The 108,660-nt window shown below is 61.1% G+C and carries 92 protein-coding genes, 1 other RNA gene and 1 pseudogene (1 of these 94 running past the window's edge); 58 read left to right on the top strand and 36 right to left on the bottom strand.

Features of this window, described 5'->3' with window-relative positions:
- Positions 1 to 504 precede the first annotated feature (504 nt).
- The 3 genes from QRN22_RS11350 to QRN22_RS11340 all read right to left on the bottom strand — a co-directional run bounded on the left by QRN22_RS11350 (position 505) and on the right by QRN22_RS11340 (position 2,352).
- Entirely contained in the window at positions 505 to 855 is a 351-nt protein-coding gene (locus tag QRN22_RS11350; RefSeq protein ID WP_042556331.1) for a hypothetical protein, read from the bottom strand.
- Between the two features lie 82 nt (positions 856 to 937).
- Positions 938 to 1,762, bottom strand: coding sequence for an NYN domain-containing protein (locus QRN22_RS11345; protein ID WP_042556332.1), 825 nt, complete (start codon positions 1,760 to 1,762; stop codon positions 938 to 940).
- Positions 1,763 to 1,869: 107 nt separating this feature from the next.
- Positions 1,870 to 2,352 carry a BRO-N domain-containing protein gene (locus QRN22_RS11340; protein WP_042556333.1) on the bottom strand — a complete coding sequence of 161 codons (483 nt, stop codon included), beginning with the start codon at positions 2,350 to 2,352 and terminating at the stop codon, positions 1,870 to 1,872.
- Positions 2,353 to 2,775: 423 nt separating this feature from the next.
- Between QRN22_RS11340 and QRN22_RS11335 the strand changes: the two genes are divergently transcribed.
- The 7 genes from QRN22_RS11335 to azu all read left to right on the top strand — a co-directional run bounded on the left by QRN22_RS11335 (position 2,776) and on the right by azu (position 10,711).
- Positions 2,776 to 3,666, top strand: coding sequence for an MBL fold metallo-hydrolase (locus tag QRN22_RS11335; RefSeq protein ID WP_042556334.1), 891 nt, complete (start codon positions 2,776 to 2,778; stop codon positions 3,664 to 3,666).
- 441 nt (positions 3,667 to 4,107) lie between these two features.
- A complete protein-coding gene (locus QRN22_RS11330) occupies positions 4,108 to 5,229 on the top strand; it encodes a branched-chain amino acid ABC transporter substrate-binding protein (protein WP_042556335.1) in 1,122 nt (373 codons plus the stop codon).
- Between the two features lie 250 nt (positions 5,230 to 5,479).
- Positions 5,480 to 6,394 carry an ABC transporter permease subunit gene (locus QRN22_RS11325; RefSeq protein ID WP_042556336.1) on the top strand — a complete coding sequence of 305 codons (915 nt, stop codon included), beginning with the start codon at positions 5,480 to 5,482 and terminating at the stop codon, positions 6,392 to 6,394.
- Between the two features lie 3 nt (positions 6,395 to 6,397).
- On the top strand, positions 6,398 to 7,675 hold the full coding sequence (gene livM / locus QRN22_RS11320) for a high-affinity branched-chain amino acid ABC transporter permease LivM (RefSeq protein ID WP_082045906.1): 1,278 nt from the start codon (positions 6,398 to 6,400) through the stop codon (positions 7,673 to 7,675).
- The gene (locus QRN22_RS11315; protein ID WP_042556337.1) at positions 7,672 to 8,544 is read left to right on the top strand and encodes an ABC transporter ATP-binding protein; all 873 of its coding nucleotides are present in this window, start codon (positions 7,672 to 7,674) and stop codon (positions 8,542 to 8,544) included. Before livM ends, QRN22_RS11315 begins: the two co-directional genes overlap by 4 nt.
- The gene (locus tag QRN22_RS11310; protein ID WP_042556338.1) at positions 8,541 to 9,269 is read left to right on the top strand and encodes an ABC transporter ATP-binding protein; all 729 of its coding nucleotides are present in this window, start codon (positions 8,541 to 8,543) and stop codon (positions 9,267 to 9,269) included. The genes QRN22_RS11315 and QRN22_RS11310 overlap by 4 nt, the downstream gene beginning before the upstream one ends.
- A gap of 992 nt (positions 9,270 to 10,261) precedes the next feature.
- Entirely contained in the window at positions 10,262 to 10,711 is a 450-nt protein-coding gene (gene azu / locus QRN22_RS11305; protein ID WP_042556340.1) for an azurin, read from the top strand.
- A gap of 559 nt (positions 10,712 to 11,270) precedes the next feature.
- Here the strand turns inward: azu and QRN22_RS11300 are convergent.
- Together QRN22_RS11300 and QRN22_RS11295 are read right to left on the bottom strand one after the other, a co-directional pair.
- A complete protein-coding gene (locus QRN22_RS11300; RefSeq protein ID WP_042556341.1) occupies positions 11,271 to 11,912 on the bottom strand; it encodes a TetR family transcriptional regulator in 642 nt (213 codons plus the stop codon).
- An 86-nt stretch (positions 11,913 to 11,998) separates the two neighbouring features.
- Complete coding sequence (locus QRN22_RS11295; protein WP_042556342.1) at positions 11,999 to 12,442, bottom strand: Z-ring associated ZapG family protein; 444 nt, start codon at positions 12,440 to 12,442, stop codon at positions 11,999 to 12,001.
- 130 nt (positions 12,443 to 12,572) lie between these two features.
- On the opposite strand from QRN22_RS11295, the gene QRN22_RS11290 reads away from it, so the two are divergent.
- The 3 genes from QRN22_RS11290 (at position 12,573) to zapE (ending at position 15,809) form a co-directional block, all read left to right on the top strand.
- On the top strand, positions 12,573 to 13,202 hold the full coding sequence (locus QRN22_RS11290) for an alpha/beta hydrolase (RefSeq protein ID WP_042556343.1): 630 nt from the start codon (positions 12,573 to 12,575) through the stop codon (positions 13,200 to 13,202).
- 43 nt (positions 13,203 to 13,245) lie between these two features.
- Positions 13,246 to 14,595, top strand: coding sequence for a tryptophan--tRNA ligase (locus QRN22_RS11285; protein ID WP_042556344.1), 1,350 nt, complete (start codon positions 13,246 to 13,248; stop codon positions 14,593 to 14,595).
- 119 nt (positions 14,596 to 14,714) lie between these two features.
- Positions 14,715 to 15,809, top strand: coding sequence for a cell division protein ZapE (gene zapE, locus QRN22_RS11280; RefSeq protein WP_042556345.1), 1,095 nt, complete (start codon positions 14,715 to 14,717; stop codon positions 15,807 to 15,809).
- Positions 15,810 to 15,873: 64 nt separating this feature from the next.
- Here the strand turns inward: zapE and QRN22_RS11275 are convergent, their stop codons facing one another.
- Positions 15,874 to 16,794, bottom strand: coding sequence for a GlxA family transcriptional regulator (locus QRN22_RS11275; RefSeq protein WP_373565157.1), 921 nt, complete (start codon positions 16,792 to 16,794; stop codon positions 15,874 to 15,876).
- Between the two features lie 224 nt (positions 16,795 to 17,018).
- Here QRN22_RS11275 and nfi point away from each other — a divergent pair, with 224 nt between their 5' ends.
- A complete protein-coding gene (gene nfi / locus QRN22_RS11270; RefSeq protein WP_042556347.1) occupies positions 17,019 to 17,726 on the top strand; it encodes a deoxyribonuclease V in 708 nt (235 codons plus the stop codon).
- Between the two features lie 267 nt (positions 17,727 to 17,993).
- On the opposite strand, the gene QRN22_RS11265 is transcribed toward nfi, so the two are convergent.
- Positions 17,994 to 19,031, bottom strand: a complete 1,038-nt coding sequence (locus QRN22_RS11265; RefSeq protein ID WP_042556348.1) for an NADP(H)-dependent aldo-keto reductase — start codon at positions 19,029 to 19,031, stop codon at positions 17,994 to 17,996.
- A 247-nt stretch (positions 19,032 to 19,278) separates the two neighbouring features.
- Between QRN22_RS11265 and rplM the strand changes: the two genes are divergently transcribed.
- The 10 genes from rplM to QRN22_RS11215 all read left to right on the top strand — a co-directional run bounded on the left by rplM (position 19,279) and on the right by QRN22_RS11215 (position 26,359).
- The gene (gene rplM / locus QRN22_RS11260) at positions 19,279 to 19,707 is read left to right on the top strand and encodes a 50S ribosomal protein L13 (RefSeq protein WP_042556349.1); all 429 of its coding nucleotides are present in this window, start codon (positions 19,279 to 19,281) and stop codon (positions 19,705 to 19,707) included.
- A gap of 14 nt (positions 19,708 to 19,721) precedes the next feature.
- A complete protein-coding gene (gene rpsI, locus QRN22_RS11255; protein ID WP_042556350.1) occupies positions 19,722 to 20,114 on the top strand; it encodes a 30S ribosomal protein S9 in 393 nt (130 codons plus the stop codon).
- A gap of 455 nt (positions 20,115 to 20,569) precedes the next feature.
- Positions 20,570 to 21,163, top strand: coding sequence for a ubiquinol-cytochrome c reductase iron-sulfur subunit (petA, locus tag QRN22_RS11250; protein WP_042556351.1), 594 nt, complete (start codon positions 20,570 to 20,572; stop codon positions 21,161 to 21,163).
- Positions 21,163 to 22,389: a cytochrome b gene (locus tag QRN22_RS11245; RefSeq protein ID WP_042556352.1), complete on the top strand. Its 1,227-nt coding sequence runs from the start codon at positions 21,163 to 21,165 to the stop codon at positions 22,387 to 22,389. Before petA ends, QRN22_RS11245 begins: the two co-directional genes overlap by 1 nt.
- A complete protein-coding gene (locus QRN22_RS11240; RefSeq protein ID WP_042556353.1) occupies positions 22,389 to 23,171 on the top strand; it encodes a cytochrome c1 in 783 nt (260 codons plus the stop codon). Before QRN22_RS11245 ends, QRN22_RS11240 begins: the two co-directional genes overlap by 1 nt.
- Before the next feature lie 140 nt (positions 23,172 to 23,311).
- A complete protein-coding gene (locus tag QRN22_RS11235) occupies positions 23,312 to 23,929 on the top strand; it encodes a glutathione S-transferase N-terminal domain-containing protein (protein ID WP_042556354.1) in 618 nt (205 codons plus the stop codon).
- Positions 23,930 to 23,979: 50 nt separating this feature from the next.
- Positions 23,980 to 24,393, top strand: coding sequence for a ClpXP protease specificity-enhancing factor (locus tag QRN22_RS11230; RefSeq protein WP_042556355.1), 414 nt, complete (start codon positions 23,980 to 23,982; stop codon positions 24,391 to 24,393).
- Between the two features lie 292 nt (positions 24,394 to 24,685).
- Positions 24,686 to 25,051, top strand: a complete 366-nt coding sequence (locus QRN22_RS11225; RefSeq protein ID WP_042556356.1) for a BON domain-containing protein — start codon at positions 24,686 to 24,688, stop codon at positions 25,049 to 25,051.
- Between the two features lie 61 nt (positions 25,052 to 25,112).
- On the top strand, positions 25,113 to 25,310 hold the full coding sequence (locus QRN22_RS11220) for a CsbD family protein (protein ID WP_042556357.1): 198 nt from the start codon (positions 25,113 to 25,115) through the stop codon (positions 25,308 to 25,310).
- A gap of 170 nt (positions 25,311 to 25,480) precedes the next feature.
- A complete protein-coding gene (locus QRN22_RS11215) occupies positions 25,481 to 26,359 on the top strand; it encodes a hypothetical protein (RefSeq protein ID WP_042556358.1) in 879 nt (292 codons plus the stop codon).
- Here the strand turns inward: QRN22_RS11215 and QRN22_RS11210 are convergent.
- Genes QRN22_RS11210 through QRN22_RS11200 form a run of 3 tightly spaced genes read right to left on the bottom strand, consistent with a single transcriptional unit; the run spans position 26,349 to position 30,762 of the window.
- Complete coding sequence (locus QRN22_RS11210) at positions 26,349 to 27,545, bottom strand: FAD-dependent monooxygenase (protein ID WP_042556359.1); 1,197 nt, start codon at positions 27,543 to 27,545, stop codon at positions 26,349 to 26,351. The two genes, QRN22_RS11215 and QRN22_RS11210, sit on opposite strands and share 11 nt — an antisense overlap.
- On the bottom strand, positions 27,542 to 28,759 hold the full coding sequence (locus QRN22_RS11205; protein WP_042556360.1) for an MFS transporter: 1,218 nt from the start codon (positions 28,757 to 28,759) through the stop codon (positions 27,542 to 27,544). The genes QRN22_RS11210 and QRN22_RS11205 overlap by 4 nt, the downstream gene beginning before the upstream one ends.
- A gap of 2 nt (positions 28,760 to 28,761) precedes the next feature.
- The gene (locus QRN22_RS11200; RefSeq protein ID WP_042556361.1) at positions 28,762 to 30,762 is read right to left on the bottom strand and encodes a TonB-dependent receptor; all 2,001 of its coding nucleotides are present in this window, start codon (positions 30,760 to 30,762) and stop codon (positions 28,762 to 28,764) included.
- 146 nt (positions 30,763 to 30,908) lie between these two features.
- On the opposite strand from QRN22_RS11200, the gene QRN22_RS11195 reads away from it, so the two are divergent.
- A complete protein-coding gene (locus QRN22_RS11195) occupies positions 30,909 to 31,817 on the top strand; it encodes a helix-turn-helix transcriptional regulator (protein ID WP_042556362.1) in 909 nt (302 codons plus the stop codon).
- Positions 31,818 to 31,823: 6 nt separating this feature from the next.
- Here the strand turns inward: QRN22_RS11195 and QRN22_RS11190 are convergent, their stop codons facing one another.
- A complete protein-coding gene (locus QRN22_RS11190; protein ID WP_042556363.1) occupies positions 31,824 to 32,774 on the bottom strand; it encodes a threonine dehydratase in 951 nt (316 codons plus the stop codon).
- Between the two features lie 81 nt (positions 32,775 to 32,855).
- On the opposite strand from QRN22_RS11190, the gene QRN22_RS11185 reads away from it, so the two are divergent.
- Both QRN22_RS11185 and amn read left to right on the top strand, forming a co-directional pair.
- Entirely contained in the window at positions 32,856 to 34,196 is a 1,341-nt protein-coding gene (locus QRN22_RS11185) for an aminotransferase-like domain-containing protein (RefSeq protein ID WP_042556364.1), read from the top strand.
- A 38-nt stretch (positions 34,197 to 34,234) separates the two neighbouring features.
- Positions 34,235 to 35,749, top strand: coding sequence for an AMP nucleosidase (amn, locus tag QRN22_RS11180; protein ID WP_197077062.1), 1,515 nt, complete (start codon positions 34,235 to 34,237; stop codon positions 35,747 to 35,749).
- 42 nt (positions 35,750 to 35,791) lie between these two features.
- Here the strand turns inward: amn and QRN22_RS11175 are convergent, their stop codons facing one another.
- A complete protein-coding gene (locus tag QRN22_RS11175) occupies positions 35,792 to 36,016 on the bottom strand; it encodes a hypothetical protein (protein WP_042556366.1) in 225 nt (74 codons plus the stop codon).
- A gap of 76 nt (positions 36,017 to 36,092) precedes the next feature.
- Positions 36,093 to 36,557: an Lrp/AsnC family transcriptional regulator gene (locus QRN22_RS11170; protein WP_042556367.1), complete on the bottom strand. Its 465-nt coding sequence runs from the start codon at positions 36,555 to 36,557 to the stop codon at positions 36,093 to 36,095.
- Positions 36,558 to 36,784: 227 nt separating this feature from the next.
- Here QRN22_RS11170 and QRN22_RS11165 point away from each other — a divergent pair, with 227 nt between their 5' ends.
- Positions 36,785 to 37,915 (top strand): cysteine desulfurase family protein, encoded by a 1,131-nt coding sequence (locus QRN22_RS11165; RefSeq protein ID WP_042556368.1) that lies wholly within the window; start codon positions 36,785 to 36,787, stop codon positions 37,913 to 37,915.
- Between the two features lie 18 nt (positions 37,916 to 37,933).
- A complete protein-coding gene (locus QRN22_RS11160; protein WP_042556369.1) occupies positions 37,934 to 38,803 on the top strand; it encodes an MBL fold metallo-hydrolase in 870 nt (289 codons plus the stop codon).
- Between the two features lie 127 nt (positions 38,804 to 38,930).
- Here the strand turns inward: QRN22_RS11160 and QRN22_RS11155 are convergent, their stop codons facing one another.
- From QRN22_RS11155 to QRN22_RS11145, 3 genes are read right to left on the bottom strand one after another with little or no spacing between them, the layout of a single operon-like run.
- Entirely contained in the window at positions 38,931 to 40,301 is a 1,371-nt protein-coding gene (locus QRN22_RS11155) for a c-type cytochrome (RefSeq protein WP_052493867.1), read from the bottom strand.
- 11 nt (positions 40,302 to 40,312) lie between these two features.
- Complete coding sequence (locus QRN22_RS11150; RefSeq protein WP_042556370.1) at positions 40,313 to 42,082, bottom strand: GMC family oxidoreductase; 1,770 nt, start codon at positions 42,080 to 42,082, stop codon at positions 40,313 to 40,315.
- Positions 42,083 to 42,121: 39 nt separating this feature from the next.
- Positions 42,122 to 42,841 carry a gluconate 2-dehydrogenase subunit 3 family protein gene (locus tag QRN22_RS11145; protein WP_042556371.1) on the bottom strand — a complete coding sequence of 240 codons (720 nt, stop codon included), beginning with the start codon at positions 42,839 to 42,841 and terminating at the stop codon, positions 42,122 to 42,124.
- 575 nt (positions 42,842 to 43,416) lie between these two features.
- Between QRN22_RS11145 and QRN22_RS11140 the strand changes: the two genes are divergently transcribed.
- Complete coding sequence (locus tag QRN22_RS11140; protein WP_042556372.1) at positions 43,417 to 44,595, top strand: MFS transporter; 1,179 nt, start codon at positions 43,417 to 43,419, stop codon at positions 44,593 to 44,595.
- Between the two features lie 63 nt (positions 44,596 to 44,658).
- Positions 44,659 to 45,141 carry an OsmC family protein gene (locus QRN22_RS11135; protein WP_042556373.1) on the top strand — a complete coding sequence of 161 codons (483 nt, stop codon included), beginning with the start codon at positions 44,659 to 44,661 and terminating at the stop codon, positions 45,139 to 45,141.
- 7 nt (positions 45,142 to 45,148) lie between these two features.
- Here the strand turns inward: QRN22_RS11135 and QRN22_RS11130 are convergent, their stop codons facing one another.
- Positions 45,149 to 48,130, bottom strand: coding sequence for a PAS domain-containing hybrid sensor histidine kinase/response regulator (locus QRN22_RS11130; protein WP_082045907.1), 2,982 nt, complete (start codon positions 48,128 to 48,130; stop codon positions 45,149 to 45,151).
- 352 nt (positions 48,131 to 48,482) lie between these two features.
- On the opposite strand from QRN22_RS11130, the gene QRN22_RS11125 reads away from it, so the two are divergent.
- Both QRN22_RS11125 and QRN22_RS11120 read left to right on the top strand, forming a co-directional pair.
- The gene (locus tag QRN22_RS11125; protein WP_042556374.1) at positions 48,483 to 49,979 is read left to right on the top strand and encodes an ATPase domain-containing protein; all 1,497 of its coding nucleotides are present in this window, start codon (positions 48,483 to 48,485) and stop codon (positions 49,977 to 49,979) included.
- On the top strand, positions 49,972 to 52,086 hold the full coding sequence (locus tag QRN22_RS11120; RefSeq protein WP_042556375.1) for an ATP-binding protein: 2,115 nt from the start codon (positions 49,972 to 49,974) through the stop codon (positions 52,084 to 52,086). The genes QRN22_RS11125 and QRN22_RS11120 overlap by 8 nt, the downstream gene beginning before the upstream one ends.
- A gap of 24 nt (positions 52,087 to 52,110) precedes the next feature.
- Here QRN22_RS11120 and QRN22_RS11115 read toward each other — a convergent pair whose 3' ends face one another.
- A complete protein-coding gene (locus QRN22_RS11115; protein WP_042556376.1) occupies positions 52,111 to 52,743 on the bottom strand; it encodes a TetR/AcrR family transcriptional regulator in 633 nt (210 codons plus the stop codon).
- Positions 52,744 to 52,815: 72 nt separating this feature from the next.
- Between QRN22_RS11115 and QRN22_RS11110 the strand changes: the two genes are divergently transcribed.
- The 3 genes from QRN22_RS11110 (at position 52,816) to QRN22_RS11100 (ending at position 55,210) form a co-directional block, all read left to right on the top strand.
- Entirely contained in the window at positions 52,816 to 53,682 is an 867-nt protein-coding gene (locus tag QRN22_RS11110; protein ID WP_042556377.1) for an aldo/keto reductase family oxidoreductase, read from the top strand.
- Between the two features lie 172 nt (positions 53,683 to 53,854).
- The gene (locus QRN22_RS11105; protein ID WP_042556378.1) at positions 53,855 to 54,859 is read left to right on the top strand and encodes a TerC family protein; all 1,005 of its coding nucleotides are present in this window, start codon (positions 53,855 to 53,857) and stop codon (positions 54,857 to 54,859) included.
- A gap of 51 nt (positions 54,860 to 54,910) precedes the next feature.
- A complete protein-coding gene (locus QRN22_RS11100) occupies positions 54,911 to 55,210 on the top strand; it encodes a hypothetical protein (protein WP_042556379.1) in 300 nt (99 codons plus the stop codon).
- A 157-nt stretch (positions 55,211 to 55,367) separates the two neighbouring features.
- Here QRN22_RS11100 and ftrA read toward each other — a convergent pair whose 3' ends face one another.
- Positions 55,368 to 56,339 carry a transcriptional regulator FtrA gene (gene ftrA, locus QRN22_RS11095; protein WP_042556380.1) on the bottom strand — a complete coding sequence of 324 codons (972 nt, stop codon included), beginning with the start codon at positions 56,337 to 56,339 and terminating at the stop codon, positions 55,368 to 55,370.
- Positions 56,340 to 56,435: 96 nt separating this feature from the next.
- Between ftrA and QRN22_RS11090 the strand changes: the two genes are divergently transcribed.
- Positions 56,436 to 56,876: a rhodanese-like domain-containing protein gene (locus QRN22_RS11090; RefSeq protein WP_042556381.1), complete on the top strand. Its 441-nt coding sequence runs from the start codon at positions 56,436 to 56,438 to the stop codon at positions 56,874 to 56,876.
- Positions 56,870 to 57,367: a GNAT family N-acetyltransferase gene (locus QRN22_RS11085; protein WP_042556382.1), complete on the top strand. Its 498-nt coding sequence runs from the start codon at positions 56,870 to 56,872 to the stop codon at positions 57,365 to 57,367. Before QRN22_RS11090 ends, QRN22_RS11085 begins: the two co-directional genes overlap by 7 nt.
- Before the next feature lie 167 nt (positions 57,368 to 57,534).
- Here the strand turns inward: QRN22_RS11085 and QRN22_RS11080 are convergent, their stop codons facing one another.
- Both QRN22_RS11080 and QRN22_RS11075 read right to left on the bottom strand, forming a co-directional pair.
- Positions 57,535 to 58,899, bottom strand: coding sequence for an MFS transporter (locus QRN22_RS11080; protein ID WP_042556383.1), 1,365 nt, complete (start codon positions 58,897 to 58,899; stop codon positions 57,535 to 57,537).
- Between the two features lie 202 nt (positions 58,900 to 59,101).
- Positions 59,102 to 60,127 (bottom strand): LacI family DNA-binding transcriptional regulator, encoded by a 1,026-nt coding sequence (locus QRN22_RS11075; RefSeq protein WP_042556384.1) that lies wholly within the window; start codon positions 60,125 to 60,127, stop codon positions 59,102 to 59,104.
- Positions 60,128 to 60,499: 372 nt separating this feature from the next.
- Here QRN22_RS11075 and QRN22_RS11070 point away from each other — a divergent pair, with 372 nt between their 5' ends.
- From QRN22_RS11070 to QRN22_RS11045, 6 genes are all read left to right on the top strand, one after another.
- Entirely contained in the window at positions 60,500 to 61,195 is a 696-nt protein-coding gene (locus tag QRN22_RS11070) for a tRNA (adenine(22)-N(1))-methyltransferase (protein WP_285402609.1), read from the top strand.
- Between the two features lie 151 nt (positions 61,196 to 61,346).
- Positions 61,347 to 61,775: a hypothetical protein gene (locus QRN22_RS11065; RefSeq protein ID WP_156152801.1), complete on the top strand. Its 429-nt coding sequence runs from the start codon at positions 61,347 to 61,349 to the stop codon at positions 61,773 to 61,775.
- Positions 61,776 to 62,070: 295 nt separating this feature from the next.
- Positions 62,071 to 63,543 carry an inorganic phosphate transporter gene (locus QRN22_RS11060; RefSeq protein ID WP_042556387.1) on the top strand — a complete coding sequence of 491 codons (1,473 nt, stop codon included), beginning with the start codon at positions 62,071 to 62,073 and terminating at the stop codon, positions 63,541 to 63,543.
- A 246-nt stretch (positions 63,544 to 63,789) separates the two neighbouring features.
- Positions 63,790 to 64,728: a helix-turn-helix transcriptional regulator gene (locus tag QRN22_RS11055; RefSeq protein WP_042556388.1), complete on the top strand. Its 939-nt coding sequence runs from the start codon at positions 63,790 to 63,792 to the stop codon at positions 64,726 to 64,728.
- Positions 64,729 to 64,948: 220 nt separating this feature from the next.
- A complete protein-coding gene (locus QRN22_RS11050; protein ID WP_042556389.1) occupies positions 64,949 to 66,562 on the top strand; it encodes a GMC family oxidoreductase in 1,614 nt (537 codons plus the stop codon).
- Between the two features lie 288 nt (positions 66,563 to 66,850).
- Positions 66,851 to 70,132 (top strand): type III effector HrpK domain-containing protein, encoded by a 3,282-nt coding sequence (locus QRN22_RS11045; RefSeq protein WP_052493868.1) that lies wholly within the window; start codon positions 66,851 to 66,853, stop codon positions 70,130 to 70,132.
- Between the two features lie 127 nt (positions 70,133 to 70,259).
- On the opposite strand, the gene QRN22_RS11040 is transcribed toward QRN22_RS11045, so the two are convergent.
- Complete coding sequence (locus tag QRN22_RS11040; RefSeq protein ID WP_231570232.1) at positions 70,260 to 70,523, bottom strand: DNA-binding protein; 264 nt, start codon at positions 70,521 to 70,523, stop codon at positions 70,260 to 70,262.
- Positions 70,524 to 70,728: 205 nt separating this feature from the next.
- Between QRN22_RS11040 and QRN22_RS11035 the strand changes: the two genes are divergently transcribed.
- A complete protein-coding gene (locus tag QRN22_RS11035; RefSeq protein ID WP_042556391.1) occupies positions 70,729 to 70,983 on the top strand; it encodes a hypothetical protein in 255 nt (84 codons plus the stop codon).
- A gap of 108 nt (positions 70,984 to 71,091) precedes the next feature.
- On the opposite strand, the gene QRN22_RS11030 is transcribed toward QRN22_RS11035, so the two are convergent.
- From QRN22_RS11030 to QRN22_RS11005, 6 genes are all read right to left on the bottom strand, one after another.
- Positions 71,092 to 72,702, bottom strand: coding sequence for a gamma-glutamyltransferase family protein (locus QRN22_RS11030; RefSeq protein ID WP_042556392.1), 1,611 nt, complete (start codon positions 72,700 to 72,702; stop codon positions 71,092 to 71,094).
- 23 nt (positions 72,703 to 72,725) lie between these two features.
- Positions 72,726 to 73,817, bottom strand: a complete 1,092-nt coding sequence (locus QRN22_RS11025; RefSeq protein WP_042556393.1) for a polyamine ABC transporter substrate-binding protein — start codon at positions 73,815 to 73,817, stop codon at positions 72,726 to 72,728.
- Between the two features lie 19 nt (positions 73,818 to 73,836).
- Complete coding sequence (locus QRN22_RS11020; RefSeq protein ID WP_042556394.1) at positions 73,837 to 74,616, bottom strand: amino acid ABC transporter ATP-binding protein; 780 nt, start codon at positions 74,614 to 74,616, stop codon at positions 73,837 to 73,839.
- A 1-nt stretch (position 74,617) separates the two neighbouring features.
- Positions 74,618 to 75,388 carry an amino acid ABC transporter permease gene (locus QRN22_RS11015; protein ID WP_042556395.1) on the bottom strand — a complete coding sequence of 257 codons (771 nt, stop codon included), beginning with the start codon at positions 75,386 to 75,388 and terminating at the stop codon, positions 74,618 to 74,620.
- An 11-nt stretch (positions 75,389 to 75,399) separates the two neighbouring features.
- Positions 75,400 to 76,206, bottom strand: a complete 807-nt coding sequence (locus QRN22_RS11010; protein WP_042556396.1) for an ABC transporter substrate-binding protein — start codon at positions 76,204 to 76,206, stop codon at positions 75,400 to 75,402.
- A gap of 84 nt (positions 76,207 to 76,290) precedes the next feature.
- A complete protein-coding gene (locus QRN22_RS11005; RefSeq protein WP_042556397.1) occupies positions 76,291 to 76,959 on the bottom strand; it encodes a GntR family transcriptional regulator in 669 nt (222 codons plus the stop codon).
- Between the two features lie 364 nt (positions 76,960 to 77,323).
- Between QRN22_RS11005 and QRN22_RS11000 the strand changes: the two genes are divergently transcribed.
- The 3 genes from QRN22_RS11000 (at position 77,324) to QRN22_RS10990 (ending at position 87,045) form a co-directional block, all read left to right on the top strand.
- Positions 77,324 to 77,980 carry a hypothetical protein gene (locus QRN22_RS11000; protein ID WP_042556398.1) on the top strand — a complete coding sequence of 219 codons (657 nt, stop codon included), beginning with the start codon at positions 77,324 to 77,326 and terminating at the stop codon, positions 77,978 to 77,980.
- 196 nt (positions 77,981 to 78,176) lie between these two features.
- On the top strand, positions 78,177 to 78,416 hold the full coding sequence (locus QRN22_RS10995; protein ID WP_042556399.1) for a hypothetical protein: 240 nt from the start codon (positions 78,177 to 78,179) through the stop codon (positions 78,414 to 78,416).
- Positions 78,417 to 78,747: 331 nt separating this feature from the next.
- Positions 78,748 to 87,045: an autotransporter-associated beta strand repeat-containing protein gene (locus tag QRN22_RS10990; protein WP_285402595.1), complete on the top strand. Its 8,298-nt coding sequence runs from the start codon at positions 78,748 to 78,750 to the stop codon at positions 87,043 to 87,045.
- 82 nt (positions 87,046 to 87,127) lie between these two features.
- Here the strand turns inward: QRN22_RS10990 and QRN22_RS10985 are convergent, their stop codons facing one another.
- Positions 87,128 to 87,484 (bottom strand): ribonuclease E inhibitor RraB, encoded by a 357-nt coding sequence (locus tag QRN22_RS10985; RefSeq protein WP_082045741.1) that lies wholly within the window; start codon positions 87,482 to 87,484, stop codon positions 87,128 to 87,130.
- Between the two features lie 652 nt (positions 87,485 to 88,136).
- On the opposite strand from QRN22_RS10985, the gene QRN22_RS10980 reads away from it, so the two are divergent.
- Positions 88,137 to 88,478 (top strand): hypothetical protein, encoded by a 342-nt coding sequence (locus tag QRN22_RS10980; RefSeq protein ID WP_231570126.1) that lies wholly within the window; start codon positions 88,137 to 88,139, stop codon positions 88,476 to 88,478.
- Between the two features lie 291 nt (positions 88,479 to 88,769).
- Complete coding sequence (locus tag QRN22_RS10975; protein WP_042552974.1) at positions 88,770 to 89,261, top strand: hypothetical protein; 492 nt, start codon at positions 88,770 to 88,772, stop codon at positions 89,259 to 89,261.
- A 256-nt stretch (positions 89,262 to 89,517) separates the two neighbouring features.
- On the opposite strand, the gene QRN22_RS10970 is transcribed toward QRN22_RS10975, so the two are convergent.
- On the bottom strand, positions 89,518 to 90,279 hold the full coding sequence (locus tag QRN22_RS10970; RefSeq protein WP_042552975.1) for a TSUP family transporter: 762 nt from the start codon (positions 90,277 to 90,279) through the stop codon (positions 89,518 to 89,520).
- Positions 90,280 to 90,463: 184 nt separating this feature from the next.
- Here QRN22_RS10970 and QRN22_RS10965 point away from each other — a divergent pair, with 184 nt between their 5' ends.
- The 5 genes from QRN22_RS10965 (at position 90,464) to QRN22_RS10945 (ending at position 96,723) form a co-directional block, all read left to right on the top strand.
- Complete coding sequence (locus QRN22_RS10965) at positions 90,464 to 91,342, top strand: LysR family transcriptional regulator (RefSeq protein ID WP_042552977.1); 879 nt, start codon at positions 90,464 to 90,466, stop codon at positions 91,340 to 91,342.
- A gap of 717 nt (positions 91,343 to 92,059) precedes the next feature.
- The gene (locus QRN22_RS10960; protein WP_042552978.1) at positions 92,060 to 93,226 is read left to right on the top strand and encodes an SAVED domain-containing protein; all 1,167 of its coding nucleotides are present in this window, start codon (positions 92,060 to 92,062) and stop codon (positions 93,224 to 93,226) included.
- A complete protein-coding gene (locus QRN22_RS10955) occupies positions 93,226 to 94,476 on the top strand; it encodes a nucleotidyltransferase domain-containing protein (RefSeq protein ID WP_042552979.1) in 1,251 nt (416 codons plus the stop codon). Before QRN22_RS10960 ends, QRN22_RS10955 begins: the two co-directional genes overlap by 1 nt.
- A complete protein-coding gene (locus QRN22_RS10950) occupies positions 94,460 to 96,244 on the top strand; it encodes a ThiF family adenylyltransferase (protein WP_042552980.1) in 1,785 nt (594 codons plus the stop codon). Before QRN22_RS10955 ends, QRN22_RS10950 begins: the two co-directional genes overlap by 17 nt.
- A complete protein-coding gene (locus QRN22_RS10945) occupies positions 96,241 to 96,723 on the top strand; it encodes a Mov34/MPN/PAD-1 family protein (protein WP_042552981.1) in 483 nt (160 codons plus the stop codon). Before QRN22_RS10950 ends, QRN22_RS10945 begins: the two co-directional genes overlap by 4 nt.
- 28 nt (positions 96,724 to 96,751) lie before the next feature.
- Here QRN22_RS10945 and QRN22_RS10940 read toward each other — a convergent pair whose 3' ends face one another.
- On the bottom strand, positions 96,752 to 97,300 hold the full coding sequence (locus tag QRN22_RS10940) for a 3'-5' exonuclease (RefSeq protein WP_042552982.1): 549 nt from the start codon (positions 97,298 to 97,300) through the stop codon (positions 96,752 to 96,754).
- Between the two features lie 616 nt (positions 97,301 to 97,916).
- On the opposite strand from QRN22_RS10940, the gene QRN22_RS10935 reads away from it, so the two are divergent.
- The 6 genes from QRN22_RS10935 to QRN22_RS10910 all read left to right on the top strand — a co-directional run bounded on the left by QRN22_RS10935 (position 97,917) and on the right by QRN22_RS10910 (position 105,300).
- Positions 97,917 to 99,122 carry a nucleotidyltransferase domain-containing protein gene (locus tag QRN22_RS10935; protein ID WP_042552983.1) on the top strand — a complete coding sequence of 402 codons (1,206 nt, stop codon included), beginning with the start codon at positions 97,917 to 97,919 and terminating at the stop codon, positions 99,120 to 99,122.
- A gap of 80 nt (positions 99,123 to 99,202) precedes the next feature.
- Complete coding sequence (locus QRN22_RS10930) at positions 99,203 to 100,837, top strand: ThiF family adenylyltransferase (protein ID WP_231570129.1); 1,635 nt, start codon at positions 99,203 to 99,205, stop codon at positions 100,835 to 100,837.
- Entirely contained in the window at positions 100,827 to 101,282 is a 456-nt protein-coding gene (locus QRN22_RS10925; RefSeq protein ID WP_042552985.1) for a Mov34/MPN/PAD-1 family protein, read from the top strand. The genes QRN22_RS10930 and QRN22_RS10925 overlap by 11 nt, the downstream gene beginning before the upstream one ends.
- Before the next feature lie 8 nt (positions 101,283 to 101,290).
- A complete protein-coding gene (locus tag QRN22_RS10920; protein WP_042552986.1) occupies positions 101,291 to 102,358 on the top strand; it encodes an SAVED domain-containing protein in 1,068 nt (355 codons plus the stop codon).
- A gap of 232 nt (positions 102,359 to 102,590) precedes the next feature.
- Positions 102,591 to 103,940, top strand: a complete 1,350-nt coding sequence (locus QRN22_RS10915; RefSeq protein WP_197076971.1) for a GrpB family protein — start codon at positions 102,591 to 102,593, stop codon at positions 103,938 to 103,940.
- 538 nt (positions 103,941 to 104,478) lie between these two features.
- Complete coding sequence (locus QRN22_RS10910) at positions 104,479 to 105,300, top strand: hypothetical protein (RefSeq protein WP_156152674.1); 822 nt, start codon at positions 104,479 to 104,481, stop codon at positions 105,298 to 105,300.
- Positions 105,301 to 105,877: 577 nt separating this feature from the next.
- Here the strand turns inward: QRN22_RS10910 and QRN22_RS10905 are convergent.
- The 5 genes and pseudogenes from QRN22_RS10905 to pmcY all read right to left on the bottom strand — a co-directional run.
- Positions 105,878 to 106,396, bottom strand: a pseudogene (locus tag QRN22_RS10905) (integrase arm-type DNA-binding domain-containing protein); the annotation flags it as partial.
- Between the two features lie 187 nt (positions 106,397 to 106,583).
- Positions 106,584 to 106,975, bottom strand: a transfer-messenger RNA (tmRNA) gene (gene ssrA / locus QRN22_RS10900).
- Between the two features lie 104 nt (positions 106,976 to 107,079).
- Complete coding sequence (locus QRN22_RS10895) at positions 107,080 to 107,355, bottom strand: PA2433 domain-containing protein (protein ID WP_042552989.1); 276 nt, start codon at positions 107,353 to 107,355, stop codon at positions 107,080 to 107,082.
- Positions 107,356 to 107,510: 155 nt separating this feature from the next.
- Positions 107,511 to 108,398, bottom strand: coding sequence for a cation diffusion facilitator family transporter (locus QRN22_RS10890; RefSeq protein WP_042552990.1), 888 nt, complete (start codon positions 108,396 to 108,398; stop codon positions 107,511 to 107,513).
- Positions 108,399 to 108,459: 61 nt separating this feature from the next.
- Positions 108,460 to 108,660 carry the end of a periplasmic Zn2+ metallochaperone PmcY gene (pmcY, locus tag QRN22_RS10885; RefSeq protein ID WP_042552991.1) on the bottom strand. It continues 219 nt past the right edge of the window, so only the last 201 of its 420 coding nucleotides appear in the window; its start codon lies off the right edge, out of view — the gene reads right to left on this strand; its stop codon occupies positions 108,460 to 108,462.

Raw genomic sequence — 108,660 nt, 5'->3', positions numbered from 1 at the left:
CTACACAACGATTCCGTTCGGCCTCCTGAAGGGGCGAGTGGCGTATGCCCGATGTGTTGCGTTGAGTTCCGTGGTGGACAAGCTTCGCGTTGTCCACCCTACCTACCCGCCAGCGCCGTTCGTGGGAGCGGGCCATGCCCGCGAACCGATCTCCCTACTACTAATCCATCTTGCGGGCGGTAATCCATATTGCGCGTTGCACTGTTTTATGCGCCTTCCGCCCCGATGTTTTCTGACCTCAGTGTCTCGCAATTTAATTCTAGAGCTTTTCGAAGATATATATTTTTTTGCTTGGGGTCAGATTCGAAGCGATAGGCAAGCTCGTAGGCTTCGGCCATAACCTGCTCATATGTTTGGGCTGCTATTCGTTTGTTTATGTCAGTTTTAAAGCACCTTGCTTGGTGGGAGTAAATTTGTATTGGGTAGTGCTCTATCCATTGATCCTTCTTTTTTAGTGATCTAAATAGAAGCTGTACTGCGTTATCTCGCTTTTCTCGTGTTAGCTCAACCTCTAAAAGTGAGTCGCAGAGAGAGCTGCGTTACCGCCGCTACATGGAAACCCTCCTCCGCTGCCTTTCTAATGAGTGAGCAGCTCTGTTCTTCAATTTGAATTTTCTTTGTCTCGTCGTTGCCACTCAACTCCCATGCCATCAATATTCGCGATAGTGCTAGTTTGTAAGCATGGACTGGCGCGTTAGTTTGTTTTTCTTTTAAGTTTTCCGCGGCAGATTTTTGTAGCTCTAACGCCTGAAATAGCTCTTCTGTGCGAGTGTTCTCGAATTGTTCGATTCTGTCGTCTGTGGCTAATGTTTGGTTGCAGTAAATCAATATAAATATTGCAATTATTGATTTCATTGTTTTGTTCGCGTCTCCAATGGTTAAGCTGTTTTCGATGTATGCTATACATCATGTACGTTCGGTTTTGGGCTCTTTCGATTCACTGTCGAAATGAGGGTTTGCGATTTCTTACATATAGCACTTTTCCTCCTGTTGCCGTTATGCCGCGCTCTTGGAGTTCGAACTGCCCATTGCGTGCCTTAATCAGTTCGGTGAGTTTCTTGAAACCATATAAGCGTGGATCGAAATCGGATTTCAGTTTGCGAAGGTTCTCGCCCAGTGAGGCCATAAATACCCAGCCTTCCTCATCTGAAATATCATCAATAACTTTGCTTATCAGTTTCACCGGAATTTTAGGTGGAGTTGTCTCTGTATTTCCTGTCTCTGATGATGCTGAGTCGCTTGCTGCCAATTTGGGTTCTGGTGGCTCTGCGATGGCCGGCGCCAGGTTTTCCGCTTCGGTCACGTCATTGCGGAGCAATTCGGTGTAGATGAACTTGTCGCAGGCTGAGACAAATGGTTTGGGCGTTTTGTGTTCACCGAAACCTATTACCTCCAGACCTTCTTCGCGAATACGCGCAGCCAGACGAGTAAAGTCGCTGTCGCTGGAGACCAAGCAAAACCCGTCGAACCGTCGGGTATACAGCAGATCCATAGCGTCGATGATTAGGGAGCTGTCGGTAGCGTTCTTGCCTTTGGTGTAGGCGAATTGCTGGATCGGCTGGATGGAGTGGTCGAGCAGCACCTTCTTCCAACTGCCCAAGTTGGGCAGTGTCCAGTCACCGTAGATGCGTTTGACGCTGGCGACGCCGTATTTGGCGATTTCTTCGAAGAGGCCTTCGACGATGGCGGCGGGGGCGTTGTCGGCGTCGATCAGGACGGCGAGGTGTTTTTGGTGGGCGGCAGGCGCGTTCTTGCTGGCCATGGTTCTTCCTTGAAAGGCGATGGCCGACATTACTGCGAAATATTGGCGGTGCGCCACTGTTCAGTGCTGGCTCTTCGTCTAACCAGCAGCCACCGCCGTGTGTTCGTTTAGCCGAACCAACGTCGCCGTACTGGCGCTTCTTGCCAATTCGCAAGGGTGGGCAACTGCTGGAGGCGAACCCAGAGTTCACCTTGCCAGTCGAGCATGCCGATGTGTGCGCCTTGCCAGTTCATTTGCACGCGCCTTGGCGCCGCGTGCTGCGCTTGTGCCAGATCGTGCAACTGGGGGATGACGTCCTGACTGAACCAGCGGCTGAGGTTGCGGTGCTCAGGGTGCATGAAACGGTACAGCGCCTTGTACAGCCCGGCCTGATCGATGACCTGTACGGGCTCTTCGCTGCCGCTGGCATGGCGTAGGTACGTGGAGCGAATCTGCTCCGGATCCATGCGCCGGCATAGGCGCTCGGCGTGGCGCTGGCCGAGCAGGCGGCCGACATCACTGGCGACGAACCAGGGTTGGCGGTCGATTAGAATCGCGCGTAGTGGCTTGTTATGGCGTATGAACACAGTGGGGATGAATGCGTCACGCATCGTGAAGGCTCCGAGTTGGGTTCAGGAGCTGCCTCGATCGCTGTCAACCGAATGGAGGCAGACCGCGCAGGGTTGACAGACCGGACTCGGAAGCCGGCAGACCACGAGGATCTCCCCACGCGATCTGCCATAGAGCGGAGCAGTGCAAACTGCATGCAAAGGCCGGCCTGCAAGAACGAACGCCGTTCTCGCATGCACCGGTTGGCACATCGCGCCGAGTGTCGAGCTGTCAAACCCGGCCACGGGATTGACCGTGGCCGATGCAGGATAGGGGCGCAACGCGGGCGAGGCAAGCGGTACGCAGGGTACTGGCGTTTGGTTTATTGGATCGATTCGAGCAACAAACCATTGCAGATAAGGCCGTATTTCGAATCAATCCGTCACCCTATGATGGCCCGGAATCTTTCTCTCCGAGGCTATGCCATGAGTGCTCTGCGTCTGTTGCGTCCTTTTTTGTTCGGTAGTGTCGTGCTGTCCATGGCTGGCCATGCGTTGGCGGCCGAGCCGTTGAAGCTGGAGTTGTACAACCCGGGCGAGCGTTCGGTTTTTCCGGTGTCGTCGCAGATCGTTTCCGGGCCGACCGAGGCGGTGTTGATCGATGCGCAGTTCCAGAACAACGATGCGCAGGCGCTGGTCGAGAAGGTGCGTGCCACGGGCAAGAAGCTGACCACCGTCTATATCAGCCACAGTGACCCGGATTACTACTTTGGCCTGGATGTGATCCACCGCGCCTTCCCGGACGCGAAGATCGTTGCCACCGCCGAAACCGTGGCGGCCATCGAGGCGAACAAGGACAGCAAGCTGGCGCATTGGGGGCCGATCCTCAAGGACAACGCGCCGAAGGCTCTGCTGGTGCCGCAGGCGCTGAGCGAGCCGAAGCTGACGGTGGACGGTCAGGTGCTGGAGATTCGTGGGCCGGAGCCGAAGCGTACCTTCGTGTGGATCCCGTCGCTGAAGACCGTGGTGGGCGGCATTCCGGTCTCGGCCAATATCCATGTGTGGCTGGCCGATACCCAGACCGAGCAATCGCGCCGCGACTGGCTGGGCACCCTGGACGCCATCACCGCATTGAAGCCGCACAAGGTGGTACCGGGCCATTACCTGCACAATGCCGATGGCAGCGTTCCTCACTCGCCGCAGACCGTCAGCGCGACCCGCGACTATTTGCTGGCCTTCGAGCAGGAGGTGAAGCGCGCGCCGGACTCCGTGCATCTGATCGCCGCGATGCGCAAGCGCTACCCGGATCTGGCAGAAGAGTCGTCCCTCGAATTGAGCGCCCAGGTCATCAAGGGTGAGGTGAAGTGGCCGCAATAAGCCTCACCTGAACCGAAATGAAATCGCCCTGCCCGGCAACGGTGCAGGGCGATTTCGTGTTGTTACCGGTTACAACGAACGACTTCTCCCCATCGCAACCCCCACCGGTATGGCGACCGCTCTGGAATCAACCTCCGACCTCCCAAACACGATCCCAGCTGACCCCCACCAACCGTGCACTTATAAACCCGGTGTTTCGGATTGTTGCACCAGCCTGGACGATGCCTTGCTCGGTTGAGGTGCGCAGTTGGTAGCGGTCTGCGGCGATCGTGGCGCCTTTTTAATCGAAAATGACGCATTCCTTGGAACGACTCTCCAAGCTTATGCCGTTGGGCATTCCCTGCACGCATTTCAGTTATACCTTCGGCCGTCGGACGTGGAAGTGGCATAGGGCTTGCTCTTGCAGGAGGGCCAATCCTAAAACTCCTCAGGAGCACGTCCATGCCTCACAAGTCTTTTCAGAAAGCTTTCCTGGCGCTTGCGGTTACCGGCGCACTGGGTTTTTCCTCTATTGCGCATGCCGATATCGTCATAGGCGTGGGCGCTCCCATGACCGGCGGCAACGCGGCTTTCGGTGATCAGTTGTGGCGTGGCGCCGAGCAGGCGGCGGCGGATATCAACGCGGCGGGCGGTATCAATGGCGAGCAGATCAAGCTGGTCAAGGGCGACGATGCGTGTGAGCCGAAGCAGGCCGTGTCCGTTGCCAACCGCATGGTCGACTCCGACAAGGTGGTGGCGGTGATCGGGCATTTCTGCTCGTCCTCCACCATGCCGGCTTCCGAGGTGTATGACGAGGCGGGCATTCTCGCCATCACCCCGGCTTCGACCAACCCACAGGTCACCGAGCGTGGCCTGTCCGCGATGTTCCGCATGTGCGGCCGCGATGATCAGCAGGGGATCGTCGCCGGTGATTACATCGTCGACACGCTCAAGGCCAAGAAGGTCGCCGTGGTGCACGACAAGGACACCTACGGCCAGGGCCTGGCCGACGCCACCCGCGCGCAGCTCAACAAGCGTGGCGTGAAGGAAGTGATGTACGAAGGCCTGACCCGCGGCGAGAAGGACTTCAACGCTCTGGTCACCAAGATCCGTGCGAGCGGTGCCGAGGTCGTTTACTTCGGTGGCCTGCACGCCGAGGCAGGCCCGCTGGTACGGCAGATGCGCGAGCAGGGCGTGACCGCCAAGTTCGTCTCCGGCGACGGCATCGTGACCGATGAGATGGTTGGCACCGCTGGCGGCCCGCAGTACGTCGATGGCGTGCTGATGACCTTTGGCGCCGATCCGCGTCTGATCCCGGATGGCAAGGCAGTGATCGAGAAATTCCGTGGCAATGGCTACGAGCCGGAAGGGTACACGCTGTACTCCTACGCCTCCATGCAGGTGGTCGCCGCGGCCTTCGCCGGTATCAAGGGCACCGATGGCGCCGAAGCCGCTGCCTGGTTGAAGGCCAACCCGGTGCAGACAGTGATGGGCAAGAAGGAATTCGACGAGAAGGGCGATCTGAAGGTCTCCGACTACGTGATGTATCAGTGGGGCACTGACGGCAAATACAAGCAGCTTTGAGAGAGAGTCCGTTCACGGCCGGCATAGCAGAACCAGGCAAAGCGAAAGCGGCCTTTCGTAGGGTGGACGTCGCTTCACCCGTCCACCGTCTTGCGATCGCAATGGTGGATGAAAAGAGCGTCATCCACCCTACGTCTATCTCGAAGACCGTGAACACAACTCCAAACCCGGTGGGTCATGGCCTGCCGGGGCTGCTGCGGTCGCCTGGCGGCTGCGCGCTTTTTTCCGTCACTGACTCAGAGATTCTTCAATGGACGGCATCTTCCTGCAGCAACTGGTCAACGGCCTGACCCTCGGTTCGGTCTACGGTCTGATCGCCATCGGCTACACCATGGTTTACGGCATCATCGGCATGATCAACTTCGCCCACGGCGAGGTGTACATGGTCTCCGCCTACCTGGCGGCCATTGCCATCGCGCTACTCGGTTTCTTCGGTGTGCATTCCTTCCCGCTGGTGATCCTCGGCACGCTGGTTTTCACCATCGTGGTCACCGGGGTGTACGGCTTCGCCATCGAACGGATCGCCTACAAGCCCCTGCGCAACTCCACACGGCTGGCGCCGCTGATCAGCGCCATCGGCATGTCGCTGATCCTGCAGAACTACGTGCAGCTCAGCCAGGGCGCGCGGCAGCAGGGTATTCCGACCATGCTCGAAGGCGCGCTGCGCCTGCACGTGGGTGACGGTTACGTGATGATCACCTACACCAAGCTGTTCATCATCGCGGCGGCCATCATCGGCATGCTGGCGCTGACCTTCATCATCCAGAACACCCGCCTGGGGCGCATGTGCCGCGCCACTCAGCAGGACCGCAAGATGGCACAGATCCTCGGTATCAACACCGACCGGGTGATTTCCTACGTGTTCGTCATCGGCGCTTCCATGGGCGCGCTGGCCGGGGTGCTGATCACCCTCAACTACGGCACCTTCGATTTCTACGCCGGCTTCATCATCGGCATCAAGGCCTTCACCGCAGCGGTGCTCGGCGGCATCGGTTCGTTGCCCGGTGCGATGCTCGGCGGGCTGATTCTCGGCGTGGCCGAGGCGCAGTTCTCCGGCATGGTGAATTCCGATTACAAGGACGTGTTCAGTTTCTCGCTGCTGGTGCTGATCCTGATCTTCCGTCCCCAGGGCCTGCTGGGCCGTCCTCAGGTAACCAAGGTGTAAGCCGTGAGTACGACTTCTTCTATCGATGTGAAAAAGAGCCTGATCGACAGCCTGATGGCTGGCCTGATCGCGCTCATCGTGTTTGGCCCCGTGGTCGGCGTGGTGCTGCAGGGGTATGACTTCAACATGCGGATCGACCGCGTGGCGTGGATGGTCGGTGCGGTGATGGTCGGCCGCCTGCTGCTCAGCCTGTTCCTGCAGACAGGCAAGGGGCGCACGGTGCTGGAGGGCTTCGAGCGCTCCGGCGGTGGCGTCGGCGTGCAGCCACCGGGCTACGTGTCGCGGATGCGCTGGATCATCCCGGCGCTGATCGTGCTGGCGATCATCTTCCCGTTCTTCGCCAACAAGTACCTGCTGACGGTGATCATCCTCGGCCTGATCTACGTGTTGCTCGGCCTGGGCCTGAACATCGTGGTCGGCCTCGCCGGGCTGCTCGATCTGGGCTTCGTCGGCTTCTACGCCATCGGTGCCTACGGCCTGACCATGGGCTATGAGTACCTGGGCCTGGGCTTCTGGAGCATGTTGCCGCTGGCGGCGCTGATGGCGGCCTTCGCCGGGACGATACTGGGCTTTCCGGTGTTGCGCATGCACGGGGATTACCTGGCCATCGTCACGCTGGGCTTTGGCGAAATCATCCGCCTGGTGCTGACCAACTGGCTGGAACTCACCGGTGGCCCCAACGGCATGAGCGCGCCGGCACCGACCTTCTTCGGTCTGGAATTCGCCCGTCGTGCCAAGGACGGTGGCGTGCCGTACCACGAGTTCTTTGGCGTGGCCTACAACCCCAACATGAAGTTCCTGTTCATCTATGCGGTGCTGGTGCTGGTCGTGCTGCTGGTGCTGTACGTCAAGCACCGCCTCACGCGCATGCCGGTCGGTCGCGCCTGGGAAGCGCTGCGCGAGGATGAAATCGCCTGCCGCTCCATGGGTCTGAACCACGTGCTGGTCAAGCTCTCGGCCTTCACCCTGGGGGCATCCACCGCCGGTATCGCCGGGGTGTTCTTCGCCACCTATCAGGGCTTCGTCAACCCGACCTCGTTCACCTTCTTCGAGTCGGCACTGATTCTCGCCATCGTGGTACTCGGCGGCATGGGTTCGACGGTGGGGGTGGTGATCGCCGCCTTCGTGCTGACCATCACCCCGGAACTGCTGCGCAGCTTCGCCGACTACCGGGTGCTGCTGTTCGGCATTCTCATGGTGGTGATGATGATCTGGCGGCCACGCGGGCTGATCCGCATCAACCGCATCGGCATCGCCCCGCGTAAAGGAGTCGCGCCATGAGCGACAACATCCTCTCGGTCGACAGCCTGATGATGCATTTCGGTGGCATCAAGGCGCTCAACGACGTCAACTTCTCCATCAAACGTAACTCGATCTCGGCGCTGATCGGCCCCAATGGCGCCGGCAAGACCACGGTGTTCAACTGCCTGACCGGCTTCTATTCGGCCACTGGCGGCAAGATCCTGCTCAATGCGCAGAGCAAGCAGACCGACGTGATCCGCATCCTCGGCGAGCCCTTCGCCGCGGACGATTTCATCAAGCCTCGGCAGTTCGGTTCCCGGCTCTGGTACAAGATGTTCGGCGGCACCCACCTGGTCAACCGCGCCGGCCTGGCACGGACCTTTCAGAACATTCGCCTGTTCAAGGAAATGACCGTGCTGGAGAACCTGCTGGTGGCCCAGCACATGCTCGCCCAGCGCAGCCTGATCGCTGGCATCCTCAACACCCCCGGCTACCGGCGCAGCGAAAGCAAGCTGCTGGACACGGCATTCTACTGGCTGGAGGTGGTGAACCTGGTCGAGCACGCCAATCACCTGGCCGGCGAGCTCTCCTACGGCCAGCAGCGTCGCCTGGAAATCGCCCGGGCCATGTGCACCGGCCCCGAGCTGATCTGCCTGGATGAACCGGCCGCCGGCCTCAACCCGTCGGAAACTCACGCGCTGAGCAAGATCATCCGCCTGCTGCGTGATGAACATGGTCTGACCGTGCTGCTGATCGAGCACGACATGGGCATGGTGATGAGCATTTCCGACCACATCATCGTGCTCGACCACGGGCTGGTCATCGCCCAGGGCGGCCCAGACGCCATCAAGAACGACCCGAAAGTGATCGCCGCCTACCTCGGCGCGGACGAGGAGGAGGTGGCATGACCGATATCAACGTGGCTCCGATTCTGGCGTTCAAGGACGTCGACGTGCATTACGGGCAGATCCAGGCGCTGAAGAAGGTCAACCTGCACATCGATCCAGGCGAGACGGTGAGCCTGATCGGTGCCAACGGTGCGGGCAAGTCGACGCTGCTGATGTCGATCTTCGGCCAGCCGCGGGCCAGTGGCGGGCAGATTCTCTATCAGGGGGAAGACATCACCCGCAAGAGCACTCACTTCGTGGCCTCCAACGGAATCGCCCAGTCCCCGGAAGGGCGCCGGGTGTTTCCCGACATGAGCGTGGAAGAGAACCTGCTGATGGGCACCATCCCCATCGGCACCAAGCATGCCGCCGAGGACATGCAGCGGATGTTCGAGCTGTTCCCGCGGCTCAAGGAGCGGCGTAATCAGCGGGCGATGACCATGTCCGGTGGCGAGCAGCAGATGCTGGCCATCGCCCGGGCGCTGATGAGCCGACCCAAGCTGCTGCTGCTCGACGAGCCGTCGCTGGGCCTGGCGCCCATCGTGGTCAAGCAGATCTTCGCCACCCTGCGCGAGCTGGCGCAGACCGGCATGACCATCTTCCTGGTCGAACAGAACGCCAACCACGCCTTGCGCCTCAGCGACCGTGCCTACGTGATGGTCACCGGCGAAATCCGCATGACCGGCACGGGGCAGGAACTGCTCGGCAACCAGGAAGTGCGCAACGCCTACCTGGGCGGGCACTAACGCCTGCACCTTTATCGCCCGCAAGCGGGCTCCTACGTATCGAGACTGACCTCGGTCCCGTAGGAGCCGGCTCGCCGGCGATACGATTTCTCCCGCGACACGATGCTGGCCGCCACCACTATCGCCCGCAAACGGCCCCACGCACCGAGACTGACCACGGTCCCGTAGGAGCCGGCTCGCCGGCGATGCGATTGTTCCCGCGACACGATGCTGGCCGCCACCACTATCGCCCGCAAACGGCCCCACGCACCGAGACTGACCACGATCCCGTAGGAGCCGGCTCGCCGGCGATGCGATTGCTCCCGCGACACGATGCTGGCCGGCACCACCATCGCCCGCAAGCGGCCCCCACGCACCGAGACTAACCACGGTCCCGTAGGAGCCGGCTCGCCGGCGATTCGATTTCTCCCGCGCCGCAGTGCTGGCCGCCACCACTATCCCCCGCAAGCGGCCCCCACGCACCGAGACTAACCTCGGTCCCGTAGGAGCCGGCTTGCCGGCGATGCGATTTATCCCGCGACACGATGCTGGCCGCCACCACTATCGCCCGCAAACGGGCCCCACGCATCGAGACTAACCTCGGTCCCGTAGGAGCCGGCTCGCCGGCGATGCAATTTATCCCGCAACACGATGCTGGCCGCCACCACTATCGCCCGCAAACGGCCCCACGCACCGAGACTGACTACGGTCCCGTAGGAGCCGGCTTGCCGGCGATGCGATTTATCCCGCAACGCGATCTCACTCGTCGCTCAGGTACCCGTGGCGCCCTGTGCATAAACGGCGAACCACTGTTGCAGGCTATCCATCAGGGTCATGGCGTGTCTCCTCTCGAACAGGGCCCCAGAGTAAGCCTGCACTGGTGTTCTGGCCGCATGTTTGTCTGGATCGTGTCGATAGGTTTTACGGATGACGCTGCGGTCTGTTGCCTCAGGTCATGGGCAAGCGCGGCGCGATAGGGCACGCTGCACTTATTCACTGCCTAGGAGACTCCCATGATTCGCAAGTTTGTCGTCGCCTCCGTGCTGGTTCTCGCCAGTGCTCCGTTGTTGGCTGCCGAGTGTTCGGTGGAAGTGCACTCCACCGACCAGATGACCTTCGATACCAAGGCGATCGAGGTAAGCAAGAGCTGCAAGACCTTCACCATCGAGCTCAAGCACGTCGGCAATCTGCCCAAGCACATAATGGGGCACAACCTGGTAGTGGCGAAAACCGCTGACGTTCAGGCCGTCAGCACCGATGCAATCGCTGCCGGTGTCGAGAAGGGTTACCTGAAGGACGGCGACGAGCGGGTGATCGCGCATACCAAGCTGATCGGCGGTGGCGAGTCCGATTCGGTGACCTTCGACGTCAGCAAGCTGGACGCCGCGCAAAGCTACCAGTTCTTCTGCTCGTTCCCAGGCCACGCGGCGCTGATGAAGGGGGCGCTGACCCTGGTCGACTAGGCATCCGGGTCACGGCAAGGGCCGCTGCTTCGTCAGCGGCCTTTTTGCATCTGTGTAAAAGATATCCCTGTCGCAGACTTACACACAAAGCCTGTTGATAAGCTTGTTTCGAAGGTGTTAACAACTGCGCGTAGAGCAGCCTGAACCTGGGTTGTGGCGTTTAGCGCTTTTTTTGATCAGGCGATTTATCCAATCAAAACAGTGGGTTGTGGTGGGTTATGAGGCCTGCGCCAGATTGTCCACGACTACTGTGGGCAGGGCTGTGGATAAGATGAGCATGCCTGTCTGCAGGCCCCGGAATACGTGTCCTGTAGGTGGGTGGTCATTATCTGATCAGTTGCGAGGTAGCTGGAAAAAACTGAGCGAAGGCCCGCCGAAGTCAAGAAATACTTCAAAGATTTCAGTGGGTTGAATAAAGCCATCGACCGATGAGTAGAAGGTTATCCACGCCAGCTGTGGAGCAAGCTGTGGATAAAGTGGGAGTAGCCTGACGCAGCCCACTGGCTGTCAGGCCTGCCGCAGGCTGATGTTTTTTCAGCCAATCGCGGTAGGTACCGGTTCAGTCTTCTGCGGAGTCGTTGAGGCCCAGCCCGCGCCAGCGTTTGGCGCCGATCAGGATGAAGCGCAATTGCTCGATCATCTTGGTCTGCGGGCGCTTGTGCAGGGGCAGAGAAGAGGACTGCGCATCGATCAGTTCCGGCAGGGTGGCGAACACGGTTTTCACCACCAGATCCGCCAGCATGCTGCGGGCAGGCTCGTCGAGGTGCTGCAGCTTGGGCATCAGGCTCAGATCGCTGGCCAGGTCGGCGGCGATGTCTTCACGGAAGGTGGCCAGTGCCAGGCGCACGGGCAGCGAGCCGCCGAACTGCTCGCGGGCAAGAAAAAGGAACTGGCCACGGTTCTGCTCCACGGCGCTGAGAAAGATCTGCACCGAGGCGTCGATGATGCCGCCCAGCTCGAATTCGTTGCGCCGTACCTGACGCAGGGTGATGCGAAAGGTTTCGCCGACTTCGGCCACCAGGGCGAGGCCCAGGGCGTCCATGTCCTTGAAGTGCCGGTAGAAGCCGGTCGGTACGATACCGGCGACACGTGTCACTTCGCGCAGGCTGAGGCTGCTGAAGGCGCGGCCGCTGTCCAGCAGTTGACGGGCTGCATCCATCAGCGCCTGGCGGGTAGGGTGGTGTGAACCGTTTGCTGCCATCGAATCGCTTCCCTGTTCAGCTCGATTCGGAATCGTAAAGCAAAACCCCGCCATGCGGCGGGGTTTGGATTGCTCGCGTCACGCCATCAGTGACGATTTTTCAGGCCGTAGCCCTCGTCGAGCATGCCGGGAACGTCGGCACTCTTGGGGGCGTAGTCCTTGGGGATTTCCATGTCGCGCGGCGGCGTCAGGCGTTCGCGCTTGTCGCTGCTGCTCGGCTCTGCGTGCAGGGTGGCGAGCAGGCGCTGGCGCGTCACTTCGTCGAGGGCCAGGCGATCGGCGCCGTGGGACAGGTGCTCCTGAACGTCGTGATAGCTCTGGGTCAGTTTCTTGACCAGATTTGCGGTGGTGTTGAAGTGGGTGACCACTTCGCTCTGGTAGGCCTCGAAACGTTCCTGCATGTCGTCCAGCTGGCGCTGGGTGCGGCTAGGCGCTGCATTGGGCGCAAGGCGTGCGATCAGGAAACCGATGGCGATGCCAGCGACCAGGGTAAGTGCCGGTAGCAACCAGGCGGTGAGCGTCTGTTCCACGAGTCCTTCCTCTCTAAACGGCTTTGCTTTACGTTAACGGCTGGAACCTGCGCTGTACACCGCTAAGTGCTGGTGCGAGCAGGTTAAATGCTAGACGAGTCGACCCTGTTCGAGGTCACGGAGTTCACTGTTGCTCATCCGCGAAACCCCCGTAATGATCGATGGCCCGAGCGGCCAGCTTGAGGCCCTTTCTCTGCAGGTGGAAGAGGCGCGTGGCGTCGCGCTGATCTGCCACCCCAATCCGGTGCAGGGCGGCACCATGCTCAACAAGGTGGTGTCGACCCTGCAGCGCACGGCTCGTGATGCCGGCTATCACACCCTGCGTTTCAACTACCGCGGTGTGGGGGCCAGTGCAGGTAGCCATGACATGGGCAGTGGTGAGGTCGATGACGCCGAAGCCGTCGCCCACTGGCTGCGCGAGCGCTATCCCGAGTTGCCACTGACCCTGCTGGGATTTTCCTTCGGCGGTTTCGTCGCCGCCAGCCTTGGTGGCCGTCTGGAGCAGCAGGGCATCGAGCCTGCGAAGCTGTTCATGATCGCCCCGGCTGTAATGCGCCTGAGCGGCGACAACTCGCCTGCCGAGCGCTGCCCGATGGTGGTGATCCAGCCGGATGCCGACGAAGTGCTCGAGCCGCAGCTCGTGTACGACTGGTCGGCCAACCTCGGGCGTGCCCACGAGCTGCTGAAAGTGGCAGAATGCGGGCACTTCTTCCACGGCAAACTGACCGATCTGAAAGACCTGCTGCTGCCTCGCCTCTGAGGACGCATCCGTCAGCCGCCTACCTCCTGTTTAAGCGATCGTCATGACCACTCGTATTCTTACCGGCATCACCACCACTGGCACGCCGCACCTGGGCAACTACGCAGGGGCAATTCGCCCGGCCATCGTCGCCAGTCGCAGCCCCGACGCGGACTCCTTCTACTTCCTCGCCGACTACCACGCGCTGATCAAGTGCGATGACCCGTCGCGCATCCAGCGTTCGCGCCTGGAAATCGCGGCCACCTGGCTGGCGTTGGGCCTGGATACCGACAGGGCGACCTTCTACCGCCAGTCCGATATTCCGGAAATCACCGAGCTGTGCTGGCTGCTGACCTGCGTGGCCGGCAAGGGCCTGCTCAACCGTGCGCACGCCTACAAGGCCTCGGTCGACAAGAACGTCGAGCAGGGTGAAGACCCGGATGCCGGCGTGACCATGGGCCTGTTCAGCTACCCGGTGCTGATGGCGGCGGACATTCTGCTGTTCAATGCCCTGAAGGTGCCGGTCGGTCGCGACCAGATCCAGCACGTGGAAATGGCCCGTGATATCGGTCAGCGCTTCAATCACCTGTTCGGCCAGGGCAAGGATCTGTTCAAGCTGCCCGAGGCGGTGATCGAAGAAGATGTGGCTACCCTGCCGGGCCTGGACGGCCGCAAGATGTCGAAGAGCTACGACAACACCATTCCACTGTTCTCCAGCTCCAAGCAGTTGAAGGATGCCGTGGCGCGCATCGTTACCGACTCCAAGCTGCCCGGCGAGGCGAAGGACCCGGACAATTCGCACCTGTTCACCCTCTACCAGGCCTTCGCCGCACCGACCCAGCAGGCCGATTTCCGCGCCGCGCTGCTCGGCGGCCTGGCCTGGGGGGAAGCCAAGCAGGCGCTTTATGAGTTGCTGGAGGCCGAGTTGGGCGAGGCGCGCGAGCGCTATCACACGCTGATCGCCCGCCCTGCCGATCTCGAAGACATTCTGCTGGCTGGCGCCGCCAAGGCCCGGCGTATCGCCACGCCGTTCCTCGGTGAGCTGCGCGAGGCGGTCGGCCTGCGCTCGTTCCGCAGCCAGGCGGCCAGCACGGACGCCGTGAAGAAGAAGGCCGCCAAGCGCGCCCGCTTCGTCAGCTTCCGCGAAGAAGATGGCAGCTTCCGTTTCCGCCTGCTGGATGCCGATGGCGAGCAACTGCTGCTGTCGCCATCCTTCGCCGATGGCAAGGCGGCGGGGCAGGTGAGCAAGCGCCTGCAGGCCGGCGAGCCGCTGGATATCCGCGTGCAGGGCAATGCCTTCGGGGTGTGGCTGGATGAGCAGTTGGCCGGTGAAAGTCCTGCATTCGCCGATGCGGCTGCAACCGAAGCCGCTGTCGTTCGTTTGCGCGAAGCACTGGCGCCGGAAGAAGCCTGACACCTATCGGCAGCGGGGCGGTCTGAGACCATGGCCCCGCTGCCGATAGGGCCAATTTGCCAATCCCCGGGGGCGTCGTTAAAGTGTCGCCCCCGCTTCATTTGCCCGGTTCACGCACTATGACTCCGCTCGAACGCTACCAGGCCGACCTCAAACGTCCGGACTTCTTTCACGATGCCGCTCAGGAAAAGGCCGTGCGCCACCTGCAGCGTCTGTACGACGAGCTGGTCGCCGATGATCGCAGCAAGCCCGGCGTGCTCGGCAAGCTGTTCGGCAAGAAGACCGTTACCCCGGTCAAGGGCCTGTATTTCTGGGGCGGCGTCGGCCGCGGCAAGACCTACCTGGTCGACACCTTCTTTGACGCGCTGCCGTTCAAGGAAAAGGAGCGTACTCACTTCCACCGCTTCATGAAGCGCGTGCACGAAGAGATGCGCACCCTCAAGGACGTCAAGAACCCGCTGACCGTGATCGGCAAGCGCTTCTCCGAGCAGTTCCGAGTGATCTGCTTCGATGAGTTCTTCGTTTCCGACATCACCGACGCGATGATCCTGGCGACCCTTCTCGAGGAAATGTTCAAGAACGGCGTGACCCTGGTATCGACCTCCAACATCGTGCCGGATGGTCTCTACAAGGACGGCCTGCAGCGTGCTCGCTTCCTGCCGGCCATCGAGCTGCTCAAGGTGCACACCGAAATCGTCAACGTCGACAGCGGTATCGATTACCGTCTGCGCGCGTTGGAACAGGCCGAGCTGTTCCACTTCCCGCTGGGCGAGGCTGCCGAGCAGAGCCTGGAGAAGAGCTTCAAGAGCCTGCTGCACGAGAAGGCCAGCGTTCAGGAAAACGAAGCGCTGATGATCGAGAATCGCGCCATCAACGCTCGCCGTGTCGGTGGTGACGTGGGCTGGTTCGACTTCCGCGAGCTGTGCGACGGCCCGCGTAGCCAGAACGATTACATCGAGCTGGGCAAGATCTTCCATTCGGTGATCCTCTCCAACGTCGAGCAGATGAGCGTATCCAAGGAAGACATGGCGCGCCGCTTCATCAACCTGGTGGACGAGTTCTACGACCGTAACGTCAAACTGATCATCTCCGCCGAAGTGGAGCTCAAGGATCTGTACACCGGTGGTCGCCTGAGTTTCGAATTCCAGCGCACCCTCAGCCGTCTGCTGGAAATGCAGTCCCACGAGTTCCTGTCGCGCCCGCACAAGCCCTGATCGGCTGTGCCAAGGCCGTAGTCCCGCTTCCTGATAGGAAGCTTGGCCTGCGGCCTTTTTCGTTTCAATTGCCGCTGAGCACCTGCTGGGCCTGTTGCTGGAATTGCTGGCGATACTGGTTCGGCGACAGGCCGGTGTGCTGGCGGAACAGGCGGGCGAAGAAGCTGGCATCGTCGTAGCCGATCTCGTAGCTGACGGTCTTGATGCTCTTCGGTGACGACGACAGCAGCCCCTTGGCCGTTTCGATGCGCAGCCGCTGCAGGTAGTACAGTGGCTTGTCGCCGGTGGCGGCGTGGAAGCGGCGCATGAAGTTGCGGATGCTCATGCCATGCTCACGGGCCACGTCCTCGAAGCGGAAGCGCTCCGCGAAGTGATCCTCGAGCCACTGCTGGATCTGCAGGATCTTCGGGTCCTGATGCTGCTTCTGGCCGCCGAAGCCGATGCGCCCCGGGGTGTAGCTGCGGCGTACTTCGTAGAGGATGTCACGGGCCACGCTCTGCGCCACGCTGGTGCCGCAGAAGCGCTCTATCAGGTAGATGTACAGATCGCACGCCGAGGTCGGACCGGCGACGCAGTAGAGGTTGTCGGCGTCGGTGAGGTGCTTGTCCTGGTTGAGTGCCACCGCCGGAAAACGCGTGGTGAACTCATTGAAGAAGCGCCAGCAGGTGGTCGCCTCCTTGCCGTCGAGCAGCCCGCTGGCTGCCATCCAGAACACGCCATTGGCTTCCCCGCACAGGCTGGCGCCTGCGGCATGGCGCTCGCGCAGCCAGTCGAATACGTGCGGATAGCGGCTGCACAGGGCGTCGTAATCGTCCCAGAATGCCGGCAGGATGATCAGCTCCGACTGGTCGTCGAGCGCGCCGTCCACTGGTAGCTGCACGTCGCTGAAACTGCGCACCGGCAAACCGTCCGGGCTGACCAGGCGAACCTCGAAGGTCGGTACCAGCCCGAGCCCCTGCTGCTTGCCATGGCGCAGGCCGGCCATATGAAAGAAATCTCTGGCTTGCATGAGAGTCGAAGCGAATACGCCGGGCGTGGCGAGAATGCTCACGCGAGTGAGCGAAGATGGCTGGCTGGGCATGGCTGTTTTTCTTGTTCTAGTAATTGGGTCAGCTGATGGTAAAGCCGTCAGGCTGTGGCTGAATCGTCTTCTTTTATTCCGGCTGCGTCCAGTCTGGTCTTGTCATCTTCGTCTTGGGAGCCACCGCCATGATTGCCTTTTCCGAACTTGCCGCCTCGCCATTCGCCGACTGGGATGGCACTCCGGCTGCTGCGAGAGTCCTGCAGAAGCAACTGGCCGAGCAGGTTCGTCTGGAGGATGACTATCCGCCGCTGCGGCTGCTGGCGGGTGTCGATGTGGGCTTCGAGGAAGGCGGTGAAATCACTCGCGCTGCGGCGATACTGCTGGATGCCGAGACCCTGCAGCCACTTGCCGAGTGCGTGGCGCGGATTCCCACCAGCATGCCGTACGTGCCGGGCCTGCTGTCGTTTCGCGAGCTACCGGCACTGATCACGGCGCTGGCGGGGTTGCCGCAGGAGCCGGATCTGATCGTGGTCGATGGCCACGGCATCGCCCACCCCCGGGGGCTGGGTATCGCGGCGCATCTTGGGGTGGTCAGCGGCCGGCCGACCATCGGCGTGGCGAAGAAGATCCTTACCGGTCAGCACGGGGAATTGGGGGAAGAGCGGGGCGACAAGGTCGAATTGCTTGACCGTCAGGGGCGACAGATCGCCTGGATGCTGCGCAGCAAGCGCAAGGTGCGACCGCTGATCGTCTCGCCTGGCCATCGGGTCGGTATGGACAGCGCGGTGGCGCTGGTGCTCGACTGGGGCAGGGGCTATCGCTTGCCGGAACCGACGCGGCTGGCCGACCGCCTGGCATCGCGGCGCGATACCAAGGGGCCGAAACTTCTTTAGCCGGGGTTGCCTGCGCCGCGGATTCGGTGGGCTCAAGCCCACCCCAGGGTAGGGCGCTCTAGCTGTAGGGTGGGCTTCAGCCCACCACCACAAAGCCCACGGCCCGAAGCGCTGAAGCGCATGCCTTGAACGTCCAGCCACCGTCGGCGTTGAATGGCTTTGGTGGGCTGAAGCCCCGCCCTCGGTTCATGCCCCTGGGCCGGGCGGCTATCCGCTTGCGCCCACCACGAGCAACCGCCCACCGCTGGTCCGGAAGAACGGTCGCCGTCAGGGCGCCGGGTTCGGCTGAGCCTTGTGGATCGCTTCGATACCGTCCAGCACCGCATCGCTGAGCTTCAGCTCGCTGCTGGCCAGGTTGGATTCCAGTTGCTGCAGCGAGGTGGCGCCGATGATGTTGCTGGTCACGAACGGGCGACTGGTGACGAACGCCAGGGCCATCTGCGCCGGATCCAGGCCGTGTTCGCGAGCCAGGGCCACGTAGCGCGAGCAGGCCGCCACGGTCTCCGGCGCGTTGTAGCGCGCGAAGCGGCTGAACAGGCTCAGGCGGGCGTTCTCCGGGCGGGCGCCGTTTTCGTATTTGCCGGACAGCATGCCGAAGGCCAGGGGCGAGTAGGCCAGCAGCCCGCATTGTTCGCGAATCGCCACTTCCGCCAGGCCCACCTCGAAGCTGCGGTTGAGCAGGTTGTAGGGGTTCTGGATGGATACCACACGGGACATGCCCCGGCTCTCCGCCAGTTGCAGGAACTTCATGGTGCCCCACGGCGTTTCGTTGGACAGGCCGATATGGCGGATCTTGCCGGCCTTGACCTGCTCATGCAGGGCATCGAGGATTTCCTCGATGGGCGTGAAGTCGCTGTCCTGGTGCGTGTAGCCGAGCTGGCCGAAGAAATTGGTCGGGCGCTCCGGCCAGTGCAACTGGTAGAGGTCGATCCAGTCGGTCTGCAGGCGCTCGAGGCTGGCGTCCAGCGCCGCCACGACATGCTGGCGGTTATGCTTGAGCTGGCCGTCACGAATGTGGGTGATGCCGTTGCCGGGGCCGGCTATCTTGCTGGCCAGGATCCAGTCGGCGCGGTCGCCGCGCTGCTTGAAGTACTCGCCGATGATCTGCTCGGTCTTGCTGTAGGTCTCGGCGCGTGGCGGGACCGGGTACATCTCCGCGGTGTCGATGAAATTGATGCCGTAGGCCTTGGCGCGATCGATCTGCGCGAATGCCTCGGAGGCTTCGTTCTGCTCCCCCCAGGTCATGGTGCCAAGGCACAGGGCGCTGACATTGAGATCGGTTCGGCCGAGCTGGCGGTATTGCATTGGGGCGTCCTCTGACAAAAGACTCATACAAGCAGGTTGAAATTTTTTTCGCAATCAGGATAATCCGCCTCCTCTTTCTGCGGTGGAAGTGATGCGCCGCCTGCCGAAGAATCTTGCCGTACGCGGACGCGCTGACCCGAGCCCCCGAATAGCGCCCGCATCCGGCTGCCTTTGACTTGTCAAAGTACGCACTATTCAGTAAGATCCGCCGTCTATTTTTGCTGGGCGGCCCCTGAGGCTATAAAGAATGAAAACTTTTACCGCTAAACCAGAAACAGTAAAGCGCGACTGGTTTGTGATCGACGCTGCTGGCCAGACCCTGGGTCGTCTGGCTACTGAAATCGCTAGCCGCCTGCGTGGCAAGCACAAGCCCGAGTACACCCCTCACGTTGACACCGGCGACTACATCGTCGTCATCAACGCCGAGCAGGTTCGTGTGACCGGTGCCAAGACCACCGACAAAATGTACTACTCGCACTCCGGTTTCCCGGGTGGCATCAAGTCGATCAGCTTCGACAAGCTGATCGCCAAGGCGCCTGAGCGCGTGATCGAGACCGCGGTCAAAGGCATGCTGCCGAAAAACCCGCTGGGTCGCGACATGTACCGTAAGCTGAAAGTCTATGCGGGCGCTGCTCACCCTCATACTGCTCAGCAGCCTCAAGAACTGAAGATTTAACGGAATAGTTCATTATGTCGGCGACTCAAAATTACGGCACTGGCCGTCGCAAGACTGCAACCGCACGCGTTTTCCTGCGTCCGGGCACTGGCAAGATCTCCATCAACAACCGCACCCTGGACACCTTCTTCGGTCGTGAAACTGCCCGCATGGTAGTTCGCCAGCCGCTGGAGCTGACCGAGATGGTCGAGAAATTCGACATCTACGTTACCGTTATCGGTGGCGGTGTGAGCGGTCAAGCTGGTGCGATCCGTCACGGTATCACCCGCGCTCTGATGGACTACGACGAGACTCTGCGTCCGGCTCTGCGTAAAGCAGGCTTCGTGACTCGCGATGCTCGTGAAGTAGAACGTAAGAAAGTTGGTCTGCGTAAAGCGCGTAAGCGTCCTCAGTACTCCAAGCGTTAATTCGCTGCTGTACTCGAAAACGCCCAGTCTCCTCACGGAGCTGGGCGTTTTTCATTTCTGCTCTCAGCCTCGCTTCACCCCCTACTCATCGCTTCGTTGATGCGCGTCATGAGTCGTCCTGGCGGCCTGTGCGAATCTCGCGCCGGATTGCAGCCAGGCTGATCTGGACGCACGCATACCGGGACCTCTGTCCACCCAACCCGCTGATCGCCGCCACGGGCAATGACCTGCTTCGGCCGTCGGGCTGTGGGAATGGATTAAAGTCCATGGCCAACGTCGAATCGATTGTGGCCCTGTACCGCAGCGTCACAGCTCACGCCCTGCAAGTGTTGCGGCCCTTCGGGAAGACCCTTCTCGATGGGCTTTCATGACCATCTGGCCGCATCTGCGCGCGACCAACACTTACTTATTAGAGGCCTGAACAACAGGCCGGAAAGCCGATGGGAGACGACTGAATGAGCAATGACGGCGTGAATGCGGGCCGGCGTCGCTTTCTGGTGGCAGCCACGTCAGTGGTTGGCGCTGCCGGAGCGGTGGGGGCTGCAGTTCCGTTTGTAGGGTCGTGGTACCCGAGCGCCAAGGCCAAGGCCGCGGGTGCTCCGGTCAGGGTCAATGTCGGCAAGATCGAGCCGGGACAGCAGATGGTCGCCGAGTGGCGGGGGCAGCCGGTGTTCATCATGCGGCGCACCGAGGAGATTCTGAGCAACCTTGGCAAGATCGAGGGGCAGTTGGCTGATGCGGACTCGAAAAGCTCGGTGCAGCCCTCCTACGTCGATCCGAAGACGCGCTCGATCAAGCCGGAAATCCTCTTGCTGGTCGGGCTGTGCACGCACCTGGGCTGCGCACCGTCGTTCCGGCCGGAAGTGGCGCCTGCCGATCTCGGCGAGAACTGGGTCGGCGGCTATTTCTGCCCGTGCCACGGTTCGCGTTACGACCTCGCCGGACGCGTCTACAAGTCGCAGCCGGCGCCGCTGAACCTGCCGGTGCCGCCGCATACCTACGAGTCGGCTGACGTGATCATCATCGGCGTGGATCAGGAGCAAGCATGATGAGCAAATTCATGGAGTGGGTGGACGCACGCTTTCCCGCCACCAAGATGTGGAACGACCACCTCGCCAAGTACTACGCACCGAAGAACTTCAACTTCCTGTACTTCTTCGGCTCCCTGGCCCTGCTGGTGCTGGTCAATCAGCTACTCACCGGCGTGTGGCTGACCATGAGCTACACACCCACCGCCGAAGGTGCCTTCGCCTCGGTCGAGGGCCTGATGCGTGACGTGCGCACCGGTGATACGCCTCACGGCGCGATCCTGCGCTACATGCATTCCACCGGCGCGTCGGCGTTCTTCATCGTCGTCTATCTGCACATGTTCCGCGGCCTGCTCTACGGCTCGTACCAGAAGCCCCGGGAGCTGGTGTGGATCTTCGGCATGCTGATCTACCTGATGCTGATGGCCGAAGCCTTCATGGGCTACCTGCTGCCCTGGGGGCAGATGTCCTACTGGGGCGCCCAGGTGATCATCTCGCTGTTCGGTGCCATTCCGTTCATCGGCGATGCGCTGACCGAGTGGATCCGTGGCGACTACCTGATCTCCGGCATCACCCTGAACCGTTTCTTCGCACTGCATGTGGTGGCCCTGCCGATCGTCATTCTCGGCCTGGTGGTGCTGCACATCTTGGCGCTGCACGAGGTCGGCTCGAACAACCCGGATGGCATCGACATCAAGAAGCACAAGGACGAGAACGGCATTCCACTCGACGGCATTCCCTTCCATCCGTACTACACGGTGAAGGATATCGTCGGCGTGGTGGTGTTCCTCTTCGTGTTCTGTTTCGTGGTGTTCTTCTTCCCGGAAATGGGCGGCTACTTCCTCGAGAAACCCAACTTCGAACAGGCCAACCCGTTCAAGACCCCCGAACACATCGCGCCGGTCTGGTACTTCACGCCCTTCTACGCGATCTTGCGGGCGATCCCCGACAAGCTCATGGGGGTGATCGCCATGGGCGCCGCCATTGCCGTGTTGTTCGTGCTGCCCTGGCTGGATCGCAGCCCGGTCCGCTCGATGCGCTACAAGGGCTGGCTGAGCAAGCTCTGGCTGCTGGTGTTCTGCGTGTCCTTCGTCATCCTCGGCGTGCTGGGTGTTCTGCCGCCGACTCCGGGCCGTACGTTGCTGTCGCAGGTGTGCACCTTCCTGTACTTCGCGTACTTCATCCTGATGCCCTTCTACACCAGGATGGAAAAGACCAAACCGGTTCCTGAAAGGGTGACAGGCTGATGAGAAAGCTATTTGCTGCATGTTTAGTCGCATTGCTGCCTGCTCTGGCCCTGGCAGCCGGTGGTCATGGCGTGACGCTCGACAAGGCCGACATCGACCTGACCGACAAGGCGGCGCTGCAGGATGGCGCGCGTACGTTCGCCAACTATTGCATGGGCTGCCACAGTGCCAAGTTCCAGCGCTACGAGCGGGTCGCCGAGGACATTGGCGTGTCCGCGGAGCAGATGATGGACAATCTGGTGTTCACCGATGCCAAGATCGGCGATCACATGAACATCGGCATGAAGCCCGAAGACGCCAAGCGCTGGTTCGGCGCCGCGCCGCCCGACCTGACCCTGGTCGCCCGGGTGCGTGGCAACGACTGGCTGTACACCTACCTGCGTACCTTCTACGACGATCCGGCGCGGCCCTTGGGCGCCAACAACCTGGTATTCCCCAACGTCGGCATGCCCAACGTGCTGGGCGGCCTGCAAGGTCGTCAGTACATGGGCTGCAAGCAGGTGCAGGTGGTTGACGACGGCAAGAAGCAGTACGACCCGCTGACCGGCACGCCGCTCACCCACGAAGCCTGCGATCAACTGGTGCTCGAGCCGAACAGCGGCATGCTCAGCCCGCAGGCGTTCGATGACAAGGTACGTAACCTGGTGACCTTCCTCGCCTACTCGGCGGACCCGAACAAGCTGCACCTGCAACGCATCGGCACCTACGTATTGCTGTACCTGGCTTTCTTCTTCGTGTTCGCCTATCTGCTCAAGCGCGAGTACTGGAAGGATGTGCACTGACCGCAGCTGAACGACGTACAGCCTTGTCTTCGCTTACGTTTTCCAACGGCTGCTAAACGCATCCGGTATCATGGCCGACCTGCGCGTTTCCACTGGGGGCGCGCAGGTTTTTTTGTGCTCGAGAAATCTGGAGGATCGCCTTGGCTGCGACCAATAGGTTGGCCTGTTATTCCGACCCGGCCGACCACTATTCCCACCGCGTACGCATCGTGCTCGCCGAAAAGAGCGTCGTCGCGGAGATCATCAGCGTCGAGCAGGGCCGCTCTCCGACCAAGTTGCTGGAGGCCAATCCTTACGCGAGCCTGCCGACGCTGGTCGATCGTGATCTGGCGCTGTATGAGCCGACGGTGATCATGGAGTATCTGGAGGAGCGTTATCCCCACCCTCCGCTGATGCCGGTTTACCCGGTAGCCCGTGGCAACACGCGCCTGCTGATGCACCGTATTCAGCGCGACTGGTGTTCGCTGGTCGACCTGATTCTCGACCCACGCAGCAAGGAGGCCGCCCGTGTCCAGGCGCGCAAGGAATTGCGCGAGAGCCTGACCGGGGTTTCCGCGCTGTTCGCCGAAAAGCCATTTTTTCTCAGCGACGAGCTGAGCTTGGTAGACTGCTGCCTGTTGCCGATCCTCTGGCGCCTGCCGGTGCTGGGGATCGAACTGCCAAGGCCGGCCAAACCGCTGCTCGATTACATGGACCGGCAGTTCGCTCGCGAGAGTTTTCGCCAGAGTCTGTCCGCCGTGGAACGAGACATGCGCTGACCCATTTTCCTTGCGCGCCGTAGGTGGCGTGTTCAAGCCCAGGAGGTTTGATGAACTCCAGTCGTCCTTATCTGATTCGCGCGCTTTACGAGTGGATCGTCGACAACGATTGCACGCCCCATCTGCTGGTCAATGCCGAATACCCAGGCGTGAAGGTTCCGCCAGGCTTCGTCAGCGACGGGCAGATCGTGCTCAATGTATCGCCCACCGCCGTGCGTGAGCTGGCCATGAAAAACGACGCGGTGAGCTTCGAAGGCCGCTTCGGTGGTGTCGCGCACAGCCTGTTCGTACCGGCACCTGCTGTGCTGGCGATCTATGCGCGAGAGAATGGCCAGGGCATGGTCTTCGATCTGGAGCCGCCAGTTACGCAGGCCGAGGTCGAGGATGTGCAGGACGAGCAGGGGCCACCTGACGACGAGCCGCCGCGGCCGAGCGGTCGACCAAGCCTCAAGGTCGTCAAATAGACACGATCTCGTGCTCGAATCGGAAAGCCGGTCAATCGACCGGTTTTTTTGTGGCTGTCGCTCGGGGTGACCCGGCAGGTGTAATGGCGATTTGAAATTTCGTGCAATCTGCCTGAGTGGTTTCGCTGGAACATGCAGTTTGCACGGAAAATGCAATTCTGTTTGTCTATTAAGTTATTGTTTTTAAAGGATTATTTTTTTTAAAAAAAGTGGCACAGCGCTTGCGATAGGTATTGGGCAGCCACAGCCGGTAGTTGGATGTGGCCAACTCGAATAATCAGGAGTGTTACCCATGAAACAGCCAATCAATAAGTTCGCTTTTGCCGCTATCACTGCGACCGCCCTGAGCTTGTCCGTGGCGGGTACCGCTTTCGCCGACACCTACAGCAGCACCCAGCCGACCATGCTGGCTGCTAACACCATGGACAAGGCCGAAGAAGCGGTTTCCGATACCTGGATCACCAGCAAAGTGAAGTCGACCTTCCTGGCTGACGACGGTCTCAGCGCTCTGGACATCAAAGTCGAAACCAACAAGGGTGTAGTTGCCCTGTCCGGTGTCGTGGCTACCGAAGCCGAGCGTGACCTCGCTGTCGCCAAAGCCAAGGAAATCAAAGGCGTTCAAGCTGTTTCGGCTGACGGCCTGAAAACTGCCGACTGATCATGTTTCCGGGCAGGCTCGATGAGCCTGCTTTCTTCCCTGTACAGAGGAGAGTTGAATCATGAATTCCGACATTATCAAAGGTAAGTGGAAGCAGCTCAGCGGTGACATCAAGACCCGCTGGGGCAAGCTGACCAACGACGACGTGGATGTCGCCGAAGGCCATAGCGAATACCTGGCTGGCAAGCTGCAGGAACGCTACGGCTGGACCAAGGAAAAGGCAGAAGACGAGTTGCGCGATTTCCGCAGCAAGTACTGACTTGCCGCTGGCGCTCGATACGCCACCGTTTTCATGAGAAGCCCCGGCCGCAACGCCGGGGCTTTTCGTTTTTCGGCGTCATGACCGACGGCCCCGGGGCGAGCCACCAGGTTCAAGTTTGCCTGCCATCAGCCGATACCCTGACACATTCGCCAGGCACAGGACGTAGCATGTCGACTATCACGCCCGCCACCACAGGGCCTGTCAGAACGACCCCGGCTCGTGCCTCGGGTGAGGCGGCTGCAGCTCCCTCGACCGTTGCCAGCGAGCCCGACAAGCAGCAGCCGTCGGTCACCCTGACCCTCAGCGACTACGCGCAAAAGCGCATGAAAACCATGCGTGAAGCATCGGCCAAGCTGCGCTCCATGCAGGCCAACCAGCAGGAGTCTCGCAAGGAAGCAGCCCGCCAGCGCCTCGAAGACATCAAGAAACGTATCGAGATGCTCAAGCAACTGGTCATCGCCCTCGGCCCTGCCGCGGCGAAAGGCGCGTTGCGGCAGATCAAGCAACTGGCTCAGGAACTGGGGCAGGCGGCCGCGGTGCTCAAGGAGCCCTCCGGCAGTTCCACCACCGTGAATGCGGACGCCGGCGCCGCTCCGGCGTCTGGCGTGAATGTCGAAGGCGCTCAGGCAACCGAAACGGCCACGGCAGTGGAAGCGATCAGCGAGGTGCCGTCGGAGGTCGAAGCCGACCCCGAGGCCGCAGTGGTGACTGCTGCAGCGGCGCAAGAAGGGTCTACCGAGGAGGGCGATGCAGAGGCCGACGGCGACGAGCAGCCACAAACCACCACGGAGCGCGCCCAACGTGGCCGAGACGACCAGCAGCGCCGTGCCGATGCCGAAGAACTGAAAAAGGTCGCTCGCCAGCTCAAGCAATTGCTGGCCATGGTCAAGGCGCAGCTCAGTGCCGAGCCGGATGAGGAAAGCAGGAAGCTGCTCGGCGATATCGACAAGCAGCTCGCCGATGTGGAAAAGGCTGCCGGCGATATGGGCGGCGGCGGTGTCGCCATCTCGGTTGCCATTGGTTCCACGCTGTCGGTCAGTGTCTGAGCTGATTCGGCGCGGCATCGACCCGCTGTGCCAGTGGCGTGCGTTTGAGCCGCTCGAAGGTGCGGCGCAGTAGCCAGGCAGTGAGAGAGGCAGGCATCAGGCGCATGGTCCAGTTGCGCAGGTGCCAGGCGCGCCGCGTCAGTGGCGCGTACCAACCCGCCATGCGCGGAGCCAGCGCCTGCAATTCATCGATATCCGGACGCAAGGTGGCGTCGTAACGGGCCAATGCCGCGCAGTCGAAGCTCTTGCTCAGTTCATCTGCCAGCAGCCAGGCCCCGGTGAGGGCCATGCTGGCGCCGCGGCCCGAGGCCAGGGTCAGGCAATGGGCGGCATCCCCGACCAGCACCAGACGCCCTTGATGCCATTGCGGCAAATGCACTTGCATCAGGTGATCGAGATAGAAGCCCTGATCGTCCGGCAGGGGGGCGAGCAGGTCGAGTACTGCAGGACTGGCCTGAGAGAAGGTCTCGCGCAGCACGGCCTTGCGTCGTTGCGCCGGGATGCGGCTGCTATCCTGGCTGTGCCATAGCCACAAGGTAGCCAGCAGCCCGGGGCGCATGCTGTAACACTCGACCACATAGCCTGGCTCGGAAAACGATAGGTGGCGTTCCCCCCCGGCCGCCATGTCACCGTCCACGATGAACGATGCGGCGTTGTAGCCCAGAGAGCGCAGGCAGCTTTCGTCGTCGGCGAAGGCGCGTCGGCGCAGGTCGGAAAAGCAGCCCTCTGCACCCACCACGAAGGCGAAGCGTTGCTCGCTGCCATCATCGAAGCTCACATCGACGCCTTCGGCGTCTTCTTCATAAGCCTGCAGGCAAAGGCCGAAACGTATCTCCACCTGGCCGTCGAGGGCATCGTGCAGCACCTGCACCAGATCGTCGCGACAAACGGGCAGGAGGTTGAGGTTGCGCAGGTGTCGGCTATGGTCGACCAGCAGCACGTCGCGGTTCTGGCTGTCACGGAACAGCGTGCGACCCAGATTGACGCTGTGCCCACGCAACTTGTCGACGATGTCCATGCGCTCGGCGATGCTGTAGCCGGTGCCACCCAGGCTGAGAACGAAGCCGTCATGACGCAACTGTGCAGCCTTCTCCACGATGACCGGGGTGAAGCCGCGCTGTTTGAGCCACCACGCTGTGGCCAGACCGGCGATGCCGGCGCCAAGAACGAGAATGGGAGCGCTCATGAACCAAGGGTTTCCTGTGTCGAGTGGGTAGTGGGGCGCGGCTGCTCGTCGAGCAGGCGATGGATGCCGATCAGTCCCGCCAGCAGCAATGCGGCGGTAATCAGGAAGCGCCCGTCGAAGCCGACCCAGTGGGCGAGCCAGGCGCCGCCCAGGCCGGCGAGCAGCCCGATCCAGGCATCGGTGCACTGCAGCAGGGTGACGTCGGTACCCGGTTGCCCGGGGTCGGCCCACTGCATCATGCGACTGTAGAGCGCGACGAAGATCAGCCCGGTGGCCAGATTGGCCAGGCTGAAGGCGACCACCAACTGGGCTGCACCGATCTGTTCCCAGCGCTCCCCGGCCAGCAGCCAGAGGCTCACGCCGAGCAGGACCAACAGGCCGGCGCACCAGCTGTGGCGATTGCCGAAGCGCTGCAGCAGCGCCGGTGCCGCCAGGCTACCGAGCAGGCCCATGCCTATGCACCAGGCTTCCAGAGCGCCGGCCTGGGTCAGGCTCAGGCCCCTGTCTATCCAGTAGGCGGACGCCATGCCCAGCATCAGCCGCGGTCCGCATTGCGCTAGCAGCACCAGCCCGGCACGCCGACGCATCACCGAACGCCAGGCATGGCGCAGGCTGGGTCTTGCCAGAGCCGAGCCAGTATCGACGCGGGGCAGGGGCAGGCTCAGCAGTGGCAACAGGCACAGGGCGAGCAGGGCGCCGAGCACGAGGGTCCCGGCGTGCCAGCCATGGCGATCGAGCAGGGGAGCGGCCAGTAACCCGGCAAGCAGGTAGCCGAGGTAGCTGCCGCCGATCTGCAGCCGATTGAGGGTCGGGTAGGCTTGCTCTGGCAAGGCCACTACGGCAAGGCCGTCGCTGGCGATATCGCCACTGGCGGCGCACAGCGCTGCCAGCCCCAGCAGGCCGAGCGCCAGAGGCAACTGCTGCACCGGGTCGATGCTGGCCAGCGCGAAGATGCAGGCCAGCAGGCTGCCGTAGCACAGCAGCAGGCAGGTACGCCGCTGCTCGCGGCACCAGCGGTCTACCTGCGGAGCCCACAGCAGCTTCAGTGCGTGGGGCAGAAACACCAGGGCCACGAGGCCGATGCTGTCCAGGCCGACGCCCTCGCGGCGCAGGTAGGCAGGTAACAGCTGCAGGCTGAAGCCACCGAGCAGTCCGAGGCTGGTGTACTGGCCGAGCAGCAGCACGTGAATGCGGCGAGAGGCTGACAGGGCCATGGTCAGAAACGCAGGCTCAGGTCGACACCCAGCTCACGCCCTTGTCCGGCCTGGGCAAATGCATCTGCGCCCGAGAGGTAGGCGTAGCTGCGGTAGTCCTTGGCCGTCAGGTTGTTGCCGTACAGGGCCACTTGGTAACTCGCTGCCGGCTGCCAGGTCAGGCGCGCATCGAACAGGGTGTAGCCGCCCTGGGCCAACTGGTTGTCGGCGTCGAAGTAATGCTGGCCAACATACGATAGACCGACACTGGGGCGCAGCTCGCCGAGCAGGCCGTCCCAGCGCAGGCTGCGTTCCGCCGACAGGCGCAGGGTGCCGCGTGGCGCCAGAGCCAGGCGATTGCCCTGGCGGACGTCGGCATCCACCAGACGGCTGCGGTTGATGGTGCCAGCCAGGTGCAGGCGGGTATCCTCGTCCGGTAGCCAGTCCAGCGACAGTTCGGCGCCTTCACTGCGGGCGTCGCCCATGTTCTGCAGGTTCTGAATGCCGACCATGCCGATGTACTGCTGCACGTCCTCGATGCGCATCCAGTAAAGCGAGGCATTGGCGAACAGGCGACGCTCGAGCAGGCTGGCCTTGAACCCAGCCTCCAGGTTCAACGAGCGCTCGGGGTCGTAGGCCACGGCGTCGGCACTGCTGCTGCCGATGCGGTTGAAACCACCGGGCTTGTAGCCCTCGCTGGCCAGTGCGTAGATGCGCAGGTCATCGCTTGCCTGGAAGCCCAGGACGATCTTCGGCGTGGTGGCGTTGAAGCGGTCCTGCCCGCGGTAGGCGAAGCCCGGCACCATCAGGCCATCCTGCTGGACGAAGCGGGTGCTGGCCTCCTCGCGGCTGTGGCGGGCGCCCAGGGTCAGATCCCAGCGTTCGTCGATGTGCCAGGTGAACTCACCGAAAACGGCCTTCTCGGTGCTGTCGATACGGCTGTCGGCCAGGCCCAGCAAGGAGTCGTAGGGGCCGCCAGGTGCCGTGCGGCGTTGCGAGTGGGTCTTGCTGTCCTGCCAGTACAGGCCGAGGTTGGCGTCCCAGGTACGCTGTTCGCCCTGGGTGGTGAGGCGCAACTCCTGGCTGAGGGTGCTCTGGCGTTCCGGGTGGTAGAGGCCGAAATCACCGAGCAGGCGCTCGTGACGGTAGCTCTGCAGGGCGCTGGTGGAGGTGAGTTTCCAGGCATCGCCGAGTGACCAGTCGATGACCGCGCTGCTGGTTTCCACGCGGCGGGTGAAAGACGATTCGCGCCACCCGGGGTTGACCGCTCGGCTGGCATAGCCGTGGAAGGGCAGGTAACGCTCTTCGTGGGATGTCAGGCGATCACGGGCGTAGATCAGTCGGACGCTCAGGTCATCATTGGGCAGCAGGGTGAGGCCAACGCGACCACCGCCGTTGTCGCCGTCACCGTGCTGCGGGCTGCCCTTGAGCTCGCCTTGCAGGTCATTGTGAAAGACGGCGGCCTCGGCGAGCAGGCGGTCTTCGACCAGAGCGCCACTGACACTGGCGCTGACCTCGCGATTGAGATTGCTGACGCGGCTACCCACCTTCAACTGCGCAGCGTTTTCCGGGCGGCGGGTGACGATGCTCAAGGCGCCGGCGTGGGCGTTGCGCCCGTACAGGGTGCCTTGAGGGCCTTTGAGCAATTCGATGCGTTCGATGTCGAGCAACTGCTGGTTGAAGGCGCCGAGCACATAGGGCACGCCATCGACGTAGAACGCCACCGGTGCGCTGTAGGCGTCGGCGGACGAGATCCCGCGCAGGCTCAGATTGGGGAACAGGCTCAGGCCACTTTGGCTCAGGAACAGTTCGGGGAAGACTCGATTCAGTTCCTTGCTGTTGCCGATGTTGGCGCGTTGCAGGTCCTCCTGTTCGGCGACAGACAAGGCCATGTCGGTCTCCGCCAGGCTGGTCTCGCGTTTGCTCGCCGTGACTTGCAGGCCAGGCAGGTCGACGGCGGCGTGGGCCAGGGCCGGCAGACCGCTGGAGCATAGAATGGCAAAGCTCAAGGGCGTCAGGCGCATGATGCAGGCATCTCCATGGATGAATGGCCGGCATGTTCCGCCGCTCGGGGGGAGGTTGCGCGTGCGATCGGGCGTAAATGCGCGTGATCGGCACTTTAACTGATAAGTGTTCTCATTTATTGTGATCGCCTTGTGGAGTGTCAGCCATGGCCATCAATCACTATTACGCCGACCGCCCCCTGAACGACGTTTTCGCCAGCTTCGCTGACGAGGAACTGGACGTGCGCCTGATCGAAATGGATGGCGAGCACGACCTGTACGTGCAGGCCGACAGTCATCCTTCCCTGACCCTCGCCTACTACGAGCAGGGCGGTGGTTGGCGGCAGTTCGCCGACACCCCGGCAATGGATCTGCGCAATGACACCTGCTGCCTCTACCACTCCAGTGTCTCCGTACGGGGCGAAGGTCTGCTGCCGGCAGGCTCGCGGCTACGCGGTGTGAACATCAGCTTCGCCCCGCAGATACTGCAGCGCCTGAGGGTTGGGGAATGGTTGTTCGACAGTGCCGGCCCGTGGGAGCGGGCCTGCTCCAGTGACGGCCTGGCGCGGCTGGTGCAATTTCCCGCGCCGCACGTGCTGCGTCGTATTGGTCTGGAGATGCTCGATTGCCGCCTGGAAGGCCTGGCGCGGGACATCCTGATGCGTGCCAAGGCTTTCGAGATGCTCGCTGAAATGCTCGGTTATCTACAGGAGAACCTGCGCCCCAGCGTGCTCGGAGGGCGTGATCGACTGCGTTTGGAACGTGCTCACCAACACCTGCGCGAAGCCCTCGAGCGCCCGTGGACGCTCGAGAGCCTGGCTGCCGAAGTGCAGTTGAACGTGCGCAAGCTCAAGGATGGTTTCCGCCAGTTGTACGGCAAGGGGGTGTATGCCGAACTGCAGGACCTGCGCATGCAGCACGCGGCCCTGTGCCTGCGTCAGGGCCAGCGGGTCGGCGATGTGGCGATGGCGGTGGGCTACTCCAACCCCAGTCATTTCGCCAAGGTGTTTCGCCGCCATCACGGTCTTGCGCCGCGCGCCTATTCACGGCAAGTGGGCGTTGCCGAAGCGTCCTGAGACGGTTCAGGCCAGGATCGAGGCCAGGGCGGCGCGGTCGATGTTGGCGCCGCTGAGCACTACCGCCGAGCGTTGGCCCCGATTGATTTCACGTTCCTGGATCAATGCCGCCAGCGCTGCTGCTCCAGCGCCTTCGGCGAGGTTGTGGGTGTCTTCGTGAAGGATGCGAATGGCCTGGCGGATCTCGTCGTCATCGACTCGTACGATGCGCGCGGCACCGGCCCGGATGATCTCCAGCGCCTCGGGCTGCGGCATGCGGCAGGCCATACCATCGGCGATGGTGTCGGCGCTGTCGGTGCAGATCACCCGCCCGGCCGCGAAACTTTGCGCGTAGGCATCGGCGGCACTGCTCACCACCCCGATCACTTCGGTGTCCAGGCCGAGCAGGTCGCGGGTGCGGATCACCCCGCAGATGCCCGAACCGAGGCCAATGGGCACATAGATGCGCTTGAGCGGTGGTGCGGCCTCGAACAGTTCCAGGGCATAGGTGGCGACGCCACGGATCAGGTCCGGGTGCAGCGACGGAACGAAGTGCAGGCCGCGCTGCGCAGCCAGTTCCGCCGCCCGGCCTCGGGCCTCGTCGAAGTCGCGACCGTATTCGATCACTTCGGCGCCCAGGGCGGCCATGGCCGCATTCTTCTCTCTCGCGTTGCCTCGCGGCACCACGATGCTGATCGGCAGGCCAGCCTTGCCGGCGGCCAGCGCCATGCTTTGTCCGTGGTTGCCCCGGGTGGCCGAAACCAGGCCGGCGGTGGTCGGTTCACGGCGCAGCAGCGCATCCACATAGACCAGGCCGCCGCGGACCTTGAAGGCGCCTGTGGGGGTGTGGTTCTCGTGCTTGACCCATACCTCGCAACCCAGGCGTTCGGCCAGCAACGGCCAGGCGAACTGCGGCGTTGCCGGAACGTTCGGGCGAATCAGGGTGGCGGCTTGGCGTAGCGCGGCAAGGTCGAACATCTGGGGGGCTCCCGGTTGGCTTTGACCCGATGCTACGGCCCTGTCATTGTATGGGTAAATCTTTATATTGCATGGCAAGCAATGTGGTTACCTGATCTGCAAGGCAGCACGCTGCCCACTTATCTGGCCCTGGTCGAGGCGATTTCCAGCGCCATCGGCAAGGGTGAGCTCAAGCCCGGTGAGCGCCTGCCGCCGCAGCGCCGACTCGCCTGGACGCTGGGCATCAATCCGAGCACGGTGATGCAGGCCTATCGCGAAGCTGCGCGGCGTCACCTGGTGTCCGGTGAAGTCGGCCGTGGTACCTATGTCCTGGCCGATAGCCACGAAGCCAGCCTGTTTCACCTCAAGCAGCCCGGCCAGCCCGCGCAGGGCATCGATCTGTCGACCAACGTGCCGGTGCACGACGGCGACAGCGATGACCTGTCCTGCACCTTGCAGCGCCTGATCGCCGAAGGCCGCATCGACGCGCTGCAGGCCTACGCGTCGGCCGAGCTGGAGGTGCGTGGGCGGCTGGCTGGCAGCCTGTGGCTGCAGCAGCGCGGCCTGCATTATCCGCCGGCGCGGGTGCTGCTCTGCGCGGGTGCTCAGCAGGGCGTTAGCGCAGCGTTGCTGGCGCTCTGCGAGCCCGGCGATCCGGTGCTGGTCGAGGCCTTCACCGCGCCCGGCATCAAGGCCGCGGCGCGGCAGTTGCGGCTGCCCCTGCACGGCGTGGCGATGGATGAGCGTGGCATTCACCCTCAGGATCTCGACCGGCAGGTGCGTGCTACCGGCGCGCGGGTGCTGGTGCTCACCCCCTGCCTGCAGAACCCCACGGGCAGCAGCATGGATGGTGAACGACGGCAACGCATCGCCGAGCTGGTGGAACGCCACGGTCTGTGGCTGATCGAGGATGACGTCTACGGCGCGCTGGGTAGCCTGGCACCGCTGGCCGTATCGGTGCCGGAACGCAGCTTGCTGGTCACCAGCCTGTCGAAAACCGTGGCCCCGGGCCTGCGACTGGGCTTTGTGCATGGGCCGCAGGCGCTGCTCAAACGTATCGATCCGCAAGGGCACGCCACCGGTTGGGCGGTCTCGCCGTTGTGCCTGGCGCTGGCCTGCGAGTGGATCGAGGACGGCACCGCGGCGCGCAAGCTGGCCTGGCAGCGGGACGAGTTGCTGCAGCGCTGGCGCCTCGCCGCGCGGGTGCTCGGCGCACGCATGCCCCAGGGCCGTGAGGTGGCGCCGCACCTGTGGTTGGAGGCGGCGGATAGCCGTGACCTGGCAGCCGAGTGTCGAACTGCCGGTGTCGAGGTGGTGCCCGCCGAGGTGTTCGCCGTTGGCCCTGCTGCGGCCAACGCCATTCGCATCAGCCTGGCGGCTGCCCGCAGTCGTGTCGAGCTCAAGCAAGCGCTGGAGCGCATCGTCGATGTGTGGCCGCAATGATCGCTGCACTTGCACCCGGCCTGTAATGCGTGTCAGCTATGGTCCATGATCCCCACGATAAGGAACCGTGCATGTCCCTTTCTACAGACGGCGCTTTTATCGTCGTCCACTCTGCCGAAGAAGCCGTCGATCGTCTGGCGGTGCTGCACCAGCGCGCCACCGAAGGCCTGAGCCAGGCGCTCAAGCGCTACCTGAAAGATCGCATCCGCCCCGATGCCGAGCAGCAAGAGTTGTTTCGCTACCCCGAACTGCGGCTGACCTACGATTGCCAGGGCGAGGTGCCGACCACCGTGCGTGCCTACGCCAAGGTGCAGGTGCCCGGTACCTACAGCATCACCATCACCCATCCGGCTGCGTTCCGTAAGTACCTGCTCGAGCAACTGCAGCCGCTGATGGCCGACTTCACCCTGACCGTCGAGGTCGGTGTCAGCCAGCAGTACATCCCTTACCCCTACGTGGTGGAGCAGGGCGATGAGCTGGCCGGCTCCGGCGTGACCGCGGCAGAACTGGCGCGGGTGTTCCCCAGCACGGACCTGTCGGCCGCCACCGATGGCACCGCCGACGGCCTCTACGACTGGGAAAATACCGATCCATTGCCGCTGGCCCTGTTCGACGCCGCCCGGGTGGATTTCTCCCTGCGTCGCCTGGTGCATTACACCGGCAGCGACTGGCGCCACGTGCAGCCGTGGATCCTGCTGACCAACTACCACCGCTACGTCGACCAGTTCATTCGCAACGGTCTGGACATGCTCAATGGCGAGTCGCGCTTCGAGCGCATGGTGCTGCCGGGCAACGTGGTGATCGAGCGGGGCATGCCCGAAGGCGAGATGCAGGCGATCATCGAGACCGTGGTCTGGCACCGCTACCAGATGCCGGCCTACCACCTGCAGGCTGCCGATGGCGATGGCGATGGCATCACCCTGGTCAACATCGGCGTCGGCCCGTCCAACGCCAAGAACATCACCGATCACCTGGCCGTGCTGCGTCCGCACTGCTGGCTGATGATCGGCCACTGTGGCGGCCTGCGTCAGTCGCAGACCATCGGTGACTACGTGCTGGCTCACGCCTACATGCGCCGCGACGGCATTCTCGACCGTGTGCTGCCACCGCACATTCCGCTGCCGGCCCTGGCCGAAGTGCAGCAAGCGTTGCAGGATGCCGCCGCGCAGGTGACTGGCGAGCGCGGTGACGATCTCAAGCGTCGGCTGCGCACCGGTACCGTGCTGACCTACGACGACCGCAACTGGGAGCTGCGCTGGGCGCAGGAGCGTCCGCTGATCAACCTGTCACGGGCCGTGGCGGTGGACATGGAAAGCGGCACTATCGCCGCTCAGGGTTATCGCCTGCGCGTGCCGTATGGCACCTTGCTGTGCGTGTCGGACAAGCCGCTGCACAGCGAGATCAAGCTTCCGGGCGCGGCGGGTGCCTTCTACGAGCGGGCCGTGACCCAGCATCTGCACATCGGTATCGCCGCTCTGGATCTGCTGCGTGGCCAGCTCAACTCGCTGCACTCGCGCAAGCTGCGCAGCTTCGACGAGCCGCCATTCCGCTGAAGGCGGCCCCGGGCGCCAGGCTCATAGCGGGTGAGCTTGGCGCTACTTCTTCGACTTGCCGACCATCATCCGCCAGCGGTTGCGGTTGAGCAGCACGTAGCCGGTCAGTTGCATGCCTGCGGCTATCACCAGGCTGCGGGTCAGGTCCGGGTCAGCCGGGCGCGGCCCGCTGTAGATGGCGTACAGCGCATACACGACGCCGATCAGGCCGAGGATGAAGAACACCAGGCCGAGAATGGTCAGACGGTGAAGATTGCGTAGAGACATGGCAGAAATCGTCAGGGATAACGGGCGGCCAAACTAACCCGGAATTCCGGGTTTCGCCAGTCGCCCGTCCAGACGCTCACTTGCCCACCTGATGCAGCGGCAGGGCCGTGGTCGATTTGATCCGCTCCATGGCGAAGCTGGAGCTGATATCGGCGATGCCGGGGATTTCGATCAGGCGCTTGTACACGGCGTCGTAGCCCTCGATGTCGGGCACCACCAGGCGCAGCAGGTAATCGGTGACACCCGCCATGCGATAGAAGTCGACCACCTCGTCGATCGCCGCCACCTGACTGTGGAAGTGCTTGAGCCATTCGGCGTTGTGCTGATTGGTGCGCACGAAGGCGAATACCGTGACCGGCACGCCGATCTTGCGCGAGTCGAGCAGGGCCACTCGGGCACCGATCACGCCGCTTTCCTCGAGCTTCTGAATACGCCGCCAGCACGCCGTGTTACTCAAACCAACGCGTTCGGCGATCTCACCCAGCGGCTGAGTGCAGTCCTGCTGTAGCAGCGCGAGCAAGGCGCGGTCGAACTTGTCCACGGTCTAGAAAACTCCTGATAAGACGATTGGGGAATATCGTCAGTATGAAATGGGCTAAGTCTGGAAAATAATTTCGTTTACTTTGTCTGGGTTGGAAATCTATTCCGTTTCATGGGCTCGAGAACAGTGAAATAACAAAATTTTTCACGTCCCGCTCTCTTAGCATGGTGCTCCAGACAAAGCCGTCTAGCACGGCGCCTTCAATCATCTGCACGGCCGCTACCCCTATGTCAGAACTGTATTTCGATTACGCCGCTACCACTCCCATCGACGACGCTGTCATTCGGGACATGTTGGCGTGCATGGGCCGTGACGTGGTGTTCGGCAATCCCGCTTCCGCGTCCCACTCCTTCGGGCAGCGGGCTCGTCTGGCGGTCGAAAAGGCACGCAAGCAGGTGGCGGCCCTGGTGGGTACCCGCGCAGATCGCCTGGTCTGGACGTCCGGGGCGACCGAGTCGAACAACCTGGCGCTCAAGGGCGTGGCCGCGCTGGCCGATGGCCGTCGGCACATCATCACCAGCCGCCTCGAGCACAAGGCCGTTCTGGATACAGCCGGGCAACTGGAGCGCGAGGGCTTCGAGGTGACCTGGCTGCAGCCCGATGCCAACGGCATCATCCAGCCGGAGGCGGTCGCGGCAGCCTTGCGTGACGACACCCTGCTGGTCTCGTTGATGCTGATCAACAACGAACTCGGTACGCTGACCGATATCGCCGCGGTGGGCGAGCTCGTTCGTCAGCACGGCGCGCTGTTCCATGTGGACGCCGCCCAGGCCACCGGCAAGGTGGCCATCGATCTGGCCACCTTGCCGGTGGACCTGATGTCCTTTTCCGCCCACAAGACCTATGGTCCCAAAGGTATTGGTGCGCTCTACGTCGGTGACCGTGCGCGCTCGCTGATCCAGGCGCAGATCCATGGCGGTGGGCATGAGCAGGGGCTGCGCTCCGGCACCCTGGCCACCCACCAGATCGTCGGCATGGGCAGCGCCTTCGCCCTTGCCGGTGAGCTGATGAGCGAAGAGAACACGCGCATCGCTCGCCTTTGCGCACACCTGCGCGAAGGGTTGCTGGCGCTGCCCGGCGTGCGTCTCAACGGCTGCGCCGAGAAGCGTGTGCCGCATACCCTCAACCTGTGCATCGACCACCCCTGGTTCGATGCCGAGAATCTGCTGGGGACGCTGGCGTTCTCCTCCACTTCGGCCTGCAATTCGGCCAGCAGCGCGCCGTCCCATGTGCTGCTGGCGCTCGGGCTGGACGATACCCAGGCGTATCGCAGCATTCGCCTGAGCCTCGGCCGCTACACCACGCTCGCCGACGTCGAGCAGGCCATCGATGCCATTCGCCGCTGTCTGCCTGAATGACGGGCCGGTGATCGCCCGATGAGCACGCTGGGAGAGCGGGCGCTGCAGGTCGAGAGCGTTTTCGATGCGCAGACGTCGACGTTCAGCCATCTCGTCCATGCTGGCGCGGGCAGCGCTTGCGCGGTGATCGATCCGGTGCTCGGCTATGACCTGGAGTCCGGCAGGCTCGACAGCGCACCGGCGGACGCTCTGTTGCGAGCGCTGGAGGCCAGGCACCTGGAGGTGCAGTGGATTCTGGAAACCCATATCCACGCCGATCACCTCACCGCCGCTGCTTACCTGCGCGAGCGCAGTGGTGGGCGGGTCGCCGCCGGACCAGGCATTGGCGAGGTACAGCGGACCTTTCAGGCGCGTTTCCAACTGCCCGAGGATTACTGCCAGGCGAGCGGCCAGTTCGACCATCTGCTCGCCCCCGACGAAGACTTCGCCATCGGTGCTCTGTCCGCTCGGGCGCTGCATGTGCCCGGGCATACGCCCGCCGACACGGCCTTTCTGGTCGAGGAGCGGCACGTGTTCGTCGGCGACACCCTGTTCCAGCCGGACATCGGCACGGCACGCTGCGATTTTCCTGGTGGCAGTGCTGCGCAGTTGTATCGCTCCATTCGGCATCTGCTCGAACTGCCGGGCGACACCCGCCTGTTCATGTGCCACGACTACCCACAGGATCGCGCGCCACGGGCCTGGTGCTCCGTGCAGGAACAGCGCCTGCATAACCAGCATATGCATCAAGGCGTCAGTGCCGCGCAGTTCATCGAATGGCGTGAAGAACGGGATGCAGGGCTGGAGCCCCCCAGGTTGCTGATCCCGGCGCTGCTGTGGAATCTTCGCGCCGGCGTCCTGCCCGACGGGGACGTGGCAGGCGTGCGTTTTCGCTGGGCGGCGAACTGAGCCCGTCCATCTCCACGGCGACCAGAGCCTTGCAATAAAAAGCCCCTGACACTCATCGAGCATCAGGGGCTTCTGAGCGGGCGACTCATCGTCGCCAGCGGAGGGGCGGGATCGGCTACCTCGAAGACTACTCGTCGCTCGGCGCCAGCTCCTTTTCACCTACATGCTCGCCAGCCAGCGATGCACGCACCGCGGCGACCTGCTCGGCGGACACCGCCGGCGCGTCGTTCGACCAGCCTTGACGCAGGAAGGTGGCCAGTTCGGCGACCTCGGCGTCGTCCATGCGATCGGCGAAGCCCGGCATCGGCAGGATCGAGGGTGCGCGCGCCGTCGATGGCGTTTGCGCACCGGCGAGTATCACGTGCAGCAGGGCGCTGGGGTTTTGCGCGTTGATCACCGACGCGCCATCCAGGCGTGGGAACACCCGAGGCGCGCCGTCACCCGCCACGAAGTGGCAGGCGCCGCAGTTGTCCAGATACAGACGCTCGCCAAGGGTCAGGTCGGTGGCCGCCGTCAGCTTGCGGGTGGTCGCTTCGCTGCGCTCGGGCTGATGGGCGCTGGCTGGCTGGCCGTCGGCGGCGAGGGACTTCAGGTAGGCCGCCATGGCGTGCAGGTCGTCGTCCGACATGTGCGAGGTGCTGTTGGCCACCACGTCGGTCATCTCACCGGCTACCGAGGCCTTGGCGTTACGGCCGGTACCCAGGTAGTCGACGATTTCGTCCTGGGACCAGTGCGGCATGCCGCGCAGCGAGGGCACGGCCCAGTCGTTGAGCTCGGCGCCGCTCAGGTAGTCGGCGGTGCTTTCATCGAGCCCCTTCTCCTGCATGGTCAGCGCCCGTGGCGTGTGGCAGGAGCCACAGTGGCCCAGGCCCTGTACCAGGTAGGCACCGCGGGCAATCTGCGCATCGGCATCGCGGGTGGTGACTTTCAGCGCCTCGGCAGCGGACTCCGGCGATGGCGAGAACAGCGTGCGCCAGTAGGCCAGGGGCCAGCGGATCGACAATGGCCAGGGGATGTCGTTGGCCTGGTTGGCCTGTTCCACCGGCTGCACGCCCTGCATGAAGTAGGCGTACAACGCCTGCATGTCGGCATCCGAGACCTTGGCGTAGGACGGGTAGGGCATCGCCGGGTACAGCGCGCTGCCGTCGTGGCCAACGCCGCGGCGAATGGCGCGTTCGAACTCGCCATAGGTCCAGTCACCGATCCCGGTCTGCTTGTCTGGGGTGATGTTGGTGGAGTAGATGGTGCCGATCGGCGACTCGATACCGAGGCCGCCGGCGAAGGCCTTGCCGCCTCGGGCGGTATGGCAGGCCACGCAGTCACCGACGCGCGCCAGGTACTCGCCCTGGCTGATCAATGCCGGGGTGACGGCCTGACCGAGCTGCGCCGAGGCGTCGCCCGAGCGGTTCAGGGCGATGCTGGCCAGCCAGGCCAGTGCAGCGAGCAGCAGACCGATGATCAGCAGCTTGAGGAGCAGAGAACGGGGTGTGGATTTCATCTCTGCGCTCCTCATGCCTGCACCAGTGGGCCGGGGTTCTTCAGGTACTGATCCTTGATGGCCTGGGCGGCGAACAGGGTCAGTGCACCGATCAGGGCCGTGGGGTTGGCCTGGAAGTTCTGCGGAAAGGCGTTACCGCCCGGTACGAAGACGTTGTGCACGTCCCAGCTCTGCAGGTAGCGGTTGAGCGCACTGGTTTTCGGGTTGTCGCCCATGACCGCGCCGCCCACGTTATGGGTGGACACGTACTTGGTGATGTCCCAGTGCGAGTCCATCGCCAGGAAACTCTCGGAGACGCTGTCCGGCCCCAGCTCGCGGGTGATGTTCTGGACGATGCCGCGCAGGTATTGCTGCAGCTTCAGCTCGTTCTCCTTCCAGTCGAAGGTGATGCGCAGCAGTGGCTGGCCCCATGGGTCCTTGTAGGTGGGGTCGAGATCCAGGTAGTGGCCGCGGTAGGACATGCAGCCGGTGGAAATGCTCACCTTCATGGAGTGGCCGTACCAGTCGGTCATGCCGTCTTTCCAGCCCTGGCCCCAGGCCGGCGTGCCGCCCGGCAGCGCGGTGCCGATCGGCGTGCCGGTGGCCTGCGAGCTGTGGATCTTGGCGCCGCCGATGAAACCCAGCGAAGGGCCGTCGTAGTTGCCCGGCGAGATGTCGTTGAACATCTGTCCGGTGGCACCGGCGGTGGCGAACGGATTGAACTGCTTGTCCTTGAAGAACAGGGTCGAGCCGCCGACGCTGAGGTAGGCGTAATCGCGGCCGATGGTGCCTGTCTCGGTAACCGGGTCGTAAGGCTTGCCGATTCCGGAGAGCAGCATCAGGCGCACGTTGACGAACTGGAAGCCGGCCAGCACGACGATCTTCGCCGGCTGGAACACCGTGTTGCCGTGTTCGTCGGCATAGGTGACGCCGCGGGCGGTCTTGCCATCGGCGTGCAGCTCGACGCGCAGCACGTTGGCCCGGGTGCGGTAGGAGAAGTTTTCGAGGCGCTTGAGGGCATCCATCACCGCTGTCTGCGGCGAAGCCTTGGAGTAGTTCAGGCAGGGGTACTTGCTGCAGTAGCCGCAGTAGTTGCACGGCGCGATCTGGTTGCCGTAGGGGTTGGTCCAGGCGCGCGAGACGTTGGCCGACGGGTTGGGAAACGGGTGATAGCCGAGCTTGCGCGCGGCGTCGGCGAACAGCTTGTTGTTGAGCGTGTCTTCCAGCGCCGGCAGCGGGAACGGGTTGGAGCGCGGGCCTTCGAACGGGTCGCCGCCTTCGATGATGCGGCCCTGCAGGTTGCCGGTGTTGCCCGACAGCCCGCAGATCTTGTCGAACTTGTCGAGGTAGGGCTCGATCTCGTCCCAGGTGAACGGGTAGTCACCGATGCGCATGTCGTCCTGCAGAATGCCCTTGCCGTAGGCCTGGTCGGCGTAGGTCTTGAGCTTGATGTCGGTCGGTGTCGGGCGGATCAGTACGCCGGTCCAGTGCAGGCCCGAGCCACCCACGCCGGTGCCGGGCACGAAGGCGCCCCACTTGCGCGTCGGCAGGGCGGTGCCGTGGCTGTTGTGGCGGACCGTCAGGGCGCCATCCTTGGGGCTGACCATGACCTTGTTGCGTACCGCGTAGGCGTACTGGTCGGCAGGCTTGGGATAGGCGAAGTCGGCATTGTTGCGGTCTTCCCCACGCTCCAGAGCGCGTACTTTCAAACCCGCCTGGGCCAGTTCGATGCTCATCAACGAGCCGGTCCAACCCAGGCCGACTACGACGACATCGACTTCGTCATTGGTAATGTCTGACATAAAAAACCTTGCTTGCTGAAACGCTGCGCGAAAAGAAAATCAGCCGCGGTCGCCGTTGAGGCTGACCGGCCCGAGGGGATACTTGACGTTGTGCTGGGCGACCCATTCCAGGTAGCTGGCACGGGCACCCGGAAAGCCGATGGCGATCCACGCCTTCATGCCCTTGTTGCCGCCGTAGATCGGGTCGGACAGGTAGCCCTGCTGGGAGAGCGAAAGCATTTCGCTGAAGAACAGCTTGGAGCCGAGCACCTCTTCGCCGAAGGCCGCGAAGTCCACCTCACCGGCTTCGAGCTTCTTCAGCACGCTGTCCTGGGTGGTGGCATCGAGCAGGGCGAAGCGCTCGTGGTGGGCGTGCTCACACCAGGCATCCACGGCCTTGATGCCGTTGCGATAGATCTGCTGCGGCAGGTACGGAATCTGGTAGCCGAGGGTGGCTGGTGCAGCGAGGTCGAAGGGCCCCTCGAGGTAGATTTCGCTCCCCAGGTCGCTTGCCAGCTGCTGGTCCATGAATACCGGCACGTTGGTTTCCAGGGCGCCAGGTGCTTTACCGCCAGCGGGAATCAGACGGTCGCAGGCGGCCATCATGAAGGTCCACTCGGTGGCGCTGAAAAAGGTCGGTGTATAGCTGTCGAGGGCTGGCGCGACCATCTCGGCAGCGGAGGCTGCGCTCAGGCCTTTGATGGTCACGCCCAGCGCGGGGAGGGCGATCAGCGAAGAAAGCAGAAACTTCCTTCGCGACGTGGGTTTGGACAACAACATGTAGAGGCCACCTATGACTGCTCACAAGAAAGCCGGATGTTGCAGGGCTCAGGGGCCGGGCACCTCACGTGCGGTCCAACTCCCAGCGCGAACGGGATGGCGACAGCCGCGACCTCCAGTCCGGGAGGCGACGGCTTTCAGGTTCCGGAGGCTGGCGTGGGCGGTCTGCGACCAGGGCCAGAGACCGCGGCCGCAGCGGGCAATCTGTGTGCAGTACGGCTCGCGCTCGTCTGCTCGTTCCACGTCAGGCTGTATCCAGAACAGGGCTGGCAGACCTTGGCGGCCGCTCTAATTGTGCTTCATTCACATCGGGACGGCTGGCGTGCAAAGGCATCGTCCAGCCCAACATCGAGGGGTGCGATACTCGGGTATCGTCTGCTCATCACGGTGAATCGATGCTAACATTCGAGACTGAATGTAACAAATAGTTTCTTGAAATGGTGTCAAGCAGACACACTGTCGCAGGCTTGTACCGCTCTAAATCGGCCCTTTTCGCCCGGCCGAGCTCAGTCATTAATTTGACCACTCGTTCAAGTATGAATAGGGTGTCAGCCCATTTCTCCCGCCGAGTATTTATGACCAGCCGCTCCAGATTGCCCGCCACCGTCTACCTGCTGGGGGCCACCATCTTCTCTTTGGTCACCGCCGAATTCATGGTTGCCGGCATGATGCCCGCCCTGGCCGAAGCCTTTTCGGTCAGCCTGGCGCAGGTCGGTAACCTGATCGCTCTGTATGCCCTGGGCATGGCCCTCGGTGGCCCGCCGGTGACGCTTCTGCTGCTCTCGCGCGGCATCAGCAACAAGCACGCGCTGATCGGGCTGCTGACCGTCTACGTCGCGGCCGGCGCCCTGGCCGCAGCCGCGCCGAGCTACCCGGTACTGGCGCTGGCGCGGATCATCATGGGGGTGGCCAGTGCTGCCTGCATCGGCCTGTGCATGACCGTTTGTGCCGCGATGGTCGAACAGGCGGCGCGCGGCAGGGCCATCTCGGTGGTGCTGGCAGGCCTGATGCTTTCCCCGGTCGCTGGCGTGCCGCTGACCGCCTGGGTCGAGCAGCACTACGGCTGGCGTGCCAGCTCCTGGGTGGTGGTGGCGCTGGCCTTGATCTGTACCGCCCTGGCGGCCATGCGTCTGCCGTCCAGCTCGCCGGGTGGCGAGGCGGGTCTGAACCGGCAGTTGGCCTCGCTGAACAACCGCAGCCTGTGGGGCGCCTACCTCACCAGTGGGTTGATCATTGGTGCCACCTTCGCGGCATTCAGCTATTGCGCGCCCATCCTGATCCACGAGGTCGGTATCGAGCCTGCACACGTGGCTCCGCTGCTGGCGCTTTACGGCGTGGCCAACCTGCTGGGCAACATGATCGTCGGCCGTTTTGCCGACCGCCACACCTTCAGCGCCCTGGGCTGGGGCCTGGCCTTGCTGGTGCTTGCCCTGAGCGGTTTCGCCCTGGCCGGTGATCAGGTCTGGCTGAATCTGGGTTGTTTCATCGCCATTGGCATGACCGGCGTGGCGCTCAACCCGGCAATGGTCGCGCGGGTAATGAAGGCCGCCGAGTCCGGGGCGCTGGTCAACACCTTGCACACCTCGGTGATCACCGCCGGGCTGGCTCTTGGGAGCTGGGCCGGAGGTGCGGCGATCGAAGCCGGTTATGGCTTGCGCGCTCCGCTGTGGGTCGGCGCGGGATTGGCGCTGCTGGGGCTGCTCAGCCTGGTGCGTCCGGTGGCGGCGAACAGGCTTGCGCGCGCTTGCGCTTGAGGGCGTCGGGACCGAAACTGTCCGCCATCGTGATCACCACGCACGCGTTCCGGGAGAGATCGAATGGCAGACAAGCTGCACACCTACGACGTTCTGGTTGCCTGGACGGGTAATCAGGGCACGGGCACCTCCACCTACCGTGGTTACAGCCGAGCGCACAGCATCCAGGCGCAAGGCAAGAGCCCCATCGACGGCTCGTCCGATCCGAGCTTTCGGGGTGATCCGGCGCGCTGGAACCCGGAAGAGTTGCTGGTCGCGTCCCTGGCCGCCTGCCACAAGCTCTGGTACCTGGGCTTGTGCGCCGGAGCTGGCATCGTGGTCACCGCCTACGAGGACAATGCCCAGGGCACCATGCTCGAACAGGACGATGGCGCCGGCCAGTTCACCTCGGTGGTGTTGAGGCCGAAGGTGGTGCTGGCTTCCGGTTCCGATCTCGAGCGCGCCAGGGCCCTGCATCACCAGGCACATGAGATGTGCTTCATCGCCCGCTCGATGAACTTCCCGGTCAGCCATGAGCCGGAGCTGTCGATCAGCCCGGACAGCTGAGGCGGCGTCAGGCGCTCATCAGCTCGCGTACGCGCGACACCAGGGTGTCGACCGCGAAGGGTTTGGTCAGCACCTGCATCCCCGGCCCGAGGTGGCCGTTGCCGATCGCGGCATTTTCCGCGTAGCCGGTGATGAACAGGGTTTTCAGGCTCGGTCGAATTTCCCGTCCGGCATCGGCCATCTGTCGTCCATTCATGCCGCCAGGCAGACCCACGTCGGTGATCAGCAGGTCGATCTGCACGTTCGAGCGCAGCACCTTCAGCCCCGCGACACTGTCGGCAGCCTCGACCACGGCATAGCCGAGATCGCTCAGCACGTCGGTCAGCAGCATGCGTACCGTCGGCTCATCATCCACCACCAGGATCGTCTCGCCCGTTTCGGGCAGCGAGGCCGAGGTGGTGATGGCTTCGCTGCGGTCTTCGCTGGCGTCGCCGTGATAGCGCGGCAGGTAGATGCTGATGGTGGTCCCCTGACCCAGGGTGGAGTGGATGCGCACCTGACCACCGGATTGCTTGGCGAAGCCATAGATCATCGAAAGGCCGAGACCGGTGCCCTGGCCGATGGGTTTGGTGGTGAAGAACGGATCGAAGGCCTTGGCGATGACCTCGGGCGACATGCCGGTGCCGGTGTCGGTCACCGACAGGGAAAGGTACTGACCCTCGGGAATGTCGTGGGTCCGCGCGACGTCGCGATCCATCCAGCGGTTGGCGGTCTCGATGGTGATGCGCCCGCCGTCGGGCATGGCGTCACGGGCATTGATGCACAGGTTCAGCAGCGCGTTCTCGAGCTGACTGGCATCGGCCAGCGCCGTCCACAGGCCCGCCGCGCCGACCGTTTCGACCGCGATGCTGGGGCCCACCGTGCGCTGAATCAGATCGCTCATGCCGGTCATCAGCCGGTTCACATCGGTGGGTTGCGGGTCCAGGGTCTGCCGACGGGAGAAGGCGAGCAGGCGGTGGGTGAGGGCGGCGGCCCGCTTCGCCGCGCCCTGAGCGGCTGCCATGTACTTGTCGATGTCGCTCAGGCGGCCCTGGGCAACGCGAATGCCGAGCAGTTCCAGCGAGCCGGAAATGCCCGCCAGCAGGTTGTTGAAGTCGTGTGCGAGGCCACCGGTCAGTTGGCCGACGGCTTCCATTTTCTGTGACTGGCGCAGCTTTTCCTCGGCCTGCATCAGTTCGTTGGTGCGCTCGGCCACACGCTGTTCCAGGGTGTCGTTGAGCACGCGCAGGGCGGTGATGGCGCGGTCCCGCTCGGCCTCCACGGTGCGCCGCTCTTCCACGTCGATGAGCACGCCGGGGAAACTCAGTGGAGTGCCATCCGCCGCGTGGTCCACGCGCCCATTGGCCTCGATCCAGTAGTACTGGCCGTCTGCGCGTCTGACCCGATATTGATGCACATAGGCTCCCCCACGGCGGGCCGCCTCGTCGACTGCGGCGATCATCGCGTCGCGGTCGTCGGGATGCACGGTGGCGATCACCTGCTCGAGGTCCAGGCCTTCACGGCCCATGCTCGGGTCGAGGCCGAAGGCAACGGTGAAGGCTTCGTCGACCGTGAAACGGTCGGCCTGCAGATCCCAGTGCCAGGTGCCGATGATCGCTCCGGCGGCGAGCGCCAGTTGCACGCGCTCGACGTTTTCGCGGGCGGTCGCCTCGCTGATGCGCAGGCGTTCCTGCGCGTTGCGCCGTTCGGTCACGTCATTGAAGAAGATGCCGATCTTGCGCTCTTCGGGCTCACCGACCCGAACGGCACGTACGTCGAACCAGCGCTCGAAGGCCTTGGCGTAATTCTCGAAGTTGGTCGGTTCGCCGGTCTTGGCGACATGGCCGTACATCTCGAACCAGAACGTCTCCAGGTCCGGCGCGTACTCGGTGACCCACTTGCCGCGCAGGTCGACGCCCGCCTGCCGTTCGAACGCCGGGTTGACCTCGATGAAGCGATAGTCCACGGGACGATCGTCAGCATCGAACTTGACCTCGACGATGGCGAAAGCCGCCTCGATGGTGTCGAGGATGGTTTGGAAGCGCTCTTCGCTCTTGCGCAAGGCGATCTCGGCGCTGCGCATTCGGGTGAGGTCGAGCATGGCGCCGATCATGCGTACAGCGACCCCGTCGGCATTGCGGATCACATGTCCGCGATCCAGCACCTCGGCGTAGGTGCCGTCCTGACGCTGAAAACGGTAGCCGTCGGTCCAGTCCGTTGCCTCACCATCGATGACCGCGTGGATCGAGGCATCGATACGGGTTCTGTCATCCGGGTGAATGCGCGCCATCCACCAGTCACCGCTGGTTTCGGTGCTCGCCAGGGAGTAGCCATAGGCATCCTCCAGCGCTTCGTTCCAGAGCACCTGATTGGCCGCCAGGTCCCAATCCCATACCGCGTCGTTGGTCGCTTTGGCGGCTAACCGATAGCGCTCCTTGGTCTCCTCCATCGCCTGGCCCGCCAGATGCTCGCTGGTGCGGTCGCGCAGGATCTTCATGAAGCCGAGAAGACTGTTGTCGTCATTGTAGAGCGGCATCATCTCGCCCGATGCCCAGAAGCGTTGCCCGCTCTTGCGCAGGTGCCAGCGCTCGTCAGCAGCCCGACCGTGCTGCAATGCACTGCGCATTTCATAGTCGACCCGGCCGCTGGCGCGATCGGCTGGGGTGAAAAAAAGCTCGGCCTTGCGCCCGCATATTTCTGCCGGTGCCCACCCCATAATGTGGGTCGCACCCTGGTTCCAGTCGGTAATGACTCCAGTCGTATCGATCAGGATGATGGCGAAGTCGATGGCGCTCTCGAATACCGCGCGCTGCCGTGCCGCGTTTCTGGCCTGGGTGATCTGGCTGGGTTGCAGCCTCCCATCGTTCGCAGCGGGGCGCACACCTGAGTGCGATGCATCGATGCCTGACTCTTCAAGCGCGACACGCAGTCGTAGCACTTCCGCTTCCAGCTCTTCACGGCTCAGGTTTTTCAGAGTTGTCTCCACGTACCCATGATTGCTGCTGCCCATGCAGAGAACGTCGTTTCGTCTCGCGCCGATCCTGGCAGCAATTACAGCCTGAAAATCGGCTTTGTATACTGATCCTTCTCAGATACTTCCGTGCAAAAACTTGTTTTCGAATGACGTGCAGGCTTCAGCGGCAGCCTGTCGTCTTGTCTCCATATTAAATCTGTTGGGCTTTGTATAGATTGCAGCGGTCACATCTTCGTGGAGGCCGTTCGCGACTCATAGTGTTCTGAACAAGCCGTGCCGAACTGCACCTGTATCCGAGCTGGAATCGACCGGCCGGCATACCGCATACGCCCATGTTTAGACAAGCCGACTCCCCTAACCATCCGGCGGGGCACTTCTGGAGTGGAAAATGGTAGAGATTAGGCCGGTTGTATCGACAGGGAATGCGGGTTTCGATGCCGTGTTGAAGGGCGGTTTGCCCAGCAATCGTTTGTATTTGCTCGAAGGCACTCCCGGCGCCGGGAAAACCACGCTGGGCTTGCAGTTTCTGCTGGAGGGCGTCGCCGCTGGCGAGCCGGTTCTGTACATCACGCTGTCGGAAACCAGCGAAGAGCTGGATAGCGTCGCCAAATCCCATGGCTGGACGCTGGAAGGCATCGACCTGTTCGAGTTCTCCTCCACCGAAGAGGTGCTGGGCGAGGACTACGAGCAATCGATCCTCCACCCCTGGGAGGCCGAACTCGGCGGCACCATCAAGCTGATTCAGCAGCGCGTGGATCAACTGCGCCCCAAGCGTCTGGTGTTCGACAGCCTCTCGGAGATGCGCCTGCTCGCTCAGGATCCGCTGCGCTATCGGCGCCAGGTGCTGGCGCTGAAACAATTCTTCGCCGGCCGCGACATCACCGTCCTGTTGGTCGATGACCTGACCACCATCAGCGGCGAGCGCGACAACCACTTGCACAGCCTTTGCCATGGCGTGGTCACCCTCGAGCGCCTGACCCTCGAATTCGGTGCTGCGCGCCGTCGCCTGCAGGTACAGAAGCTGCGTGGTGTCGACTTCACCGCAGGCTTTCACGACTTCACCATCCGCAAGGGGGGCCTGGAAGTCTATCCGCGCCTGATCGCCGCCAAGCACAATACCGACTATGCCAACGAGCCGGTCAAGAGTGGCGTGCAGGAACTGGACGACCTGTTGGTGGGTGGGCCGATCCGTGGCACCAGCACCCTGGTCACGGGGCCAGCGGGTTCGGGCAAGACGACCCTGGCACTGGTGTATCTGGCCGCGGCCTGTGCCCGGGGCGAGAACTGCACGATCTACGAGTTCGACGAACGTATCGGCACGCTGCTGGCGCGCGCTGACTGCATGGGGCTGCAACTCAGCCATTACGTGGCGACCGGCCAGTTGGTCATTCAGCAGATCGACCCCGCCGAGATTTCACCGGGTGAGTTCGCCTGGCGCGTACGTACCGAAGTGGAGGTGCGCGGCAGTTCGCTGCTGGTGGTGGACAGCCTGAATGGCTACATGGCCGCCATGCCGCAAGAGCAGCAACTGATCCTGCAGATGCACGAGTTGATGTCCTACCTCAGCCAGCAGGGCGTGGTGACCTTCCTGATCAACCCGCAGCACGGCTTGATGGGCTCGATGTCCACCAACCTCAACGTTTCCTATGTGGCGGACTCGGTGATCCTGATCCGCTTCTTCGAAGCCAAGGGCCGCCTGCGCAAAGCCATTTCGGTGATGAAGCACCGTGGCGGCGCCCATGAAGACACCATTCGTGAGCTCAGAATCGACTCTCAGGGCGTTCGGGTCGGTGAACCGCTGACCAACTTCCGTGGGGTGTTGACCGGTACGCCGGAGTACTACGGTGCCGAACAACCGCTGATGGAAGAGCGAACGCGTGGCTAATGACCTGACCGTGCAAGCCCGCCAGTTACTCGTCACTGCACCCTTCAAGGGCGACGGGACGAGTCTGGAAAAACTCTTCGGTGCGATTTACCCCCTGCAGTTGCACGGCAGCCTGGCCTCGCTGACCAGCGCAATCAATGACCAGGCCGGAGTTGTGGTTCTCACCGAGGAAGCCTTGGTCGGTGACGTCTCGATGCTGGGGCGTGCTCTGGAGGAACAGGCCGCCTGGTCGGAAATTCCGATCATCCTGCTGGCTTCCAACAAGGGACGTTTGGGGCGCGCCACGGAAGCAGCCCGGCTGCGCTTGCCAGCCGCTGCGGGGCACGTGCTGGTACTCGAGCGGCCACTGAGCTCCGCGTCGCTGATCAGCGCGGTTGCTGCCGCCTGGCGTTCCCGCGAGCGGCAGTTCGACATGCGTGACCGCCTGGCCGAATTGGCCGAAGAGCGCTCGCGCATGCACACGCTGCTGGAGAACATCCCCGTTGGTGTGTGCTTCATGGACAGTGACGGCAAATCGCTGGTCAGCAACCCGCGCTATCGGCGCTGCGTACCCGATGACGTCATTCCCTCCCGGAGCCCGACGCGCTTGAACCGTTGGGTTGGCCACGATGAGCACGGCAACCTGCTCGCGCCCAACATGTTTCCCGGGGCGCGGGCTCTGCGGGGGGAGCCGGTAGCCGGTCTCGACTTCAGCTACCAGACCGATGATGGCGACGAGTCCTGGATGAGGGTCAGCGCCATCCCGCTCTACGACGAAAGCCAGCACCTGATCGGTGCCGCTTCGGTCATTCTCGACATCAACGAGGAGAAGCGCTCGCAGCAATCGCTCAGGCGCTTCAACGAAGAGCTGGAAATTCAGGTCAGGGCACGTACCCAGGCCCTCAATGCCGCTGTCGAGAAGCTGAAACTGGAGAGCGACGAGCGCGCCCGTGCCGAAGAACAGTTACGCCAGTCCCTGAAGATGGAAGCGGTCGGGCAGCTCACCGGCGGCATCGCTCACGACTTCAACAACATGCTCACCGGTGTGATGAGTGCCATGGAGCTCATGAAGCTGCGCCTGGCCAAGGGCAAGCTCGATGGCGTCGAGCGCTTCATGGATGCCGCCTACTCATCGGCCCAGCGCGCCGCCTCCCTGACCCAGCGCCTGCTGGCGTTCTCGCGGCGACAATCACTGGATTCCAAACCTTTGTCGGTCAACGGCTTGATTCTCTCGCTTCACGAACTGCTGCAACGCACCGTGACCGAGCAGGTGAGCGTGCAGCTCGATCTGTGCGAGAACGATCCGTGGGTATGCGCCGACACCAATCAACTGGAAAACGCGCTGCTCAACCTGGTGATCAATGGCCGTGACGCCATGCCTCGGGGCGGCACCCTGACGATCAGAACCCGAGCCAGCAACGCGACTCTGGAGCCCGCGAGGGAGGGCGGCTTTGGCGAGGCCGGGCATGTCTGCATCGATGTCAGCGACACCGGTGTCGGCATTCCCGAACACCTGCTCAACAAGGTTTTCGAACCCTTCTTCACCACCAAACCCATTGGCCAGGGCACTGGCCTGGGGCTGTCGATGGTCTATGGCTTCGCCAAGCAGAGTGACGGCCGGCTCGCCATCGACAGCGTCGAGAACAAGGGCACCACCGTGTCCATCTGCCTGCCGGTGAGCGATAGCCATAGCCTGCCGGCACAGATCCCCGGTGAGATGGCGGTAGCCGGCAAGGGGCAGACCATTCTGCTGGTCGAGGACGACGACTCGGTGCGCCTGATCAATCAGGCCGCACTGGTCGAACTCGGCTATCGGGTGGTGGTGGCGCGCGAAGCCGAAGAAGCACTGGCGCAGCTGAGTAACCTGCCCAGCCTCGATCTGCTGGTCACCGACGTCGGCCTGCCGGGCATGAATGGCAGACAGCTCGCCGAAGTCGTGCAGCAACTCAAGCCCGGCCTGCCCGTCCTGTTCCTGACCGGCTACGCCGAGGGCGCCATGAAGCGTGAAGACTTCCTCGGCCCGCACATGCACCTGCTGACCAAGCCCGTATCCCTGGAAGCACTGGCCAGCCGGATCGACCTGATGCTGGGCGAGCAGGGCGCAGGCGGTCCGCGCGAGGTGGATTAGCGCCCCAGCTGGCCGTTTCAGCGTTCACGCTGGATATCGATGCGCCTGCAGATAGGCCTTGAGCAGCAGCGTGGCCTGCGGCTCGATAGCGGTTTCGAAGCTGGCAGGCGCATTGCCTTCCAACAGAGAACGAACCGGGCCGGCGAGGGCGCTCAACGCGATTGAAGCGGTCAGCGTCGGGTCTGCGAAATGTGCGTCAGGCGCCGTCTTCAGCATGGCGGCAAAGGCCGCCACCATGCGCGTATTGATCCGTGCAACGAGCTCGGCCCCCCCTCGTTCGGCTGCAATCGCATACAGCGCTTTAGAGACCGTCGGGTCGCGCAGTTTGACGGCCAGGTATGCCGAGACCAGACCTGCAGCCATATCGCCAACCGGCTTGCCCTGAAGCGCGATACAGGCCGACTCGGCGGCATCCACCACTTCCAGCAAATGCTTTTCAAGCACGGCGGCGAGCAGTGCATCGCGGTTCGGGTAGTACTGATAAAGGCTGCCCACCGACATGCCGGCGCGCTCGGCCACCCGGGTCGTGGTGCAGCGGATCAGGCCCTGTTGTGTCAAAACCTGAAGGGTGGCGGTGTGCAGAGCCGCGACAGTGGCAGCCGATCTGGCTTGAACCGCTGATTTTCTTGGCTTTAGCGATGCGGTTGGGTTGCTCATGGAATGCGAATTCTAAAACCTGAAGGATCCTTCATATCATAGTTCTCCCCCAGCGAAGCAAGAGCGATCGATATGAGCAGCGCAGACAACAACGGCACTTTCATTCTCGGCGACCGTGAGGTGAATCGAATCGGCTATGGCGCCATGCAGTTGGCCGGCCCCGGCGTATTCGGCCCACCCAAGGACCGGGTTGCCGCGCTGGCCGTATTGCGTGAAGCCGTCGCAGCCGGCGTGAACCACATCGACACCAGCGATTACTACGGGCCGCACGTCACCAATCAGATCATCCGCGAAGCCCTGCATCCCTACAGAGATGAGCTCACCATCGTCACCAAGATCGGTGCTCGTCGCGATGGCCAGGGTGCGTGGCTGCCTGCGGTGTCAAAGGCGGAGCTGACCCAGGCCGTGCATGACAACCTGCGCAATCTTGGTGTGGACGTACTCGATGTGGTGAATTTCCGTGCGATGCACGGCCCGATGGGGCCGGCGGAGGGCTCCATCGCCCAGCCGCTGGAAGCCATCGCGGAGCTTCAGCAGCAAGGGCTGCTGCGTCATGTCGGCATCAGCAACGTCACGCCGACGCAGCTGGCGCAAGCGCGCAGTATCGTCAGCGTGGTTTGCGTTCAAAACCACTACAACATCGCTCATCAGCACGATAACGCGATGATCGACGAGCTGGCTCGCGATGGCATTGCCTATGTGCCGTTCTTCCCGCTCGGCGGATTCTCACCCGTGCAGTCTTCCACGCTGTCGAGCGTTGCACAGCGCCTTGGCGTAACGCCCATGCAACTGGCGTTGGCCTGGCTGCTGCGTCGCTCCGCGAACATCCTGCTGATCCCCGGGACCTCATCGCTCACCCATCTGCGTGAAAACCTCGCAGTAGGCGGGCTGCAGCTGTCGGACGAGACATTGGCAGAGTTGAACGCCATCGCGGATTGATCTTGCGAGCGCCGCTCAGGTGTCGATGCGCTTGAGATAATTTGCAATGAGTCGGCACTTGAGTGCGCCGTTGCGCCTGATAAATTGGCGCGGCGACACCGGGCCCCTCTGACAGCTGAAAAGCTGCCATGTCGGAGTTGCAGTTTGTACAACTCTGACTTAGGAGGGGCTTATGAGCACCCTAGAACCGTTTCTGATGGCCGAGTTCCTCGGCACTGCCACCTGGTTGTGGCTCATCTTCATCACCATCGTCATCAGCCTGCTGGTCTTCGACCTCGGGGTGCTTCACCGTGAGCACCGCGAAATCGGCGTCAAGGAAAGCCTCTTGCTGTCCGGCGGCTACATCACCGCAGGCCTGCTGTTCGGCCTATGGGTCTGGCACATGAAGGGCGCCGCTTCCGGTATGGATTTCTATACCGGTTTCCTGATCGAGAAATCGCTGTCCATGGACAACGTGTTTCTCATGGCGATGATCTTCAGCTTCCTGGCCATCCCGCGTAAGTACCAGCACGAGGTGCTGTTCTGGGGCATCCTCGGGGTGATCGTGCTGCGCGCGATCATGATCGGTCTGGGCGCCGCGCTGATCGCCGAGTTCAGCTGGATCCTCTACGTGTTCGGCGCCTTCCTGCTGCTGACCGGCGTGAAGATGCTGTTCAGCAAGGTCGACGATCACCCGGACCTGGCCGAGAACAGCATGGTGAAATTCCTGCGCAAGCACATGCGCGTCACCGACCGTCTGCACGAGGGCCGCTTCTTCGTGCGTCAGCCGGATGAGAAGGGCCGTATGGTGCGCTGGGCCACGCCGCTGTTCCTGGCGCTGGTGCTGATCGAGTGTGCCGACCTGGTGTTCGCGATCGACAGCGTGCCGGCGATCTTCGCCATCACCCAGGACCCGTTCATCGTCTACACCTCGAACATCTTCGCGATCCTGGGGCTGCGCGCGCTGTACTTCGCCCTGGCGGCGATGATCCATCGCTTCGCCTACCTCAAGTACGCCCTGGCTCTGGTGCTGGTGTTCATCGGCGCGAAGATCTTCCTGGTCGGCATCATCGGCAAGACGCCGCCGGTGATCTCGCTGAGCGTCACGCTCGGCCTGCTGATCGGTGGCGTGCTGCTGTCGCTGTGGAAAACCCGCAACGACCCGCCTGCCGTCGAAGCCGAAACGCCCCGTCAGTAACGTTCTTGTGCCCCGGCTTGCCGGGGCCTTCATCACCTCTGGAGATGACCCATGAATCCATCACCCATCGCTGCGCTGGTTCTGGTAGCCGTGATCGGTCTGACCACGGCGGGTTGCGATGTCGCCGAAGAGTCGGCGCAGAAACTCACCGACAAGGCCGAGCAGGCCGTGCAGGACATCGCCCGCGAAGCGGTCAGCGACACCCTCAACGCCTTCAACGAGCAGATCGATCAGGTGCAGAAATCCACCAGCGAACTGCTCGGCCAACCCGAGGATGAAGCAGGCAAGGACCAACCCGAACGCGACGCCGAGAAGCCGTCGCCTTCCTTCAAGGAGGGTGTCGAGACCTGAGTCGGGCTCCATTTTCGTACTGCTAAAACCGCACAGGGCAAGGGCCGGTATCTACCTCAGGGTAATGCCGGTCGCTTGCCCTGTTGCGTTCTCGCTGCGCCATGACACAGGCGGCTGCGCTTCATCGCTGCACCCGTTGTGCGGTTCTGCGCCCGCTTCAATCGTGGCCTTGGCGCTGGCCAAAGCGTTCCCGATAGAACGAGGGCGCCAGGCCGACCACCTTTCGAAACGCCACCCGAAAACTTTCCACCGAACTGAAACCACAGCGCTCAGCGATCTGCTCGCTGTTCAGGCTGGTGCTCTCCAGAAGTGCTCGGGCCTGTGCCATGCGCATGTGCTGCAGCCAGCTCTTGGGTGAGAGGCCGGTGGCTTCGCTGAAACGGCGCAAGAAGGTACGTTCACTCATCAGGGCTCTGGTCGCCAAGTGCTTGATCGAGAGGGGCTCGTGCAAATGCTGCCGTGCCCATTCCAGCACCGCGGAGAGATCGTCCCTGGGAGCCTGCGCGACCGGTGCGGGAATGAATTGCGCCTGTCCGCCCGAGCGCTGTGGCGCCATCACCAGGCGGCGTGCCACCGAGTTGGCGATGTGAGCGCCGTAATCGCGCTCGACCAGATGCAGGCATGCGTCGATACCCGCGGCGCTGCCTGCGGATGTGATCACCTGCCCGCTGTCCACATAGAGCACCGAGGGATCGACGTCGATGGCCGGGAAGCGCTGCGCGAGTTCATCGGTGTAGCGCCAGTGGGTGGTAGCACGCTTACCGTCCAGTAGCCCTGCTGCGGCCAGCACGAAGACACCGGAACAGATCGACAACAGACGGGCGCCTCTCGCGTGTGCGGCTTGCAACGCTTGCAGCAGGGCGGGCGGTGGCGGCTCATCACGGCTGCGCCAGCCGGGAACGATGATCGTGCGCGCCGTGTTCAGCGCCTCGAGGCCAGCGTCGGCAGTGACCTGAATGCCGCCCAGTGCGCGCATGGGGCCATTGTCCACGGCGACTATGCAGTGGCGGTACCAGGCGAAGTCGAACTCGGGGCGAGGCAGGCCGAAGATCTCCACGGCTATGCCGAATTCGAATGTGCACAGGCCGTCATAGGCGAGAACGGCAACCAGACCAGGGGCTTCATGCATTTGGCGGAAAACTACCAGTTTATGTCTATTTGGCCACTGTAGCGCTGTTCGCGGCATCTCTACAGTGGTGGCTCTTTCCGCCATCGAGTAATCAGCATGTCCAGCCTCGTCAGTGAAACGCCTGCCGCCGAGCCAGCCGTAGCGCTCGCGCATTTCAGCCGCCGTCTGAGTGTCGAAACCGACTGTTCCGATGTCCACCACAGCCAGCAGGCCGGTGAGGTGGATTACCTGCTGGTCGACGTACGCAACCCACAGGCATTCGCCACCAGCCACGTTCCCGGCGCTATCAATATTCCCAGCCGCGAGATCACGGCCGAGCGGATGGCCGATTTTCCCGCTGAGACGTTGTTCGTCGTTTACTGCGCCGGCCCCCACTGCAACGGCGTGCACCGTGCTGCGGTGCGCCTGGCGAGCCTGGGGTATGCCGTTAAGGAAATGATCGGTGGAGTCACCGGCTGGCTCGACGAAGGGTTGCCGCTGGCCGGGACGCACCCCGAGCGCAGCGGCAATGCCGACGTCATCTCCTGCGCATGTTGAGCGATGGCTGCCGGGTACGTCCGGCCACCGTGGCCGACGTTCCGCTGCTGCTCGAGTTGATGCGTGCCCTGGCCGTTTTCGAGGGCTACATCGATGAGTTTCGTGTCGATGAGCCCGCCTTGTTGGCCCGTGCCTTCGGGGCCAACCCGCAGTGCCAGGTGTTCGTCGCCGAACAGCAGGGGCAATTGCTGGGGTACGCCGTGGTGCTGGAAATTGCCTTTACCTTCGATCTACGTCCCACGTTGCTGTTGAAGGAGCTGTACGTCGCCGAGGGGCGGCGCGGCAGTGGCTTGGGGGAGGCCCTGCTGCAACAGGTCGCCCGCTTCGCGCTGAGCATCGACGCCGGACGTTTGAAGTGGGATGTCCTGACGGGTAACGCCCGTGCCGAAGCCTTTTACCAGCGCCTGGGAGGCATACCTGAGCGCAAATGGATGGGCTACCGGATGGACGTGCCTGAACTCGAACAACTGGCTCTGGCGAGTGACGCCTGAGCGACGCACCACTGTGCCGTTGCCTGGCGTTGAGCGAAGCGATACCCGGAGTTTTGTTCTCGAGTATCGCTTCGCTGTGCAGAGTGCTCCGTGAGAGGTCGTCATGGCCGTTCGAGTGCGAGCCCAGGTTGGGGCTCCACTGCGCCACGCACAGCGAACGGCGACCGTTAGCGAGCCGCTTCGGTTGTGGCTTCGGGGGCCTCGGCAGTGTTTTCAGGCTTGAGGCCCTTCAGCTCGAAGCGCTTGATCTCCCCTACGATCACCAGGTAGCTGAAGGCGGCGACGAACGCATTGGCGCCGATGAATACCAGTGCGAGTTTGAAAGAGCCCGTTGCTGCGATGATGTAGCCGATGACGATCGGGGTGGTGATGGACGCGAGGTTGCCGATGGTATTGAAGAGCCCACCGGAGAGTCCCGCAATCTGTTTGGGGGACGTGTCGGAGACCACCGCCCAGCCGAGTGCACCCACCCCTTTGCCGAAGAACGCCAGGGCCATGAACGAGACGACCATCCAATCCGTATCGACGTAGTTGCAGATGATCATGCTCATGGACAGCATCATGCCTGCGACGATTGGAACTTTGCGCGCGACGCTCAGGGAGTTGCCGCGTCGCAGGAGTGCGTCCGAAATGACGCCGCCAAGCACGCCGCCGATAAATCCGCATATCGCTGGAAGCGAAGCGATGATGCCGGCCTTGAGAATGGTCATTCCTCGCTCTTGAACGAGATAGACGGGGAACCAGGTCAGGAAGAAATACGTCAGGGTGGTGATGCAATACTGGCCCAGGTAGACCCCGGCCATCATGCGGTTCTTCAGTAGCTGCAGGATGTAGCCGAACTTGGGGCCGGAGTCCTGTTTCTTGCCCGCGGCATCGAGATCCACCAGGCCGCCATTTTCGGCGATGTACTGGATCTCGGCGGCGTTCGCCAGAGGATGGTCTTTCGGATTGTGGATCACGTACATCCAGATTATCGAGAACACGATTCCCAGCGCTCCCATCACCACGAAGACGTGCTGCCAGCCGTACGTGTAGACGATCCAGCCCATGATCGGAGCGAACAGAACCGTCGCGAAATATTGAGCCGAGTTGAAAATGGCGGATGCCGTGCCGCGCTCCTTGGTCGGAAACCAGGCGGCGACGATACGGGCGTTACCCGGGAAGGAGGGGGCTTCGGCAAGGCCCACCATGAAGCGCAGCAGGAACAGAACGGCGACCGCGCTGGCAACGCCAAACACGCCGATGTAGCCCTGCATGAGCGTGAACAGCGACCAGAGGAAGATGCTGCCCGCGTAGACGCGCTTGGAGCCGAAGCGATCGAGCAACCATCCGCCAGGGATCTGCCCCAGCACATAGGCCCAACCAAAGGCGGAGAAGATGTAACCCAGCTCGATCGCATCGATGCCGAGGTCTTTTTGCAGGCTTGAGCCTGCGATCGAAATCGTCGCCCGGTCTGCATAGTTGATCGTGGTCACGAGGAAAAGCATGAGCAAGATCAAATAGCGGGCGCGAGTCTTCTTGACTGCTTGCATGAAAGAACTCCGACGTTTGTTTTTATGGTTCGGTGCATTCCGTCGACTGTTAACGTTAACAGCTAACGTTAACAGTCTATGATGTTAACGTTATCATTGGCTACCGCTGAAATAGATCTTTTAGTGAGGGGCTGATGGGGTGGTTATGAAAAAAGGGTTGGTGGGGCAGTGAGGTGCTCGATGGGAGGATGCTTCATTGGGATCAGGTGCTGCCGCGCTCGATGATCTCGAATCCGGTGTCGATCTGATTATCGCCCTTCACACCATCAAGGCGGCGCAAGAGCGCCTCGGCGACCTGATACCCCATCTCCTGAGCATTCACGCTGACCGTCGAAAGCGCCGGGTAGGCGAACTGGCCGTTGGTGATGTTGCCGAAGCCCAGAACGGCGAGGTCGTCAGGCACGGAGATTCCATGGCTCGCGGCCTCGGCCAGTACGCCGAGCGCGACCGTGTCGGAGCTGCAGAAGACGATCTCTGGGTGCATACCGTCATTCAGCAGCTTCGCCAGGCCTGCTCGCCCGACTTCCCAGGTGGCCTCCGTCGCGAAGATCTCCTGATGAACGTCGCCAATGTTCAGCTCGTGCAGGCGCGAGATCAAACTGCGGCAACGGCGCATGGCGCGGGGATCATCGATCCCGACTACCGCCCATCGTCGATAGCCCTTGGCGTGGAAGTGATCGGCCACGGCGACGCCGACCTTCTCATGGGAAAAGCCAACCTGGGTATCCAGCAGGTCATCGCTCAGGTCCCATGCTTCGACGACGGGAATGCCAAGCGAGGCGAGACGCGAGCGGATCTGAGCAGTGTGCAGGGTGCCGGTAAGAACAATGCCGTCCGGTCGTCTGCCCAGGATCGCGTCGAGAAGGATCTCTTCATTCTCCGGCGAATAACCCGTTGGCCCGACCAGTGACTGATAGCCAAATGCGGAAAGCCTGTTGATGATCGACTGCACGGCAATCGAGTAAATCGAGTTGGCGATGGTTGGCAGCAGAATGGATACGAGCCGGCTCTTTCTGGTGGCTAGCGCCCCTGCCATGATATTCGGCACGTAGCCCATGGAACGGACGATTTCGAGTACATGCTCTCGCGTGACCTCGTTCACCAGTTCTGGGCGTTTGATCGCGCGCGACACCGTCATCACCGAGACACCGGCCTTCAGCGCCACATCCTTGATGGTGACAGGGCTCTCTGCGGAGTTGCCGTCATTTCTTCCTGATTTGCGCGCCACTTGGCTCTCTTAACACCGAACATTTGCATGGATAAGTATGAATGCCCAGGCGCGTTTTTACTATGTGCAGCATCGCGCAGACTTCAAGATCATGTGTCGAATTTCCCAGAGCGCTGGGTGCATATGTCGATAACTTTCAGGAACTGGATCCGCGGCGAGCGTGCCCTTCGAGCCCGGCGTGGAGGCCCGATGCGTGTTCAGTTCTCAGTACGGCTGCTTGCGATAGCCGTAAGATCGACGACATAGCTCGGGCTGCACTCGTTTGCCCCCTGATGCGCGTCGTCGGGATTTGCCATGTGTGCCATTGCCCGACAGAATCGCGCGCCGAGCCGGCGCAACCTGCCTGGCGGCCGTGGTGAAAAGAGGTTGGAGTTGAACGAGCGAAGCTTGTCCGAGCGTCTCGAACGCGTGGCGGCGCATGTGCCGGTCGGCGCGCGGCTGGCCGACATCGGCTCGGACCACGGCTACCTGCCCGTGGCGCTGATGAACCGTGGCGTCATCGACGCCGCGGTGGCTGGCGAGGTGGCCATGACACCGTTTCTGGCTGCCGAGCGCACCGTGGACGAGAACCACCTGGGCGCGCGCATCCGCGTGCGCCTGGCCAGTGGCTTGGCGGCGATCGAGCCAGCAGATGGCATCACGGTGGTCAGCCTCTGCGGCATGGGCGGCGAGACCATTCGCGACATTCTCGAACGCGATAAGAACCGTCTGAGCGGCGAGGAGCGCCTGATCCTGCAGCCCAACGGCGGCGAGCAGCCGCTGCGCCAATGGCTGATGGAAAACGGCTACCGCATCCTCTACGAAGAGCTGCTGCGGGAACACCGCTTCTACTACGAAATCATCGTCGCCGAGCGTACCGGGCCGGTTTCGTACAGCGCCGAGGAACTGTATTTCGGGCCCCTGCAATTGCGCGAGCGCAGCCCCGTATTCCTGGCCAAGTGGCAACGCCTGCTGCAGTTGAAGCGCCAGACCCTGGCCAACTTCGCCCAGGCACGGCAGCAGGTGGCCGATGAGAGGGTGCAGTCGCTCGCCCAGCAGGTCCGATGGATCACCGAGCTGCTGGCGTGACCTTGAGAAGGATCCTTGGCGATGGCCATCGACGACTGGAGGCCGGCGCGATTTTGTGCAGTCGGTCATCAGGCAACAGGGCAAAGTCGGTAGCATATCGGGCCCGATAGCGACGGCAGTCCCCTCCATACGCAGCTCGTTGAATGGGCTGATGGACGGTTTCACCTGGCAAGGACACGCGATGACATTCCGCCCGTTTCAGCTCGAGCCGAAAGACCTCGGTCTTCTCTTCTATGTGCTGAGTCTGCTGCTGCCAGCCATCAGGCAGCACCACGAACGGCTCGAGGTCCCGCCGGTCGTCTATGGCTGGGAAGTCTTGCTGACCGGCGCGTTGGCGATACCCGATGCGGGCATCGCATGGCTGGCGAACGTAGCCTTCGCTGTCGCCTACTTATCCAGAAAGCCTGGGCGCGTGCGCGTTTGTTCGGCTGCGGCGATCGCGCTGGGGCTGACCTCGTTCACCTACAGCGGTATCTGGAATGATGGTGATGGAAGGATTTCGATCACCGGGTACAGCTATGGCTTCTATGTGTGGATGCTCGCCTTCATCTGGCTGCCGTTGTCGCGGTTGGTCAGGTAGCCATCCCGGGCATCGCGGCGCTCAACGACGGGCCACTGGGCCGCAATGCCCCCTGGCGAATAGCCTCGCATGGGCGCCCCGAGCCACCCGGCGAGCCTCGGCCCGATCGGTGGCGATGGATAAAAAATACGGATTCTTTACGCTCTCGTGACGTTTATAAGTCGATTTCTGGACAAATCCCGTCGATAATTTTCCGGCAGCGGAGGAACTCCGCATCCGCAGAGCGTAAACGGCAGCCGTTCCAGGCTTCATCTGGAATAACCCAGCCCTCTCATTGAGCCAGACCTAAACCCTCATGTTCGAATTATTCAGCGGGCTCGACGCCTGGTTGGCGTTGAGCCTGGCACTCGCCTTGCTCTTCGTCCTCACCTTCGAATTCATCAATGGTTTCCACGATACGGCCAACGCCGTGGCGACGGTCATCTACACGAAAGCCATGCCGCCAAACCTGGCCGTCGTCATGTCGGGCATATTCAACTTCTTCGGTGTCTTGCTCGGTGGCGTGGGGGTGGCTTACGCCATCGTTCACCTGCTGCCGGTCGAGCTGCTGATCAACGTGAATACCTCCCATGGCCTGATCATGGTGTTCTCGCTGCTGGCTGCGGCGATCACCTGGAACCTCGGCACCTGGTACTTCGGCATTCCGGCCTCCAGCTCGCACACGCTGATCGGCTCGATCCTCGGCGTGGGCCTGGCCAATGCGCTGCTCACCGACATTCCGCTCGGTGACGGCGTGAACTGGCAGAAAGCCAGTGATATCGGCCTGTCGCTGATCTTCTCGCCGATTGCCGGTTTCATTGTCGCCGCGCTGCTGTTTCTCGCGCTCAAGCACTGGATGCCGACGCCGAAGGTGCATAGCACGCCGGTCTCGCGCAAGGAAATCAAAGGCAAGAACAAGCCGCCGTTCTGGAACCGTCTGGTACTGATCGTCTCGGCCATGGCGGTGAGCTTCGTGCACGGCTCCAACGATGGTCAGAAGGGCATCGGTCTGATCATGCTGGTGCTGATCGGCATCGTGCCGGCCAAGTTCGTTCTCGACCTGAACAGCACCACCTACCAGATCGAGCGTACCCGCGACGCGGCCATTCACCTGGGCGAGTTCTATCAGCGCAACGCGCCGACCCTGAACGAGTTCCTGGCCCTGGGCAAATCCGGCAACAGCGAACTGCCGAAGCAATTTCGTTGCGATCCGAAACTCACCGAGCTGACCATCACCACGTTGCTCAAGACCCTCGACGGCGTGAAGGACTACCACAGCCTGAGCGAAGAGAAGCGCATCGACATCCGTCGCTACCTGCTCTGCCTGGATGACTCGGCCAAGAAAGTCGGCAAGCTCGAAAACCTGCCAGCTCGCGAGAAGGCCGACCTCGACAAGCTGCGCAAGGACCTGACCGCGACCACCGAGTACGCGCCTTTCTGGGTGATCATCGCCGTGGCCCTGGCCCTGGGGATCGGCACCATGGTCGGCTGGAAGCGCGTGGTGAAAACCGTCGGTGAGAAGATCGGCAAGCAGGGCATGACCTATGCTCAGGGCATGAGCGCGCAGATCACCGCCGCCTGCGCCATCGGGCTGGCCAACGTCTACAGCCTGCCGGTATCCACCACCCATGTGCTGTCATCCGGGGTTGCCGGCACCATGGTCGCCAACCGCAGTGGCCTGCAGGGCAGCACCATCAGCAACATCCTGCTGGCCTGGGTACTTACCTTGCCCACCTCCATGGCGCTGGCAGCAGGTCTGTTCTATGGCGCGACGCTGATCTTCGGCTGATAGCGCTGCTTCAGAGAACGCGGTGCCTGCCGAGCAGGTACCGCGTTTTTTTGTTTCTGGGGCCTGTCCACCGGGCCGACTCATCGCTGCCGAGCAAGCCATCTCTCTGCCGTGAAACAGTGCCGTCAGGCCGAATGCACGGTCGCGCCTGGCGAATCGGCGTAGGCTGCTGCCAGCCCGTGCAGCAAGCCGCTTCGGCTGTTCATGGTTCCCGTCAGTACACGCCGAATCGATCAGGTCATTCTCATGACACGCTCACACAACCCGCCCATCGCTTTCCATCTGGGGCCTGATGCCGAGAACGATTGGGCGGCCGCCATGCTCGAACACCACGGGCTGCATTGCCAATTCGATCAGGCGCACATCGCAGGTTCATCTGCGCAAAGCTGGCACCTGGGCGATATCGGGGTGACGCGTGCCGACCTCGTGTCACTCGCGTTAGTGCCCGCAGGCGAAGATCAGGGCTCATGGCAAGGTCAGTGGCTGTACCTGAAGCTGATGACCGGTGGGCGTGTCGACATCGAACAGGCTGGAAGCACTCACCGGTTTACCGCGGGCAGCATGTTCTTCATCGACCCTGAACGGCGTTTCCACGAGTCGTTTGCCGAGCGTGGGCAAATGACCGTACTGCGCATTCCCAAGGGCATCCTGCGGGAGCGTGGCCTGCGGCACTCGCTGCGCTCGCCGGTCATCACCGATGTGGGCTCGGCGGATACCCGGGCCATCCGTGACCTGATTCACTGCATCGCGCAGCAGCATGTCGCCCCTGGCCCGGCGGTCCGTGACCTGATGGGCCGACAGTTGCTCGACCTGGTCGATAGCATGCTGGGCGGGGCAGGGGACAAAGCCAGGTCGCGCAGTGCCGACGCCGTTCTGTCGAGAGCCCGACGGCATATCCATCTGCATCTGGCAGACCCACGTCTCGACTGCACGGCGGTCGCCGAAGCGGCCCACGTTTCGGTCAAGCACCTGCAACGCTTGTTCAGGGAGCAGAACACCACCCTGATGCGGCAGGTCTGGAGCGTCCGCCTGCAGCATGCGCAGCGGCTGCTGACTTCCACCGCCGGGCGCCCAAGCGTGCAGGATGTGGCCTGGCAATCCGGCTTCGCCACGGCCTCGCATTTCAGCCGTGCCTATCAGGCGCATTTCGGCATCTGCCCTTCGCAGGTCGGCGCCGCCAGGTAAGAACGTCCCGCCACTCGCCTGATCATCGATAGCGCCTCCGGGGCATGCAGCATGCGCCCTGCAGGTAAGGGGCGTGCGTCGGTCCCGCTCTAGAATCGATCGGGTCTTCACAGACCGATCCATTCCATGGCCAGCGTCATGACGCCAGCCGCCTCCTTTCGTTGCTCACCTGTTCGGCAGTCGTTCATCGCGTCCGCTGCAACGGTGCATAGGCCCATTCGTGAACAATCATTCCTGTATCGCCGACGAAGCAGACTTCGCTCGTCAGGTTGAAGAGAACCAGTTTCGCCAGCAAACCAACCTTCGCAGCGCATACGATTACATCGTCTGCGGCTCCGGTACTTCGGGCTCGGTGGTTGCCCGGCGTCTGGCGGAAAACCCGGATGTCAGGGTGCTGCTGCTCGAGGCAGGCGGCAGCGACGACCTATCCAGCGTCAGCGATGCCGGGGTCTGGTTCACCAACCTGGGCAGTGAGCGCGATTGGCAGTTCGTGGCGCAGCCCAACCCGCACCTGCACGGTCGGCAGATGCCCCTCTCGATGGGCAAGGTGCTCGGCGGGGGCGCCTCGATCAACGTGATGGTCTGGTCCCGTGGGCACAGCAGCGACTGGGACCATTTCGCCAGCGAGTCCGGCGACCCGGCCTGGAACTATCAGTCGACACTGGCCACCTACCGGCGCATCGAGAACTGGCAGGGCGCCCCGGACCCATTGCGTCGAGGCACGGGCGGCCCGGTGTTCGTGCAACCTGCGCCCGACCCCAATCCGGTCGCGCCTGCCATGCTGGCCGCGGCGGCGAAGCTCGGGATGACCGTTTACGACGACCAGAACGGCGCGATGATGGAGGGGCCAGGCGGTGCGGCACTGACCAACGTGTGCCTGAGTGACGGGCGCCGACGCTCGATATTCCGCAGCTACGTGTTCCCGTCGATGGTGCAGCCCAACCTGACGGTATTGACCCACGCACACGTCCTGCGTGTGCTGCTGGAGGGCCAGCGGGCGGTCGGCGTCGAAGTGCTCTACCAAGGCCGGATCATCCACTTCGGAGCCGGTGAGGAGGTGGTGCTGTCGTTGGGAGCGATCAACACGCCCAAGGTGCTCATGCTGTCGGGAATCGGCGATGCGCAGCAGCTTGCCAGGCACTCTATCGAGCCGGTGCAGCACCTGCCGGGTGTCGGCCAGAACTACCAGGACCACATCATGGTTTCCGGTTGCATCTGGGACTACGAACAGCCTCACGCACCGCGCAACAACGCCGGCGAGTCGACGTTCCTGTGGAAAAGCAGCGCCGCGCTCGACGCGCCGGACATCCAGACCTTTCTCGCCGAGATCCCCATCGCGACCCCCGAGGCACAGGCCATGTACCATCCGCCCGCGGCGGCCTGGTCATTGCTTCCAGGCCTCGTGCGGCCCAAAAGCAGAGGGTCGATCACCCTCACGGGCAGCGGTGCCATGGACCCGCTGAAGATCGACAGCGGCGCGCTCAGCGAACCGGAGGATCTGCAAGCCCTGGTGCGCGCGGTCGAGTTGTGTCGAGAGATCGGCAACAGCGAAACCATGCGCCCCTTCGCAAGACGCGAGGTCATGCCCGGGCCATTGCGCGGTGCTGCGCTCGAGGCATTCGTGCGCAACGCGGCGTCCACCGTGTGGCACCAGTCATGCACGGCGAAGATGGGCACGGATGCCTTGTCGGTGGTCGACGCACAGCTGCGGGTCTACGGCATCCAGCGTCTGCGCATCGCCGATGCTTCGATCATGCCGCGGGTCACCACCGGCAACACCATGGCGCCCTGCGTGATCATCGGCGAGCGTCTGGGCAGCCTGCTCACCGCCTAGCCATAGGCGACTCGCAACGCTCTGCAGTGCCGGGCCGAACCGCGGGCGCGCTACCGAATCGCCCTTCAACAGCGCGATCGCCGAGGCGTCATCGTATTTTCATGCGCAGCGGGTTTCATGGTGGGTGTCCCGCTGCCGGTGCGTCTTGACGTTCGGGGCGGGAAGCGGGCGCAGCCTGTGGGCGGCGCCTCCACTTGTACCAGTTCTACCAGTAGCGAGGCTTGCGACCAGCCATGCAAGCACCGGCAGTCACTGTACTTTTCTGGTGTCCCGCAGAAGGATAAAACAATGACCGTCAAGGCTACGAACAACCAAGGCGTCGACGCCAAGGGTGACTCGAACTCCGTCAAGGATTGGGATCAGGCGACCGAACAGGCCAAGCAGGCAGGCATTCGCTGGGAAAAGCCAGCGGACGACAAGCGCTCCGCCAAGGAGATCATCGAGGACAGCCCACTGCTCAAGAACCTGGGTAACCAGAGTGGCGTGAAGGACATGCTCAGGGATCGCGTCGGTGATTTCGAGAACGACCCCGATGCCGCCTTTCGCGCCGCTCAGGTGCTCGAACATATCGAGAAGATAGACAGCAGTGGCAACCGTATCGTCAGCGACAACGTCGATAACGGTCGGGTCGATGGCTTCACCAAGGGCGGCGATGCCAAGCACGGCACCGAAGCCGGGCGGCTGCAGGATTTCGGCAAGTATGGTTTCGACCATCTCGAGGGCAAGCTCAATGACGTGAGCACGGCCGCCGATGACAAGTACGCCCGTCAGCAGGCCGAAGCCGTCGGCATTCAATGGCAACGCCCCGAGGGTGACGAGCGCTCGGCACAGGACATCATCGACGACAGCCCGCTGCTCAAGAACCTCGGCAACCAGAGTGGCGTGAAGGACATGCTCAAGGAGCGTGTCGGTGATTTCGAGAATGACCCGGATGCCGCCTTCCGTGCCGCCCAGGTGCTCGAACACATCGAAACCCTCGACGGCTCCGGCGACAAGATCGCTGGCAAGGATGTCGGCAATGGCCGCGTCGACGGTTTCACCAAAGGCGGCGATGCCAAGAACGGCACCGAAGCCGGGCGCCTGCAGGACTTCGGCAAGTATGGCTTCTCGCATCTGCAGGGCGAACTGCGCAACCCCACCGCGGCTGCGGACAACAAGGAAGCCAGGGCGCAGGCCGAGCAACTGGGCATCATCTGGGAGCGGCCGAAGAACGACGAGCGCACCGCTCAGGAGATCATCGACGGCGATCCGTTGCTCAAGAACCTCGGCAACCAGAGCGGCATCAAGGACATGCTCAAGGAGCAGGTCGGTGATTTCGAAACCGACGCCGATGCCGCCTACCGCGCCTCCCAGGTGCTCGAGCACATCGAAACCCACGATGCCGACGGCAAGGCGCTCACCGGCGCTGACATCGGCAACGGCAAGATCGACGGTGTGACCAAGAGCGGCGAAGCCAGGCACGGCACCGAAGCCGGGCGCCTGCAGGACTTCGGCAAGCATGGTTTTTCCGCCCTCAAGGGGCCCGAGCCGACAGAGGACAGCAAGATGGATTTCGCCCGTGAAGCCGCCGGGCTGCCACCTGCCAGCGAGCTCGACATCGCCAATCTCGAGACCACCACCGTCGACCCCAAGGACAAGAACGGCAAGCTCACGGTCAGCGAAATGACCTGGCAGAACCTGATGAAGGACTGGAAGGCCGGCATCGACAACGGCAGCATCGGCAAGGATGACGATCGCGCCAAACTCTACAACGCCTTGCGTGCCCAGGCAGCCACCGAGAATGGCCTGGACATGGTCACCCTCGACATCTCCATGGGCAAGAGCACTGCCAAGGCCAATGGCGATGACCTGTCAGCGATCATCGACGGCACGAAGCTCGACGAGCAGATCGGCCAATTGTTCGGCTCGCAAAGCGTGCAGAAGGATTTCAAGGCCCAGCAGGACAAGGCGCTGGATGCCTTGCCCGACAAGGACGGCGTGCGCGAGAAGCTCGAAGACACGGCATTCTCCGAGGAGTATTCGCGTTATATCGCCGACCTGAAAGAGAAGGGCCTGGGCGATCTGGCCGAGGCGGACATCGCCAAGACCTACGCGTCCCTGACGGCGTTCGATCCCGACAAGGCCGCGCAGTTCTCGCAGCACATGATGATCGATGCCACCACCATGGACCTCGACAAACTGATGGCCGACCCATCGCTGATCAGCGATGACAACACTGCCCTGGCCACTCAGGACACCATCAAGACACTGCTCACCGCCTTGAAGAAAGGCGGCATCGATATGACCCGCCGCACCGTGGAAACGGAGCGTTTCGTTCAGGAATTTCTCGGCAACAAGCAGACCGCCAAGGCCTTCGGCGATGCCCTGAAGGAACTGGGTGCGACCTTCGCCAAGAATGGCACGGTGACCTCGGCCGACATCGACAAGGTCATGGGCAAGGACGTCTACAAGACCCTGGGCGAGGGCGCTCACGGCAGCATGCTGAAGACCATCACCGAGCTCAACGCCAACGGAGCACTGGGTTCAACTGGTGGCTTGATCTCCCTGGCGTCGGGCATCTACCAACTGGCCGGCAAGGGCGGCACCCTGGCCGATACGCCGGAAGAGCGCCTGGCCATCGCCAAGGACTTCGTCAGTGTGCTGGGCGCCGGCCAGCACTTCGTCAATCTGGGCAGCAACATCTACGACAACATCCGTGGCACCCAGACCAACCAGATGCTCGGCCTGGACAAGTCGCTGCCACAGATATTCGGCAAGGATGCACCCGGCGGCGCCGGGCACAACATGAGCGTGATCCAGGGCGAGGTGAAGAAGCTATACGAGGACTTCAACAGTGCCGTCGATGCCGCGCCCATCGACAACAAAGAGAAGCTCGCCGAAAAGCTCAACATGTCCGACGAGCAACTCAAGACCATCAACGATGGCTTCCGTGATGGCTTCGCCAAGAACCCCGGGCTCAACGGCAGCACGCCGACCAGCCGTGGTATTTCCGCTTTCCTGCGGATCATGGATGCGGGCGCCAACAGCTTCACGGGTGTTGCCGATCTGGTGCTCGGCGGCCTGAAGATCAAATCCGGGATGGGCAGCAACGACCAGGTCGCCATCGCCCAGGGGGCGATCACCGTGGCTGCTGGCGCCTTCAACGTCGCTGGCGGCGGTGCGCAGATGGCCGCGCTGATGGGCTCCAATGCCGCCAGGGCTCTTGCCGGGCCGTTGTTGTGGGCTGGCGCTGCATTGACCGTGGCGCTGACGCCGTTCCTGATCGTCGAAGACATCAAGCACAGCAACCGCATGGATGCCCACCGTGCCGACCTCGATCAGTTGTTCAAGGACCTGGATGCCCAGGGCCTGCTCACCGAGAACGGGCTGCAGCGCTACGAGTTCCTCGACGACTACATGTACAACTATGCCCAGCGGGACGCACCGGATGACCAGAGCATCTTCGAGTACCGCGAAGAGGAATACGCGTTCTACCGTGAGGAAGGTCGCCTGCCGGAAAACGGCTGGGATCACCTGGTGCACGACGACTACAAGGGGGATGGTGCCAACCTCGATACCCAGATGGCGTAAGGCAACCTGACGCCTCTGATCACCCTGTGCTCGACCGGCCCGTGAGCAGTTGCGCCGGTCGGGTCCTGGGGCTGGTAGTCGGTAGGGAGGCGACTCGTTGAGAGATCGCCATCTTGCGATGCAATGATCAGGTTCGGTTGGCGTCGTCGTAGTCGGGGCTGCGGTGCCCGTTCTCCGGCTCCACGCGGCCGCTCACCAGCCAAAGCGCATACTCGGGGAAGGCCTCCGCCAGAATGCCGATTTCTTCGGTGCCGATCCGAATCTTCTCGCTGCTGATATTTCGCCAGCGATCGTAATTCTTCCCGCCCTTTTCACTGAGGCGTTTGGGCCCGACCGCCTTTATCAATTGAAGGGCTCTATCCCGAACCAAATCCATATAGGTATAAATCATTTTGCGTAAACTTTACGCAGCCTTGCTGCTGGTGTAGATTTTACGCGGGGTGATTTTTACGCAAAGCAGCGCTTTGCAACGAATCGCGCATAGTGCAGCAAAGGCCCACCCGATGGAAGGAACCCACCGGGCACACGCACTTGGCTATCGCGCAGGCTCAGCCAGTGGCCATTCGCAACCGGTATCAAGGAGGAGACCACACGCCATGTCCGATCAGACGCAATTGCCCGATGCAGCCCATGCCCTGGCCTATATGGGCAAGACGGTACTCGTCGAACTGCAGTGGGATGATGAACCCCGGTCATACTGGTATCGCGTGCACGTGGTGGGTGTCGTGCTACCGATGGCGGGCGTTTTCGACGAGGCCTACTTCATGACCAAGGCCGTCGATGACCCCAGCCCTTACCCGGAGGAGCTGTTCTTTTCCGACATTCGCAGCATTCGGGCGATACGCCACTGAACGTAGCCGGGGCGCCTTCTCATGGTGGCGGCAACGCCCAGGTGAGCGCGGCCCCAGTCGGCAGAGCCACCGGGCGACTGGGGCAGGCACAAGCCCTGACGGCAGGCGTTACCAGGCGGCGATGTGCGAGTCGGCCCGTGGCTCGGTGCCGCCGCACAGAACGCCGGTTCGCGGGTCGCGAACGATGATCTGCCCGCGACCGTAGTCGGTCGAGTCACAGGCGATCTGCACGTCGTGGCCCATTCTGCTCAGCGCGTTGGCCAGGTCCCGGGAGGCGGCCTGTTCGATGCCGACCTTCATGCCGCCCAGCCATTGCCAGCGAGGCGCGTCGAGAGCCGCCTGCGGGTTGAGGCCGAAGTCCACCAGGTTCATGACCATCTGCACGTGCCCTTGCGGTTGCATGTAGCCGCCCATCACCCCGAACGGGCCGATGGCTTCGCCGCCTTTGGTCAGGAAGCCGGGGATGATGGTGTGGAAGGTCTTCTTGCCCGCCGCCAGGCAGTTGGCGTGCTGCGGATCGAGGCTGAATTCCTGGCCGCGGTTCTGCAGGGCGATGCCGCTGTCGGGCAGCACCACACCGGAGCCGAAGCCGTGGTAGTTGCTCTGAATGAACGACACCATGTTGCCTTGCGCGTCGGCCGTCGCCAGGTACACGGTGCCGCTGGCATGGGGATCGCCATGGGCCGGGGCAAGCGCCTGCTCACCGATCTGCCCGCGTCGCCGCTCGCTGTAGGCGTCGCTCAGCAGGTCGGCTACCGCCACGCGCATGTGCAGGGGGTCGGTGATGTAGTGCAGGCCGTCGCTGTAGGCCAGCTTCATGGCTTCCAGCTGGCGGTGCCAGGTGCGCTTGCTGTCGCGGTGATCGAAGTCGAAGCCTTCGAGAATCTTCAGCGCCATCAGGGCCACCAGTCCCTGTCCGCTCGGTGGGATTTCCCAGACATCCACGCCCCGATAATTGACATGGATCGGCTCCACCCACTGCGCTCGATAGGTCTCGAGGTCAGTGGCGCGCAGATAACCACCGGTGGCCCTGGCATGAGCATCCAGACGCTGCGCCAAGGCCCCGCGATAGAAGCTTTCGCACTGGCTGCTGGCCAGTTCTTCGAGGGTGCGCGCTTGCGCCTCGTTACGGAAAATTTCCCCCGCCCTTGGCGCCCGGCCATCGATCAGGAAGGTGTCGAACCAGGCGTCCAGTGCTGCATCACGATGCGGGCTGAATTCGTCCAGCGCGATCTGCCATTGGTGGGCGACCACCGGCGACACCGGGAAGCCGCCTCGCGCCAGGCTGATGGCCGGTTGCAGCAGGTCGGCGAAGGGCAGAGCGCCGAAGCGCTGCGACAGCTCGGCCCAGGCCGAAGGGCAGCCCGGTACGGTGACTGGCGTCCAGCCATACAGCGGCATCTGCTCATGCCCGGCAGCCTTCACGGCCTCGATGCTCAGGCCCGCGGGGGCATGGCCGTTGGCGTTGAGGCCATGCAGTTGGCCCTTGCACCAGACCAGCGCGAAAGCATCGCCGCCCAGGCCGCAGCCGGTGGGTTCGACCACGGTGAGTGCGGCCGCCGTGGCGATGGCGGCGTCGATCGCGTTACCGCCTTTTTGCATGATTTCGATGCCGGCCTGGGCGGCCAGCGGTTGAGAGGCGGCGACCATGCCACGATGGGCGAAGACGCTCTGGCGTTGCGAAGGGTAGGGGTATTCGTGGGCAGAGAATTTCAACATGGCGGAAGCTCTTCGAAACGGATTCATTGGCCGGATTTGATCCGGTTCCATTCACGGGTGATCAGGCGCTGGATGTTTTCCGGCAGGTCGGCGGAAACGAACGTTCGGCCGATCACGTCATCGCTGGGGTAGACCCCGGGATCGCCGCTGACCTTGGGGTCCATCAACGCCGTGGCGTCCTTGTTGGGGTTGGCGTAGCCCACGTAGTCGCTGATTGGCGCGATCACGTCGGGGCGCAGCAGGTAGTTGATCAGTGCATGTGCGTTGGCGACGTTGCCGGCATCCTTGGGGATCGCCAGCATGTCGAACCAGAGGTTCACCCCCTCCTTGGGGATCAGGTAACGGATATCGGTGTGCTTGCCGGCTTCCTTGGCGCGGCTGCGCGCCTGGATCACATCGCCGGAGTAACCGATGGCCACGCAGATATCGCCATTGGCCAGGTCGGCGGTGTATTTCGACGAGCTGAAGTAGGTCACCGAGGGGCGCAGGGTCGTGAGCAGCTTGGCGGCCAGCTTGTAATCCTCGGGCTTGACGCTGTTGGGGTCCAGGCCGAGGTAGAGCATGGCCTGGGGAATGATCTTCACCGGTGCGTCGAGGAAGGCCACCCCGCAGCTTTTCAGCTTGGCCAGGTTCTGCGGGTCGAAGACCATGGACCAGGAGTCCAGTTGCACGTCCTTGCCGAGTACGGCACGAACTTTTTCCTCGTTGTAGCCGATGCCCACGGTGCCCCACATGTAGGGCACGGCGTAGCGATTGCCCGGGTCGGCGGCTTCCAGGCGCTCCATCAGGCGCGGGTCGAGGTGCTTCCAGTTATCCAGCAGTTCGGGTTGCAGCGGCTGGTAGGCACCGGCGCGAATCTGCTTGGACAGGAACTGGCTGGAGGGCACCACCACGTCATAGCCGGAGCGCCCGGAGAGCAGCTTGGCCTCGAGCATTTCGTTGGTGTCGAAGATGTCGTACTGGGCCTTGATGCCGCTGTCTTTCTCGAAGTTCTTCAGCGTCTCGGGGCCGATGTAGTCCGACCAGTTGTACACCTTCACCACCGGTGCGGCGGCCAGTGCCATGGGCGCAACGGTGGCACAACACAGTGCTGCGAACAGTTTCGATAAACGCATCGTCATCTCCTGGTAAGGCTCACAGCACGCGGCTGAGAAAGGCTTGAGTGCGAGGATGGGTGGGGTTGCTGAAAATCTGTTGCGGCGGGCCTTCTTCGATCAGTTCGCCCTGGTCGAGGACCACGACCCGATCGGCCACTTCGCGGGCGAAGCCCATTTCGTGGGTGACCACCACCATGGTCATGCCCTGCTCGGCGAGCTGCTTCATCACCTGCAGCACTTCGCCGACCGTTTCCGGATCCAGGGCGCTGGTGGGTTCGTCGAAGAGCATGGCCTGGGGTTTCATCGCCAGCGCCCGGGCGATGGCCACGCGCTGCTGCTGGCCACCGGAAAGCATCGACGGGTAGTGATCGGCCTTGTCCGCCAGGCCCACTTGGGCGAGCAGGGCGCGGGCCTGTTCGAGGGCCGCCTTGCGGGCAACTCCCAACACCTGGATGGGCGCTTCGATGATGTTTTCCAGGGCGGTCATGTGCGGGAACAGATTGAAACGCTGAAATACCATGCCGATGTCGCGGCGCTGCCGAGCGATGTTGCGCTCGCTGTCGCGCACCAGCGAACCGTCGGCACGCTCGCGGTAGCCCATCGGCTGGCCATTGACCCGAATGCGCCCGCTCTGGATCTCTTCGAGCAGGTTGATGCAGCGGATGAAGGTGGTCTTGCCGGAGCCCGAGGCGCCGATCAGTACCACCACTTCGCCGCGCTTCACCTGCAGTGACACGCCTTTGAGGATTTGCAGATCACCGAAGGACTTGTGGATATCCAGGGCCTCGATGACCGACTCCTGACTCGTGCTGTGCATCTCAACGCCCCCTCAGAAGTTTTGCCGTGTAGCTGCCGAACAGTCGCTTCGAGGCGGTGGCGGGGCGCCGGTCGGATTGCCCGAAGCGCCGCTCCAGCCAGCTCTGGAAGAAGCCCCAGAGCGTCGTCAGCAGCAGGAAGTAGATCGCCACCACCAGGTACAGCTCGAACACCCGGAAGGTGGCCGAGGTGATCATCTGGGTACTGAGCAGCAGCTCCTGCACGCCGATCACGCTGACCAGCGTGGTGTTCTTGAGCATCACGTTGAACTCGTTGCCCAGCGGCGGCACGATGACCCTGAACGCCTGGGGCAGCACGATGCGGCGCATGAGTTTGGCGAAGGTCATGCCCAGCGAACGCCCGGCTTCGTACTGACCCTTGTCCACCGCCGCGATGCCAGCACGAATGATTTCCGCCATGTAGGCGCCTTCGTTGAGGCCCAGGGCGATGATCGCTGCCTGGATGTTGCCAGGGATCACCACCCAGCCGAGGTCGATGTCCTCGAAGCGGAAGATGCCGCCGGCGGCGAGGGCCGTGTAGAGGAACACGATCTGCACCAGCAGTGGCGTGCCACGCATCAGCCAGACGTAGAAACGCACCGGGTACTGCAGCAGCGGGTTGCCCGACAGGCGCATCAGGGCCGCGATCAGCCCCAGCACGCAGCCCAGAGTCATGGACAGAACGGCGATCACGCAGGTCAGCCACAGGGCGTTCAGGTAAACGTCACTGGGCTGCAGCAGGTACTGCCAGAATATGTCCCAATTGAAATTCATCGATCCGCTCCTCAGTCCAGCTTGTCGCTGTCGACGTGCCACTTGCCGAGCAGCTGTGCATAACTGCCGTCGGCACGCATGTCGGTGATCACCTGCTGGACGGCGGCGGAGAGTTGCGGGTCGTCCTTGCGGATGCCGATGCCGGTAAGGATGCGACCGAACGCCGGTACGCCTTCCTGAAACAGGTCCGGCGCCATGGCAGCGTAGTAGCCTGCGGTTTCCACCGTGGTGCCATAGGCGTCTACCTGGCTGATGCGCAGAGCCTGGAAGGCATCGGTGTCGGTGTTGTAGACCACCAGCTTCATGGGCGGCTTGCCGGCCTTGGCGAGTGTCTCGTTCTCGGCGTCGAGCAGGGTCTTGATGGTCGAGCCGTTCAGCACGGCGACCTTGTGACCGGACAGGTCGTCCAGCGCCTCGATGCCCTTCGGGTTGCCCTTGGGGACCACCACCGACTGGCTGGAGTACATGTAATTGACGATGTCGATGACCTCGCGTCGCTCCGGCTTGTCGAACAGCTGATCGACGATCAGGTCGCACTGGCTGGCCAGCAGGGCGGGCACCAGCCCGGAGAAGGGAATGACCCGCCACGACACCTGCTTGTCACCCAGCCGTTTGGCGATCTGCAAACCAAGGTCCACGGCGAGCCCTTGCGGTTTCTGCGCCGCGTCGAAGGACACCAGCGGTGGGGAGTCCATCCCGGAGCAATAGGTCAGCTTGTCGGCATCTTTCAGGCGATCGGGCACCACCACGGCGGCCGAGGCGAACGAGGAGGCCAGACCGAGGGTGACCGCGGCGATGAGGGAACACGAAGGGCGCATGGTGAAACTCCGTTTGCTGTTGATGGGGAGGGCAGCAGTCAAGAAGTTCGGCTGGGCGAGACCCGCTTCGGGTCGGCCCGTTTTTTATTGTTCGGCTTGCAGAAAAAGAGTCAGTGCCGGCAGCGTGCCTTCGATGTGCCCGCGGATCACCCGCTCGGCGAGGTCCGCGTCGCGGGTGCGCAGCGCTAGCAGAATCTGTTCGTGTTCTTCACGGCCGCTCAGCGGCTTGTCGCCATGTTCGAGCCAGAGGCGCATCGGTGCCTCGATCAGCGAGTAGAGCGCCACGATCTGCTTCATCAGCCGCGGGCGTTCACTGAGGCTGCACAGGTATTCGTGGAAGTTGCGGTGCCGCACGACCCATTGCGCGGTGTCGTCCCGGCACTCGTCCATGTCATCGAGCAGCCGCTCCAGAATGGTCAGGTGCCGCTCGGTGACCTTGCTGGCCGCAACCCGTATCGCCAAGCCTTCCAGGGCGCTGCGCATCTCGAAGACTTCGTTCATCTGCTCGATGTCCAGACCACTGACGATGGCCCCGCGATTGGGTCGCAGGGTGACCAGCCCTTGTGCGTCCAGGCGCCGAAACGCCTCGCGCACGGGCATGCGGCTGGTGCCTATTTCAGTGGCGATGTCCTCGGCCACCAGACGGTCACCCTTGCGATAACGACCCGCGCAGATTGCCGCGAGCAGAAAGTTGTAAGCCTCTTCTTCGGCGGTAACGGGCTGGCGGTGGGTGTAGAGCGGAGCGCTGTGCATAGGCTTTCCTGAATAAATGTATCCAATTATCCGTTTATCCAAACAAAGCAATTAGTGAGCCATAGGCGCTCGTCCGAGTGTTTGTGCTGGCGCAACAACGGGTTAGCCAATGGTGGTGGGTGGCGCGCCTGGCATTGGGCAAAGGCGAGGTGTCACCTAATGAAGCAACAGGTGGCGAGGTGCACGTTATTCGGGCACTGGGGGTGGGAGAGGTGGCGGGCGGTAACACCGGCAGGGCCGGTCATGTCGAGGCTGCATAGCGTTCGCGTGCGTGAACCGCGCACTGCGGAAGGTGATCCACGCAGGCATATCGAGTAGCCTTGCAGCTCTTTTTCGGTTGGATCGGTCTGTAGGGAGTCGAGCATTGAGTCACAAGAGCAAAGCGATCCTCTGGGGCAGCCTGGGCCTGAGCCTGTTGCTGTCGGTTGTCGCGCTTCGTCTGTTCTCCGTCTGGGCGACGACGCTGCCGCTGGACGTACCGATCCGCCTCGATGAAGGCGCCACCCTGGAATTTCCGGTCAAGGCCCGAACGCTCGAGTTCGATACCCTGGCCGTGGTGTTCTCCACCGATGAGCTGCCGCTGTATACCGTGCGCAAGCTGTCCGGCGGGCCGATCTGGGAAAACGAACAGTGGGTCGAATACCCACCCGCCCCGATGACCCTGGCGTGGAAGCTGCGCACACCGGCAGGCGAACTGATCTCTGCGGGGCAGGGCGATGTGGCCCAGGAGCTCACCAGCTACGGCAGCAACGAGATCACCCGCGCCGTCTCGCACATCCCCATGGAGCCAGGGGACTACAACCTCGAAGTGAACGTGCTGACACCCGATGCGCGCTTTGGCGAAGTGGCCACGCGCCTGGTGATCGTGGCGGAAGGTAAAGGCAGAACCTGGCAGTCCAACGTCGCCTGGTGGGGCTCGATCATCTCCGGCGTGCTGCTGATCCCGCTGATGGTCATCTGCGGCCTGCTGACCCTGCACAACTTCACCCGCTGGCGTTACGGCGCGCCTGCTGCGGATTGAAGGGCAAGCGCCGCACCGCTGCAGGATGGAAAGCGTGTTTGTAGGTGTGACCCTGGCGCGATGCGATGCCAGCCAGCGCATCGCGCCCGTGATCGCCACCCATCGTTGCCGTCCGTCGAAGCCATGGCACTTCATCTCCACCCGTGCCTTCAGATTCATAGGTGCGGATGTTCCGCGCCGACACGGGAGATCTGTCATGACAGTCGAAGACAACAACGGCCCGGAAGCGCCTTACCAGGGCCCTTCACGCAAGACGCCCGACGCTGGCCAAGGCCACGGCTCCGGGCTCGACGATGCCGAGTCCGAGCCCAAGCAGGGCGCTGACGAGTCCGAAGCCAAAAAGCACCGCGTCGACTGGACGCCCCCGCCCGGCAACCCCGGCTCCGATCAGGATGCGATGACCGATCGGGAAGAAGGCAGCGCCAAGACCGACTGATCGCAGAACGTCAGTGAGCCGCAAGCCCAGCCAGTGTGCTGGGCTTTTTCGTTTCTGGTTTGGCGGATCGATACCCTTGGCTTACAGGTGGCTCGAGTGACCCTCCGAAATACTCAGAAGGCTGGCCGAGGCATGCCTCCCGAGAGTTATTCGATCACAGGCCTCACATGCCTTTGCCTGCCGGTCGTCGCAAAAGGAGACGCCACCTTAAATATAAATGGCCAAGCGCTACCATTTTTCATTTTTGCTGCTGTATTTAAGCGACGGTTTGTTCACTCAGTCCCGCATGACTCCATCGGGAGTGTTTTCAAACTACAAGGAAGTGGTCGCAATGAATCACGTATTTGCGTTGGTATGGAATGCTTCGTTGGGTTGCTGGGCGGTCACTCATGAGCTCAGCAAGCGTTGCCGCAAGGGCTCCCGACGGTCAGGCAAGTTGGCGTTGGCCGCGCTGCTCCTCGGCGCGGGATTCAGTCCAACCGCCTTTGCTACCTGCAGCACCAGCGGATCGACGGTTACCTGCACCGGTGTGCCGAGCCTGCCGCTGTTTCTCAACAACTTCTCCAGCGCTACCAGCGGCCTGACGGTCAACGTCAACTCCGGCGCGCAGATGAATGCGACCCTCGGCGGCCACGTGATGGACCTGACCGGGGTGAACATTTCCCTGAACAACTCCGGCACTATCGATCCGGCGCTACTGGGGCTGGTCTCGGTGTTGAGCGGCGGTGCGTTCATCGGCACCGGCGCAACAAGCACGGTCAGCGTGCTCAACAATGCCAGCGGTATCATTCGCGGCACGGGCATGCTGCTGGGCCTCAACCTGACCAGCATCGACGGCTTGGGCATCGCCGTGAACAATGCCGCTGCCGGTACCACCACCATCACCAACAACGGCACCATCACCTCAACCGGTTTGTCTGTCGGTGGCATCACCCTGGCCGATACGCCGGTGATTGGCGTCTACGGTGGCTCGCAAGTCAGCATGACCAACAGCAGCACCGGCGTCATCAACGGTCGTGTTGCGTTCGAGACGTCAGCGGCAGGCAATACCTTCATCAACGCGGGTGCTATTACTGGCGGTGTCTCGATGGGCGCGGCGAGCACCAACACCTTTACCGCGGTGACCGGTTCCTCGGTGCCGGTCGGAGACGGCGTGCAGATCAGTGTAGGTCTGGGTGGACTGATCGGCATCAACCTGACCTTCGCCCCGACCGGCACGGTCGATGGCGGCGCCGGCGGCACCAACAGCCTGATCCTGCAAAATCCGGTCGGCGTCGGCGGTGGCACCACCGGTGTCGGCACTGCCTCGAGCGCCACTTACGTCAACTTTAACAACCTGACCCTCAACAGTGGCACCTGGACCTTGCAGGGGCCTCTGGTCAGCGGCGCGACCACGCTCAATGGCGGTGTCGCCCAGTTCAACAACAGCGCCACCTTCGGCAGCGGCGTGATCACCTCCAACGGCGGGATTCTGCAGGCGAGCAATGCCGGGTTGAACATCGGCAATATGATTTCCCTCGGCGCTGGCGGCGTGACGCTGCAAGGCACCAACGCGACCACACTGAGCGGGGTGATTTCCGGCAGTGGTGGCCTGACCAAACTCGGCGTCGGCCAGTTGAACCTCAGCGCTGCCAACACCTATCTGGGCAATACCACGCTCAATGGCGGTACGGTGCAGGTCAGCAACAATCAGGCTTTAAGTACCGGCACCCTCAACGTCACCGGCGCGACAACGCTGAGCGCACCGGGCACGATCAACCTGGCCAACGCCATCAGCCTCGGCGGCACATTGACGGCTGGCGGCACGGGAGCACTGACGCTCGGCGGCCTGATCAGCGGCAGCAGCGGCCTGACCAAGACCGGCGCATCCAGCCTGACCCTCAATGGCAACAACACCTACACCGGCACCACGGCGCTGAATGCCGGTTCGCTGGTGGTCGGCTCCAACACCGCACTCGGCACCGGCGCACTGAACGCGTCGAATGGCACCTCGCTCAATGCCAGCACTGCTGCCACCCTGGCCAACAACGTCAACCTCGCCGGCACTCTAATCCTGGGGGGGACCAATGCGTTGACCCTCGGTGGCGTGGTCGCCGGTGTCGGTGGGCTGACCAAGAATGGCGCTGCCGACCTGACCCTCAACGGCGCCAACACTTATCTTGGCAACACCGCGTTGAACACTGGCAAATTGATTGTCGGCAGCAACATAGCACTGGGTTCCGGAACGTTGAACACGGCGAGCAACACCACGCTGGATGCCAATACGGCCGTCAGCCTGAACAATGCCGTGGCGCTCGCCGGTGCCTTGAACATCGGCGGCACGGCGAATGTGACCCTGACCGGGCTGGTCAGCGGCGCTGGCCGTCTGGTGAAAGACGGCGCGGCCAATCTGATTCTCAACGCTGCCAACAACTACCTCGGCGGCACCACGCTAAACGCCGGTACGCTGACAGTCGGCAACAGCTCGGCGCTGGGCGTCGGTGCGTTGACCGTTGCTGGCGCTGCAACGCTGGACGGCAACTCGCCGCTGGTCAGCCTCAACAACGTCGTCGTCCTGAATGCCGCGTTGACCGTTGGCGGCACGCAAAACCTCACGCTCGGAGGCGTCACCAGCGGCACTGGCCAACTGATCAAGAACGGCGCAGCCAATCTGACCGTCAACGGCAACAACACCTTCAGTGGCGGTACCACCCTCAATGCCGGCACGCTGACGTTGGGTAACGCTAGCGGTTTGGGCAGCGGGGCGCTGATCGTTGGTGGCGCGGCAGCACTTGATAACAGTGCCGCATTCGGTATCGGCAATGCGTTGACGCTCAACGCTGGGCTGACCGTCGCGGGCAACAATGACCTTAGCCTAAACGGCATCATTGACGGCGCCGGCAGCCTGACCAAAAACGGGTTGTCCGACCTGACCCTAGCCGGCAACAATGCCTTCACTGGCGCGCTGGATATCGTATCCGGCAGCGTCACTACCCTCAACAACAATGCGCTGGGCAACACCTCTGGCGTCAACGTCAGCGCTGGCGCCGGCCTCAATCTGGGCAGCGATGCCAGCCTCGGCGCACTGACCGGCAGCGGTAGTGTGCAGCTCACCGGCAGCAACACGCTGACCGTCGGCAGTGGCAACGTCACCAGCACATTCGACGGCGACCTCAGTGGCAGCGGCGGCCTGATCAAGGTCGGCACGGGTACCCTTAACCTCACTGGGATCAACGGCATCACAGGCAACACCGCGATCAACGGCGGCATCGTCGATCTCAGCGGTTCGCTGGCCAGTGCGCAGGTCAACGTCAACACCGGCGGTACCCTGACCGGCACCGGTTCGGCGATTGGTAGTGTCAACGTCAATAGCGGCGCTCATCTGGCATTGTCGTCGGGCAACCTACTGTCCGCCAGTGCGCTGACCCTCGCGGCTGGCAGCAACGTCGATGTGGCGTTGGGCACACCGTCGACCACGTCGCTGATGAACGTTGGCGGTAACTTGACCCTCAACGGTAATCTCAATGTCACCGATGCCGGCGGTTTTGGCGTCGGCGTATATCGCCTGTTCAACTACACCGGCGCCCTGACCAATCTGGGCCTCGATGTCGCCAGCGTGCCGGTTGGCTACGGCCTCGGCGATCTGGTGGTGCAGACTGGCATAGCCAATCAGATCAACATTCAAGTGTCGGCACCGAACGTCAACATTCGTTACTGGGACGGCAGCCAGACCATTGCCAACGGCGTGGTCGATGGCGGCAGCGGTATCTGGAGTGCGGTCGGCACTAATTGGACCGATGCCAATGGTCTGGTCAATCAGCCGTGGGTAGGCGACTTCGCGGTGTTCCAAGGCACCGCCGGCACCGTGACGGTGAACGGCACGCAAGCGTTCACCGGCATGCAATTCCTCACCGATGGCTACAACGTAGTCAACGATGCGGCGGGGCAACTGACGGCGTTCAACGGCACAGGCGGCACCACTTCGTTGCGCGTTGATCCGGGTGTGACGGCGACCATCAACGCCAATATCGATGGCAGCGGCATTCTCAATAAGCTCGACGCAGGCACCTTGGTACTCGGCGGTGCCAACGCTTATACCGGTGGTACGCAACTGGACGGCGGCAGGATCATCGTCGGTAGCAACACCGCGCTCGGCACCGGCACGCTGACGGCCAATGCCGGCACGCAACTGGACAGCAACGCAGCGGTGACTCTGGCCAACGCGGCGGCGCTCAATGGCAACCTCACCGTGGTCGGCAGCAATGCCCTGACCCTCGACGGCGTGATTGGCGGCACCGGCGGCCTGATCAAAAACGGCGTGGCCAACCTGACCCTCGGCGGCAGCAATACCTTCCTCGGCCCGGTGGCGCTGAACGCCGGTGGACTGATTCTGGCGTCGAACTCGGCGCTGGGCTCCGGCACATTGAATGCGGCGGGCGGCACCACGCTGGACGCCAGCGCCGGGGTCTCGCTGAACAACGCGGTCAACCTCGCCGGCAATCTCGGCATTGGCGGCACGGCGGATCTGACGCTTGCCGGCACGGTCAACGGTGCCGGCAGCCTGAGCAAAAACGGCGCGGCCAACCTGACTCTGAGCGGCAACAACAGTTTTCTCGGTGGCATCATCCTGAACGCTGGCAGCCTGTCCGTTGGCAGCAACTCGGCGCTGGGCCTGGGCAACCTGACCGTGGCGGGCGCCTCGGCGCTGGATAGCAACAGTGCGCTGAGCCTGGGCAACAGCGTCGTGCTCAACGCCAACCTGAGCAACGCCGGCAGCAACAACCTGACCCTTGCAGGTGTGGTCAGCGGCGCGGGCGGATTGATCAACAATGGCGCGTCGAACCTGACCCTCAACGGCATCAACACCTATAGCGGCGGTACCACGCTGAACGCCGGTACGGTGACACTCGGCACTGGAGCCTCGATGGGTTCCGGCGCACTGACCGTGGCGGGTGCATCGACCCTCGACAATTCAGCACCGCTGGTGCTCGCCAATAACGTCAACCTCAACTCCAATCTGAGCTTGGCCGGCAACAACAACCTGACCCTCGGCGGTGTGGTCGCAGGGGCTGGCACGTTGACCAAGAATGGTCTGGCCGATGTGACGTTGAGCGGTAACAATACCTTCAGCGGCACCTTCGATGTGCTGTCCGGCAGCCTCACCACCCTCAGCGGCACGGCGCTGGGCAACGATTCCACGGTCAATCTTGGCGGTGGCGCGGCGCTCAATCTCGGCGCATCGGCCGGCCTCGCCAGCCTGACGGGCAGCGGTACCACGCTGATCGGCACTGGCAATACACTGAGCGTCGGCGGCAGCAACGTCAGCAGCACTTTCGCCGGCGTTCTCAGCGGTGACGGCGGTTTGACCAAGCTGGGCACTGGCAGCGTGACCCTGAGTGGCATCAGCGACCTGACCGGCGATGCCAACGTCAATGCGGGGACCTTGCAGGTCAACGGTTCGCTGGCCAGTAGCAATGTGCTGGTCAACAGCGGCGGTACCCTCAGCGGTAGCGGCGCAGTGACTGGCGCCGTGACGGTGGCCGGTGGCGGTAATCTGGCTGGCGTGACCGGCAGCACCCTGTCGGTGGGTTCGCTGGCGTTCAGCGCTAACTCGAACTTCGATGTCGGCCTCGGCACTCCGGTGTCCGGTGGCGGCAATGCACTGGTCAACGTAGGCGGCAACCTCACCCTCGACGGTACCCTCAACGTCAGCGACATCGGTGGTTTCGGCAACGGCGTGTACCGCCTGATCGACTACACCGGCGGCCTGACCGACAACGGCATGCTTATCGGCACCGTACCGGGCAGCGTCAGCACAGGCGACCTGCAGCTACAAACCGCGCAGGCCAATCAGATCAACCTGCTGGTCACCGTGCCGGGCGTTACTGTGCAGTTCTGGGACGGCAATCAACTGGTCGCCAACGGGGCGGTCGATGGCGGCAGCGGTGCATGGGGCACCGGCACCACCAACTGGACCGACGTCAACGGCACCAGCAATCGGGTCTGGACCAGCAACTTCGCTGTATTCCAAGGCGCGGCGGGTAGCGTGACAGTCAACGGCGCGCAAACCATCACCGGCATGCAATTCGTCACCGACGGGTACAGCCTGCAGAACGGCACCGCGGGTTCGCTGAACCTGCTCAACGGTTCGTTGGGCAACGCCTCGGTGCGCGTCGATCCGAACGCCACCGCGACCCTCGGGGTAGCGCTGAACGGTACGGGGACCCTCGGCAAATACGACGCTGGCACCCTGGTGCTCAGCGCCGCCAACGGCTACACCGGCGGCACAGCGCTCAATGGCGGCAAGCTCGTGGTCGGCGACAATGCGGCGCTCGGCACCGGTGTGCTGACAGCGGCCAACGGCACTGCGCTGGACAGCAGTGCCAACGTCAGCCTCGCCAACGCTGTCGTGCTCGACGGTGGGTTGAACCTCGTCGGCTCCAACGCCCTGACCCTCGGCGGGGGCATCAGCGGCACCGGCAGCCTGATCAAGACCGGTAGCTCAGCGCTGACCCTCAGCGGCAACAACAGCTACAGCGGTGGCACCTTGCTCGGTGCTGGAACCCTGGTGGTCGGTAGCAATGCGGCCTTGGGGACCGGAGCACTGGTCACCGTCAGCGGCACCACCCTGGACAACAGCACCTTCATCGACCTGGCCAACGCATTGGAACTCAACGGCAGCCTGACACTGGCTGGTAGCAATGACCTGACCCTCAGCGGTGTTATCAGTGGCAACGGCGCGTTGAACAAGCAGGGCACCACTGAGCTGACCCTGAGCGGCAACAACACCTTCGGTGGCTCGCTGAATATCTTCAACGGTACCTTGCACCTGATTGGCAATACTGCCCTGGGCAACGCCGATCTGAACGTTGCCACGACTGCCTCGGTCAGCGTCGGTGGGCTCAATAAAGTCGACGCCCTCAGTGGTTCGGGAGCGCTCGCGCTGGCGGCAGGCAGCACGCTGCAAGTGGGCACCGGCGGGACCAGTAGTGTCTATGACGGCTCGATCAGCGGGGCTGGTCAATTGACCAAGGTCGGTACTGGCAAGCAGGTACTCAATGGCAATTCGACGATCGATGACGGCACCACCGTAGTCGAGGGCAGCCTGATTGTCGGCGGAGCAGCGGGCTCTACGGCCACCCTGGCCAGCGACATCGGGGTCACTCAGGGCGCCATGCTTGGTGGTCACGGTATCATCATCGGCAACGTCAACCTGGCCAGTGGTGCGACTCTCGATCCGGGTAACTCCATCGGTACCCTCAGGATCAACGGCGACCTTAGCCTCAACAGCGGCTCTACACTGATCATCGAAGCAGAACCTGACGGTCGCTCCGACCGAGTCATCGCCACCGGTATCGTCTCCCTGGGCGGCGCGAACCTCAGTGTTCTGGCGGGTGCTGGAAACTGGGCGTCGAACACCCAATACAACATCATTCAGGCCGCCAGCCTCAACGGTACCTTCGGCAGCGTCAGCAGCAACCTGGCCTTCCTCACGCCACAGGTGGCATACACGGGCAACAGTGCGACGCTGCTTCTGAACCGCAACGACATCGCCTTCGCCTCGGTTGCACAGACCGACAACCAGCGTGCCGTGGCCTCCTCACTCGATGTCGCTGGCGCGGGTAGCGTGTATGACGCAGTCGCGGTGTTGAGCGCCGATCAGGCGAGCCTTGCATACGACAGCTTGTCTGGCGAAATCCACGCCAGCACCCGCGGCGCGATGTTCGATGACAGCCGCCACGTGCGTGATGCCATTGGTACGCGCCTGCGCAATGCGCAGAGCCAGGCACCGAGCGAAGGCGTGCTGCATGTCGATGCGGACAGCGGCATGACCTTCTGGGTGCAGGGCTACGGCAGCTGGGGTGACAGCAACGGCAACCGCAATGTCGCCGACCTCGACCACAATACCCAGGGCGCATTGCTGGGTATCGACATGCCGCTGAACGACACCTGGCGTGCTGGCCTGGCTGCGGGTTACGGCAACAGCGATCTGGATGCCGATGCGCGCAACTCATCGGCCAAGGTCGACAGCACGTCGCTGACGGCCTATCTGGGAGGGCAGTGGGATGCACTGCATCTGCGCGTGGGCGCCTCGCATGCCTGGAGCGACGTGGACAGCAGCCGCCACGTCAAGGTCGGCAGCCTGGAGGAGCATGTCAAAGCCGACTACAACGTTGGCACCACTCAGGTGTTCGGCGAGTTGGGCTATGAGATCAAGGCGGGTGACCTGGCGCTGGAGCCTTTCGTCGGCCTGGCCCATGTCGAAGTCGACAGCGACAGTTTCCGCGAAACAGGTGGCAGCACGGCGCTGAGCGGCGATAGCGAGAAGGCGCGTGCAACCTATTCCAGCCTTGGCCTGCGTGCCAGCACCCCAGCAGCTAGCGTGGCCGGGGTGCCGCTGAGTGTGCAGAGCAGCCTGGCGTGGCAGCACGTGCTCGATGAGCCAAGTGAAAGCCGCCGCCTTGGTCTGGCTGGCAACGACAGCTTCAGCGTCAAAGGCGTACCGGTGAGCCGAGACACCGCGGTTCTACAACTCGGTGTCAGCGCCAGGATCGCTCCGCAAGCGAGTCTTGACCTGGGTTACTCCGGGCAGGTCGGCGATGGTTACCAAGACCACGGTGTTCGTCTGGGGCTCAATATCGCGTTCTGAGCACAGAGCCTGCGCGGTGCAATGCCGCGCAGGCAGTGGCTACCTCGTTACGAGGTGCAACCCTCGGCCACCGGCTCCTGCCTCACTCGACGATCTCCGCCCCCCAGCCGTCATATACCGCCCCGTGTCGTTGCGCCAGGGACTCGAACCGCTCCGAAAGCTGAATCAGGGCATGCAGCTCAAGCACCATCGTGCGTATGGCAATCACTTGATAGGCCGGGTTTGACTGCTCAGGGGCGTAGATCTGCACGCTGTAGTCGAGGTCTGCCAGCTCGGTTGCCAGCGCGTGAGCCGCCGACTCTTTCTCGACCTCGAAGACGAACTCCGGCACATGCGGTTTTCTCAAATCCGCCCCGGCCTGCGCCATCTGCAGCAACACACGTGCATCAGGATCATCGTTTCCTTGAAGGGGTGCCAACAGTTCTGCAGGTGTAGTCATGGGAGGCCTGATATCGGGTTAAAGGGCGGGCTCTGGGGCGACCCGGATAACAGCAGAATATAGAAGCGATTCGTACAGGCATGGCAAAAATTTCAGCTGCTTGTGCGCGCCCTCTCGTTATTCGGTGTGCGGCGCTGAAAGGGCGGATTTGTTTGCGGCTGGCAGGACGGTTCGTGAAAAGATCGGCCTCTTTCGCACTGACGGATTGGCATGAAAGCAGTGTGAGGGGCAGGCTGATTGCCGCAAAGACAGCAACTCCCAAAGCCGGCAAGCGAGCCGGAATTTTCATTTATGTCTTTTACCAACTACTGCCGATGAGTCTGATTCAGCGCGCCGGTTCCCTATCCATATTGCAACCTTTACGCGGAGGGCGCTGGCTTGCCCTCGAGCATTCCCCACGCTACCCTGTGCGCGTCGCTGTAAATCCAGCGACCGGGTTTGACGGCCCGAGCAAATCAAGGCGCAACAGCGCCCAAGACCCATTGCAGGCGCTTTTTTTGTGCCCGCGATGTCGTGTCATGGCGGCTGTGCGTGGGGCACCTTCGGGTGCGCCGGGTGCCTTGATTCCCGGTCCGTCAACCCGCGCACAGCTGCCACCCTAAATCGTTTGACGGCGATCCGTGGCAGCTCCCCAAATCAAGGAGCTACAACCATGACGCACACCCACGCCCCCAATCCGTCCGCACGCTGCCATCCTGAATTCAAGGGGGGCAGCATCATGACTGACTTCATTCCACTCTCCAGCAATCCAACCACCACTCCCGTACTGCTGATCGACACCAGCCATTCCTACATCGACCTGCACGAAAGCGCCCAGCAACGCCTCAGCGCAGTTCGCGGCCTGCTGCACAGCCTCGCCGCCATGACCATCGCCCATGCCGACGCCACGGACGTACAAAACATCAGCGCAGCCGCCCACCTGCTTACCGAAGATGCCTGCGATCTGGTGAAGGCCGCGCATAAGGCAGCGATGCGGGAGAGGTGCCGGGGGTAAGGAGTGGGGCGGGAAACCACCGGCAAGCAGGTCCCGCATGAGTATTGGGCTGCATCACTGGCGTCCGCTGGGGCCTGCCGCAGCGGCCCTCCAATGCGTGGGTGCTTCAGGCTGGAACCTGGCCAGGGAAACCGAGCCACCGTGCCGAATGCTGTGGCTGATCCGCTGGTGCTGATCACTGACGTCAGTAAGGTCGCCTGGCAGGCACTTGCATATTCGCTGTTGTGTTGGATGGTGATAACTCGGGCGTGGCGAACGCCATGCCCGCAAACCACTAATCACGAATTCAGTATGAAAGCAATCGTAGTAGCAGTAATTATCGCGATGGTCTCAACCGAGGCGATGGCCCAGCTTCCTTCGAACGACCCCGCGGTGGTCTGTAAGTATCTGGACGTTGAAAAGCTTGGCGCGAGCGGCTGGGCAGTCAACGAGGATCTTGAAGGTCACTGTGTCAGCGAGATTATTGGGTTCGGGCGAGAGAGCGTAGGGCCACTTCATCAGTTGTCGTTTGTGGCCACTGGTACACCTGAGGCTGCAACCCTGCTTCAGGTGGTGTTTGACGTGAATCCCCCTCAGGCCATGTCAGATGCTAACAATGCTTTCTTGCGTGTTTCGCATAGGCTCAGCACCAACGCATTCGGCAAGCGTTTGCCCTCCAGCATCTCCTCGGCCATTACCGGTGGACGAGAGGCGACAGTTGAGTTCGAGGGCGCCACGCTGAGCGTAAGTCGGCAAACTCATGAAAGCGGAAGCGGTTATCAGATGCGGTTTTCTGTGCAGTAGCGCCGCTTGCTCTACCTGCTGGCTGAAATGCGGCACTCGAGCTGTTTACAGTTCTAGGTAGGCTATTCAAGCGGACTGCACATGCATGAGCCGATCAGCCAATTTATTCGGCTCAAATGGTGAGCCGATAATGTGCGTTGTTCGGCTCACTGCCCCTTCGGCAGGGTGATTGTAATTATCGTAATCAGCCCGTGTCGCCCTTGGGCCAACCCTGAACTGCCCCTGATGAGAATTGGGCCCGAGGCGGGGAGGGGCGTCAGAGGTGCTGATATAGATAGCGGCCTACCATGGCGAAGCAAACGATCACGATCAGCGGCCTGATCAGCCTGGAGCCTCCCGTCATCAGCACCAGTGAGCCCAGGTAAGCGCCAATCACCTGCCCTATGGCCATGGTGCCCCCGAGAATCCACAGCACCTTGCCGCCAATGATGAATACCACCAGCGAGGCCATGTTGCTGGCGAGATTCATGCCCTTCGCCGAGGCGGTGGCACGTACGAGATTGCGGCCGCGCAGCGCGACTTCGGCAAGCGAGAAGAGCGAGCCCGTGCCTGGGCCGAAAAAGCCATCGTAAAAGCCGATGAGCGGAACGATGCAGGACCTGTACAAGCCGCTGCCCATCCTGGGCTTGCGCTCCACGGTACCTGCGCTTGGTGCCAGCAGAAAGTACAGCCCGATGCTCACGAGCACGATGGGGATCAACAGATCCAGCACCGATGCATCGACGAACTGGATGGCCGCAGCCCCCAAGGAGGCGCCCATGAACGAAGACAGGCAGGCTGCCTTGATATCGTCCCAGGTCACTTGTCGCCTGCGCATCAGCGTCAGCGTCGACGCCAATGTGCCGAAAGTGCCTTGTAGCTTGTTCGTCGCGATTGCCTGTACGGGCGGAACTTGCATGAGCAGCATCGCCGGAATGGTGATGAGCCCACCGCCGCCCGCGAGCGTGTCGATGAAACCGGCCGCCACCGCGACGGTTGCGAGTATCAGGAGGGTTTGCGAATCGAGGATCATGTCCATGAAAAGCCTGCCTGAGGTTCAGGGCCTGTGGTTGGGCGGGAGCCATGCGGGGTGTCTGACGTTTTCCTGGCGGGTCGATACGCGTCCATTGGTCTTCTTCGGGGAGGGAGCCGAAGTGCAACCGTACTCACCCTGCATTAAGCTGTGGTTCAACCAGGCTTTATCAGTCCTTAAGAAAAATTGAATGATCTCTGTCGAAGACATGCGCCTTGCCGCCACGTTGGCGAAAGCTGGCTCGCTGAGCGCCGCGGCACGAATGCTCAACGTGACGCCTCCTGCTCTGTCGATGCGGCTGCGCAAGCTCGAGGCCGCCCTGGGCGCGAAGCTCGCGAACCGCGATGCGCAGCGGCTCAGCCTGACCGCCGAAGGGGAGCGACTGGCCGCCGAATGCGTCGCGCTTCTCGAGCGAATCGATGGCTTGTGTGAAACGTTTCGCGAGCCTCAGGGGCAACTGACCGGAACGCTGCGTCTGGCCACGTCGTTCGGCTATGGGCGCAAATTCGTGGCTCCCTTGCTTTCCAGGTTCGCCCGGCGCCATCCCTCGCTCAAGGTGCATCTGGACCTGCGCGAAACCCCTTGGCCGGACCGTCATGACAGCGATGCGGTGATCCACATAGGCGCGGTTCGCGATAGCTCATGGGTCGCACGAACGCTGTCGACCAATGAACGATGGCTTTGCGCGAGCCCCGCATACCTCGATACCCACGGCGCCCCGCAAAATCCCGGCGACCTGGCTGCGCACCGCTGCATCTGCATCCGTGAGAATGAAGAGGACGCGACGCTCTGGCATGTGCGCCGGTCAGGCGTCAGCCAAACCGTGAGGATCGAGCCAACGCTGGTATGCAACGACGGCGTTATCGCCCGACAGTGGGCGGAGCAGGGCCACGGGTTGCTACTGAGATCCGAATGGGATGTCCGCGATGGCATTGCCCGAGGAACGCTGGTGCGTTTGCTGGAGCACTGGTCCTTCGGCAGTGCACCGATTCAACTGCTGGTGCCCATTCGCAAGGACAGAAGCGCCCGGGTGCAGGCATTGATAGCCTTTCTGGATGGGGAGAGGTGAGTGTGTGGTCCGGCTGGGAGTGCCAGGAAGGACACGCAAAAAAGAAAAAGCCTCTGAAAACCTTTCGGTCTTCAGAGGCTTATTTGGTGGGCCGGGGTAATTTGAATCAAACTCGTATCCTTTTGATTTTTATTATTAATATCGGTTTCAATTTTTATATGGAATACCAAATGGAATGCCTTGCGAAATTACACTCTCACATTACTGCCCTTATGGACTCGAGATTGACAATCTATCGCATCAAGCCTGACAAGCGTTCTTCGTAGCCATGCTCCGCAGTTGATTGCGAATAGCTGCTAGTGGGGAGCCAACTGCTGGCGAGAAGAGGGCCCTCCGCGTAGCGCAGCTAATTGCTCCCCCATCTGCCAATCGTGCGCTCACGAAACTGTGTGGCAGTTAGGGGGGACGCCGCTAATAAGTAGTTGTCCACTGATTTAACGGTACAGTAGCCAACCTTAAAGAGGCCATTATCGTCGCGTGCGCTCGAGCGGCTTACACGTTCACATGAGTGGTTTTTGCCAAAAAACGGTGGTGTTAGATGTCGCGGTCACCCATGACTCAGCGCTTCCAGGTGCTTTGGTGGAAGTTTCATCTGTCAAAAAACTGGATAATTCTATTTAGCGCCTACCTCTCTTGAAATTGAGTGAAATGACCTCAATATGATCTTATCTGGCCATCATCAGTTTTAATTACGGATGTACTGGGGGGAAAGGTCGAATGGCAGGAAAAGAAGGATCCAAGGTCGCGAAAGGGCGTTTCAATACCAACGATGAAACGAAGCGGATCGTATGGATCCAGACAGCTGGCCACTGCGAGCTATGCGGCACAGATCTTACGTTCGACTATCGTGCTGGTAAGCCAATGAACTGGGGCGAGGTAGCACATATCCTTCCGGCCAGTCCGAGAGGCCCCCGTGGACGCGCGGATCATGATGCTGAAGCGCACACGAACGATACCGCCAACCTCATGCTTCTGTGCCCAGGCTGTCATGACAAAATTGATCGTGACGCAGATGGCTACCCTGAAAATGACTTGAGTGGTTTGCACCAAGCATACCTAGAACGCATCCGACTCGCCGCAACGACCCCCGATGGTGGCAGAGCCATTCCTCTAATTGTCCAGAGTCAGCATTTCCAGACGATCAACGACATTCCTGTCCGCGATCTGTTGACTGCGATGTCTGCTGAGGGATTAACCGCCTTCGACCAAGGCATCAAAATCACTTTCCCTGCGCCCGGACCGCGAGGCAGGGACGTGACCTATTGGCAGAACGTCAAAGACAGCGTTCAGTATGAGCTGGAGCAACAACTCAAGCGTCGCGGCGGCACCTATGGCGACGCGCCTGCACTAGCTGTAGTGGGCTTGGCCGATATTCCAGCTTTGATGATGTTGGGCCAAGGTATCGGCGACCGTTCCAAACGCTTGATCTTCTCTTTTAACCGCGAGCATCTTCTGCGCTGGCCCGATCAGTCCGCTGAGCCGCCCAAGTTTCTGTTTACTCCTCCGCCGAACGGCGATGGCCCACTGGCGCTGGTGCTCTCCATTTCTGCGCAAGTTCCAATTCGCGACGTGACCGACGCTCTACCCGGTGCGCGTATTACAGAGCTGTCGATTCCAGAACCTAGCTACACGATGGTACAGAACCGTCGGGTGATTCATGCTTTTCGCGATGCCCTTCAGATAGGGCTGAGCCAACTTGAGGCCCTGACCCCGAACCCTATCCACGTCTTTGCGGCAATCCCTGCGGCATTGGCCATTGAGTTTGGAGCGTTGCTCACCACACAGCATCAGCATCCTTACCTGATCTTTGATCGGGACAGAGAAAACCAAAATCGGTTTACGCAAATACTGCATTTGGGCCTCGAGGCCCGGGAGGCCATGTAATGCTTATGAGCAACGAACAGACCAAGCGCAGCAGTTGGGAATATTTTCTGCTTCGCGCAGCGCGGGACATCTCGCTGTCGGAAGCGCAGTACGAAAAAATTAATGATCGCTACTCCCAACTGGAAAAAATCCTTTCGGCCTCCGACAACCCGCTGCTTGCTGAGGCCCATATTTTCGTACAGGGCTCTATGCGGCTGAAGACGACCATCAAGCCAATCTCCGGCGCGCCTGCGGATCTGGACACGATTGATGCGGACGCTATTATCTGGCTGCCTCATGCTCAAGGCGCTGGTGCAAAGGAAGTCCTAGAAGCGATTGAGGAGCGTTTTAGGGAAGGCTCTCGCGTTCAGGAAGAAGTTAAGCAACTACGTCGTGGCATTCGGATCGTTTACGCCGACGAAAATCCCGGCTTCCATATCGATGTCACGCCTGCCCGCGCGATTAACGGAAATGGCGAAGGAAACGGCGAGGGTAAGCTGGAGGTTCCGGATCGGGTCACAGGTTGGAAAGCAAGCAGCCCTATTCCTTACTCGAATTGGTTGCAGGTTGCCTCTGCCCAGGAAATTTCTCTGGAGAGCTTGGTGATTGCCAAAAGTCAGAGAATGCTTGATGCAGCGACACAGGATCCGCTGCCGCATTATCAGGACTATATCGATCAGGATCCGCTACGCGCGACCATAAAGCTGCTAAAACGGCATCGTGACGAATGGGCCATCAAAACTAAGAGCGCGGATATCCGCCCTATATCGGCCGTTATCACGACCCTAGCCACCCATGCTTACCTAGATGTCGTGAAAGAGTCCAAATCGAAGCCTTTGGCCCCGCTGGATGCAATTCTGGAGATTGTTCGTAGGATGCCGCACCATATTGCACACAGAGGCAGTGACTGCTTTGTTTGCAACCCCGCTGATAACGGCGAAAACTTTGCGGAGAAATGGAATAGACCTGGCGAAGGGCACGGCTACCGCCAGGCATTTGCCACGTGGCACGCTGACGCCAGCGCATCAATATCTTTAGGTTTGGAGAGTTTCGAGTCCGCAGATTCCTTTGCTGAGGCAGTGAAAGAGAACTTCGGTATGGCGCCGGCGTTCATTACAGCGGTGAACAATGAAATCCCAGCGAACTGGACGATGCCTGGTCGACCGGATGGTACCACTCGAAATTCTGCCTCGATGGGCGCGCTCTTCGGAGGGGCTAGCGGTGGCGGAACCTCTCAATCGAGCGTAAAGCCAGTTGGACGCCTTGGCTGATCCTATTAAGACGCCATTGCAGCGTGGAATCGCCGCACTGCGAAATGCCCTAGGTCAGGATGCTGCCGATGCACTGCTCCAGCCCGCACCCATGCGGGCTGACGAAGCGGCGAGCTTTCACTTTCCCTTGCCCATCGACTACACGGGGCGAGAGCGGCGACTGCGTATTGGTTTTCCCTCCAATTTCCCCCGTGGGCTTTTGCGGCTGAATGTCGAACCCTCTCCATGGCTGGTCTGGCCGCATGCCACGAAGTCGGGGCTTTGCCTTCACGGCTTTCAGGAGCGCCCCATTATGGGCGGCCCAGAGGTCGTGGTAGAGGACAGCCTTGCTCGCTTGGCCAAGATCGTTTCTTTATCCGAGATGGGATCAAGTCAGGCAAGGCGCGATATCGAATTTCAGAATGAGATCACTACCTACTGGTCTATTCAGCACGGTCATTCATTTCAGAACCTCTTACTCTTAGATCGACCTCAGGCAGCGTCGGAGTTGTTTGCTCTCAGCGATCCGCGTCGGGCTGTGCCATCCGGCCAGGAAACGGTTTGGCTAGCATCGAACGTAGCTGCACTCAAAGGACATTACAGACGGGTTGTCGGGCGCTCCGCTGTAATTCGCGCGGCCGAAACTCCGGGTTTTTACGTCAAGCTTCAGACTTATCCGGATATTCGTACCCCGGATCCAGAAGACTTATTGCTGTGGCTTACGCCACACCTTCAACCAGGCGATGCCGAGCGATTGCTGGCATGGTTTGACCTGCACGGAACATTGGCTAGTCGATGGATTGTCTTGGAGCTTCCTGGGTGGGCGGGCGCTCCAACCTATTGTCTCAATGTTCGCTCTTTCGGCGTACAGCCGGAGCGGGGGGCAAAGTTTGGCTTGCGCACTGCGCGCCGCCGTCCAGCTATTGCAGATGCACATGCTCCGGCGCTCGTCCGAGCAACCGCATTGGACGTACTTGATCGGGCTTCCATTCTGTCCCGCGATATAAGCGGCACTGCAAAGCACCTTGAAAACGCTCGGGTAGTTTGTGTCGGCGTTGGCTCATTAGGCAGTGCGGTGGCAATACAGTTGGCGCGATCCGGTGTCGGCCACCTTACCCTCATCGATCCCGACACTTTGGTGTCAGCCAACCTCGGTAGACACGTTCTGGGAGCGGATAGTCTAGGAAGACTGAAGGCCACAGCGTTGAGGGACAAGATTCTGTTAGATCTTCCGACTACAGAATGCACCGCTTATCCGACTTTTGCTGAAGTTGTGATGAGCAGCAAACTAGAAGTATTCGATACAGCGGATCTGGTGGTGATTACGACAGCAGACTGGCAATCGGAGGTCACTGTATGGCGGGCTAAATCCAGCGGCGCCACATGGGGGCTGTTACAGGCTTGGAGCGAGCCGCACACCCAAGTGGGACATGCGCTTTTCGCACCAGCCGGCGCCTTTGATGGCAGGCATTTGTTCACGGACATCGGCGATTTCAGGCATAAATTCACTGAGTGGCCGGGAGGAGGTGTTGTTCCACTGCCGGCCTGTGGGGAGAGCTTCATTCCAGGCGGATCGCTGGGGATGACGAATATCGCCTCAATGGTGTCGCACACGGCTTTGCGCACGTTGACCGGAAATATCGACAATGCATCTTGGGTCAGCAGCATCTACAGGCCTGAAGACGTCCCGAGCCTAGGAGGCAAATACCATGGGCCCAAACTGCCAGAAGGGGCACAGCAAATCCTACTGGAGCGCGGATGGCCGGAATATAAGGATGAAACGGTATGACGCATATCGCTTGGCGCTGGAGATGGCCGGAGGTGAATTCTGAGCTCTTGGTGTCGCAAGCGGTCGCGGACGTCTTGGATAGTCATCGGCAGGGCCTTTTTGGCGTGGAGCGAGGGGGACAATTATTCGTCAACCCTGTTAACCCGGCTGGCTTGCTGCTGGCCTTGGCCACGCTGCCACATCGCTCCGATCGGTCAGGCGGGTCTTGGCTAGAGTTGGATGCGGAGCGCTGCCGTCAGGAGATTCAGGATGCCAACGAACAAGGATTACGTCTGGTGGGCTACTGGCATACGCATCCCCAATCTGTTCCGGCAATCTCTCCGGCTGATATAGGAAGTTTCTCCAGATTTGCTGCGCGTTACACGCAGGATCTGCCGCACCCGATAGCCATTATCGTCGGCAAGTCCGAAAAACCAGAAGGCATCAAGGCGTGGTCGTTCAGGGGCGGCAGATATATTGAGGCAACCTGGCTCAGATAAGCCCCAAGTCGGAGCCGTGGGAGGCAGGTTAGCGTTTACCTTTATCCGCCAGCATTAGCGTAAAGAGCTCTGCCTGAAAGCGAGCATCATCTAATGCATTGTGGTTGGGTGCGCTGAGCGGCTTCAGCGTGGCGGTCATCTGGGAGGACTTTGTTTCCTTCCAGTTGCAACCAAAAGCGCCCATGAAGTAGGCCTTCACGTCGATGGCGGTAAAGCCAAAAGGGTTCGTTTCCATATACTTGTGGAAGTAGTAGTTGACGAATGACCAGTCAAACGGTGCATTGAGCCCCACGAAAATGACTTTCTGTCCCGTTGGGCAAGACGCTTGAAGCCATTGATCAAGTCTCTGCATTGCCTCCAGCGGAGCGAGGCCTTCGCGCTCCAATTTTTCTAGACTCAGCCCGGATACTGCCAGTGCTTCTGGGTCGTGTTTCGGACTGTCAGGTTGGAGTTCAAGATAAATGGACGTTGCAGGTTGGGCTACAAGGCAAGCCCCAATGGAAAGCAGGCTGTATTCGCCAGGTATCGGTCCAGAAGTCTCGACGTCGACGGAAACATAAAGCTCATCGGTATTCATGTCGCATCCTTTTCGTCAATGCTCGTTGATACATTGGTGGTGGCTGCCTGAGTTCCCTGCGTACGGACCATTATTGATCAGTCATACAGACTATCAAGGCATCGCAGTATCGTCAGTTTTTGGCCGATTCCCGTCCGTCACGACTGAGCGAACTGCAATGAAATCAGCTATTGGCGCAGGCTGTGTAAAAAACGCACTCCCGATGTTGATGCATACGTTTCTATGCGAAATCTACTGACAATCGGCAGCACAGAAGACCTGAAATTTGTGTAGGAATGTGATTTGTCGTGTGATTCCGGTCAGCCGTGCCGATCAAAAAATTTTTACACCGCCCCGGCCAGTAGCAGACCCTCGGAGGGGGTCGAAAAGCAGTCACTCTGCCAATCTTCCGGCGATTCACCTCCGACCTCCAGCATTAAACGCGATAGTGGACTGATATAGGCCCATCGCTGCAGCGAAGCAGCTAAGGTTGTTGGCGTTAGCGCTTCGGCATTCTTGGGTACATCAATTCTAAAACCGTGCTGCCGTTCAGGCGGACAACTATGCAACATCACGCTTCCAATCGATGATAGCATTTTGATTACATGGGTCTGGCCAAATCAGGGAGGATAGGAAAATGCCGACAAAAACCGCCGAAGATTTTCTCGCCGCGCTTGCAGACGAACTTGCAATCAGTGAATCACGATACGAGCAGGCGCGCCGTAGTTATGCGTCACTCGGTGACTGGCTCCACCGTTCGGAGTCCACCGTCGTCGAGTACGATCCGCAGGTTTACGTGCAGGGGTCCTTTCGACTGGGTACGGCGATTCGTCCTTTGAATGATGAGGAGGAGTACGACGTCGATTCTGTCTGTTTGCTTCGCACCCTCGGAACGAAGGATCTTTCTCAGAGCAAACTGAAAGCGTTGGTTGGCGACGAGATAAAAGCCTACCGTAACGCTCAGAGCATGGTTAAGCCCGTTCGCGAAGGGCGCCGCTGCTGGGTACTGGACTATGCAGATGGTGCTCAGTTCCATATGGATATCGTTCCGTCTATCCCCAACGCAGCCCGCCAGCGCCTGTTGCTAGAAGCTCAAGGATTAGACTTGAAATGGTCTGAGACAGCGATGGTTATCACCGACATTGAGTCGCCTGTATATGAGGTGCTCTCGGATGATTGGCAGCGCTCGAACCCTAAAGGATATGCCGAGTGGTTCAGGCAGCGGATGGGCGAACAATTCGAACGTCGTAGGCGGGCGCTGGCGGAGTCTATCAAAGCTAGCGTAGAGGATATTCCGGACTACAGAATCAGGACGCCTCTCCAGTCTGCGATCATGATCTTGAAGCGCCACCGTGACGGTATGTTTGAAGGGCGGTATGACGAGCGCCCCATTTCGATCATCATCACCACGCTTGCCGCTCATGCTTACAACGGTGAAGAAAAGATCGCCGATGCTCTCTACTCGATCCTTTCGCGAATGGACCAGTTCGTTGAGCATGATGGACACCATTGCATCATTCGTAACCCTTCCGACCCTCTCGAAAATTTTGCAGATAAGTGGCCTGAGCATCCTGAGCGGGAAGCAGCGTTCTTTGAGTGGCTGCGGCAGGCCCGTCAAGACTTCGAAACACTTGCGGGCCAGGTCGAAAGGCGTCGCTTGATCGAAAGCATCCAGCCCCGGATGGGAGCCGTGGCTGAAAGAGCTGCCATGCGTCTCGAACCACCTCCCGGAACCATGCTACATCCCGCCACAGCCGCGGCCTTAGTGGGTGCTGCAGCAGCTAGTGCTCCGGTATTCCCGAACACTCGACGGGAGCCAACTTCGCCTAGGGGGTTTGCTTGATTTGGTGGGCGGAGGAGCCCGGCCGTGCGCAGTCCGAGCGTGCCGCAGTGTCGGACTTGGCAGATCAGAACCCTTGGCTCATGACTGTAACATGGCGTCTTGCGGCTGACTTGCAGATCGCTGCTGACTTCGATCTGCAAGTGGGTGAGCGGATCATTCCGCTGACACTCACCTACCCTGAATTTTTTCCAGATACACCCCCTTCGGTTGTTCCGCGGGATGGAGTTCGATTGTCGGGACATCAATACGGTGCAGCCGGTGAGCTCTGTTTGCAGTACCGTCCCGACAATTGGATGCCAGAAGTCACGGGCGCCATGATGATTGAAAGTGCTTATCGCTTGCTGTCATCCGAACAGGTAACCGGTGAACCTGCACTATCAGAGCACCGAACCCTTTCGGCTCAGCGAGCAAGAAACGCAGTGTTTCGCTTCCTCTACTCGCGGAACGTATGGGCCGGCTTGTTGATGGTCGAAGAGGGGCATGTGGTAGACGCTGAAGTTCAGGAGCACTCTTATGCCGGCGTTTATGCGGCCCAGCTTGCACGTATCGGTTCTGCGGACGCTTCTCTCTGGAGCGAACCGAAGAGGCGCGGTTACGGCGCTAGCTCGTTAGCGGGTAAGGTGGTCCGTTTGCCTGATGGCGGGTCGGTCGGATGTCGGACGCTTGATGATCTGGTGGTGCTCCTTGAACGCCATGGCTTTGAATCTTTGGTCGCCGAGCTAATGCAAGCGCCTGGATTCATGATGGTAATTATCTTTGATGGCGCTAGCATATTGGTCTCAATGGTCTTCGGCGACGTTGGATCCCGGAAGCTCATCAACTACGACCAAGTCTTTGCTGAGCTGGATGGCGTTCGCCTCGATCCTGAGTACGTTCGGCTCAAAGCCGCGAAAGTCGCAGTTGTCGGCTGTGGTTCCGTCGGATCTAAAGTCGCCGTGCACCTTGCCCGATCAGGAGTCGGACGGTTTGTACTCGTAGATGCAGATGTGCTTGCTTCGGGCAACCTGGTTCGAAACGAACTAGACTGGCGGGCGGTTGGTATGCATAAGTCGAAAGCCTTGGCAGCCCGGCTTCAGGAAGTCAGCACTGATTGCGAAGTTCTCAGTCGCACTACAGTCTTGGGGGGGCAGGAAAGTGGTGAGGCAACTTCTGCGACGATGGAGTACATCGCAGACTGTGATTTGATTATTGATGCCAGCGCCGATCCGGGAGTCTTCAATCTATGCGCGTCCATTGCACGTAGGGCGAAGAAACAGATGTGCTGGGCGCAAGTATTCGGTGGCGGCGCTGGTGGCATTATTGTTCGCCTACGACCAGGGATAGATCCGACTCCTCTCGCAGCCCGGCAACGGCTCGAAGCCTGGTATTCGAATCAGGGGGTCGAGTGGCCTGAGGACGGTGCCTCACAGCCTTACTCGGAGGTTGGCGGTGCAGGGGTGCCTTTGATAGCTGATGACGCAGATGTTTCTGTTGTTGCAGCACATTTGTCTCGTTTCGCCATTGATCTTCTTGCCCGCCCCGACTCTACGATTTTCCCTTATTCCGCCTACCTCATCGGAATGGCTGAGAGATGGATATTCTCCGCGCCCTTCGACGTACGACCAATCGACCTCGGTGCAAGCGATGGGTGGGACACAGAGCAGCAGGCAGGTGATTCCGAGGCTCTCAAGCAATTGCTAGCCGACCTACTGCCCGGAGCAGGCGATGCGGGTTGAGATCTCGGAACCCGTCAAGGACAAGTTGCGTAGGGCGCTCAGAGCCGCTGGTAGCCGGGAAATCGGTGGGGTTCTCATGGGCGAGCAGATCGCGCCAGGTCATTTTCGGGTCGTCGATTTGTCGATTGATAGCGAGACTGGCGGACGGGCTCATTTTGTACGTAGCTCAGAGGCCCATGCCGACGCTCTAAGCGCTTTCTTTCGCGAGACGGGACATCAATATGATCGATTTAACTACTTGGGAGAGTGGCACTCCCATCCTCGGTTTTCGGTGACGCCGAGCACTCAGGACATTACCTCAATGATCGATCTGGTTGAGGGTGAACGGGGAATCGAATTCGCTGTGTTGCTGATCGTCAGGTTGCACTGGTGGCGCAGGATTTCCTGCTCCTGCTCTCTGTTTTGCCGGAGCACTAACCCTTCGTCAGTCGATATATTGGAGTAATAAAGTTGATGAGCTATTTCATGCGGTCATTAATTGATTGGATCTTTCGGCGACGGTCAGTGGGTGTAACACTAGTAAGAATTGGGGTGCCTGTCTTAGCGGTTGTTCTTGTAGGACTGACAGTCGGTGTAACGATACCCACATCACAGGGGGCCTTTATATTCAGCTGGGACTCGGCTGGCAGTACTGGCGCGTTAAGTTGGGGGGTGTTCGTTATCGCGAGCCTTATCGTCCTATTGGGAGCATTGCTGATCATTCGCGACATCCGTCAGGAGAGTCGCAAGAAAACCATCGTCGTTGAGGCGAGAGGGTTGCGAGATTGGCAGGGCCAGCCATTGGCATCGGCAGTTCCTTCCTCAATACCGGGACGGCGCGAACAGGTGATAGTTGATCTAAGGCAAGGGATAGTAGATGGTCAAATCGTCAGCCCTGATGCGGCAGTACGCCGCCTTGCTAGTCTGCCCGATGATATCGCTCGACGTTGTGATGGGTTGGACAGGTCGGATATCTCCTTCGTGCTCGGTGGGCTCGCTCCCGTACCATTTCTTTTTCTACTCGGCGTGATTGTCGACGATGAATCCCGAATGTTCATCATGGATTGGGATCGGACCCAGCATGCGTGGCGCGCGCTTGCTGATGAAGATGATGGCAATCGTTTCATTGTTACAGGGCTAGATGCTGCTAACTCAGCTGTGAAGCGAGTTGCGCTTTGCGTGTCTGCTTCATACGATGTCCTGGAGACTGATGTACGTCTTGTTGAAACTGGCGTTCCAATCATCAAACTGGAATTGGAAGGGCGCAGCATCAGTTCGCACTGGTCCGAGACGAAGCAGCAGCAACTCGCGCAGCAGTTTCTAGATACTGTGATGTCTCTGGCTCGGCAAGGTGTCACCGAAATCTCTCTATTTCTGGCTGCACCCGCGAGTCTCACGCTGCGGTTGGGCACTCTCTACGACAAACGTAATCTTCCTCGTATCGAGGTTAATCAGTATGAGCAGAGCGATCCCAAACGATTCCCTTGGGCGATTCGGATGCCAGTAGCGGGCTTGTCCCATGCTGAGTTGACGCAACGATAAGTCCAAGGAGCGCCCATCAATACTGGCAGCGCAAGCGCGGGGTGGTGACTTGCAGCTTTTGGCCGACTCCCGACTCTCGTGACCGACGGGAGTCGGCCAAAACCAGCAGGGCGGATTCGTCTGGGAAACCAGGGTCGATTCACTCCGCGGGATGTTGCATGTGATACGAGGTATGGACGGTCACCCATGAGCATTATTGCGTGGGCTAAGGTGAATTGGGATTGGGGGCAAGGTGAATACGGTTAGCATTTCTGAGTATAGTGATTCTTGGAGTGAGCATTTTTCAAAGGAGTCGAAGTTAATTGAGTCGGCGGTGAGTTCCACAAAAATTTATATTGATCATGTTGGTTCAACATCGGTTAAAGGCCTGTCCGGCAAGCCTATCGTGGATATGCTCATTTCGATCAGTAACTGGGATATAGTCGATGATGTTGTGAGAGAACTGGAGGCCTTAGGCTACGATGTAAGTGAAAAGTGCAATGATGTTCCAAGGTGCTTTCTTACAAAATATACCTTTGATGGCTCAGGTTCTTATCATGTCCATATTTGTAAGCCGCATAGTCGCTGGGCAAGGGATATGCTCCTTTTTAGGAATGAGTTAACTTCTGATAAGAAACTTGCTAAAGCCTATTCTGATTTAAAAAAGCAGCTTGCGAAAATTTACCATGATGACGTTGGAGCTTATGGGGTTGGCAAAAAGGATTTTATTGAAGGTAGGCTGCGAGAAGTTGATGGCGAGTTTAGAATCAATCGACTGCTAAGCCATCAGCGTGCTGAGTCTAATAGGGCTGAAAAATTACAGATGAGCATGATGCTCATTCAGTTTTGCGTAGCCGTAGTTGCTGGGCTTTCGGTGTATTCGAATAACAATATAAATCTATATCTTTATGCCGTTGCAGGTTTTGTTTTTATGCTTGTGTGGCTCGTTTTAGGCCAGAAACAACTATCGCATAGATCTGCTGGGGATCAGGCACGCCGAGCTGTGCTATTAATGAGTGGGCTGGAGTTGGAGCCGTCGGCTGGGCAACAACTCAGAATCAGCGATGGGTTTAGAGTACCTATCTCCCCTAATAATGTTCGGCGTGAAGAAGATCATTTCGCGACTCGAGAAGCTCCGGGCCATAAGCGCTTGGCCGAGATGATTGAAGAATCATCGTATTGGACTCGTGATCTCCATCATATAAGCTTCAAAGCAATGGCGGTTTTGCTTTTTCTATTTATAGTTGCGGTGTCAGTCGTAAGTGGTGCTGCTGTAGCTTCATTTGATTCGGATAATCTGATATCCCTGTATCGAGTTATGATAGCGATTATGATTTTTGGGATTTCATCTGACGCTTTAGGTTTACTGCTCGCGTACAGAAGCTCTGCTTTTGCGATTGATGAAATATTCAAACGGGTTGAGGCTGTAGCTGGAAGAGGGTATCGAAAGTCTGATGTTTTACTTCTGATGTCAGATTACAATGCGGCTATTGAAAGAGCTCCTATAACCTTGCCTGGAGTTTATAAATTTGGTCGGGCTGGCCTAAATCGACGATGGCAGGCCTATATCGAGGCCAAGCTCGTCGGTGGGCAAGAAGAGTAGTCTACGTGATTGTTGTCAATTGGTGCTGGCATAGTCGGATGAGGTCGATTGTCACCGGCAGTTTTGGGTTCAGGCTGTGTGAAAATGCATGCACCGTTTTGATGTCTGCGTTGCTGCGTAAAATCCGCCAGCATTTGGTTAGCCAACAGACCTGGAATTTGCGTAGGATCGCGATTTTCGTTCCGGTCCTGATTGTCAAACTTGCTCTAAAACGTTTTCACCCAGTCTGGGTTAAAAGCAGCCACTTATGATTTATCGCTGAGACCCATAGCTGGCAGACAACTCAAGCAACTCCTAGCTTTATGTCCGAGCAGCAGAGCTAGGATGATAATCATGGCCAAATGACATATTTCAAGGCTGGATTAAATCAAGCTAATGAACAAGCTAATGAAATATATGTCAGTTGTTAGACACCCAAGACATCCTGAAAATTTTGAAACGTAAAAAAGAACTTTTGAATGTTTTGTTGGTGATTTAGCTAGCGGGCGATACTTGGGATCTTAGTAAAATTTTAAAGTAGAAAATATAGGGGGCTGAGTTGAGATATTATTTAGAAACCAACGCTTTGAGAGCGCTTGGAGGATCCGTCGGTAATAACAAAGAACTGCTCAAGCAGTCTTATACGTCAACGTTTTCACTTTTTGAGTTGACTAAGGGTATCGGTAGATCTAGGGATAGTGATGTTAGATTGGGTGTGCTTAAAGCTCTTCAGGCTGTTGAATTGAGTTTTATAGATTTTATGCCATTTGAGATGATGGAGTTGGCTTTTGGAGGCGGAGCATATGTGCTTGAGTCGGAGGCAGTGAAGGATAAGATACGGAGCATTTTATCAAATACTGAATTGACGCAGCACAATTACGATAAGATCATTGAGCGGTATGAGTTTGGAACCAAGGTTTTTCAAACCAAGGTGACTATGGCCTATGCTGTTCCCGCCTCACCTCCAAAGACCGTTCATTTAGATTTGGATAAAATGTTCTCGCCTGAGCGTGAGACGCCTGACTACTTAAAAAAATTGCCTAAGAACTTGCATCCTTCACGGGTCATTATGGAGTGCATGAAACAAAAAGACGCGCCTGCAACTTATAAGGCTTTATATCCGGACTCGGAACTTAGTAGTCAGGAAATATTAAGCATCTATAATAATAGTCTTGATTTGTACTTTTTTGCAAGTTTTGGCTATGACTTAAAAAGAAAGTGTCTCCGGGAAGCTGCGTCAAAAAACGACTTGCTAGATGTACTTCATACAATATATCTCGTTGACCATGATAATGTAATTGTTAGTAATGATGCTATTTTTTCCACGGTCCTACCGGACATAAATACAATATCGGTCGAGCAGTATCGCAAATTGATATAGTTACCCTGCAAAGTGCTTGATGAGATAGGCGGTACGGCAGTTTGACGAGCAAAATATAAGTGAATTTGTTCATGTCTTGAAGTTGTGCTGGCGATGCGGATTGCAGTTTTACCTTGGTATAAAAATCTAAATATCCTTGGTTGAGAAAATCCTTCATCTGTTGCGCGAGCCACGGGCAGGAGTTCTCGAGGGTTTGGTCAAGTTCCATAAATCATATTTAGACACTCCAATGACGCTCTCTGTAAATATTAGCTTTGGGTCGATAAATGCCGTTCGCGAGCGGCTGCCTTTGGCCAGATACTCCCCGCCACTACTCTCAGTTGTGGGGCTGGAGGATGGGAGTTGTAAAAAGTTAGGTATCGGGGTTTTGGATGGAGCTCTAATGTAAAACCTAGCCTGCGATACGGTTACTGTACTAACGTTCAAGGCTTCAGGCCGGATTACCCAGGGTAACAAAAAATGACTTGAGGCCAAATTAAATGAGCCGTTTACACCGACTTGACCGACACCACTTCTACAAACCTGAATTTTTTTCTGGCCGTCTTTGTAGCTTCTTGCTCCGCAACTAGGGAGCTCAGCGCTTGACCGTCTCTAGGCTGCCTTTCGCTTCGATTGGACGGAGCAGCTCTATCACCATCGGCGCAGTGATTTTCGCGAGTGGCGTCGTCTTCAAGTCGGGGAACACATGCAGCGTTAGGGACCGCCAAATGTCCTCGGCATAGGCCGGCGTGACCGAGTCCTTCTTAAGTTCGAACCAGGCAGTGGCTACGTTCTCGAATGTGTGTTCCGTTTCTGCGCGCTTGGCCTCATTTATCGTATCGCGCTGCACTTTCGGATCGATGCCTTGGGCGAGCAGCTCGCGGGCTTGCACTGCCATCTTTCGGGCGTTCGCCAGCGAAAGCTCTGGGTAGGTACCCAAGCCCATGTTGATTCGGTTTTTAGTCACCGGTTCACGGTAATTGAAATTCCACAGCAAAGAGCCGTTGCTGCGTACGCGCAGTTGCAAACCGTCCCCGTCGGTGAGGACGTAATCCTTGGACGCGGGTTTGACTCCCTTGAGCTGTCGATCGGAAAGGCGAAGGGTTTGAGCAGTCATGAGATTTCCCTCAGACACTGATTTGGTATTCCAAAGGTTAGCACCGGAGGGGCTGGAATACCGTATGGAATACCAGAGCTTCTGGAACTCCAAGAAGCTACAAAGACCTCAATAGCCGCTAAATCCTTGTATTTGCTGGATTTAAGGCACAAAAAAAGACGTCCGTGGACGTCTTTAGATGATCAAATGGTGGAGCCGGGGGGATTTGAACCCCCGTCCGCCAGTTCTCCACTGTCGGTACTACATGCTTAGCCGTGTCTATTAAGTTAATCCTCAGCCGCCCGACGGGCAGGGTGCTTTGGACGAGTTGTGTAAGTTTTAGCCGCTTCGTCCACAACGTACTACGCGGCGATCCTGTTCTGCATGACAATCACTTCAGGTTTACAGGCATCCCCTAGTGATCGCTGGAGCCGAAGCTACCAGAAGGACTAGTCGCGCCGCTTACGCAGCGAGAGCGTAGCCCTCGTAGTTTTCGTCATTGGCAACTATAGAAAGTTGCAACAGTGGATTTACGACTTCTGTTACCAAGTCGGCATGCACCTCGAGCTTCGCTACCGGCGTCGAATCCTAATCGGCCCCAAAAGCGTGCAAGGCGTGCAGTGTACGCCAAAGGTCGGGTGGAGTCGACCGGCATGCACTGCGCCTGCTGAATCAGGCCAGCGTTACGGCTGGCCTGGTTCTCATCAGCTGGTTGCGCCGCTGCCGTCGTCGCCTGGGGCGTCGAGCAGTTGCAGGGCACGCTCGGCGTGGGTGCCGCAGGCTTTCAGGTCGCCAGCAGCCTGAGCATCGGTGGCTTGCTTCTTGGCTTCTTGAACCTGGGATTTCAGCGGATCGGCGAGGGTGGCTTTGGTGGCCACGGCATTGTCGAGTTTCTGCAGGTTGACGGTGCACAGGTCATCGGCTGCAAAGGCTGGTGCGGCCAGTACGGCGGCAATGACGAACATGGATACGCGCTTCATGTGGTAATCCTCTCATCACGAATAGGTTCCCGGTGCCGCCCAGGTCGAGGGTGAGGAAAGCCGGGAGCGACCCACCCAAATCATTTGGGCTTACTGAAGCTGACTGGCCTTTCGTGACGGCGGTTCAGTGTTTTTCTGGTGGCGCATGGCCTGCATCAAGTTGGTGCAGGTATATCCAGGGGATCGGCGTGTACCAGCACCTCTGCCTGGGCGAATTCGGCGCGGATGGCATCCTCGACCTTTTCGCAGAGCGCATGGGCTTCATTGAGGCTCAGCGTGCCCGGCAGGTCGACGTGCAACTGCACGAACCAGCGGGTGCCGGACAGGCGTGTGCGCAGGTCGTGGATGCCGATCACGCCGGGCACTGCGCAGGCCAGCTCGCTCATGCGCGTGCTGACGTCGGGGGCGAGTTCCTGGTCCATCAGCACGCTGACCGACTGGCGGGCGATGCTGAAGGCGCTCCACAGGATGTACGCGGCGATGCCGATGGCGAACAGCGCGTCGCCCTGTTGCCAGCCGAAGTAGGCGAGCAGCAGCGCGAGGAGGATGCCGCCGTTGAGCAGCAGGTCGGAGCGGTAGTGCAGCGAGTCGGCATGGATTGCCGTGGAGCCGGTCTGCCGTACCACATGGCGCTGGAACAGCAGCAAGGCCACGGTGAGGACCATGGATAGCAGCATCACCGCGATCCCCAGTGCCTGTGCATCGAGCGGCTCGGGGTGGCGCAGGCGATCGACGCCCTGTACCGCGACGAGTATCGCGCTGGCGCCGATGAACAGCGCCTGGCCCAGCCCGGCGAGGGCCTCGGCCTTGCCATGGCCGTAACGGTGGTCGTCATCGGCGGGGCGCAGGGCGATGTTCACGGCGATCAGGTTGAGCAGCGAGGCGGCGCTGTCGAGCAGCGAGTCGGTGAGGCCGGCCAGCAAGCTGACCGAGCCACTGGCCCACCAGGCGACGGCCTTGCACAGCACCAGCGTCAGCGCCACGCAGAGTGCGGCGGCAGTGGCCTGACGCATCAGGCGAGCGTGCTGGCGAGCGAGGGTCATGGGCAATCCATGGGGGCGGCAGGTGGGGAGCCCGTCATCGCTGACGGGCTGCGCGGGTCAATCAGGCTGCGGGGATCAAGCCATAGGCTGCCAGCTGTTCGCTGCTGCCGCTGTGCTGGATCAGGCGCGGATCGTCGAGCGGCAGGCTGTGGCCGGTCTGGGTTTCGATCAGGGCCTTGAGCTTGGCGGTGTCGACCTTGCCGTCGGCATCGACCACGTCCTTCAGGGAGTCCGGGCTGACCTGGGCGCTCAGGCCGCCTGG

Origin of the sequence: Pseudomonas sp. MEJ086 (assembly GCF_030209025.1) — a bacterium.
Lineage (GTDB): Bacteria > Pseudomonadota > Gammaproteobacteria > Pseudomonadales > Pseudomonadaceae > Aquipseudomonas > Aquipseudomonas fulva_A.
The sequence above is the reverse complement of the archived record's forward strand: the minus strand, read 5'-3'. Positions and strand labels throughout refer to the sequence as shown.

Coding starts and splice junctions, on each gene's coding strand:
- QRN22_RS11350 (WP_042556331.1), bottom strand. CDS start 855: ATGAAATCAATAATTGCAATATTTATATTGATTTACTGCAACCAAACA.
- QRN22_RS11345 (WP_042556332.1), bottom strand. CDS start 1,762: ATGGCCAGCAAGAACGCGCCTGCCGCCCACCAAAAACACCTCGCCGTC.
- QRN22_RS11340 (WP_042556333.1), bottom strand. CDS start 2,352: ATGCGTGACGCATTCATCCCCACTGTGTTCATACGCCATAACAAGCCA.
- QRN22_RS11335 (WP_042556334.1), top strand. CDS start 2,776: ATGAGTGCTCTGCGTCTGTTGCGTCCTTTTTTGTTCGGTAGTGTCGTG.
- QRN22_RS11330 (WP_042556335.1), top strand. CDS start 4,108: ATGCCTCACAAGTCTTTTCAGAAAGCTTTCCTGGCGCTTGCGGTTACC.
- QRN22_RS11325 (WP_042556336.1), top strand. CDS start 5,480: ATGGACGGCATCTTCCTGCAGCAACTGGTCAACGGCCTGACCCTCGGT.
- QRN22_RS11315 (WP_042556337.1), top strand. CDS start 7,672: ATGAGCGACAACATCCTCTCGGTCGACAGCCTGATGATGCATTTCGGT.
- QRN22_RS11310 (WP_042556338.1), top strand. CDS start 8,541: ATGACCGATATCAACGTGGCTCCGATTCTGGCGTTCAAGGACGTCGAC.
- azu (WP_042556340.1), top strand. CDS start 10,262: ATGATTCGCAAGTTTGTCGTCGCCTCCGTGCTGGTTCTCGCCAGTGCT.
- QRN22_RS11300 (WP_042556341.1), bottom strand. CDS start 11,912: ATGGCAGCAAACGGTTCACACCACCCTACCCGCCAGGCGCTGATGGAT.
- QRN22_RS11285 (WP_042556344.1), top strand. CDS start 13,246: ATGACCACTCGTATTCTTACCGGCATCACCACCACTGGCACGCCGCAC.
- zapE (WP_042556345.1), top strand. CDS start 14,715: ATGACTCCGCTCGAACGCTACCAGGCCGACCTCAAACGTCCGGACTTC.
- QRN22_RS11275 (WP_373565157.1), bottom strand. CDS start 16,794: ATGGCCGGCCTGCGCCATGGCAAGCAGCAGGGGCTCGGGCTGGTACCG.
- nfi (WP_042556347.1), top strand. CDS start 17,019: ATGATTGCCTTTTCCGAACTTGCCGCCTCGCCATTCGCCGACTGGGAT.
- QRN22_RS11265 (WP_042556348.1), bottom strand. CDS start 19,031: ATGCAATACCGCCAGCTCGGCCGAACCGATCTCAATGTCAGCGCCCTG.
- rplM (WP_042556349.1), top strand. CDS start 19,279: ATGAAAACTTTTACCGCTAAACCAGAAACAGTAAAGCGCGACTGGTTT.
- rpsI (WP_042556350.1), top strand. CDS start 19,722: ATGTCGGCGACTCAAAATTACGGCACTGGCCGTCGCAAGACTGCAACC.
- petA (WP_042556351.1), top strand. CDS start 20,570: ATGAGCAATGACGGCGTGAATGCGGGCCGGCGTCGCTTTCTGGTGGCA.
- QRN22_RS11245 (WP_042556352.1), top strand. CDS start 21,163: ATGAGCAAATTCATGGAGTGGGTGGACGCACGCTTTCCCGCCACCAAG.
- QRN22_RS11240 (WP_042556353.1), top strand. CDS start 22,389: ATGAGAAAGCTATTTGCTGCATGTTTAGTCGCATTGCTGCCTGCTCTG.
- QRN22_RS11230 (WP_042556355.1), top strand. CDS start 23,980: ATGAACTCCAGTCGTCCTTATCTGATTCGCGCGCTTTACGAGTGGATC.
- QRN22_RS11225 (WP_042556356.1), top strand. CDS start 24,686: ATGAAACAGCCAATCAATAAGTTCGCTTTTGCCGCTATCACTGCGACC.
- QRN22_RS11220 (WP_042556357.1), top strand. CDS start 25,113: ATGAATTCCGACATTATCAAAGGTAAGTGGAAGCAGCTCAGCGGTGAC.
- QRN22_RS11215 (WP_042556358.1), top strand. CDS start 25,481: ATGTCGACTATCACGCCCGCCACCACAGGGCCTGTCAGAACGACCCCG.
- QRN22_RS11210 (WP_042556359.1), bottom strand. CDS start 27,545: ATGAGCGCTCCCATTCTCGTTCTTGGCGCCGGCATCGCCGGTCTGGCC.
- QRN22_RS11205 (WP_042556360.1), bottom strand. CDS start 28,759: ATGGCCCTGTCAGCCTCTCGCCGCATTCACGTGCTGCTGCTCGGCCAG.
- QRN22_RS11200 (WP_042556361.1), bottom strand. CDS start 30,762: ATGCGCCTGACGCCCTTGAGCTTTGCCATTCTATGCTCCAGCGGTCTG.
- QRN22_RS11195 (WP_042556362.1), top strand. CDS start 30,909: ATGGCCATCAATCACTATTACGCCGACCGCCCCCTGAACGACGTTTTC.
- QRN22_RS11190 (WP_042556363.1), bottom strand. CDS start 32,774: ATGTTCGACCTTGCCGCGCTACGCCAAGCCGCCACCCTGATTCGCCCG.
- QRN22_RS11185 (WP_042556364.1), top strand. CDS start 32,856: ATGTGGTTACCTGATCTGCAAGGCAGCACGCTGCCCACTTATCTGGCC.
- amn (WP_197077062.1), top strand. CDS start 34,235: ATGGTCCATGATCCCCACGATAAGGAACCGTGCATGTCCCTTTCTACA.
- QRN22_RS11175 (WP_042556366.1), bottom strand. CDS start 36,016: ATGTCTCTACGCAATCTTCACCGTCTGACCATTCTCGGCCTGGTGTTC.
- QRN22_RS11165 (WP_042556368.1), top strand. CDS start 36,785: ATGTCAGAACTGTATTTCGATTACGCCGCTACCACTCCCATCGACGAC.
- QRN22_RS11160 (WP_042556369.1), top strand. CDS start 37,934: ATGAGCACGCTGGGAGAGCGGGCGCTGCAGGTCGAGAGCGTTTTCGAT.
- QRN22_RS11155 (WP_052493867.1), bottom strand. CDS start 40,301: ATGAAATCCACACCCCGTTCTCTGCTCCTCAAGCTGCTGATCATCGGT.
- QRN22_RS11150 (WP_042556370.1), bottom strand. CDS start 42,082: ATGTCAGACATTACCAATGACGAAGTCGATGTCGTCGTAGTCGGCCTG.
- QRN22_RS11145 (WP_042556371.1), bottom strand. CDS start 42,841: ATGTTGTTGTCCAAACCCACGTCGCGAAGGAAGTTTCTGCTTTCTTCG.
- QRN22_RS11140 (WP_042556372.1), top strand. CDS start 43,417: ATGACCAGCCGCTCCAGATTGCCCGCCACCGTCTACCTGCTGGGGGCC.
- QRN22_RS11135 (WP_042556373.1), top strand. CDS start 44,659: ATGGCAGACAAGCTGCACACCTACGACGTTCTGGTTGCCTGGACGGGT.
- QRN22_RS11130 (WP_082045907.1), bottom strand. CDS start 48,130: ATGGGCAGCAGCAATCATGGGTACGTGGAGACAACTCTGAAAAACCTG.
- QRN22_RS11125 (WP_042556374.1), top strand. CDS start 48,483: ATGGTAGAGATTAGGCCGGTTGTATCGACAGGGAATGCGGGTTTCGAT.
- QRN22_RS11115 (WP_042556376.1), bottom strand. CDS start 52,743: ATGAGCAACCCAACCGCATCGCTAAAGCCAAGAAAATCAGCGGTTCAA.
- QRN22_RS11110 (WP_042556377.1), top strand. CDS start 52,816: ATGAGCAGCGCAGACAACAACGGCACTTTCATTCTCGGCGACCGTGAG.
- QRN22_RS11105 (WP_042556378.1), top strand. CDS start 53,855: ATGAGCACCCTAGAACCGTTTCTGATGGCCGAGTTCCTCGGCACTGCC.
- QRN22_RS11100 (WP_042556379.1), top strand. CDS start 54,911: ATGAATCCATCACCCATCGCTGCGCTGGTTCTGGTAGCCGTGATCGGT.
- ftrA (WP_042556380.1), bottom strand. CDS start 56,339: ATGCATGAAGCCCCTGGTCTGGTTGCCGTTCTCGCCTATGACGGCCTG.
- QRN22_RS11090 (WP_042556381.1), top strand. CDS start 56,436: ATGTCCAGCCTCGTCAGTGAAACGCCTGCCGCCGAGCCAGCCGTAGCG.
- QRN22_RS11085 (WP_042556382.1), top strand. CDS start 56,870: ATGTTGAGCGATGGCTGCCGGGTACGTCCGGCCACCGTGGCCGACGTT.
- QRN22_RS11080 (WP_042556383.1), bottom strand. CDS start 58,899: ATGCAAGCAGTCAAGAAGACTCGCGCCCGCTATTTGATCTTGCTCATG.
- QRN22_RS11065 (WP_156152801.1), top strand. CDS start 61,347: ATGGACGGTTTCACCTGGCAAGGACACGCGATGACATTCCGCCCGTTT.
- QRN22_RS11060 (WP_042556387.1), top strand. CDS start 62,071: ATGTTCGAATTATTCAGCGGGCTCGACGCCTGGTTGGCGTTGAGCCTG.
- QRN22_RS11055 (WP_042556388.1), top strand. CDS start 63,790: ATGACACGCTCACACAACCCGCCCATCGCTTTCCATCTGGGGCCTGAT.
- QRN22_RS11045 (WP_052493868.1), top strand. CDS start 66,851: ATGACCGTCAAGGCTACGAACAACCAAGGCGTCGACGCCAAGGGTGAC.
- QRN22_RS11040 (WP_231570232.1), bottom strand. CDS start 70,523: ATGATTTATACCTATATGGATTTGGTTCGGGATAGAGCCCTTCAATTG.
- QRN22_RS11035 (WP_042556391.1), top strand. CDS start 70,729: ATGTCCGATCAGACGCAATTGCCCGATGCAGCCCATGCCCTGGCCTAT.
- QRN22_RS11030 (WP_042556392.1), bottom strand. CDS start 72,702: ATGTTGAAATTCTCTGCCCACGAATACCCCTACCCTTCGCAACGCCAG.
- QRN22_RS11025 (WP_042556393.1), bottom strand. CDS start 73,817: ATGCGTTTATCGAAACTGTTCGCAGCACTGTGTTGTGCCACCGTTGCG.
- QRN22_RS11020 (WP_042556394.1), bottom strand. CDS start 74,616: ATGCACAGCACGAGTCAGGAGTCGGTCATCGAGGCCCTGGATATCCAC.
- QRN22_RS11015 (WP_042556395.1), bottom strand. CDS start 75,388: ATGAATTTCAATTGGGACATATTCTGGCAGTACCTGCTGCAGCCCAGT.
- QRN22_RS11010 (WP_042556396.1), bottom strand. CDS start 76,206: ATGCGCCCTTCGTGTTCCCTCATCGCCGCGGTCACCCTCGGTCTGGCC.
- QRN22_RS11005 (WP_042556397.1), bottom strand. CDS start 76,959: ATGCACAGCGCTCCGCTCTACACCCACCGCCAGCCCGTTACCGCCGAA.
- QRN22_RS10995 (WP_042556399.1), top strand. CDS start 78,177: ATGACAGTCGAAGACAACAACGGCCCGGAAGCGCCTTACCAGGGCCCT.
- QRN22_RS10990 (WP_285402595.1), top strand. CDS start 78,748: ATGAATCACGTATTTGCGTTGGTATGGAATGCTTCGTTGGGTTGCTGG.
- QRN22_RS10985 (WP_082045741.1), bottom strand. CDS start 87,484: ATGACTACACCTGCAGAACTGTTGGCACCCCTTCAAGGAAACGATGAT.
- QRN22_RS10980 (WP_231570126.1), top strand. CDS start 88,137: ATGACGCACACCCACGCCCCCAATCCGTCCGCACGCTGCCATCCTGAA.
- QRN22_RS10975 (WP_042552974.1), top strand. CDS start 88,770: ATGAAAGCAATCGTAGTAGCAGTAATTATCGCGATGGTCTCAACCGAG.
- QRN22_RS10970 (WP_042552975.1), bottom strand. CDS start 90,279: ATGGACATGATCCTCGATTCGCAAACCCTCCTGATACTCGCAACCGTC.
- QRN22_RS10965 (WP_042552977.1), top strand. CDS start 90,464: ATGATCTCTGTCGAAGACATGCGCCTTGCCGCCACGTTGGCGAAAGCT.
- QRN22_RS10960 (WP_042552978.1), top strand. CDS start 92,060: ATGGCAGGAAAAGAAGGATCCAAGGTCGCGAAAGGGCGTTTCAATACC.
- QRN22_RS10955 (WP_042552979.1), top strand. CDS start 93,226: ATGCTTATGAGCAACGAACAGACCAAGCGCAGCAGTTGGGAATATTTT.
- QRN22_RS10945 (WP_042552981.1), top strand. CDS start 96,241: ATGACGCATATCGCTTGGCGCTGGAGATGGCCGGAGGTGAATTCTGAG.
- QRN22_RS10940 (WP_042552982.1), bottom strand. CDS start 97,300: ATGAATACCGATGAGCTTTATGTTTCCGTCGACGTCGAGACTTCTGGA.
- QRN22_RS10935 (WP_042552983.1), top strand. CDS start 97,917: ATGCCGACAAAAACCGCCGAAGATTTTCTCGCCGCGCTTGCAGACGAA.
- QRN22_RS10930 (WP_231570129.1), top strand. CDS start 99,203: ATGACTGTAACATGGCGTCTTGCGGCTGACTTGCAGATCGCTGCTGAC.
- QRN22_RS10925 (WP_042552985.1), top strand. CDS start 100,827: ATGCGGGTTGAGATCTCGGAACCCGTCAAGGACAAGTTGCGTAGGGCG.
- QRN22_RS10920 (WP_042552986.1), top strand. CDS start 101,291: ATGAGCTATTTCATGCGGTCATTAATTGATTGGATCTTTCGGCGACGG.
- QRN22_RS10895 (WP_042552989.1), bottom strand. CDS start 107,355: ATGAAGCGCGTATCCATGTTCGTCATTGCCGCCGTACTGGCCGCACCA.
- QRN22_RS10890 (WP_042552990.1), bottom strand. CDS start 108,398: ATGACCCTCGCTCGCCAGCACGCTCGCCTGATGCGTCAGGCCACTGCC.